Genomic DNA, 88,254 nt, shown 5'->3' with positions numbered 1-88,254 from the left:
GCCTTTCTTTTGAATCCCCATCATTATTGATGGGGATTTTTTTTGTTATAGGTATGGCGTGTCGCTTTGCTCGATCCGCCGCCTTTCTTTTGAAAACCCTATCCAAACGGATAGGTTTTTTTGTTTTATAGTAATAGCAAAAAGGAGTTGTCTCCGGTTTTTTTATTCTACGAGTTGTAAATTCATGGATTAAATATCTAAATCCTTTAAATCATAGGTTCCGTTATCTTTAAAAACAATTTTATAAAGTCCGGTACCATCATTGATAATTGTAGGAATACATGTAAACGCTTTTAAAAGCGCAATAAAGCCTCCGGTTCCACCATAGGGATACGAATACGGATCATATTCTAGAATTCCAATATTAGGACTAAGTACTCTTAAACTGACAAAATCAACCTCATAATTCTTATAAAGTAAATCCACTAACGAATAAAAATGCCAGCTATTTTCCGTTCTTACTACAGTTGCATGAAGTGGTTTTATATCAGTATCCAAAAACCAAAATTGGGATACTGCATATTCCGGAAAGGCCTCAAGCCAATATTGATCATCTAGCTCAGCGTCATTATCTCTAGACTCTTTGAATTTTTCAAAAACCACTTTTAAATCGTAAAAAGTGGTTTCATCTGGAAAATTAAATTCAAGATAACAGTTTCGTGCTTCCATTTTAAGTTATTTTGACCAAATATAAAACTATATCAGAATTCTTTTAGACGAAGTGCAAAATACTGATCGGAATAGAAAAACAGGAGCATCAATAAACAAAAAGAAATGCCTATTTTTGTTCGTTATTCGTTATAAGCAAATATTTTGGGATTATATAAAAACCTATTCAAGCAAACATTTATCTACGGTGTCGCAACGGTACTGCCACGAATGCTTAGCTTTTTACTGGTTCGCCTTCATACGGACCTAATGCCAAAGAGCGATTATGGGAATGTAACCATTGTTCTTTCCTGGATGGTCTTTTTTAACGTTATCCTTTCGTATGGAATGGAAACGGCTTTTTTCCGTTTTTACAATAAAGAGGAAAACAAAAAAAGCGTTATTGAGACAACTACCATTTCGTTATTCTGGTCGTCGATGTTATTCCTGGCAATGGGATTGTTATTTCGAAGTACGTTGGCCGAATGGGCGGATGTCGAAACCCAGTTTGTAACCTATGCCATCTGGATTCTGGTTTTGGATGCTTTGGTCGTAATACCGTTCTCAAAACTCAGAGCTTTCCAACGCCCTATTAAATATGCGGTGATCAAAATAGCCAACGTTACCATTAACGTAGGACTAAACGTTTTCTTTTTAGTATTCCTTCCTAAAATAGCAAAAGCCGATCCTGACGCATTTATCAGTAGTTTTTATATTCACGATTATCAGGTAGGCTATATTTTTATTGCCAATCTGATTGCGAGTTTAGCGACGTTATTGGTATTCCTGCCGGATTATGCCCGATTAAAATGGCATTTCAATTTCCCGCTATGGAAAAACATGATGGATTATGGATTACCGATATTATTTGCCGGACTGGCATTCGGAGTTAATGAGCACTTCGATAAAATCCTGTTGGGAAAACTATTGCCGCAAAATATTGCCAAAGCAGAAGTAGGAGCCTATTCGGCCTGTTATAAACTCGGCCTTTTTATGGTATTGTTCCGCACGGCGTATACCTTAGGAATTGAACCGTTCTTTTTTAATCATGCCGATAAAAAAGATGCGCCGCAAACTTATGCGGTTGTTACGAAATACTTCGTTATTTTTGGTTCGATGATCTTATTGGGCGTTATCGTTTTTGCCGATATCCTAAAACAGGTTTTGGTTCCAAACAGCAGTTATTGGGAAGCAATGAAAGTGGTACCGCTTATTATCCTGGCAAATTTCTTTTTAGGGATTTACACCAGTTTATCGGTTTGGTACAAATTAATCGACCGAACAAAAGTGGGCGCTTATATTTCCATTGTTGGTGCTGTCGTTACCTTGGTGCTAAATTATGCTTTAATTCCGACCTATAGTTATATGGGATCGGCCATCGCAACACTGGCAGCCTACGGAACCATGATGAGTATTTCCTATTTTATGGGAAATAAATACTATCCGATACCCTATGATAAAAAAAGAATCCTGGGCTATCTGATCGTTTCGTCAGTCCTGGCCGGACTTTCCTTTTATGTTCCGGCACTTCACAATTACTATTTTGGAGTATTGGCGATCCTGGTTTTCGGATATTTTATCTACCGAAACGAAAAAGATACCTTATTACGAATTATGAAGAAAAAAGTTGCCTGATTTTTTCTAATTTTAAAAACAATTGCAAAATATAATACGCAAAGCAAATAAATATACAATGACCATAAAAATAATTAATAAATCACAACACGCATTACCCGAATATGAAACGATAGCCTCAGCCGGAATGGATCTGAGAGCCAATATTACCGATCCGATAACGTTAAATCCGCTGGAAAGAGCGTTAGTAAAAACCGGACTTTTTATCGAATTACCAATCGGATATGAAGCGCAGGTGCGTCCTCGTAGCGGACTGGCTTTTAAAAAAGGAATCACCGTACTAAACAGCCCGGGAACAGTTGATGCCGATTACCGGGGCGAGATAGGTGTTATTTTAGTAAATTTATCCAATGAGCCGTTTGTTATTGAAAACGGAGAACGCGTAGCACAATTGGTAATTGCCAAACACGAAAGAGCCGAATGGGAGTTGGTGGAAACACTATCGGAGACCGTAAGAGGTGAAGGTGGATTTGGAAGCACCGGTGTGAAATAAACGATAAAAAGAAAAAAAACGTTATATATAAATGATACTTGCTTTTAGGAAAGTATCACCCCTAAAAACATATAAAATAAATGAAGATAATTGTCCCTATGGCCGGTCGCGGATCACGACTTAGACCGCATACCTTAACAGTACCAAAACCGTTAATCCCGATTGCCGGTAAGCCTATTGTTCACCGATTGGTAGAAGATATTGCCGGGGTTTTAAATCAGGAAATCGAAGAAATAGCATTCATTATTCATAAAGATTTTGGCGACAAAGTGCCGGGTGAATTAATCGCTATTGCTGAAAAATTAGGTGCAAAAGGAACGATTTATTACCAGAACGAACCGTTGGGAACGGCACATGCGATTCTATGTGCCAAAGAAAGTATGTCGGGGCCAATTGTGGTGGCCTACGCCGATACGCTTTTCAGAGCCGACTTTACTTTAGACACAACTGCCGATAGCGTTATCTGGGTAAAACAGGTAGATGATCCGAGTGCTTTTGGTGTAGTACAATTAAACGATAAAAATGAGATCGTTGATTTTGTGGAAAAACCAAAAGAATTTGTTTCCGATCTGGCAATCATCGGTATTTATTATTTTAAAAGTGGTGAAACCCTACGCAGCGAACTACAATATTTATTGGACAATAATGTTGTAAAAGGTGGCGAATATCAGTTAACGGACGGTTTGGAAAATATGAAACAAAAAGGACTGAAGTTCGTTCCGGGTACGGTTGACGAGTGGATGGACTGTGGGAATAAAAATGTAACTGTGGAAACCAACTCCAGAATGTTGAACTTTTTACATAACGACGGAGAAAACCTGGTTTCGGCGAACATTAAAAACGAAAACTCAACGATCATCCCACCGTGTTTTATTGGGGATGATGTCGAACTGATTAACGCAACAGTTGGACCAAACGTATCGTTGGGCAAAGGAACAATTGTACATAACAGTACTATTAAAAATAGCTTGGTACAAACCAATGCCACGATTAAAAATGCAACATTAGACAATGCGATGATCGGGAATCATGCGTCGTTTGATGGTAATTTTACCAGTATCAGCATCGGAGATTATTCCGTTTTAGAATAAGATGAAAATAAAAAGACAGCTCATAATTTTTACATTGCTTGGGTTTCTGAGTGTTCCGGCATTGGTATCGGCACAACAACAGGAACCGGACGCTATTGCTTTGGAAAACGACGAATTCCAGAATAACTTCTACGAATCGTTAAAACAAAAAGGAATCGAAAATTATGATAAAGCCATTCAGGCGCTTTATAAATGTCTTAAAACCCAACCGGAAAACCCGGTGATTCATCACGAACTCGGGAAAAACTTTCTGGCTCAGAAGAACTATGCCGAAGCCGAAAAATCGTTTCAAAAAGCCATCGATCTGGATCCGAAACAACGTTGGTACTGGAATGGTTTGTATGACGTGTATTACGAAACCAAAGACTTTAACCGTTCGATTCCGGTTGTGGAAAAACTGATCAGTTTCGACAAAAAGTTTCAGGACGATTTGGTGTCTTTATATATGTACACGCAACAATTTGATAAAGCTTTAGCACTGATCAATGAAATGGATGTCACCACGGGATTAACAGCAACACTGGAAATGTATAAGCTACAAATCCTGAGTGATGCCAAATTCCGAAAACCGGAAAAAGAAAACCTGGAACAAGCTATTAAAAATAATCCGACCGAGGAAAGCAATTATATCCAACTGATCTATTTGTATTCCGAAAGCAATCAGGAAGACAAAGCGTTGGAAGTGGCCAAAAAGTTGGAAAAAGCAATACCCTCTTCCGATTGGGCGCAGGTAAGTCTTTTTAAATTTCATCTGAATAACAGAGAACCACAAAAAGCTGCCGATGCCATGTTTCAGGTATTAAAAAGCAAAAAAATCGATTCCAAAATCAAGCATCGGGTACTAAACGAATTCCTGATCTTTTCTAACAACACCAATTCCTTTAAAAAGGAACTGGCACAAGCAGTCGATTACCTCGCGGAAGATCCGAATGTAAACGTATCAAAAGAAATCGGAACCTTTTTTCTGGAAAAAAAGAAATACGCCGATGCGATTGCTTATTTTGAAAAAAGCCTGGAGCTAAAAAAAGATGATATCGGTACGATAGAATTGTTGTTGCAAGCCTACACCGATACCGGACAATATGATGCGATTACTAAAAAAGTAGCGGATTATCTGGATTTATTTCCAACGCATGCAAAGTTGTACTTTTTTGCAGGCATGGCACAAAATCAACTAAAAAATTATAAAAAAGCCCTTGAGTTATTACAAACAGGAATGGATTTTGTTGTAGAAGACAGAGCCCTTGAAATCAACCTGAATATTCAGATGGGGGAAGCCTACCACGGTTTGGGTGATGAAAAGAAAAAAGAAAGCTATTTTATCAAAGCCGATCAATTGTTAAAACAGAAAAAATAATGAAGCGAATAAGTATCGTACTAACCCTGATAGTGTTGGTATCCTGTAAATCCAAACAAAACATTGTGACCGAACAGGGCGCATCCGAAAAAGTGGAAGTTTCGAAGATCATTCAGGGACATTATGCCAATAAACTTGATTTTCAAACAGCCAGTATCAGAAGTACGGTAAGCTATGACGATGGAAAAACAGCCTTGTCAATCAACTGTGATATCCGGATCAAAAAAGACGAAACCATTATGGTAACGGCTCGCGCTTTAGGACTGATCACGGTAGCCAAAGCATTGATCACACCCGAAAGAGTCAGTTTTTACAGCAAAGACGGAAAATATTTTGATGGGGATTACCGTTTATTAAGTAAATGGCTGGGAACCGATCTGGATTTTAACAAAGTACAAAACCTACTGTTGGGAAGAGCAATCGATGATCTGACAAAAGCAAAATACAACGTTTCAATCGAAGGGGAAAAATACAAGCTAAAAACGAAAGAAGGCAACAACATTATCAAAGAATTTTTGTTTGAAGGTGCCAATTTCCTGCTAAAAGACCAGATTGTTTCGCAACAAAACCCGTTGCGTTCGCTGGAAGTAAATTATCCGGCGTATAAATCCTATGATAAGGCAACATTGCCATTGAGCATGAACATTGATGCTTATGAAAAAACAAAGGTAAAAATCGAGGTGAACTATAACAGTATTAGTTTCGACGAAAAACTAAATTTTCCGTATACGATTCCGGAAGGCTACGAAGAAATAATTATTGATTAAATTTGAAAAAAATATAAAAAATGTACAAAACCCGCTTTAGTATATTGTTGTTATTGCTATCCGTAATCTCCTGGTCGCAGACGGAAGACAAACAACGTCAGCTAGAGGAGCGAAAAGCGCAAATCCAGAAAGAAATCCGAGAAGTACAAAAACTCCTTCAAACCGAAAAAAAGAAGGAGAAATCGGTATTGGTACAAATATCACAGCAGAACACCAAAATCAAATTAAGCGAAAAATTAATCAATACCACCCAAAAGCAAACGAGGCTATTAACAGACGATATTTATTTAAAACAACTTGAGATTAATAAACTGGGTCGGGAATTAACGGTTTTAAAAGAGGATTATGCCAAGATGATTGTCAAATCATACAAGAGTCGTTCGGAGCAAAGCCGGATTATGTTTGTCCTTTCTTCCGAAAACTTTTTGCAGGCGTATAAACGGATTCAGTATATGAAGCAATATGCCAGTTTCCGAAAAATGCAAGGCGTGGAAATCAAAAACAAAACCCTGCAACTTCAGAATGCTACTGTTGTTTTGGAGACCAAGAAAAAGGTTAAGGAAAAACTAATTGTTGAAAGTGAAAAGGAAAAACGTGAACTGGAGGAAGATAAAAAAGAGCAGGAAAAATTGATGAAAGTAATCCAGAAAGACCAGAAAAAACTGGCGGGTGACATCAAGAAAAAACAGGAAGAATCCAAAGCGATCGACCGACAGATTCAGCGTTTAATCCGTGAAGCGATTGCCGAAGCCAACCGAAAAGCCAGGGAAGCGGCAGCAGCATTAGCAGCGCGAAATAAAGCAGCAGGTAAAAAAGTAGAAAAAGTTGAAGCAACACCAGCGGCAGCCGAATCGACTACAAAATTCTATCTGACACCCGAAGGGAAAGCCTTAGCCGATAATTTCAGAGCCAATAAAGGTCGTTTGCCATGGCCGGTAGAAAAAGGATTTGTTTCCTTAGGTTTTGGTGATCAACCGCACCCGATTCATAAAAGTCTGATTGTTCACAACAGTGGTGTGGAAATCAGTACCGAACCGGGAACCAATGCCCGAGCCGTTTTTGGTGGAGAAGTACTTCAGGTGCAGGTAATTTCGGCAAACAACAAAGCCGTATTTATTCAGCACGGGGATTATGTAACGGTTTACCTGAACTTAAGTAAAGTGTTTGTTGGAAAAGGAGACAAAGTATCGATCAAACAAAGTATTGGTGAGATCCATACCAACTCATCCGGTAGAGCGGTTCTGAAATTCCTGATCTCGCAAAATACTACAACGCTAAATCCACAGAGTTGGTTGGCTAATATGTAATATAAAATAAACTGATATATCACACCTGACAGGTTTCCAAAACGGGTCAGGTGTAAAAGGTAAAAGTGAAAAATAAAAAATCCCCGATCTCTCAATCGGGGATTTTTTTATTCCTGCATAAACAGGGCTTTTAATTCGGTTGCTTCATGAGGTTTCATTTTACCGGCAAGTACCAGACTTAACTGCTTGCGGCGCAATGCGGCTTCAAAGCGTTTTTTCTCTTCTTCGGTTTGTGGTACTATGGCCGGAACTTCTACAGGTCGTCCGGTTTCATCAACGGCAACAAACGTATAAATGGCTTCATTAGCTTTATTTTTAATACCCGATTCACGATCTTCAATCCATACATCAATAAAAATTTCCATAGATGTCTTAAAAGTTCGGGATACTTTCGCTTCGACTGTAACCACACTTCCCAATGGAATCGCCCGGTTAAAGGCCACGTGATTTACCGAAGCGGTCACACAAACGCGACGGGAATGTCTTCTGGCTGTAATACTGGCTGCACGATCCATACGCGCTAATAATTCACCTCCGAAAAGATTATTTAAAGGATTGGTTTCACCAGGCAACACCAAATCGGTCAAAACGGTGATTGAATCGGATGGAAATCTTTCTTGCATCTTTTTTTATTGCAAAGATAACAATAGAAGCATAAAAAAATCCTGAAAAATTCAGGATTTGATAATTTTAAAGCTCTTTGATAAGCACCCAGGCTTCTTTATTATGGTGTTTGTGAATTTCCCGTAATTTTTCCTGAGCATCAGCATACGACGTAAAACTGCCGTATAAAACGGGATAAAGCCCGAAATTATTTTTTTCCAGACGAACTGGTTCGTAGCCTAAACGTGTCAATTCGTTAAAAATACGTTCGGCATTGGCTTCACTTCGAAAAGCACCGGCCATAATATGGTACGGCTTGACTACTTTTGTTTGGTTGTTTTTTACGTTTAACGTTACCGGAGGTAGTGGACTTTCAATAAAGAATGTAGCTTGCTGAATTTCGTGCTGTACTTTTTCCTGTACATTTTTTTTAACCAGAATGTTTTCTTTTTCGATTTGCTGATTGTAATACGAATTATACGTAGCACCGCCAACTCCTAGCGATAAGGCAAAAACAGCAGCATATTTCAGGAAGGTATAATTTTTCTTTCTTTCCGGTGTAAAGATAATCGGTGCTTTTTCTTCCAGTTCTTCAACCTGTGCTTTTAGGACTTCTCTTTTGATGGAAGGTGATACGACTGAAGTCAGGCCGAAAGAATCCGAAAGGTAATTTACTGAAGTCACCGGTTCGAAAACCCAGTTAAACTCAGTGTTAACGGTTATTGCTCCGATGTTTTTTAACGCTAATGCTTCGCGACGTTGTAGTTTTTCAATCCAGGTACCTACTTCGTGTTGGATAGTACGCACCGCATCTTCATACGGTATGTTTTCCTGCAGTGAAATATGATTGGCCAACAATCCGTCGTTGTTTTTCAAATGCGGATTAAAAGACACCAACTTTTTAGGAGGATAGAACGTGTTCGTACTTCCATTCAGTTGTGCCGATTGGATTTCAGTTAAAAATGCGCCAAACCCAGGAACGGTAACACATTGATAACGATATAACAAAGCCGAGATGTAGTTTTCTATCTTCATAGCTACAAAATTAGATATTCAATAGTGAATCCCAAATTTTATCAACAAATTTTATTAACAATTGAAATATAGTTGTAAACCATTGGTTGTTAGTTGTTTGTTTGAAGTGTCTCCGGAATTAAGGTTAAATACGACCGAATAGAGGTCAGAATTTGCCCGTTTAAAGGGACAATTTGAAAATATGATTCTAAAGGAGTAACTTACTAATTGTTTTATTCGATTATGCGCCATGAAAGATACAGAATTGTTTTACACATTAGCACTTTTAAAAGTAGCGGGAATACGGGATGTAATTGCGAAAAGGCTTATTAATCACTTTGGAATGGCCGAAAAAATATTCCATGCACGGTCGGGAGAATTGTTGGCGGTAGACGGGATTGGTACAATACTTTGTAATAAGCTTCGCGATAGAGCCGTTTTTAGTGCTGCAGAAAGGGAACTCCAATTTATCCGGGAACATAACATTCAGACGGTATTTTTTAAGGACGACAATTATCCGTGTCTCCTGAAATATTGCAATGATGGCCCGGTACTGTTATTCTCAAAAGGAAACATCCGAATGGAACAGTCAAAAAAAATCAGCATTGTAGGAACGCGACAAATAACCAGTCATGGAATTGCCTTTTGTCGTAAGTTAATTGCCGATTTAGCACCGTGGAATCCGGTAATCATCAGTGGATTTGCCTATGGAACCGATATAACGGCTCATAGGGAAGCGATGGATAATAAATTGCAGACAGTTGCCGTATTGGCGCATGGTTTAAACCGAATATATCCGGCGGCTCATGCCCGGTTTCAGTATCCGATTATGGAAAATGGCGGTTTTCTAACGGAGTTCTGGAGTGATGCAAAACCCGAGCGGGAACATTTTATCCGGAGAAATCGCATTATAGCAGGTATATCGGAAGCAACCATCGTGATCGAAAGTGCTGAAAAAGGTGGCGCGTTAATTACGGCCTATATGGCCGATGGTTATAATCGGGATGTTTTTGCCGTTCCGGGAAGGACTACCGATATGTTTAGTGCCGGATGTCATACGCTTTTAAAAACGCAACGGGCGCATATACTAACAGAAGCTGCCGATCTGGTTTATATGCTTAACTGGAATATCGAAAAGGTTACCGAAAAAGCCGTACAGCGACAACTTTTTGTAGAATTGGAACCGGATGAACAACGGATATACGATTTTCTCTCACAAAATGGAAGGGAACTGCTCGACCTGATTGCGCGCAGCTGTGCGCTTCCGGTTCATAAAGTATCGTCGCTATTATTACGTATGGAGCTAAAAGGGGTTATCCGTCCGTTGCCGGGAAAATTATTCGAAATAGTATAAAACAAAACAGAGAGGATTCTTCCTCTCTGTTTTTTATAAATAGCCTAATTTTTCACGAACGCGTTTTAGGACACCGTTGGCAATTGCGCCAGCTTTTTCGGCTCCTTTTTGCAGCAGCGCGTCTACTTCGTCCAGATGATTCATGTAGTAATGGTACTGTTCCCGTTCTTTTTTGAATTTTTCCACGATCAGTTCAAACAGCGCCTGTTTGGCATGGCCGTAACCGTAATTACCACCCAAATAATTGGCTCGCATAGTTTCGGTAGCTTCCGGAGTTGCCAGTAATTTATAGATCGCAAAAGTATTACAGGTATCCGGGTTTTTAGGAGCTTCCAGTGGCGTACTATCCGTTTCGATACTCATAACCTGTTTGCGTAATGCTTTATCATCCAGAAAAATATTGATAAAATTATTTCGGGACTTACTCATTTTATGACCATCCGTACCAGGAATGATCATAATGTGTTCTTCGATTTTCGCTTCCGGTAATACAAACGTATCACCCATTTGGTGGTTAAATCGTGAAGCGACATCGCGTGTGATTTCCAGGTGTTGTAACTGATCTTTTCCAACCGGTACAAATTCAGCATCATACAATAAAATATCAGCGGCCATTAACATCGGATAGGTGAATAATCCCGCATTAACATCGCTCAGGTGATCGGCTTTGTCTTTAAACGAATGGGCCAGTGTTAGTCGCTGGTACGGAAAAAAACAACTCAGATACCAGGATAGTTCTGCTGTTTGTGGTACATCCGACTGGCGGTAAAATGTAATTTTATTGATATCCAAACCGCATGCAAGCCAGGTTGCAGCAACACTATAGGTGTTTTCACGTAATGTTTTCCCGTCTTTTATCTGTGTAGCCGAATGTAAGTCGGCAATAAAAAGAAAAGATTCGTTCTCGGGCTTATTGGCCATTTCAATAGCCGGTAAAATTGCACCGAGTAAATTTCCTAAGTGTGGTGTTCCTGTACTTTGAACACCGGTTAAGATTTTTGCCATTATTAAATAATTTTCTGCAAAGGTAACGGTTTTGGTAAAAAGTTTTGGAGAATTCTTACTTTTGATTACTGTAAACAAAGGGCAAAAAGGTCCTGATAATCAAAAACAATTAAAAAGACGAATGAAAATACTAAAAATCCTTTTTTGGACCCTTTGGCGAATCTGGTTCTATGTGTTGGTAACGGTGCCGATTATTTTATTATTCCCTTTTTTATTTCTTTCGATACTATCGGAAAAAACGTATCCGCAGTTTTTTATTCTGGCCCGGATCTGGGCTAAAATTATATTCTACGGAATGGGATTCCGCTATACGTTGGAAAAGGAAGCGGAACTGGAAAAAGGAAAGAGCTATATGTTGGTTGCCAATCATACGTCAATGATCGATATCATGCTAATGTTGATGTTGGTTAAAGATAACCCCTTTGTTTTTGTAGGGAAAAAAGAGCTGGTTAAAATTCCGATTTTCGGATTTTTCTATAAGCGTACCTGTATTTTAGTGGATAGAAGTAGTTCCAAAAGCCGTTTTGAAGTCTTTAAAAGAGCGCAAAAACGTTTGGAGCAGGGATTAAGTATCTGTATTTTTCCGGAAGGCGGCGTACCGGATAACGAAAATGTGGTGTTGGACGAATTTAAAGATGGTGCTTTCCGACTGGCGATCGAACATCAGATTCCGATTGTTCCGATGACATTTGGTGACGTAAAAGAACGCTTTTCCTTTACATTTTTTAGCGGAAGTCCGGGATGTATGCGAATCAAAATACACCAACCGGTCGTAACGGCAGGAAAAACAATGGAGGATAGGAAAGAGATTAAAGAAAAAGTAAGAGAAACAATACTGAGCGAATTACTCGAAATGTATAAAAACAAAAAAGCACTCTAACCCAAAAGAGTGCTTTTTCAACTTAACTAAAATTCAAGCTAACTAACTAAAAGCTTAAAATCTATAACTGACACCGGTGTACAAACCAAACAGATACGGTTTGAAATTTCCGGCATCATTACTGAACATGTTCAGTTGATATTTAAAGGTAGGCTCAAAATTGGCTTCGAATGCTTTAGCGAAGCGGTATTTAACACCTACACCGATATTGCTGCTTACGTGTACATTATTCAGATTGTTGGCTTCTCCTATAGTTGTGTTCAACTCCGGCGATACCAGGTCAATCTTGTTTTGATTCAGGAATAGAGTACTGAAACCTCCGATTAAAGCGACTCCAAATTTCTTGTCGATTAATTTATAGGATAATTCCATTGGAACTTCGATATAACCCATTCGCTGTGTTAAGGAACCGGAATTCATTTTTTCGATAACTTCTCCGTTTGGCCCTGTGGCTAAATTGTTATAATCTTTATTCTGAATCTGAATATTGTTTTTGGTTTGGTTTACATTTTGTAAAGAACGCGCATTGGAACTTTCGTAATACACAATATTATCGGTGTTGTATTCGAAAGCAAGTCGGTTGATGCCGGTTCTTAAGGTAAGCTTGTCATTTAATTCATAACGTAACCCTAAGCCGTAGCTCATCGTATTTTCATAATCTTTCGAATTAGATGCAAACTGATTATCAATTGGCGATCCTTTCGAAGTAGAACTAAAGAAAATAGGCGTGGTTAAAGCGGTAACCGACCAGCGTGAAACTTTAGCTTCTTTGTCCTTTATTTTTTTCTTTTCGGCAACCAGGAATTTTTCTTTCTGAACTTTTTCCAGGGTATTTTCCTGTTCTTCGATCGTAGCGATTTCGGAACTATCTTTTTTAGGCATTACGATATAATTGGCAATCGTATTGTTTTTCTTAAAATTAAATTGTTTAAAACGCCCGTTGTTTTTAGAACTGCCTTCATTGGTATTTCGTTCTGCAAACAGCTTATCGGCTGATACTGCATTGGATTTTTTACGACCATTAGCAGCGGCGATATGGGTATGGCGTTGTTTTTTATACTGTTTCGGAACGTGATTCTGGTGTTCTTTTTGGGCGGTCGTTTCCGCTTCCGAATTAAAGCCGGAAGCGTTACGATTACCTTTGAGAGTGTTTTCATTTGTCACGACAGCATTCACCGGTTCGGGCACAATGCCGTTTTTATCGTTAATACTACCGTTTTTATCCTTATGGATAGTATTCGTATTGTCTTGTCCGTTACCCGAATTTACCATTGGAGCAGGAGTAAGAGTGCCTGTTCCGGGACCGGAAATAAAATAGGTGGCGGTTAAAAAGCCCAATAGAAAAACAGCGGCTATACCCGAAAGTTTCAGCCAGAAAGGAGCGATAAACCTGCGTTTTTTCTTTTCGCCATCCAATTCGGATAAAATGTTATTCCATGCGTTTTTTGGAGGAATGGCTTCAAAATCTTTGAATTTTTCCTGAAAAAGACGATCTATATTTTTTCTTTCACTCATTGTATAGAGGGGACTACTTTTCGGTTGTGTTGTTGCAATTCAATTTTTTCTTTTAAAATCATTCGGGCACGTGCCAGATTTGATTTTGAGGTTCCTATGGTGATGTTCAGCATTTCTGCAATCTCCTTGTGGGAATAATCGTCCATTACATAGAGGTTAAAAACCAACCGGTAACGATCCGGTAATTCCTGAATAATGGAAATCAGATAATCCAAAGAGACATCCTCATCATCAAAATCGACCGTTGGATTCTGATCAATAATATTATCATTCACTAACTCATAAACACCCTGATTGCGGTATTTTTGAAGAATATTATTAATCATCAATCGTTTGGCCCAGCCTTCAAAAGAACCTTTAAACTGATACTGATCAATTTTTTTGAACAGTAAAATAAAACCATCTTGTAAATTGTCTTCTGCTTCGGCATAATTACGGGAATATTTCATACAGACGGCATAAAGCTTTTGGGACAGGAGCTTGTAAAGCTGTTCCTGGGCTTTGCGGTCGTTATTTCTACACTCGTATATTAATTGCTCGAGACTCAAACGAATTACATTTTATTCTTGTACATCAATCTCCCGGACTAAAAACTGATCTATGCCCTGGGAATTTTTTCCTTGCCAAAATCGTAGCACATGAACCCCTGAAGTTTTAATGAACAATGGATAGCTCACTTCAAAAGAATTCTCGTTCACGGTTTCACAATTACTCAGGTGTTGTCTTAGGGCGTCAACTGCCATTGTAATGGTATTGCCGTTTTTTTCATAATAAATGCCATTAAATGAATAGCAGTTAGTAGGTCGTTTATATTTTAGATAAATTACCGTTTGTTGGCCTGCTTTAAAAGTGCCTGGTAATTCGACATCCTGAACGGGTAACAATTCGAAAGAAATGTCTTTCAATTCAGAATCCGAAGTGCATGCACTAAGGAAAATAACAGAAAAAAGCAGAGCCAATATCTTTTTCATTTGTATTTTACTTTTGTTGCTTTATAGGTAGATATACGAAAATAAAAAAGGTTGCGTCATAAAATAAAAAAACCCGAAATTTTTTTTCGGGTTTTTTATTTAGGCTTCCTGTTGTTTGATTAAATCTTTGATTTTAAGCTCTAATTCATCCATCAGTTCCGGATTATCTTTAATAATGGATTTTACCGCGTCGCGTCCCTGACCTAATTTGGTATCGCCATAGCTAAACCAGGAGCCGCTTTTTTTAATGATTTCGAAATCAACGGCCAAATCTAAAATTTCACCTACTTTCGAAACACCTTCACCATACATAATGTCGAATTCGGCAGTACGGAATGGAGGTGCTACTTTATTTTTAACGACTTTCACTTTTGTACGGTTACCGATAACGTGTTCACCATCTTTAATCTGTGATGATTTACGGATGTCCAAACGAACCGATGCGTAGAATTTAAGGGCGTTACCACCGGTAGTGGTTTCCGGATTTCCGAACATAACTCCGATTTTTTCACGCAACTGGTTAATAAAGAAAACGGTACAGTTTGTTTTGCTGATCGTAGCGGTTAGTTTTCGCAATGCCTGTGACATTAAGCGTGCGTGTAATCCCATTTTGGAATCACCCATTTCGCCTTCGATCTCACTTTTAGGTGTTAAAGCCGCCACCGAGTCAATAACAACAATATCGATCGCTCCGGAACGGATCAGGTTTTCGGCAATTTCCAAAGCCTGCTCCCCGTTATCCGGTTGTGAAATGATCAGGTTGTCGATATCGATACCCAGTTTTTGCGCATAAAAACGGTCGAAAGCGTGTTCCGCATCGATAAAAGCAGCGATACCTCCGGCTTTTTGCGCTTCGGCAATAGCGTGAAGGGTTAAGGTTGTTTTACCCGACGATTCCGGTCCGTAAATTTCAATTATTCTACCACGCGGATATCCGTTTACACCCAAAGCAAGGTCAACTCCAAGAGAACCGGAAGGAATGGCCTCCACTTCTTCTACAGCGCTGTCTCCAAGTTTCATTACGGTACCTTTTCCGTAGGTTTTATCTAGTTTGTCCAGCGTTAATTGTAACGCTTTTAACTTCGCTTCTTTATCTGCACTCATCTTTCTTTGTCTTAAAAATTGGCTTTTATTTTCTGTAAAAATAGTGCTTTTTTTTAAGTTTCAAACAGGATGTTATCAACATCGGAAAAACTATTCCGGAATAGCATGTTTAAAGTATATAATAAGGGTAACCTTGCTGAAATCGAATGGGATAGAAAATAAATAGGGCTTTTTGTTTCCAAAATGATTTTTGTATCTTTGCCGCGGATTCTTCCAATTAGAGTCCCAAACATAATATCTCACTTAAACGTTTATAGCATGCAACTGTATAACACTTTAAGCGCAGAAGAAAGAGCTCAGCTTATCGACGAAGCGGGACAGCAAAGACTTACTTTGTCTTTCTATGCGTATGCACACATCGAAGATCCGAAAAAATTCAGAGACGATTTATTTTTAGCCTGGAACCCATTAGGTGTTTTAGGACGTATTTATGTAGCAACCGAAGGGATTAATGCCCAGTTGTCGGTTCCTGCCGATCATTTTTATGAATTCAAAGATACTATCGAAGCCTACGATTTTATGAAAGGTATTCGTTTGAATGTAGCGGTTGAACATGATGATCACTCGTTTTTAAAATTAACGATCAAGGTTCGTCACAAAATCGTTGCTGATGGTTTGGACGACAGTACTTTCGATGTGACGAATAAAGGGATACATTTGAAAGCAGCTGAGTTTAATGCGATGCTGGAAGATCCGAACACCATTGTGGTAGATTTTAGAAATCACTACGAAAGTGAAATCGGACATTTTGTTGGAGCCATTACGCCGGACGTAGATACGTTTCGGGAATCCTTACCAATTATAGAAGAACAACTTTCCGAACATAAAGAAGATAAAAACCTTTTGATGTACTGTACCGGTGGTATCCGTTGTGAAAAAGCGAGTGCTTTTTTCAGACACAAAGGATTTAAAAACGTATACCAGCTGGAAGGTGGAATTATTGAATATACACGCCAGGTAAAAGCGGAAGGTCTGGAAAGTAAATTTATCGGTAAAAATTTCGTATTTGACCATCGTTTAGGCGAACGTATTACGGATGATATTATCTCGCAGTGTCATCAGTGCGGAAAACCATGCGACAATCATACCAATTGTGCGAACGAAGGTTGTCACCTGTTATTTATTCAGTGTGACGACTGTAAAGCGGCTATGGAAAACTGTTGTTCGTCCGAATGTCAGGAAATTACACATATGACGCTGGCAGAACAGGTACAGTTACGCCGCGGTATCAAAAACGGAAATATGATTTTCAAAAAAGGAAAATCGGACGCTCTGAAATTTAAAAAATCGGAAACTTCTGCCGAACAACCATTGGCTGTTGCCGTTGCGGAAAAACCAAAATCAATCCGTCAGCGTATCGCGGTAAAAAAAGTGTTGATCGGAAAAGGCGAACACTACTACCCGAAAGCACAGGTGGGGCAATTTACAATCGAAAACGGAGAATTGAACCTTGGAGATACTATCCTTATTGTGGGTCCAACCACCGGGGAGCAAAAACTCACCGTAGCAAAAATGCAGGTTAACGGAGCTGCTTCGGAAAAAGCGGTTAAAGGAGATAAAGTGACTTTTGCCTTGCCATTCCGCATTCGTTTGTCGGATAAATTGTTTAAAATCAACGAATAAATAGCGATGACAATCTCTGGAAAAATTGAACTCATGGCTCCCGCTGGGAACTTTGAGTCGCTTCAGGCTGCGTTGGATAATGGCGCTGATTCGGTGTATTTTGGAGTCGAACAATTAAACATGCGCGCCCGGTCTACGGTGAATTTTACAATCGATGACCTGCCGGAAATCGCCCGACGTTGCGAAGCCAAAAACGTCAGAACCTATCTGACACTTAATACTATTATATACGATCACGATTTGTCGGTTGTGAAAACATTGCTGACAAAAGCCAAAGAGGCGAATATAACGGCAGTGATTGCCTCCGATCAGGCGGTAATTGCCTCGGCCCGAACTTTGGGAATCGAAGTGCATATTTCCACACAGTTGAATGTGACCAATATCGAAACGGTAAAATTTTACAGCCTTTTTGCCGATACCATGGTATTGTCCCGCGAATTGAGTTTACGCCAGGTTAAAAAAATCACCGAACAAATTGAAAAAGAACAAATCAAAGGGCCATCCGGAAATTTGGTTGAAATTGAAATATTCGGTCATGGAGCGTTATGTATGGCGGTATCGGGAAAATGCTATCTGAGTCTGCATTCGCATAACTCCTCGGCCAATCGCGGTGCGTGTAAACAAAACTGCCGGAAAAAATACACGGTTATCGATCAGGAATCCGGATTTGAGATCGAAATCGATAACGAATACATGATGTCGCCTAAAGATTTATGTACGATCGATTTCCTGGATCAGGTCATCGATTCCGGAATCCAGGTGTTAAAAATTGAAGGGCGTGGTCGCGCACCGGAATATGTGGCAACGGTGATCAAAACATATCGGGAAGCGATAGACGCCTATTACGACAAAACCTATTCCAAAGAAAAAGTTGCCGAATGGATGGAAGCATTGAATACGGTTTACAACCGCGGTTTCTGGTCGGGTTACTATTTGGGTCAGAAATTGGGAGAATGGAGTGATAATCCGGGATCGAACGCGACACAGAAAAAAGTATATGTTGGGAAAGGCATGCATTTTTATCAAAAATCCGGTATTGGTGAATTTAAAATTGAAGCCTACGATATTAAAAAAGGGGATACGATATTGATTACCGGACCAAGCACAGGAGCACAAGAAATGATCATCGAAGAAATGTTTGTCAATGATACGGCAACCGATAAAGCTACCCGTGGTGATAGTTGTACCATTAAAGTACCGTTCCGTATCCGTTTGTCCGATAAACTATATAAAATTGTAGAAGCCTGATGGTAATCGTAACCTTACAACGAAACAAGTGTATCGGTTGTAATTACTGTGTCGAAATGGCACCGGGTCAGTTTCAGATGTCGAAAAAAGATGGGAAAACGGTGTTGTTAAAAGCCGTCGACACCAAAGGATTTCACACCTTAAAATCACCCGATCATACCATAGCCGAAAATTGTGAACTGGCCGCGAAAGCCTGTCCGGTAAATATCATCACGGTAAAAGAAATCTAAAGACCGAATTGCTTTATAAAAAGCCTGTTGCGTTATAAAAAATGTAACAGGCTTTTAAATTTTTCATAATTTGGAGGCCGTCACCGGGAACGGTATATGAATGATGCTAAAAAATAGTATCTTTACACACAAAAACAATTTACGAACAAGTAGTGACACGGTCACGATCTATATATATTCAAAGCATATGGCATGTACAAACTGTTCCACTGGGAGCGCCAAAGACGGAACTCCTAGGGGATGTAAAAATAATGGAACCTGTGGTACCGACAGTTGTAATAAACTAACGGTTTTCGACTGGTTATCCAACATGAGCCTGCCCGGAGGCCAGGAACCGTTCAACTGTGTTGAGGTTCGTTTTAAAAACGGGAGAAAAGAATTTTTCAGAAATGCGGAAAAACTAACCCTGAGTATTGGTGATATTGTCGCTACCGAAGCTTCACCGGGACACGATGTGGGAATTGTAACCCTTACGGGAGAACTGGTGAAAATCCAGATGAAGAAAAAAAATGTGAATCCCGAGGGCGAAGTAGCCAAGATTTATCGCAAAGCAACACAAAAGGATATTGATATCTGGATTGAAGCCCGCGATAAGGAAGAGCCGATGAAAGTACGCGCCCGTGAGATTGCGATCAAATTAAACCTGGAAATGAAAATTTCCGATATCGAATTTCAGGGAGACGCTTCCAAAGCAACCTTTTATTATACGGCAAATGACAGAGTCGATTTCCGACAACTGATTAAAGATTTCGCAAAAGAATTTAACACCCGTATCGAAATGAAACAGGTGGGATTCCGTCAGGAAGCAGCCCGATTGGGAGGCGTAGGTTCTTGTGGACGCGAATTGTGTTGTTCGACCTGGCTAACCGATTTCAGAAGTGTTAATACTGCAGCCGCCCGTTACCAGCAATTGTCATTAAACCCGCAAAAACTGGCCGGACAATGCGGAAAACTAAAATGCTGTTTAAACTACGAATTGGATACATATCTGGATGCTTTAAAAGATTTTCCGGAAACGGAAACCAAATTATATACCGAGAAAGGTGACGCGGTTTGTCAGAAACTGGACATCTTTAAAGGTTTAATGTGGTTTGCGTATACGAATGATTTTGCACACTGGCATGTATTAAAAGTAGAACAGGTAAAAGAAATCATCGCGATCAACAAACAGAAAAAGAAAGTTGCTGCGATCGAAGATTTTGCTATTGAAATCACCGAAGAAGCGGCAGAAAATAACTTCCAGAATGTAGTTGGACAAGATAGTTTAACACGTTTTGATCAACCTAAGAAAAAGAAACGACCTAATAAAAAACGTAAACCAAACAATACTTCAAATAATTCTTCAAAAGAAAAAAATGCTCCGAAAAAATAATTTTTTAGTTGTAGGATTACTATCGGTATTATTCTTGTCGTGCGATAAGAATAGAGTTTTTGATGAATATCAGGAAATAGACGGATCCTGGCATAAAGGCCAGAAAGTGACGTTCGCTTTCGACCAGAACGATACGATAACCAACTATAATATGTTTGTAAACATAAGAAATAACAATAGTTATCCGTTTAATAACTTATTCCTGATTGTATCGCTATTACAGCCGGATGGTGTGACCAAAGTAGATACATTGGAATATCAGATGGCCAAAGAAGACGGAACGCTTCTGGGTGATGGTTTTTCCGATATTAAGGAAAGCAAGTTATGGTATAAGGAAAACACCCGTTTTCCAAAAGTGGGTAAATATACCGTAAACATTCAGCAGGCGGTTCGCGAAACCGGGAAAGTATCCGGTATGGAACAATTACAAGGTATTTCGGAAGTTGGATTTAGAATTGAAAAAGCAGAATAACTCAATAAAATGGCACAAAACAATAAAAATCAGAAAGAAGATTTTTCACCTTACGTAAAGAAATTCTGGAAATTTTTTCTTTACACATTTGGAGGAATCATATTATTCTTCCTTTTTGCTTCATGGGGATTATTCGGAGCGATGCCGTCGTTCGACGAGCTGGAAAATCCGAATTCCAATGTGGCTACCGAAATCATTTCATCAGACGGTGAAACGATCGGTAAATTTTATCTGGAAAACAGAACCCCTATTAAATATGCCGATTTACCGGATCATCTGGTAAAAGCATTGATCGCGACCGAAGACGAACGTTTTTACGAACATTCCGGTATCGATTCCAGAGGAACACTTCGTGCGGTTTTAAGTTTTGGAGGCAGCGGTGGAGCGAGTACGCTTACCCAACAGCTGGCCAAATTGTTATTCCACGGAGAAGGGTCAAAATTCCTTCCGTTAAGGATTGTTCAAAAAGCAAAAGAATGGATTATTGCCACCAAACTGGAGCGTCAGTATACGAAACAGGAAATCATTGCAATGTACCTGAACAAAGCCGATTTCGTAAACACAGCAGTGGGAATCCGTTCGGCAGCGAAAGTATATTTTGGAAAAGAACCGAAAGATTTAACGGTTGATGAAGCGGCAATGTTTGTAGGAATGTTAAAAAATCCATGGTACTTTAATCCAATCAGAAGAATGGAAAAAGTAAAAGAGCGTAGAAACGTAGTGTTGCGCCAGATGGAGAAAAATGATTTCCTGACCAAAGAGAAAAAAGAATACTACCAGAATCAGCCGATAGTGTTGAAGTTTACACCAGAAAGTCATGTGGAAGGAAAGGCAACATATTTCAGAGAATACCTGCGTGGATTCATGAAAAAATGGGTAAAAGAGAATCCGAAAAAAGAGGGTGGCGGCGAATATGACATCTATCGTGACGGATTAAAAATTTATACCACTATTGATTCCCGTATGCAACAATATGCAGAGGAAGCGGTAGATGAGCATTTGGCAAACTTACAGGAAGAATTCTTTATTCAGCAACAGAAAAATGAAAACGCACCATTTATCAATATTACATCCGACGAAACCCGAAAAATCATCGAAAGATCGATGAAAAATTCCGAACGTTGGCGTATTATGTCTGAAAAAGGGATTTCAGAAGACCAGATCAAAAAATCATTCGATGTCAAAGCCAAAATGTCAATTTTCACTTGGAAAGGGGAAAAAGATACAATCATGACACCAAGAGATTCTATCATTTATTACAAGCATTTCTTGCAAACAGGTGTAATGGCCATGGAGCCACATACCGGATATGTGAAAGTTTGGGTAGGAGGAATCAACTACAAACATTTCCAGTACGATCACGTCGCTCAGGGAGCGCGTCAGGTGGGATCGACATTCAAACCGTTTGTGTATGCAGCAGCTATCGAACAATTAAAAATGTCGCCATGTGATTCCATTTACGATTCACCATTCACCATGCCAAAAGGGCGTTATGGAATTGATGCCGACTGGACGCCTAAAAACTCCAGTGGAAATTATAGAGGACTGGTAACCTTAAAATCGGCACTGGCCAACTCAATCAATACCGTTTCGGCAAAATTGATGGACAAAGTAGGGCCACATGCGGTAGTAGACCTGACCAAAAAATTAGGAGTAAGCTCCAATATCCCGGAACGACCGGCGATTGCATTAGGAGCGGTTGAAATCACGGTAAGTGACATGGTAGCGGCCTATAGTACATTTGCCAACCAGGGTGTTTATATGAAACCACAGGTAATTACTAAAATTGAAGATAAAAACGGAGTGGTATTATACGAATCGGTACCGGAATCAAAAGACGTATTGAGTAAAGACGTATCCTATGCCATTATCAAATTGCTGGAGGGAGTAACCGAATCCGGATCGGGAGCGCGTTTGCGTTATGGATCGGGTGGGCCAACTTATAAAAGGGTAACCGGATTACCGTATGCGTTCTTAAACCCGATTGCCGGTAAAACAGGAACCAGTCAGAACAATAGTGACGGATGGTTTATTGGAATGGTACCGAACCTCGCCATGGGTGTCTGGGTTGGAAACGAAGACCGATCGGCGCACTTTAAGAATACGCAAATGGGTCAGGGAGCTACGATGGCACTTCCAATCTGGGGATTATTTATGAAAAAATGTTATGCCGACGATAAATTGAATGTTTCGCAGAAACCATTCGAACGACCGGCGAATCTTTCAATTAAAGTAGATTGTTGGGCACCGAAAAAAGTTGTCGACAGTCTCGCCGTGGAAGAGCCAACTACAGAAGAATTTGATTTCTAAATACAAAACGCCTTTTTAAAAAGGCGTTTTTTTTATATTTTTAACCAAAATTAAACAACCACAATATGATTAATAAAAAAGTAAGTAGCGTGCAGGAAGCGTTACACGATATAAAAGACGGACAGACCATTATGTTGGGCGGTTTCGGACTTTGCGGAATCCCGGAAAACAGTATTGCCGAGTTGGTGAAAATGGATGTAAAAGATTTGACATGTATTTCCAACAATGCCGGAGTAGACGATTTCGGATTGGGATTATTATTGCAAAAACGTCAGATAAAAAAAATGATATCTTCGTATGTAGGTGAAAATGCCGAATTCGAGCGTCAGATGTTGAGTGGCGAATTGGAAGTGGAATTAACCCCACAGGGAACCTTAGCCGAAAAATGTCGTGCAGCACAAGCGGGAATTCCGGCCTTTTTTACACCGGCAGGTTACGGAACCGAAGTAGCTGAAGGAAAAGAAGTACGCGAATTTAATGGAAAAATGCACGTGATGGAAGAGGCGTATAAAGCCGATTTTGCGATCGTTAAAGCCTGGAAAGGAGACGAAGCCGGAAACCTTATCTTTAAAGGAACGGCGCGAAACTTTAACTCGTGTATGGCGGGTGCTGCGAAAATCACAATTGCTGAGGTGGAAGAATTAGTACCGGCCGGGACATTGGACCCGAACCAGATTCATATTCCGGGAATTTTTGTAAAACGAATTTTCCAAGGAGAAAAATATGAAAAGAGAATCGAACAACGCACAGTAAGACAAAGACAGTAATCATGGCATTAGATAAAATAGGAATTGCAAAAAGAATTGCACAGGAGTTAAAAGACGGTTATTTTGTAAACCTTGGAATTGGAATCCCAACCTTGGTAGCGAACTATATTCCACAGGGAATTAGCGTAGAATTCCAGAGTGAAAACGGAGTTTTGGGCATGGGGCCATTTCCGTTTGAAGGTGAAGAAGATGCCGATGTGATCAACGCAGGAAAACAAACGATTACCACTTTAGCGGGGGCTTCTTTTTTTGATTCGGCTACAAGTTTCGGAATGATCCGCGGACAACACGTAGATTTGACGATTCTGGGCGCGATGGAAGTATCGGAAAACGGAAATATTGCCAACTGGAAAATTCCCGGGAAAATGGTAAAAGGAATGGGTGGCGCTATGGATTTAGTGGCATCGGCCGAAAATATCATTGTGGCAATGATGCACGTAAACAAAGCCGGAGAATCTAAAATCTTAAAAGAATGTACGCTACCGTTAACCGGAGTAAAATGCGTGAAAAAAGTAGTAACTGAGTTGGCCGTAATGGAAATCACACCAAACGGATTCAAATTACTGGAAAGAGCACCGGGTGTTACAGTAGAAGAAATTATCAAGGCTACGGAAGCGAATCTTATTATTGACGGGGATATTCCGGAAATGAAAATCGACTAATACGAAGCCGTAATTTATAAAAAAGCCTGTTCGAACTCGAACAGGCTTTTTATTTTGCTACTGATAAGCACACCTGACAGGTTTTAAAAACCTGTCAGGTGTAGTTCCGTTTAGTTCCCTTTCGGGATAGCGGCAATCAGTTTTTTGGTATATTCTTTTTGCGGATTGGCGTAAAGCGCGTCGGCATCGCCAATTTCTTCGATTTTTCCTTTATTCATCACCAACACCTGATCCGACATATATTTAACGACGGCCAGATCGTGTGAAATAAAAATATAGGTAAAGCCAAAATTTTCTTTTAATTCATTTAGCAGATTCAGAACCTGCGCCTGAACGGAAATATCGAGTGCCGAAACCGATTCGTCACAAACAATAATTTTAGGTTGTAAAGCAATGGTACGCGCAATTCCGATCCGTTGCCGTTGACCACCGGAAAATTCATGTGGATAACGGTTAAAATAGTCTTCTCCTAAACCAACTCTTTCCAGTAATTCGATTGTTTTTTGTTTGCGTTCGGCATCGTTTTTATATAGGCCGTGTACTTTCATAGGTTCCATTATCGCCTTTCCAACCGGAATCCGGGGATTTAACGAAGAATACGGATCCTGAAAAATAATCTGAATTTCTTTTCGGAGCGTACGGATTTCGGTAGCCGAAAGCTTTGTAATATCTTTCCCTTTATAGAAAATATGACCGGCTGTGGCTTTGTCCAACTGTAAAATAGCATTTCCCAACGTAGATTTTCCGCAACCGCTTTCGCCGACAAGACCTAAGGTTTCGCCTTCATAAATTTTAAAACTAACATTGTCGACCGCTTTAAAGGTTGTTTTTTTACCAAACAAACCGGCTGTCGAAAAATATTCTTTTTCTACGTTCTGCACTTCCAAAATCGGCGTTTGGGCATACATTTTTTTATGATTTTCGGCTCGGTCTTCAGCGGTAATAACAGCGGTGTCGATGGTGTCGTTTAAAAAATCCTGAATCGTAGGCAATCGTTTGGCGCGGTATTCCAATGAAGGACGCGACGCGATTAAAGCTTTGGTATAATTGTGTTGTGGGTTTTTAAAAATCTGCTGTGCTTCGCCTTGTTCTACAATCTCGCCTTTATACATCACCAATACGCGATTGGCAATATCGGAAACCAGCGACAAATCGTGAGAGATAAAAATAATACTCATCCGGGTTTGTTGCTGCAGTTCTTTTAAAAGCTGGATGATTTCTTTTTGAACCGTTACATCCAGTGCGGTAGTAGGCTCGTCGGCAATTAAAATTTTCGGTTTACAGGCAATCGCCATAGCGATCATCACACGCTGTTTTTGTCCGCCTGAAATCTGGTGCGGGTATTTGTTATAAATAATCTCGGGATTGGGTAATTTCACCTTTTCAAATAGTGAAAGTACTTCCTGTCGGATTTCTTTTTGGGATAAATGGGTATGTTGTGCCAGGATTTCGGCCACTTGCGGACCACATTTCAGCGATGGATTTAACGAACTCATAGGCTCCTGAAAAATCATGGCAATATCGTTCCCTTTTAATTTTTGCCATTCTTTTTCGGATAAAGCAGCGATATTTTTACCGTCCAGTATAATTTCACCTTCGCTAACCTTCGCAATCGCTTTGGGTAAAAGTCCCATAATGGCCAGTGAGGTCACCGATTTTCCGGATCCGGATTCGCCAACAATGCCCAGAATTTCATTTTCATACAGGTCAAACCGGCTGTTTTTGACAATAGGTGTCCAGTTTCCTTCTTTGCGGAACGAAACCGTTACATTTTGTAGTTGTAAAAGAGGCGCTTTCATTAGTGCAAATTTAGTTAAACAAAGACGATTTCGTCTTCCACCAGTAAATCTTCCCGGCGAAAACGCAACAGGATCTGCGCTACGGCAATGACGTCTTTTTCGCAATAGCGAATAATCCGGTCGATATCTTTTTCGATATAATATACATGACCTACCTGACTACCATCGATATCGTCTTTTGGCGACGGAATACCCAGAATGTTTGTGAGTAGTTTTAAAGATGTAAAATGTTTAAAATCGCCAAATTTCCATAATTCCATCGTATCCAGATGTGGCACTTCCCACGGTTTTTTTCCGAAAAGATTCAGTTTGGGAGGAATGGATATTCCATTGATAACCATTCGGCGGGCGATAAACGGAAAATCGAATTCCTTAGCATTATGACCGCAGAGTATATGTTGCGGCTGGTTAAAATGATTTGCCAGCAAATTGCTAAAATCTTTTAGTATTTTGATTTCCTCGCCAAAAAAGGACGTTACCCTAAAATGACGGATGTCGTTGCGAAAGGTAAAATAACCCACTGATATACAGATAATTTTTCCAAACTCGGCCCAAATTCCGGCGCGTTCGTAAAACTCTTCCGGAGTAAAATCGTCCTTACGCTGGTATTGTGTCTTCAGGCTGTACAGTTCCTGTTTGGTTTTGTCTAAGGCGTTAAAATTTTCTTCTTCGGGAACGGTTTCAATATCCAGAAAAAGAATGTTTTCCAATCTTATTTTTTCTAACATGGCGTATAGTGTATTCTGTTATTTTCTTTTTTCAAGCATTTTATAGGCTTCGCCCACATACACATAAAAATCGTTACTATGCGGATCGGTTTCGGTTTGCAGGCCTTTTAGGTGACCCAGGCGGACAATAATAACATTGTCTTCCGGAACTACGATAACGAATTGTCCCAAATGGCCTCTCATATAGTACATTTTTTTACCAAGATAATTATGCAACCACCAGCCATAGCCATATTCGGGCGATTCCGGAAAACGCGGTGTAATCGATTTTGCTACAAAAGTACTGTCCAACAATTGTTTTTCATTCCATTTTCCGTTTTGCAGGTATAATTTTCCGAAACGGGCAAAATCGCGGGCATTACTGGCAATACAACAATAGGCTTTTTCAATTCCGTCGGGTGCATGATCCAATTGCCATAAGGCTTCGTTTTCGGCACCCATGGGTTGCCAGAAATTTTTTGACATATAATCCGACAGGTATTCACCCGTGGCTTTTTCGATAACCATTGCGAGTAATTCGGTTGCACCACTCAGGTATTTAAAGCTTTTTCCGGGCGCTTCGTTTACTTCCAGTCCTAAGATGACCTTTTTGAGATCGTTGTCAAAATAAGCGCGGGTTACAATGGAAAACGGACTATAATAATGTTCGTCCCAGCTTAAGCCGGATGACATGGATGACAAATCGCCTACTGTTACCTCTTTGGCATATTTCCCTTTTAATTCCGGGAAGAAATCGGACACTTTCTGATCGAGACTTTTAATTTTTCCGTCCATGATCGCTTTACCCAGACAAGCCGAAACAATACTCTTGGCCATCGAAAAGGAATTGGATTTGGAATCTTTTCCGTAACCGTCGAAATAACTTTCGTGCCAGATACTGTCATTTTTGATGATCAGATAGGCAACGGTTTGAAGTTCCTTATGGGTTTTGTTGAGTATTTCCGTAGCGGGAACGCTGTTATAATCTTTGGCGATTGCCCACGGTTGCGCGGTTCCTTTTTTGATTTCGCGGTTTGGAAATTCCTTATAATCGTCCAGAAAAGCAGTGGTATATCCTTTAAAATAAATAGTCCTGACTGCGCGAAGTAAATAATCGACATCGAAAATATACATCAGGATAATGATACCGGTAAGGAGGATTAAAAACCACAGTAGGAATTTTTTTAGAAACTTCATAAGCACGGAATTTGTAACGTATCTTACGAATGTAAGGAAATTATCGGATTTTTTTCGGTTTCGGAAGGATTTAAAAAAGGCTTTCCTGTTTTACCGGATTTTCGTGTTCCAACAGCCATTGTTTCCGCCATAATCCGCCGGCATAACCAGTTAGCGAACCATCGGAACCGATTACCCTGTGACAGGGAACCACAATCCAAATCGGATTTTTACCATTGGCAGCGGCCACAGCCCGAATGGCTTTTACATCGCCCAGTTTTTTAGATAATTCGAGATAGGACATGGTTTTTCCGTAGGGGATTTCCAAAAGTGCCTGCCACACTTTTTGCTGGAAATCGGTTCCCTTCGGATGGAGTGTAAAGGTGAACGCTTTTCGTTGTCCGTCGAAATATTCGTTTAGCTGGGAAACAGCTTCCTGAAAATGTTCCGGAATACTTTCGGAAACCAATCCGTCCTGATGCACCGATATAACGGAAATACCGTTTGCATCGCCTTCTATTTTTGCGATTCCAAGGGGTGTTTTTATAAAAATAGTGTCCATGGCGTAAAGATATCGGTTTCGTTTTTAGGTTGCAAATCAAAAGCTTGCATAAAAAAACCGGTTTTAAAACCGGTTTTTGCTATTTTATTTTGCGTGACTCAAAATATAGGCTTCCAAAGCGACCAATTCTTCTTCGGGAAGGTTTTTGGTAATGGCAAAATTGGTTTTCATCACGGAATATTGCGACGGATCGACAATAGGCTCTCCTTTTTCTTTTAGGAAATCAACGATACTGGCACCTTTTTCTTTATAGATTTTGGCAATTTCGGCAATACTGGGGCCAATCACTTTCTGATCGGGTTTATGACAGGAATAGCACATCCCTTTACCATCGAAAACTTCCTGTCCCAACTCCAGTGTTAACTGGGCTTGTGTTTTTTTAACTTCCGGATACAGGCTTTCTTTTTTTTCTTCTTTTTTGTTACAAGCAGCTAAAAGTACTGTGCAAGCCAGGATAAGTATGCTCTTTTTCATGGGATTACTGCATTAATTTAGCGGCTTCTTTCGCAAAATAAGTTGAAATAATATTGGCTCCGGCTCTTTTGATGCAATGCAACTGCTCCATCATGATTTTGTCATGATCTAACCAGCCTTTTTCGGCAGCGGCTTTTACCATGGCATATTCTCCGGATACCTGATATACGGCAACCGGAACGTTTACGGTGTCTTTTATTTCCCGAACAATGTCAAGATAAGCAATTCCAGGTTTTACCATTACGATATCGGCTCCTTCTTCCACGTCATGTAAGGCTTCTTTAATGGCTTCGATACGGTTGGCATAGTCCATCTGGTAGGTTTTTTTATCGCCAAATCCAGGTGCGCTATCCAAGGCATCGCGGAAAGGGCCGTAGAAAGAGGAAGCATATTTGGCACTATAACTCATAATTCCCACATCGTGGAAACCACTTTCTTCCAGTGCTTTACGAATCGCAAGTACACGGCCGTCCATCATATCGCTTGGCGCAACAAAATCGGCACCGGCTTCGGCATGGCTCACACTCATACGGGTAAGCGCATCCACGGTAGCATCGTTTAAGATTTGTCCGTTTTCCACAATTCCGTCATGTCCGTAGCTGGAATAGGGATCCAGAGCTACATCGGGCATTACGATCATTCCCGGAACGGCATCTTTAATCGCGCGGATCGTTTGTTGCATCAATCCGTCTTTATTCCAGGCTTCCTTACCGGTATTGTCTTTTAAGTTATCGCTCACTTTTACATAGATATTGACCGCTTTAATACCCAGATTCCATAATTCTTTTACTTCTTTAACGGTTAGATCCAGCGAACGACGGTAGATACCGGGCATTGAAGGAATTTCGATACTAACGTCTTTTCCTTCTGCCACAAACATCGGGAACATAAAATCAGTCGGACTTAATGTGGTTTCACGAACTAACGAACGGATAGCATCATTGGTTCTGAGGCGTCTATTTCTGTGTAATGGAAACATAATAACGTGTTTTTAGTGTGTCGCAAATTTAGGTATTTAAAACGGCATTTGCGATTTCGGTCATTGCATTAGAATAAGTTTAACACAGGGGCAAAAAAAAGAGCCTCAATTGAGGCTCTCAGTGTTTTAATTCGGTCTTGTGGGGTGAGTGGTCGGACACAGTAAGGAGTAGATTCCGCTTCGGTCCGGATCGGTAATATCGTTTCCGCCTCTTATTTTAGAACAGTCGCTTTTTGATAGTTCAACAATTGATGTTTTTTTGAACGCAAGTAAATTGTTTTTTGTAGTTTTCATGGTGTGTGGGTTTTTATTTGTTGATTCAAAACTAGATCTAAATGCCTGATAATCAAAGTGAAGTATGCCTAAATTTATAAAAAAAATACCGTTTTTTAATTTTGTAAACATTTGTGAATCAGTTTGTTATAAATAAATTTTTCTTAATAAAAAAATGTTATTTTTGTTATACAAAAACCTGTTAAAATATGTTGCTTTCCCTACTAAAAAGAGTTTTTCTTTGTGCATTTCTATTGAGTTTTCAATCGATTTTAGCAACAGATACAAAGAATCAGTTAAAAGATTCTATTCAGAAATATATTTACAGTAACCCGGCGCTGGCCAAAAAATACATTCACCGCTACCTGTCGCTTAGCGAAAAGCAAAAAGAGGACAACGATGTGATTATCGCTTATAATTATTTAGGATATGTATGTATGACGTTATCGGAAACCGATAGCGCTTTTTATTTTTGCGACAAAGCGATTATCAAAGCCTATGGCGCGAATAACCAGAATCTTGTTTTACGGGCTAAAATCAACAAAGCGAGTTTACTCTACCAGATCTACAATTTTGAGCAGGCCTTATTATTGTACAACGAAGCACTTCAACTGGCTAATAAATTAAAAGATTCCTATAGCGTTCGGAGCATCAGTATTAGTATTGCGAATATCAAATACGAAATCGGGAAACACGGTGAAGCATTGGCGGTTTTTAAAAAATATCTGAATAATAGTGATGTTTCCAAGCAAGAACGCGCTTCTCTCGAACTTAAAATAGCCAAGACTTATCTGAAAATGAACCAGCCGGATTCGTCGATGATTTATATCAATAAGGGATTGGACTATTGCAAAGCGGCAAACGATAAAGAACTGGAAGTCTATTTCCTAAACGTAAAAGGATTGAGCTTTTTAAAGAAAAAAGACTACAAAGACACCGAAACGGTTTTGAATGAGGCCTTACAAAAAGCGGTTAAAATCAAAAACAAACGGATTGAAGCTACGGTAATGCTGAGTTTGGCTGGTTTAAGGAGCGAACAGAAGCAGTATAATGAATCGAACCGGGTACTAAAGGCTGGATTATCCAAGCAGGACAAATCGGAATTTGCACCGGAGGAACTGACGGATTATTACAAATTGCTGGCCGAGAACTATAAAGCAGTGGATAGCATTGGACAATCCAACTTTTATTATCAGAAGTTTATCGATGAGAATTCCAAAAAATCAGCGAAGAAAATCGGAACGTTGGAAGATTTGCATAAAATCGACATTGAAAAGATCGATCAGGAAAAGACGGATGAGGTAAAACAAAAAAACATACTGATAGTTGCTGTTTTACTGTTAATCGGGTTTTTAGGCTTTTTCTACTTCCGAAGCAAGAGAAATGCAAGAGTCAACCAGGAGAAATTTGAGATCCTGATTGGGAAGATCAATGATTTTGAGGCTAAAAAGCTATTGGAAGAACAGGAAAAGACAACAAAAAGTAAGACAAAAGAAGACATCCTCGAAAGTCAGCTTATTCCAAACATAACCATTAGCAAGGAAGAAGACATTATTGAGACAGCGGAATCCGGAGCAATAGAAGTTCCACTGGAAGAACCTCTGGAATCGTCTGAAACATTTGATATAGAAAGCGAAACGATTGCGCATCAGGATGTTGTGCCTACCGATGCTACCTTTATCATTAAAGATGAGCGGGTAAATGATATATTGGAAAAACTGGAAAAACTTCAGGAAAAGAAATACTTCCTCCGACAAGACTGTACGCTACATAATGTGGCCAAAAAATTAAAAACCAATACGGCCTATCTGTCCAAGATTGTGAATAATGAGCTTGGAAAAAGCTTTAGCACCTATATTAATGAACTTCGGATTAACTACGTAATATTGGAATTAAAGAACAATTCGAAGTTACGGGCGTACTCGGTAAGTTCGATTGCCGATGAGATTGGCTATAAAAGTTCCGACTCATTTACCAAATATTTTAAGGCGGCAACAGGTATTACACCATCGATTTACATCAAAAAAATAGAAGAAATGAAACATAAAGAAGAAAGTGTATTATAAAATGATATTTTTTATAATTACCTGAAAATCAAAATAATAACAACTTAAAAGATGCCTGTTTTTTTATAAAAATAGGCATTGTTTGTTTGTGGGAGAAAAAAAAACAGCTTTACTTTGTCCTGTTGATGAATGAGAAATGAAATGATTTGATCATAACGTTTTAAAAACATTAACGGATGGGTTTTTAGGTAGCGAAAGTATTTTTAATATGAGTAGCTACTCAAAAAACACAAAAGGCATAAAAAATAAAACAGAGCGTGGAAGGCCCTGTTTTATAGAATGAATTACAAAACGAAATCCAACAAATTATAGGTTGGAGTATCTTTACAAAGATAACTTTTTATTTATTAAAGCCAAGTTTTGATACAAAAAGTTCCCTCCTTTTTAAAGACACACTCACTCCCTTCTTTCGTTGGTAAATTTTAAGCCCTTAATGGGTACAATGTTCAGGAACCGACAGATATCGGATCCGAATGAATCAAATTTATTCAGGCAGTATTGCGCAGTTCGAATGGTTAAACAAAACCATATGTAGGCCAATTGAAAACTGAAAAATTAATGACGTTCCAGAAATGAAATGATTTCATTGTAATGGGCGTTGCAGCAGAAAATTTAAAAGAAACCATTAAAACGAAAAAAATGATCAACCCGTCGCGATTTAAAAAGCACACCATCGTCGAATTAAATGACGAAGCGGTACAAAAATCCCGATTTTATGCTTCGGTGAAGCGATTTTTTAGGGCTGTAACCCGAATTTTTACAAAAAAGCCTAAAAAAAAGCCATAACCGATTGATCAGATTCCTCGTGGTTAAGATTGCATTCAAAAAGTATTTTGAACAGAATATCTAGTAACTAAATAAAACGAGAATTATGAAAAATCAAAGAATTGACATGTTGTTCTTCTATAAAAGTTCCGTGGCTGAACTTAACGGAGAAGAATTAAAAAGAATCAACGGTGGCGGTGGTACAGACGTACTGCTAACAAACAATCCATTGAGCTGCACGTTTTGTGTAAACTCAAGTAAAGGGCACTATACCAACGAATTCAATCCGATGGCTGGACCGCTATAAAGGGCGTCTGACCACTGTAAAAAACAAATTTTAACCAATTGTAATAACTCTTAATTTTTAAATCATGAAAAAAGAAAACAAAAGCCTACTTACTTTTAAGAAAAGTTCAGTAGCAGAATTAGATCAAACAGCAATGCGCAACGTAGTAGGTGGTGGAACAACCATCGTTGAAGAGCAAACAACCATTATCTGTGGTGATTGTATTCCGGTTCCGGGACCAATCAGAACAATAATTAAAGCACAGTTCTAATATAATTTCAAAAGAGGAAAAACCGTACTATTCGGTTAAAACACTACAAAAGCAACGGTTTTTCTTCTAAAAAACAATGTTTAACACAAAAAGCAACCTTATGAAAACGACAAAACACAACAATCGTCTTGATTTTGCAAAAAATGCAATAGTAGAACTAAACGACAACCAGTTACAAAACGTAAATGGGGGTTCTATGGATGCGATCATCAACTATATCGGTGATAAGTTAAAAGACATGATAAAACCACAGGTATAAACGACAACCTTATGAAAACAACACACACAACAAACCGATTGTTATTTGCAAAAAATGATATCGCAGAATTAAATGCTACGGAAATGATAACGATTAATGGCGGTAGTACAATTATGGGCGGCGAAACCTGTACTGGATGCGTATGTATCTCCGTTATCGGAACCATCATGCAGATCGAAGCGCAGTAAGTAAATCCCCTCTTTTTATAGAGCTATTATTTATAATGTGAACAGTAGCAGCTGTTTGGCAACAGGATAATTATGACCTATAACGAAGCAATCCATAATCAAAACGAAAAAATACAGTAGTATGAAAACACAAGTAACAAACAAATTGGTATTCCAATCGAATGCAGTTGCCGAACTGGATGTAACAACAATGCATCAGGTAATTGGCGGCGCAACAACCTTTATCTGTGGTGACTGCGTGGTAATTACCAGCCGTATCGAGAAGGCATTGGACTAACAATACGTCCGGAATTTCAACACAATTCCAGGAACATTGCACGGAAGATTTAACAACAACAAAAAGTAAAACCATATGAAAACACAAGCAACAAATAAACTTGCATTTCAATCGAATGCGGTTGCAGAACTGGATTTAGAAGTGATGAACCAGGTAAATGGCGGCGCGACAACCTTTATCTGTGGTGACTGCGTAGTAATTACCACGCGTATCGAAAATACACTGGACTAACAATACGTCCGGAATTCAAACACGATTTAACAACAAAAAGTAAAACCATATGAAAACACAAGCAACAAATAAACTTGCATTTCAATCGAATGCGGTTGTAGAATTGGATTTAGAAGTGATGAACCAGGTAAATGGCGGAGCAACAACCTTCGTATGTGGCGAGTGTGTAGTGGTTACCAGTCGCATTAAAAACGGAATGGCGATCAACTAAAAAAATAAAGCTATGAAAAAGAAAACCATCAGTAAGCTGGAATTCCATAAAACAGCATTAGTTGAATTAAACGAACCGAAAATGGCGACCATTATCGGAGGTACATTAACTATGGCAGGAGGTACATCATTAGTAATGATAACGATGTATACGGCTATCAATAAAGTAGTGCGCTAAAAGCAACGACGTAATCTCATAAAAACGAAAAAAAACGTTCATCAGAAAGAAGCGCCATTATTGATCGGATCCGATAGCGATATCGAAAAGATGTCTGCCAGGAGATTAAAAAACAGCATCATCCGTGAACCATAGCAAACGGGCATTTATAACCCGATGATAGAAGGGAACTGTAAGTTGCAACAGCGCAACGCCGACCAAATCTGCCTGTTTGCCAGTCGTTTCGGGGATCGAAAATAACCAGACGGTATGCTATATCGTCACGAAAACGGATAAACAAAAAAATAAGAAACATGAAACAGCAAACCAATAACGCACTGATGTTTCGTAAAAATTCACTGGTTGAATTAAACGAACAAAAAATGAATGCGATTGCCGGAGGAACCGGAAGTACAACCTTTATCGGGACAACGTCACTGGTGATTCTTACCGTGGGAACCGAAAATGACATGACATTATTATAAAACGGGAGCTATGAAAAAAGAAACAACCCACCAACTGACGTTTCAAAAGCGATCGATAACCGAGTTAAACGAACAAACCATGGCTACTATAGCCGGCGGAACGCTGACACCATCGAGTACAACTTTGATCACGATGACCTTACAAACGATTACCGAAAAATTTGACAACAACTAAAAAATAAGAAATATGAAAAAAGCAGACCCAAACAAGCTTCATTTTAAGAAAAGTGATATTACAGAATTAAACCAATCCACAATGCGCCAGATTGCCGGCGGAGGAGACACCATCAACGAACAAACGACATTGATTTGTGGTGATTGTATTTTGGTTCCGGGACCGATTCGCAATATCACGAAACTACAGTCCTAAACGTAAGCACTATAAAAACAACACACAATAACAAACTGGCTTTTGCCAAAAGTTCGGTAGCAGAATTAAATCCTGCAGATATCATAACGATTAACGGCGGATCGACAATTGTAGGTGGGGAAACCTGTTCGGGATGCGTATGCCTTCCGGTGCAAACAATTGTAAGCGATGGATTTGCCGTAGCCTAAATACAAGGTCGGCCGGACATTAAGCGGAAAAAATCACAATACATAGCGGATACAACTGCGGTAAGAAACGAATGTTTACTTGCGTCAGGCTTGGCATGGCTATTCAGAACCTAAAAACAACAACAGTATGAAAACACAAAACACAACCAAACTGGCCTTTGCCAAAAACGCCATCGTGGAATTAAACGATGATCATTTAAACAATGTAAATGGCGGATCTCTATTACTTAGTGCAATTGTAGTGGCTATATCTGTAGCTGCAGGTTACACAGTAGGAAAAAACCTGGATTAAATATATATAAAAACAAAAAAAGATGAAAACAACACACACACCAACAAAGCTTGCTTTTGCTAAAAATTCTTTAGTGGAATTAAATAACAGTCAGTTACACGATATCAACGGCGGATCAACCCCGGTATGTTCCGGTTCGGCAATCTTTTATACGATTGTTTATACGGGAACGATGAATACCGTAGTGGCTCAGGAATAAAAAGGCGATCTCAAGAAAACAACACAGTACACGAAACAGCCTTTTGCAAAAAGTTCGGTAGCAGCATTAAACCCTGCAGACAGAATCAATGGTAATGATGGATCGACTATTGTTGGCGGAGAAACCTGTTCGGGATGCGTATGCTACGGTACAAACGATTGTAAACGACGGATTTGTCGTAAGTAAAACAGAAAGTCGTCCGGACTTTAAGCGGAAAAAATCACACGACATAACGGAGAAAACCAGCGGTAAGAGAACATCGGTTTACTTGCGTCGGAACCGGTATGACTATTCACAACCTAAAAAAACAACAGTATGAAAACACAAAACACCAACAAATTGGCTTTTGCCAAAAATTCTGTAGTAGAATTAAATGACGATCAATTGAACACTGTAAATGGTGGTTCGATAACAGTAACCCTTATTGTAACGGTGTCGATATTGGCAGCCACTTATCTGGAAGCACAATAAATAAAACCGGAAAACCGATACGATCCATTGATTGCTTTTTTCGGAATAAGATTCTTAACAAGGATCATTACAACGACATAAAAAGCGGATCATAATCGTTACGATGACGAATTACGACGGATTTGTCGTAAGTAAAATAGAAAGTCGTCTGGACTTTAAGCGGAAAAAATCACACGACATAACGGAGAAAACCAGCGGTAAGTGAACATCGGTTTACTTGCGTCGGAACCGGTATGATTATTCACAACCTAAAAAACAACAACAGTATGAAAACACAAAACACCAACAAATTGGCTTTTGCCAAAAGCGCGATCGTCGAATTAAACGATGATCATTTAAGAAATGTAAACGGAGGATCACTATTAACGGTTGCGATCACTGTGGCTATATCCGTAGCAGTTGGCTATACCGTAGAGCAAATGCTGGATTAAGTATAACGTAAAAAGAACAACAATATGAAAACACCAAACACCAACAAACTCGCTTTCGCCAAAAGCGCTGTTACCGAATTAAACGATGCTCATTTAATGGAAATCAATGGCGGATCGACACCAACAGTAACATTAGCCATAGTAACCATAGTGGTTATTGAAGCCATGATGGCGGAATAAGTAATACTCAAAAACGAAAACCATGAAAACAACACACCACAACAAACTGGCCTTTGCCAAAAACGACCTGGTAGAATTAAACAGTAACCAGATGCTCCATGTGCAAGGTGGTACCGGTACCTCTATTATTGCGATGACAATAGTTGGATCCACATCTCTTGTTACAGCCACATCTTCTGTAATATTTGATCAAGCGGAAAAAAATTAAGCCTTAACGATAAAAACAACAACGATGAAAACACAAAACACGAACAAACTGGCCTTTGCCAAAAACGACCTGGTAGAATTAAACAACAGTCAGATGATTGATGTGAAAGGTGGAACCTCGCCTCTTATTTTAACAACACTGTTTACGGTTACTTCTACGACTACTTTATTGGCTGATCAAGCAGTAAATTAATTCTTAACCTTTAAAAATCAAACAATATGAAAACACAAACTTCCAACAAATTAGCTTTCGCTAAAAGTTCATTAGTAGAACTAAATGACAACCAATTAAACGATGTAAACGGTGGAACCACTCCGGTATGTGTAGGAGTGATCATTGGCCTTTCAATTTATGTCGCAATCGACAAAGCTTTAGACTAATCTTTAACCAACAAAACTTTAAAAACATGAAAACGCAAACTTCCAACAAATTAGCCTTCGCTAAAAGTTCATTAGTAGAACTAAACGACAACCAGTTAAACGATGTAAACGGTGGAACTACTCCGGTATGTGTAGGAGTGATCATTGGCCTTTCAATTTATGTCGCAATTGACAAAGCTTTAGACTAATCTCTAACCAACAAAACTTTAAAAACATGAAAACACAAACTTCCAACAAATTAGCCTTCGCTAAAAGTTCATTAGTAGAACTAAACGACAACCAGTTAAACGATGTAAACGGTGGAACCACTCCGGTATGTGTAGGAGTGATCATTGGCCTTTCAATTTATGTCGCAATTGACAAAGCTTTAGACTAATCTCTAACCAACAAAACTTTAAAAACATGAAAACACAAACTACCAACAAATTAGCTTTCGCTAAAAGTTCATTAGTAGAACTAAACGACAACCAGTTAAACGATGTAAACGGTGGAACTACTCCGGTATGTGTAGGAGTGATCATTGGACTAACAATGAGCATCGCAATCGACAAAGCTTTAGACTAATCTTTAACCAACAAAAAACACAAAAATTATGAAAACGCAAACTTCCAACAAATTAGCCTTCGCTAAAAGTTCATTAGTAGAACTAAACGACAACCAATTAAACGATGTAAACGGCGGAACGACTCCAGTATGTGTAGGAGTGATCATCGGCCTAACAATGAGCATCGCAATTGACAAAGCTTTAGACTAATCCTTAACCAACAAAAACACAAAAATTATGAAAACGCAAACTTGCAACAAATTAGCTTTCGCTAAAAGTTCATTAGTAGAACTAAATGACAACCAATTAAACGATGTAAACGGTGGAACCACTCCGGTATGTGTAGGAGTGATCATTGGACTAACAATGAGCATCGCAATTGACAAAGCTTTAGACTAATCCTTAACCAACAAAAAACACAAAAATTATGAAAACACAAACTTCCAACAAATTAGCTTTCGCTAAAAGTTCATTAGTAGAACTAAACGACAACCAGTTAAACGATGTAAACGGTGGAACTACTCCGGTATGTGTAGGAGTGATCATTGGCCTAACAATGAGCATCGCAATTGACAAAGCTTTAGACTAATCTCTAACCAACAAAACTTTAAAAACATGAAAACACAAACTTCCAACAAATTAGCTTTCGCTAAAAGTTCATTAGTAGAACTAAACGACAACCAGTTAAACGATGTAAATGGTGGGACGACTCCGGTATGTGTAGGAGTGATCATTGGCCTAACAATGAGCATCGCAATTGACAAAGCTTTAGACTAATCTTTAACCAACAAAACTTTAAAAACATGAAAACACAAACTTCCAACAAATTAGCTTTCGCTAAAAGTTCATTAGTAGAACTAAACGACAACCAGTTAAACGATGTAAATGGTGGGACGACTCCGGTATGTGTAGGAGTGATCATTGGCCTAACAATGAGCATCGCAATTGACAAAGCTTTAGACTAATCTTTAACCAACAAAACTTTAAAAACATGAAAACACAAACTTCCAACAAATTAGCTTTTGCTAAAAGTTCATTAGTAGAACTAAACGACAACCAGTTAAACGATGTAAACGGTGGAACTACTCCGGTATGTGTAGGAGTGATCATCGGGCTAACAATGAGCATCGCAATCGACAAAGCTTTAGACTAATCTTTAACCAACAAAAAACACAAAAATTATGAAAACACAAACTTCCAACAAATTAGCTTTCGCTAAAAGTTCATTAGTAGAACTAAACGACAACCAGTTAAACGATGTAAACGGTGGAACTACTCCGGTATGTGTAGGAGTGATCATTGGCCTTTCAATTTATGTCGCAATTGACAAAGCTTTAGACTAATCTTTAACCAACAAAACTTTAAAAACATGAAAACACAAACTTCCAACAAATTAGCTTTCGCTAAAAGTTCATTAGTAGAACTAAATGACAACCAATTAAACGATGTAAACGGTGGAACCACTCCGGTATGTGTAGGAGTGATCATTGGCCTAACAATGAGCATCGCAATCGACAAAGCTTTAGACTAATCCTTAACCAACAAAAAACACAAAAATTATGAAAACGCAAACTTCCAACAAATTAGCTTTCGCTAAAAGTTCATTAGTAGAACTAAACGACAACCAGTTAAACGATGTAAACGGTGGAACCACTCCGGTATGTGTAGGAGTGATCATTGGCCTTTCAATTTATGTTGCAATCGACAAAGCTTTAGACTAATCCTTAACCAACAAAAAACACAAAAATTATGAAAACACAAACTTCCAACAAATTAGCTTTCGCTAAAAGTTCATTAGTAGAACTAAATGACAACCAATTAAACGATGTAAACGGTGGAACCACTCCGGTATGTGTAGGAGTGATCATTGGCCTAACAATGAGCATCGCAATCGACAAAGCTTTAGACTAATCCTTAACCAACAAAAAACACAAAAATTATGAAAACGCAAACTTCCAACAAATTAGCTTTCGCTAAAAGTTCATTAGTAGAACTAAACGACAACCAGTTAAACGATGTAAACGGTGGAACCACTCCGGTATGTGTAGGAGTGATCATTGGCCTAACAATGAGCATCGCAATCGACAAAGCATTGGACTAATTCAAGACAACAACGAAAGAATTATGAAAACACAAAGCGAAACCGGGTTAGTTTTTACTAAAAGAGCATTAGCGAAATTAAACGACAATCCGTTTCACGATGTGAATGGTGGAACCACTCCTTATATGTGTCCTTATACTTCAGGAGTAATGAACCTATTACCTGCTGGCTGAATAAGTTTTACAGCAGACGTAAAAAAGGCTATCTATTACAGATAGCCTTTTTTATTGGATTTAATGCCAATAAAAGAAGAGTAGATTCTGTTTGTCAGGAGCGATTATTATAACGATTTAAAAAATATTTTTTTAGCATTATAAACAAGTATTTAAGTTGTTTATTTTCATTTTCTTTTTAACCATTTTAGTTTATAGAAAATAAGTCATAATAGATATCATATGTTATACAAAATGATGTTTATAAGCTACTTGTTAAAGTTGAATTGTTTTTTAGGTATCTGATAATCAAATGGTTATTTTTGTTTTCTTAAAGAAAGCTAAATATGGGAGTATTTGAGAGTAATAACATTTGTTTTACGGTGTTTCTGAAAACAACTTTTTTTTCGACTTTAGAAGCCACATATATATTCTGTTTATTGGGCATACTGTTGGTTATTGTCTTAATCATTTTGGTTTTTTGTTATTGCTGGTACAGTAAAAGCGAAAAGGAGCATAAGGAAAAGTTTCAGATTTTATTAAATAAGATTAATGATTTTGAACTGAGAAAAGGACAACAGGAGAACGGATTGTTTATTTCTGAAAATAGCAATGGCCGAAAAAATTTTCCGGATGAGGCAACATTTACGATTACGGACGAACGGATAAATGACATACTTGAGAAATTAAAAAAACTGGAACAACAAAAATATTTTCTGCGACAGGATTGTACCTTACATAAGGTTGCTAAAAAATTAAAAACAAATACCGCTTACCTGTCCAGAATTGTAAACAATGAACTGGGGAAGAGCTTTAGCAATTATATTAACGAGCTTCGAATTAATTATGTCATTTCGGAATTAAAAAGTAATTCAAGGCTTCGGGCTTATTCGATAAATGCGATAGCTGATGAGATCGGATATAAAAGTCCGGACTCTTTTTCGAAATATTTTAAAGAAGCAACCGGTATTTCGCCTGCTGTTTATATCCGAAAAATAGAAAAAAAGAAACAGGATATAATTTGATTTAAGGTTCTGGTATATAGTGTTTTAATGGTTTTAAAATATAGCTGTTTTTTATAAAAATAGGGTTTGTTCGTTTGCGGAAACCAAAAAATCGACATTTCTTTGCTGTGTTGATGAAGGAGAGATGCAGCGATAGCATCAAGGCATTTCGAAACAGCAACGGATGGGTTTTTGTGTAGCGAAAGTATTTTTTAATATGAGTAGCTACTTCAAAAACACACAAATTAAAAAGTAGTAACCGTGAAAAAAAAGTAGTAATAACACTACAAAAATTTTCCTTCCCAATGCTCGTTAGGTAGCTATACCCGAAGTGGCAAAATGTAGTTTCAAATTATAAAATGAAACAGAAATACTTCCCCTTTAAAGAAAAACAAATAATGAATTATTTATAATTCAGACAAGTTGTAACATTTCCCCTAAAACAAAAACGATCCGGCTTTAAAGTCGATCAGCAGTACTGTTCTTAAAACGGTTAAAATGGATCGGAATCCATTTATAACTACAGTATAATGGACCAGCGCGCGTAATGTCCATACAGGAGTAACCTGAAAATCCTTAAAAGAGTAAGGGATAATTTTAAATACAATAATCAGAATGAAAAAGCATAAATCATACAATAAGCTTGTTTTCGATAAAACAGCTATTGTAATGTTACATGAGGATCAGTTGCAACAAGTAAACGGAGGAACGTTCTCAGTAGGTTCTTTATGGCAATTGAATCACGGGTTTTGGGAAATGACCTATAACAAAAAACCTACTGCCCAGTATTATCATACAGTAACGAGACACTAGGATATTCCACAGCTACGTAAAAATAAAAACCACAGGAGAAAGCAATAAAAGTAACAATAGCAATACGTTTTTTAGGATATAGTATTGCTGTATTATCAAAATCTCGGATCGGTTTTTAGAACAAAGAAAACCCCCATTAGCAACTAATGGGGGTTGAAGAAGTAGGGAGGAGGAACGTATCAGGAATATTTAAAAGAAACTTTCCCGAATTTGTTTCCTTCCGAATTATACGTTTTTTCTAAAAATGAAGTGAGGGCATTTTCGTCGGTAAAAACCTGGTCGATAACCAGGGTATCATTTTTAAAACCATCAATGCCATTTTTAAGATCCTCACCGGTTCCGAGGCAGTTGGCAATCAATTGCACATTGCGGAACATCAGATCGGCGATCAATGTAGTAAGATTTATTTTTTCAGCCGTTTTCATTTTTTCAGTCGACTGGTTATAGATGCCGCAGGTAAGATAGCGTGCGTTGAAGTTTAAACGACTGCATAGTGCCGTTAAATAGGTATCGGCAAAAGCGTCCAGTACCACATCAAAATACAAATGATCCGGGAACGCCATGTCTTTAAAAGAAAAAATTTCCTTGATAAACGGAAAATGACGTTTTACGGTATCCGTATTTTTTCCGGAATAGGACAACCCGTATACCGTACAGTTTTTATCCTTTAGAAGGTTTAAAAAGAAAAAAGACGTATTGGAAGTTACCGAAGTCACCAAAACCACATCACCGTCCTTTATATTCGCTTTGCGAATCATCGCTGCCGCGGTTTGCGCTCCGATACTCATGCTTCCGGCCTGTTCTTCCGGTATTCCGTCTGGAACTTTCATCAGTTTACCGTGATGATAAATTTCAAACTCTCTACTGGCATGATTGGAAGGGATTCCTGGCATCGCATTATCTTCCGGATAAGGGAAGAAGTTATTCCCGATTACTTTGTCGCCCACTTGTAAAGTGGTTACATTTGAACCCACTTCTTCAACAATACCGCAAAAATCCGATCCGATAGGATAAAACGTTTCCTGTTCCATATCGCGTACCTTTTTCCAGGCTTGTTCAATAATGCCCAGATCCCGGTAGTTCAGTGAAAAACTGGTTTTACGAACCAAAACATAATTGGCGGTAGTGGTAGCGTTTGTATCAAAATCCGGTGGATTGGCAGTTACAAAACCAAGTGGAATCTGATGTTGATCGATAGCAAACAGATGCCTTTTTCGGGCATCTGTTTTTTCATATAATGACGGACTTAATACAGCTAAGGCTCTCATAAATTATAGCATTTCAACTTGTTTGGAATCGGTGTTTTTAGCTTTCGAGGTGTACAATTGTTTGCTGTAATAACGATACAGATAATCGTAAACCACCATTTCGTGAACGCGTTGTTTTGCGATAAATACCCGGTTACAGATCATATGCAGGTAGCTTAAAGCAATAGAACCGAAAGAAGTAGGCAGTTTTTGTTCGCGTGCCAGTTCCTGAAGATGTTGTGAAATTGTACTGTTTTTAGCCGAACGTTCCTTTAAGATATCCCATATCGGTGCATACATAGCATCCGTTAACGACTCGTCCATAAACAATTCGATATCGCGTTCGTTTTTGGCAAACATCTCGTTGATCTGTTTGTTCAGATCGCCGGAACCGGAACGATTAAACTCATTTCCGAAACTCGTTTTGGCTACTTTAAGCATTTCCACGCGATCTTTAAGGCTAAAACCAAGGTCTTCCAATAAGAAATGCATCGACAGTAAACAGAATTTCCAACGGATTTTCTCACCCTGATCGCCTTCGATCATATCGGAGAATCGCAACGTACATTCGCTGTCGTAATGGAATAAACTTTCGGTTTCGGCAATCGCCAGATGACCGTAACGTTGTAATTCTCTCAGATAGGTATCCGTTTGGGTTTTCCAGATGATATTGTTCTTTTCAAACGGTTGAACGTGTTTTTTAATAGTATTGATGCATTCCGTAAAATGTTGCTTGTCGTTTAACAATACGCGAAAGCGTAAGTGATGACCTAAAGCGTCATGATAGCGGATAAAAAACCATTTTTGAATCAGGTTTTTAGCTTCCAGTTCAGCAACAATAGGATTGATGGCGCGATTTAAAAGTTCTTCACCGGCTCTTTCACCACAATAGAATTTATAGTACAACCATTCTTCACCGATTGAGAACGATGGAATAGCAGTAATCTCATTTGGAGTACCTTCTGCAAACGATTTGGTTTTATAGGCCGATACGACTTCGGTGTGCTTGTTGTTGGATTCTTTTTTCACTTCCGCATTTCGGTAGGCCGAAACAATAAACTCATTGCAATAGTTTTCGGTAACGGTATCGTCTTTAAACAAGAACTCTTTTAATTGAATAAAACGTTCCCCTTTTAACATCAGGGCAAATACTTTGCAGCTTAAATCGTTGGCAAAGTTTACCACCACTTCGTTATCGCCCTGTACAAAAGCAACCACATCCGGAATTTGACGTTCGCGTTGGAAAGCACGCACCGATTCGATCACGTTTTCCTCTTTTAAACCTGTAATGAATTTAATGTCCTTTTCAGACAAATTCCAGGTCGCTCTCGATAAGATAATATCGTTATAAGACAACCTTGGAAGAAAGTCAAAATCGTTTTGAAGATCACCCCATGAGAAACCCATTCCGGAAGACTCCTGATTTTGCAGATCACAAAGGAAGTGATAAATCGGTAAAGCATTCGCGCTAAAGTTATGTGCATTTCCAAGGCGGGGAATAACCTCTTTACCCAGTCTTTTCGAACGCAGGATGATACGGTTGTTTTTTACCGACACATATAGATCGTCGACCAATATCTGATGATCAAGATCCAAAGAAGAACTACCCAGATACGGAATTTCATAGTCTCTCTGGAAACCGCGGTACAGGATATTCCCCGTTCTGGCTTGTGGTAAGTGAATAATTTCGGCAATAATTTTATCCGGATGTAACGCCTTTTCTTTTTCGGAAATCTCGTTACACAGGTTCATAATATTTTCGTTCAGGTGACCGAAACGCCCGATAAGCCCATTAGCCGAAGGACCGCTAACATAGGACAAGGCAATTTTCTCTTCGTTGTTTTCGTGGAACATATTAAAGAAAACCGAGAAGCTATCCGGGTACAAACGTTCTTTTTCGTCAAACTGGTTGATTTCCTCATCGGTTAAAGCGATGGTTTTGGTTCCGGATTGCGTTGCCTGAATCAGTTTTCGGAATAAGAAAGCGCGTTCCGGGCTTAGATTCACTTGTTTCTGATTCGAATAGTTCGGAATAATATTTAATTCGTCAACCAATGGTGTTTTGGCACCGGATTGTTTTCCGTAACCGATTCCCACATCCGGATCTAATACCTTGATCAGTGGTTGTTCGTATTCTTCGTATCGCTCCGAGAATTTACGTTTGAATTCTTTTAGGTTTCCTTTTTCGTGTACCGGTTGCAATTTGTTTAAAGCGGTTACACCGTTGCGCAGCTTTTTAAGCACTTTATTACTCAGACTGGCATTCGGCAGGTTTCGGTAACCGTCCACCTGGAATAATTTAGATTCGTCCACTTCGTCCAGTTCCTGATTCAACAAGCTATAAATTTCCTGATATTTTTCAGGATCGTTAAATACCTTTTCATCCAGCGTGCTGATTTTTTCTTTTAAGTTTACGATCAGCTCGCGGATCACTTGTGCTTCGTGGAAATTAAAACGATCCTCATTAAATATAGCGATCAGTTTTTCGAAATAATCCGCACCAGTTAATGTAAATTCCAGTTCACTCACCAAAAACTGGCTGTCGATAATGGTATTGATAAAGGCAACCGCATCTTTTTCGGTAATGTCGTCCGAAATAAGATATTGAGCGAGTTCGGAAATAGTGGCGCCATTCGTTGCATTTTTCAGGATCACATCCAGATATTCGGTAGCCATAACTTCCGAGATTTTATGAAGTCGTGCATTCTTTTTAAAATAGTATTCCACATAACGGTATTTGTCGAAAACCGTATAGATAGAATTGTTCGGGAAATATTTCAGGACATTTCGGATCGCATTATCTTTGGTGATCACCGGCATAAAACTACCCAAAAAGTACATGTCGTATTTGGTAAAACGACTGATGGTTGCGTTTTCGAAATCAATTTTGGTTTCCGGTCCCATATCGATAGCCGAAACATGGGCAAACATACCGAAAGGCGTACAGCGGTTTGACATTCTGGACGTATATTTATAAAGCGAACCTTTCAGGTTTTTCAGATCGCTTTCCTCCTGGAAAGCTTCTCCTTTTTCCCATAATTCCAGCGCTTTGTAAATACTCGGAGATCCGATAAACAAAGCCTCACGGTTTTTAGGGTTTTTAAAAACATCCTGGATCATTTCCCAGGTGATATCCATTTTTTTCGGCTCAAGAGGCGTTCTAACGATAGCTTTATTAGCAAAAGAATAATTTTTCATACTATAGTTGGTTTGGGTTTTTAGTTTAAATTGTTTTGCCACATTTTGTAGTAGTAGCCTTTTTGGTTTAGTAAATCGTCGTGGGTTCCGTTTTCGATCAGTTCCCCTTTTTTAAACGCCATGATAATATCGGCATTTTTTATGGAATGTAGTTTATGTGCGATCACAATAATTGTTTTTCCCTGTTTGGATAAATCATCAATTAAACGTTTGATAACCAGTTCCGATTCCGAATCCAGAGCCGATGTGGCTTCGTCCAGGATGATCACTTCCGGATCTTTGTATAATGCTCTTGCGAAAGCAATACGCTGGCGTTCTCCACCGGATAAATTGGCTCCGAACTCCCCCAGATAGGTATCAAATCCGTTTGGTAACGATTCGATAAAATCGTAGGCCCCTACTTTTTTACTCACTTCAATAATGCGTTCCATATCTGGATTTTGATCACCAATCGCGATATTTGAGATAATCGAACCGTCAAAAAGTTCCACATTCTGTGGTACGGTAGTGATCAATTTATTGATACTGTCTTTTGCAATATATTTCAGATCGTAATTTCCTACCGAAATCTTCCCGTCGGTTGGATGATAAATATTCTGAATAAGAGAAGCAATCGTACTTTTTCCGCTTCCGCTTTCTCCGACGATTGCGGTGAATTTTCCTTTTTGGATTTTCAGATTCAGTTCTTTAAAGGTACTTCTTCCGATTTCATAGGAGAAATCCACATTTTTGAATTCGATATCCCCCAGATTATTTTTGTTGAGGTTGATGGTTGCTTCCGTTTTTTCCGTATCTAAATCCATGATACCAAATAAACGATCGGCTGCAATCATGGCATTCTGAATCTGAACATTGGTTCCGATTAACTGCGAAGCCGGACCTGTAAAATAGCCGATTACCGAATAGAACGAGAACAATTCTCCCGGGGTAATTTGTCCGTCGATAGCATAATGCGTCCCGGCCCATAACAAAATCACAGTAAAAATGCGCGATACAAACTCGGTTGAGACCCTGGAAAAAATACTGTTAATACCGGAAGTGTAAATACTTTTTAGAAGATCGATAAAACGCAATTCCGTTTTATTTTTAGAGAAATCTTCCAACGATAACCGCTTTATCGTTCCGATATTTTTAATGGACTCGACTAATTGTGCTTCCAACATAGCGTTTTTTTCCATCACCTGACGTTCTGCTTTTTTATTCAGATTGTTGACGATAAAATATATGATCACATAAACCGGAATAATCAGGGAAACAATCAAGGCCAATTTCCAGTAATAGGTATACATAAAGATAAAAGAGAAAATCACGATCAGGATATTTACCGATACACTTAGCGCTGTTTCGTTGATCAACAAACGAATTTTAACGGCATCACCAATCCGGGACATGATTTCACCGATACGCATCGTGTCGAAGAACTTTTGCGGCATGGTGAACAAATGCTTGTAATACCCCAGAATTAAGCGGGAATCCAGTTGCTGGCTCGTTTTAAGCAGGAAAAAATCCTTTAATGCACCAAACGTAAATTGCAACAGGATGCAGCCTAAAACGATAACACTCATCAGGTTTAACAGACTTTTGTTACCGCTAACCAATACGAAATCGGTAATTTTCTCTACGTAGATAGACATCGAAAACCCGAGTAAAGTGTAGATGACCGCGCCGATAAATGCCTGAATCAGGATGTATTTATGTGGTTTTAATAAGAACGTAATGCGTTTTAGGTTTGAAATTTTTTCGTTTCGTTCCTTAAAAATATCTTCATCCGGAATCAGGATCAGAAAATATTCGGTGGACATTTCCTTGAATTCCCCGTGTGATTTTCTTTCAATTTTTCCAGAAGCCGGATCCATGATCTGGATATACTTATCGGTTACTTTGTAAATCACTACATAATGTGGAAATTCGTGTTCTTCATGTTTAATGATCACATGCGCAATCGCCGGAAGCGGAATGTCTTTGATACTGTCGAAAGAAGCTTTTACTCCTTTTGCAAGAAACCCCAATTTAATAGCTGCTTCGCGTAATCCCAAAAGGGTAGTTCCTTTTTGACTCGTACTGGCGTATTGTCGGATACGAGCGATTGGCAGACTCAGGTTATAGTGTTCGGCAACTGATGCCAGACAAGTGGCGCCACAGTCACTGAAATCGTGTTGTTTTATAGCAATCTTACTCATTTTTAATGCTGTTATAAGGGTTTAACCAATCTTCAATTTCATCAAATAATAGCTGGAACATACTTCTCTTGGTCAGAAAAAAACGACTGGTTAGTGTCATTCCTTTTTTTAGTTTTCCTTCCGAACCGTTTTTCAGATACAAACTTTTTTTAGCAATCGAGCTTCTGATCTTATATACCGGAGTATCGCTTATAAAAACCACGTCTTTTCCGACATCAATAATTTCTCCGGTTGCAAATCCCCATTGATTGGAGTTGTAGGCATCAATCTGGTATTTTACGTTTTCTCCTTCTTTGATAAATCCGATGTCCGAAGGCGATACATAGGTTTCCACGATAATATCTTTATCGGGTGAGATTTCGGCAATCACATTCCCGGGTGTTACGGTACTTCCTTTAGTGATTCCCTGTACGTTTAGTAATTCCCCGCTAATTGGAGCGATCAGGACATATGTTTTTTCTTCTTCGCGTAACTGATTGGAATTCGAGTGGATATTGGTAACAGACTGTACATAATCGGTTAGTTGTTTTTGCCAACCTAATTCAGCCTGTTTGATGATGTTTACCCGGTCATTTTTCAATTTGTTTAATTCCAACAGCGTTTTTTCATATTCGGCTTTGGCAATAATTTGTTTGTTATACAAACGATCGGCACGGTCGAATTCGGCTTGTGAAGTTTTGATCACAACATCAATATTGTACAGCTCCTGTTCGTGTTTCAGGTATTCTTTTTTGTATTGTTCGGTCTTCAGTGCGCCGTAATTCCTTTTTAAAAGGTGACGTAGATCCGTGATATAATCTCGGTACTCGCTGGTTTGTACATTATTTAGGCGCCCTTTTTCTTCAATTATTTTGTGATCAATTACAAGTAAGGTATCACCGACCTGTACTTTTTTATTTTCTTCCAGTCGGGAAAAGACCACGCGCCCGCTAGCCGGAGCATATAAGGCTGCTTTTTTCTCCTGTGGAATAATTTGCCCACGGCTTGTCGTATACAAATCGACATAGATAAAAGGAGTGGCAATAATGATACTAAACAGGGTAACAAAAATGGCCCAGAAAATAATGTTGGTTTTTTTGTTGTGTTTTGCAATATGATATTCTACGGTACTTTTTAGAATATCCTCCGGAAAAATGTTTTGGTCGTTCATAGCGCTATTAAGTTTTGAGTTGGACTTAACTGACCTTTTCGCTTAAAAAATTCAGTGTTCATAATCGTGTGGGTTTTGATCCAAAACAACGAATAATATATAGCGTACACAAGTGAAGGAACCCGAAATTTATAAAAAATGACTGGTTTTTAAGGTTTTAAAATGCTGATTTGCAATAAATTATATTATTTTTGGTTTTGAGAAGCTGCTTTTGGAAGCATACAGTGAAAAAGGAGGAAAGTTGTCCTTTCGAAAGGAAAAGAGGTGCAAAACAGCATCCCTAAAAAAGGGATAAAAAGGTGTTTTTTGACGAATTATATCGGAAGTCTGTCCAATTGTTTTTCGATTTTTTGAAAAACTTTTTTAATGGGTTTGGATTCTTTAAAGCGATATCCGATAAAAAAATCGAATCCGATACGGCTACTGATAAATTCCGTATTCAGTTCGTTGATGTAGTTAAAATTCCGGTAATTGGCTTTGAAGCCGGAAAAGAAGTTACTGTTGTTAAAGCCCAAAGCGAGGTTGGCATCGATGTTAATATTAATACCTTGCGAATTTTTTTCTAATTCCTGACTGCTTTGATTGTTGTGATAAAAGTTTTTGGAATGATTATAGCCGATTCCGGGATGTAATCCGGCTGTGGCAAACCATTTTTTGTCCAATACCAGATTGTACATATAGCCGGCCTGAACGATCACATCATAGGAATAAATCTTATCGATAAAGAGCTTACTGCTATTATCGGCATTGGTTTCCAGTGTATTGTAGGCATAATAAATGCTTGGAATAAAAGAACCCACGCTTTTCATTTGCCGTTCCGTTTGGGATTCGTAGGCGCGATAGGAAAAATTAGGGTTAACAATAAAGAATGTTTTTCCGCCATAGGTATTCACTTTCATTTGAGGGAAAGCCTCGATAAGGGTATCATTATCCGGATCGACCAAATAATACCCCTGTACGTTTTTATAGATAATCTCCTGTCGAAGTCGGTCGGAATAGAAAAATTTAAAACCTAAATCCAAAATTAAAGTATTCCCTTTGACGGCATTATCGTTATTACCCGGAAAGAAACTGGGCGAAAAAGAAACCGTTAGTCCTAAAAACCGATAGTCAAATGAAAAACGGAGCTTAAAAATCTCATTCGGAATAAATTTATTTTCCGATTTTTCCTTGACATTGCGGATATACAGATTGTTAATATCGGAATCGATATTCAGTTTGCAGATCATTTTATTAGCATAATTGACACGATACAGCGTGTCATACTTTTGCGTAACTTCTTGAATGGAATCATTTTGTGAAAAAGCAAAAGTCGACAGGAATATGCAATATCCGATGAAAACAAGTTTTCTAAAATCCATCGGTTAGTGGGGAATGATTAGCGTATCGGTCATGAATCGATTTAAGCCTGCAAGTTACAAAAAACTATTTTAGCCAGTCAACGGGTGTTTTTAAAACGGAAAGCAACTGTTCTTCAACACTGTCTTTTTCCGGGTGATGATCGTAAACCCACTGAACATGTGGCGGTAAGCTCATTAAAATACTTTCGATACGACCATTGGTTTTCAATCCAAACAAGGTTCCTTTGTCGTGTACAAGGTTGAATTCCACATAACGGCCACGTCGGATTTCCTGCCAGATTCTGTTTTCCGGTGTATAATCCAGCGTTTTTCGTTTTTCAACAATTGGAAGATAAGCCTCCAAAAAGCTGTTTCCAACTTCGGTAACAAAAGCATACCATTGCTCCATGGTCATTGTTTCGGTGGCTTTGCAATGATCAAAGAAAAGTCCGCCGATTCCTCTGGCCTCCTCACGATGTGCATTCCAGAAATAGGCATCACATTGTTTTTTAAACTGATCGTAAAATGTTGGATTGTGTTTGTCGCAGGCCGTTTTACAAACCTGATGGAAGTGTCGGGCGTCTTCTTCAAACAGGTAATAAGGTGTTAAATCTTGTCCGCCACCAAACCATTGGTTGATAACGTTTCCGTCTTTATCATACATTTCGAAATAACGCCAGTTCGCATGAACCGTTGGCACCATCGGATTTTTGGGGTGAAGAACCAAACTCAAACCACAGGCAAAAAAATCAACGTCACCTACATTAAAATAGGCTTGCATCGCCGCAGGAAGAGGTCCGTGAACGGCAGAAATATTAACGCCGCCTTTTTCGAATACGTTACCATTTTCGATCACACGGGTTCTGCCGCCTCCGCCTTCGGGACGTTCCCAGATATCCTGATGAAAAACAGCCTTACCGTCGGCTTTTTCCAATGCAGCGGTAATGGTATCCTGTAAATTTTGTATGTATTTGTAAAATTGTTCTTTCATCATTATAATTTATAAACCAACATTAAACCTCCGCGATACGGAAGAAACTCACCACTTTTATTGTATTTCTCAGTGCCATCTATTCGTTCGTTCGTTGTTATTTTATAACCTTTATAAAAGCCCTGGTGATTCCCGCCACCTAAAAATAATTCCAGACTAAAATGATCATTTATCGGATACAAATAGCCAACAGTAGCACCGAGCATTACCCCAAAACCTTCCTGATAATAATCCCAATGAAGGTAATCCCATTTTTGGATTTTATACTGACTTCCACCAACGTGCGCACCAACAAAAAAACCTTTATTAATATCTTTGGTATAATAGCGGACTTCTGCAAAAGCCAACGTGAATTCCAATGGACTCCCTTTGACCGATTTCCAGAAAGAAGCGGTCGCATCGAATTGGAACGTCATTTTCTCACCGATTTTGGTTTCAATGCCAAAATTCGGAATGGCCGCCAAAGCCGTCGCAATATTCCCTTTAATACGGGTCTGACCGAAAGTAACCGCAGTTATCAGGCAAACCAACAGGTAAAGCATGTTTTTGTATGTCACGGGGGAAAGGGGAATTTATTAGGGGATACTTTTTTTATTTTTGATATTCTTTTACCGCTTCGACAAACGCTTTGGCATGATCAACAGGAATATTCGGTAAAATACCATGTCCAAGGTTCACGATGTATTTGTCTTTTCCGAATGCATTGATCATCTCGTGTACCATTTTTTTGATGGTTGGAATAGGTGATAACAAACGCGAAGGATCAAAGTTTCCTTGTAAGGTGATGTTTCCACCAGTCAGGTAACGCGCATTTTGCGGCGAACACGTCCAATCTACTCCTATGGCAGAAGCCTTGCTTTTGGACATTTCGTTTAATGCAAACCAACAACCTTTTCCAAAAACAATCACTTCGGTGTGTGGCGCCAATGCTTCTACAATCTGGTTGATGTAACGCCATGAAAACTCCTGATAGTCTACTGGTGATAGCATTCCGCCCCAGCTATCAAAAATCTGAACCGCATTTACTCCGGTTTTTACTTTTTCGATCAGATAGGCAATCGTAGTATCGGTGATCTTTTGCAATAAAGCATGCGCCGCTTCCGGTTGCGAAAAGCAAAACCCTTTGGCGGTATCGAAACTTTTCGAACCTTTTCCTTCTACAGCATAACAGAAGATTGTCCACGGTGAACCAGCAAAACCGATCAGGGGTACTTCATTGTTTAGCATTTCCTTGGTCAGTTTGATCGCATCCATCACATAGCCTAACGATTCTTGAATATCCGGATTGTAAACTTTAGCCACATCGGCAGCCGAACGAATCGGATTTGGGATAATTGGGCCTAAATTGTCTTTTAGTTCTACATCAATTCCCATTGCTTGTGGAACAACAAGGATATCCGAAAAAAGGATCGCTGCATCGGGTTTTACAATACGGATCGGCTGAACGGTTATTTCAGCAGCCAATTCGGGAGTTTTACAACGAGTGAAAAAATCATATTTGTCGCGCAATGCCCGGAATTCCGGTAAATAACGACCCGCCTGACGCATCATCCATACCGGTGGTCTTTCCACGGTTTCTCCTTTTAAAGCTCTTAAAAATAAATCGTTCTGTATCATAATCTGTTGTTTTGAACAATCGTCTATCCGATTGCTTATTTCTTTATTTTAAATATATTGACAATGGTGTGGTTTACAATGTCGGTATCTTCCCATTCCATACCCAATTCACTGAAAATGTCTTCCCGTTCCTGATCAGCTGGGCTTACATAGGCGAATAGCGCTTTGATTTTCATGGTGTCAAAAGCCGTTTTAATGCAAAGTTGCAAGGCTTCTTCGGCATAACCTTTATCGCGGAATTTCGGAAGGAGTGCAAAACGAAGTACTACTTTGTTCGGATCGTTCGCATCGGGTTCCAATCCGCATTGTCCGATAATGGCCTTACTTTTTTTGTCGATCAGGACATTCAAACCACCGGATTGCTGTTCGTATCGTAAAAATTGTTCGTCAAACCATTGTTTACAGGCTTCTTCGGGAGCTTTTCCGTTATTGTAAAATTCGATGGCTTCGGTATCGTTATGATACGGTAGCCAGTTTTCGAAATCCGAAGGGTTTAGTTTTCGGAATACTAAGCGGTTTGTTTCCTGATTTTCTAAAAGATAATTCATGACTGTACGGATTTAAAGTAATTAAGACATTGAATTATCGTATTTTCAATGGTAGGCTGATTGGCAATAATAACGTTTTGTGATCGATTTTCCAATGCTTCGGCGGTTGTTGTTCCGATGCAAAAGCATATTTCGTCGGTAATGCTATTTTCTTGTACATAACTTTCAACACCCGACGGACTAAAAAACAAGATGCCAACGGCTTTGGTTTGTATCGGATGAGGAGTTAATACAGTCGCATATACGGTCACTTCGTTAAAAGTGATTCCGGCCTGATGCAAGGCATCCGGTAGCGTATCCCGACGCAAGTTACCATTAAAAAAGGTAAAACTCGCTTGCGGATGATGCTCCGTAATATAATCGGCCAACTCGGCGGCATATCCGGTACAGGTAATTACGGTGAAACCGTTTGCTTCGAGTAAGGCTTTGGTTTTTAGGCCAACGCAAAAAACGTTTTTATGTTGTAAGGTCGTCAGATCGGCGTGTTTCAACACACTGTGAACCGCATTCTGACTGGTAAATAACAGGAAATCGTGGAGAGTCGGCATGGAAAAAGCCAGGTCTTCCGTTTTGATAAAATCCGATTCGACTACCGCAAAACCGGCATTAAGCAAGTATTGCTTCTGGTTGGACAGAAGCTTTTTGGTGCTGAGGATACGAATCGGTTCGGGCATTATTTTTGTAATGTTTTTTTGATAACCGCCATTAGGGCACTTCCACCGTTATCCAGGACTTCGCGAGCCGCTTTTTGACCTAAATCGCGGTAGTCGTCCAAAGATACCACTTTTTCAATCTCGTGTTTTTCGGTTCCGTCCAGGGAAAATAAGACTCCTTTAAAAGTGATGGTATTTTCGGTAACGGTTGACAAAGCACCAATCGGAGCGGTACATCCGCCTTCCAGTTCTCGTAGGAATTGGCGTTCGATATGCGTACAGATTTCGGTTTCGGTATGGTTTAATTTCGCTACAGCCTCACGACAAAAAGTGTCATTTTCCATAGCAACAACAACCATTGCACCTTGCGCAGGAGCAGGAGTCATCCAGTCTAAATCGATATAAGTATCGGGTTTTAGGTTGATGCGTTCCAATCCGGCTGCGGCAAAAACAGCACCGTTCCAGTTATTGTCGTGTAATTTTTGCATGCGGGTGTTTACATTTCCGCGTAAATCGACCACTTCATGCGTTGGATATTTATGAAGCCATTGTGCTTTACGACGCAGACTTCCGGTGGCAATAATTCCGTTGCCGTTTAAAAAATCAAGGTTTCCTTTGTGGACTAAAATGTCAACAGTATTCGCGCGTTCCAAAACGGCTGCCTGAACAATTCCGGTTGGAAGTGCTGTTGGAACATCTTTCATCGAATGAACGGCAATGTCTACTTCGCCTTTGATCATAGCAATGTCCAGTGTTTTGGTAAAAATACCGGTGATGCCCAATTCATACAAAGGTTTATCCAAAATAATGTCGCCTGTAGATTTTACGGCGACAATTTCTGTAGGATATCCTAAGTCGTTTAGTTTTTTGGCCACGGTGTGCGCCTGCCATAACGCCAGCTCACTGTCGCGCGTACCAATGCGTATTGTTTTATTCATTTTTAGCAGTTTCTATCTGGAAAATTTTTTCAATCCATTCGATACTTTCGTCGACCATGGTATTGTTGTCTTTCAGATGATTGGCAAAATGGGTGGTTATTTTCTGTATAATGCGGGTACTGATAATTTCAGCCTGCTCCTCGTCGAAGTTATCGAATTTTTTGCGTTGAAAATTCAATTCACTTTCTTTAATCGTGTTGAGTTTTTCTTTTAACGCATGAATGGTTGGCGCAAATTTTCGGGCTTTGGTCCAGTTAAAGAATTCTTCTTTTATTTCTTCGATAATGGCCTCGGCTGCCGGAATGTGTTTTTTGCGGTTTTCCAGGGTCTCATCGGTCATTTGCGAAAGATGATCCATGTGTACCAATGTCACATCCGATAATTCTTTTACATTTTCGTGTACATTTTTGGGTACCGATAAATCCAGAATCAACAATGGTTTTTTCAGATTTAAAATGGCTTTGTCGATTGTTGGATTTTGTGCTCCGGTAGCGACAACAAGCACATCGGCTTTTTGAATTTCCAATTGCAGGTCGGCATAATCTTTTACAATCAGATTGAATTTACCGGCAATTTTTTCCGCTTTATCTTTGGTTCTGTTGATCAGTGTGATATGATCATTTTTGGTATGTTTAACCAGATTTTCACAGGTATTCCGTCCTATTTTACCGGTTCCGAACAATAAAATGTTTTTCGAACTGATGTCCGGAACATTATTCATAATATATTGTACGGCGGCAAACGAAACGGAAGTAGCACCGGAACTGATCTCGGTTTCATTTTTGATACGTTTGCTGGACTGGATTACAGCGTTGATCAAACGTTCCAGAAAATTATTGACTAAGGTATGATTTTTAGATTCAATAAAAGCATTTTTCAGCTGACTGATAATTTCGAAATCACCTAAAATCTGACTATCCAATCCGGTTCCGACACGAAACATATGGTTAATGGCTTCGTTGTTTTTATAGACGTAGGCTACTTTCTGAAAATCTTCGATAGTACCCTGACTGTTTTCGCAAAGTAATTTTATTAACTGAAAAGGGTGTTGTGCATAACCGTAAATTTCGGTTCGGTTACAGGTAGAGGTAACGATCATGGCGTCAAGGCCATCGTTTTTGGCTTGAATCAGTAAGTTGTTTTTCGCCTCATTGTCAAGGCTGAATTTCCCTCTCATCTCGGCATCCGCTTTCTTGTAACTCAATCCAACGGCATAAAAAGTTGGATGCTTCGATATTGTATTGTTCTCCATTTTTTCCACTTTAATCTAAAGTTAAACAAAAGTATTACTATCTGATTTATAAAAATAACGCTCAAAGGTCTTTTTGTATCGCTTCGAGATATTTTAAACTAAAATAGGATTGTCTGCTCAAAATCTTTTAAATTTGTAGCGAAATCAATGCCTTACGTAATTTTTATTTGGAATTATTCTAAATAAAGAAAATCCGTGGGTTTTTATTTATATACGAAAAAATACCGCTATGGGTTCTCAGGAAGACATAAAAATTGAAGAAGACTTTTTTTTAATTCGTTTTCAGAATGATACGAATGAAGTTGTAAAGTTTGAACGTCCGGTGAGTATGGGGTTGATCCAGTTTCATTTTGGACTGAAGGGAAAAGCGAAGTTTTTGTTTAATCAGGGGAGTTATGGCCTGGATCTGGTTGAGGAAAAATCACTGTTGCTTTACAATCCGCAAAAGGAATTGCCGTTACATTTAACCATCGAACCACATTCGTGGGTGGTATCGGTATTGATTTCGATTCAGAAATTCCACGCGTTATTTTCGTCCGAAGCCGAATATATTCCGTTTCTTAGCGATGAAAACCGGGATAAAAAATATTATAAGGAAGAAAATATCAGTCCGTCGATGGCGATTGTACTGAATCAGATTTTTAATTATAACCTGAATCCGTCCATTAAAAAGCTATATTATAAAGGTAAAGGATACGAATTGCTGAGTTTGTTTTTTAACCGAAGCGAAGATCCCGATGCCGAACAATGTCCGTTTCTGATTGACGAAGAGAACGTATTAAAGATCCGGAAAGCCAAAGACATTGTGTTGGCCAATATGGCGGAGCCACCAGGATTACAGGAATTGGCCGATCAGGTGGGCTTAAATCTGAAAAAACTTAAAATGGGATTCAAACAGATTTATGGTGATTCGGTATACAGTTTTCTATTTGACTATAAAATGGAATATGCGCGAAAATTGCTGGATAGCGGTTCGTATAATGTAAATGAAGTCGGATTGAAGATAGGATATAGTACGGCGAGTCATTTTATTTCGGCTTTTAAAAAGAAATTCGGAACGACGCCCAAAAAATACCTGATGTCGATCAATATCAGTTCTTAATATATAAAGTAGTTATAGGAGTATTAAAAAAAGAGATTAATAGAAACCATAAAATACTTCGCAAGCCGATAATTTTGCGAAAAAAAGATCTATGAAAGGAGTATTGTTAGTAAACCTGGGTTCGCCGGAAAGTCCGGAGCCGAAAGATGTAAAGCCGTATCTGGATGAATTCTTAATGGATAAATATGTAATCGATGTACCTTTTTTACTACGCGCCTTACTGGTAAGAGGGATTATCCTGAGAAAACGCCCGGAGCGTTCGTCGGAAGCGTATAAAAAAATATGGTGGGAAGAAGGTTCGCCTTTAATTGTACTTTCCAAGCGTACGCATAAAAAAGTACAGGAAAGAGTGGAACTTCCGGTAGCATTGGCTATGCGTTATGGAAATCCTTCCATTTTAAGTGGTTTACAGGAATTGGCCGATAAAGGCGTAACAGAAGTACTGTTGTTTCCATTATATCCGCAACATGCGATGGCATCGACCACAACCATTTTGGTATTGGCCGAAGAATTACGCCAAAAGCATTTCCCGCAAATGAAGTTTACCATCGTACCGGCTTTTTACAATAAAAAGGATTATATCCAGAATCTGGCCGATTCGATTAAAAAGCATCTGGAAGGTTTTGCATACGATCATTTATTGTTTTCGTACCACGGTATTCCGGAGCGTCATATCCGTAAAACCGATGTAACCAAATCGCATTGTAAAATCGATGGAAGCTGTTGTAATACGCCATCACCGGCACACGAATTCTGTTACCGCCACCAGTGTTTTGAAACGACAAGGCAGGTGGTGGAACTATTAAATATCCCAAAAGAAAAATACAGTCAGACGTTTCAATCGCGTTTGTCCGGTGACAAATGGTTGGAACCGTATACCGATATTGAGATCAATAAAATGCCGGAAAAGGGCATTAAAAATCTGGCCGTTGTAACGCCGGCTTTCGTAGCCGATTGTTTGGAGACGCTGGAAGAAATTGCGATGGAAGCCAACCATCAGTTTAAAGAACACGGTGGCGAAAACTTTTTGGCGATACCGTGTTTAAATGACGACGACAATTGGGTTGACACGATGAGCAACTGGATTAAAGACTGGTCTAAAAATAACGCCATTTAGATGGAAGAATATTATAATTATATAAAGTCCCTGCATCTCATCTTTGTAATCACATGGTTTGCGGGGCTTTTTTATATCGTTCGGTTATTCGTTTATCATGCTGAGGCAAAAGATAAACCGTCGCCGGAAAAAGAGATACTGATCAAACAGTATCAATTGATGTCCTACCGTTTGTGGTATATTATTACCTGGCCTTCGGCCATACTGGCTAGTGTTTTTGCTTTTTGGATGTTGTTTTTTACAACGTTGGGCAATGCCTGGTTACAGATGCCGTGGATGCATGTAAAATTGGGATTTGTGTTCCTGTTGTACGGGTATCATTTAAAATGCCATCAGATTTTTTTGCAATTACAACGCAATGAAATTCGCCATACGTCGGCTTTTTTTAGAATATGGAACGAAGGCGCGACGCTTATCCTGTTTGCGGTAGTGTTTTTGGTTATTTTAAAAGACGCGCTGAATTGGATTTATGGTGTAATCGGAATTTTTGTATTTTCGATCCTGCTCATGTTAGGGTATAAGCTGTACAAACGAATTCGGGAAAGAAACCAGTCATAAATGTTCAAAGATTTCAAAATAACGCAATTATCATTACAAGTCCGGATTTTTTTCTCGATGATTTGTCTTACGCTGATTGCGTCGGTTTTGATCGCTACCGTGTCGATTTATCAGTTCCGAAAAGAAGCCCGGATTTACCATCAGGACCGATTGGAACGGAAAGAAGATGCGATTACGCAGCACATCAATTATATCCTTTCTACGACAACCTATCCGTTAACAACAGAAAATCTGCCGTTAATTTTTAAAGACAAAATCCAGGAATTGGCCAATATTCATGCACTGGAAATCAATATCCACGATCTGAAAGGGAACCTGCTGATTTCGTCCAAAGGGAACTTCTCGATCGATAGTTTAGCGCGTCCCATTTCGCCAATCATTTTAAAAATCATACAATCGTCAACCAGCAAACGCTTTGTCGACTTGAAACAAATAGACGGGCAACGGTATCGCTCGTCCTACAGTTACCTGAAAGACACCAAATTCAAACCATTGGGGATTCTGAATTTACCGTATCCGGAAGAAACCAGCTTCTATGAAAACGAAGTAAAAAACTTCCTGATCCGTTTTGGACAGGTTTACTTTTTTATGTTGCTCACCTCGATTATGCTGGCGTACTTCCTGTCGAGTTATATTACCAAATCGTTACAGGCAATTAGTGAGCGAATTTTTGACACTCGTTTTAATAAGAAAAACGAAAAAATCCCGATTGAAGCTTCGAGTAGTAAAGAGATTATTTCCCTGATTACGGCCTATAACGGAATGGTAGACAAATTGGAAGAAAGTGCGGTCAAGTTGGCGCAAAGTGAACGGGAACAAGCCTGGCGTGAAATGGCCAAACAGGTGGCTCATGAAATTAAAAATCCACTGACACCGATGCGTCTTACGGTTCAGAGCTTTCAACGTAAGTTCGATCCGAACGACCCGAATGTCAATCAAAAAGTAGACGATTATTCAAAAACATTAATCCAGCAAATCGATACGATGAGTTCGGTAGCATCAGCTTTTTCGAATTTTGCATCGATGCCGGCACAGCAAAATGAAACACTCGATGTGGTAAAAGTTGTCCGATTGGCACTGGAGATTTTCAATGAATACTATATTTATTTTGAAGCGGAACAGGAAGAAATTATTACAAAAATCGACCGTACACAGTTAATACGTATTATTACGAATCTGGTTAAAAATGCGATACAGGCCATTCCGGAAACCGAGCCGGAACCAAAAATTGAAGTAAAGGTTTACAAAGAAAACAACAATGCTAAAATTATTGTTAAAGACAATGGTGTAGGCATAAGTATGGAGCATAAAAATCGTATTTTCGAACCAAAATTCACGACTAAAACCAGTGGTATGGGATTAGGATTGGGAATTATTAAGAATATTGTAGAGAATTATCACGGAACCATTACCTTCCAGAGCGAAGATGGAAAAGGGACCGTGTTTTTGGTAACATTACCAATCATAAACACCTAAAAATCAGATTATGAACTACGAGAACATTTCAATTGAAAGAGAAAACGGAATCGCGGTAATCACGATTAACCGTCCTACGAAGTTAAACGCCCTTAATAAGGCGACAATAGAAGAATTACACAAAGCTTTTAAGTCAGAAAATGAAGATCGATCGATAAAAGTAATCATTATCACGGGTAGTGGTGACAAGGCCTTTGTTGCCGGAGCGGATATTTCGGAATTTGCTAATTTTTCAATTAAAGAAGGAGGAAGACTGGCTGCACAGGGACAGGAAATGCTTTTCGATTTTGTTCAGAATCTGGAAACTCCGGTTATTGCCGCAGTAAACGGATTTGCATTAGGCGGAGGATTGGAACTGGCGATGTCGGCTCATTTCCGTATTGCATCCGATAATGCCAAAATGGGACTTCCGGAAGTATCTTTGGGTGTAATTCCAGGTTATGGCGGAACCCAACGTTTACCACAATTAATTGGAAAAGGGCGTGCTATGGAAATGATCATGACAGCCGGAATGATTGATGCACCAACAGCATTAAGCTACGGATTGGTGAACCATGTGGTACCACAAGCGGAATTACTGGATCTGGCTAAAAATATAGCAACCAAAATCACTAAAAATTCCAGTGTAGCGATCGGAAAAGCGATTCAGTCGGTAAATGCGGGATTTGAAGAAGGTGTAAATGGGTACCATACGGAGATCCGGGCTTTCGGAGAATGTTTTGGAACCGAAGATTTTAAAGAAGGAACAACAGCATTCCTTGAAAAGCGAAAAGCGGCTTTTCCGGGGAAATAATTGGAGATAAAAAAGAGAAAAGAATAAAGAGAAAAGAAGCCCTTGTCAGTTTTGATAAGGGTTTTTATTTTTTACGAACATAGTCTTTGATCGGCATGTTTTTGATGATCACATCAGATAATACTGCGTTGCCGTCTTTTATATGAACAACGGCATAGGTTGGATAGGAAGTCGTATCGCGAGCTTGCTCCCGGTAAGTTACTTCTGCATCGTAAGCTTTGCTTTCTTCCATATAATAGGTGTTAAACGGAAACGAAAAATGAACGTTTCCATCGAAAGCATAATTTACTTTAGCCACAACAAAATCATCGATACTGTTTTTATCTTTGGCTTTAACGGCTTTTTTAATAGCGGCAAATCCATCCGTATCTTTAGTCAGATAAATATAAACAGGATCGCCACTTTCCCAGGTTGAATCTTTAGACGGAAAGGATTCCAATGTATATTGTAAGGCGATATATTTTCCAACAAACGGATTGTTCGGATCTACCGGAGCGGTTTTAAATTTATAGGCCGTACCTTTTTCGATGGTTTGCTGGTTATCCCAGATCATGGAAGCCGGAACAGCGAGTTGTATCAGGGCAACGATTCCAAAAAGGAGTAAAAGCTGTTTTGTTTTCATGACCTGTTATTTTTTGTTTTCTGTACTAGAATATAATTCGCATAGAAAAATCCGACACCGACAGCAATAAAGAGTAAACCCCGGATGACAAAAGAAATATTGGTATCAAAAAAGCGACAGATGATCAGTACGGCAATTACCATCAAACCATAATTGAGTATGGTAAAATCGGATAGTTGGGAACCGTTTTTGATCAGTAAAGCGCCCATTAGTAAAACTACAATGTTGGTTAGAATCATTCCGATAAGATTATTGGTTAACCCTAATAGAAAGATCAGGTCAAAAACCAGAAATAGTACTTGGAAACCATTGATTTGCCGGAGGTCTTTTTTCTTTTTTTGAAAATAGCGCCCTATCAGGATAAGGGAGGTAATCTGTAGAGACAAAAGCAGTATCAGATCACTGGTATTGGAATGATTGGCCTGATAAAATTCCAGCCAAAACCATTTTGAACTTAGAATCAGGGATAAAATACTGGTTCCGAGGACGCCTAAAATGAGGTAGCCGTTTTTGATCAGGCGGTGTTCTTTAAAAAAAGAAAGTGTACCGATATTGTAAAACAGCCCGAATAATGAAATGTAAATCAGAAAGCCCAAACGGGAGGTTCCGCTAAAAAAGGCGCCGAGCATAATGGTACTACTAAACGGCAGCAACCAATGGAAAACGGATGTGATATTACTTTTGGAGTGTTGTTTGCAAAGCTGGTAATAATGCGGTAAAAACAATACGATAAGCAACAGGTATAACCAGGGGTAACCGGATTTGCCATAACCGACTTCCACACCGTAATAAGTAGCGAAAATAAGATGTAATAACGCCAGGCTATTCGAATTTAAAATATAAAGAACCGGAACGGATAGTAATATCCAGGTAAGCAGGAAATGACCAAGATTTCCCGGAATATTATAAATCTGACTGATCAAGGCAATTGTGGCGCCAATGGCAAAAAATAAAAAGGTTCCGGTGACTTCTTTCCAGACGGTACTTTTTTGTTTTACGATGGTATAACCGGTAAAAAACTGACAAATCACAAGAGGAAGAAAGGCCAGCGTAACTTTAGCGGTTTTAGGTAAATCGTCCCAGTTATGTGCAAAAATCAGAATGATTCCCAGGCCGATCAGAATCGCACCCAAGACTCCAAAAATGGTTAACAGACTGTTCGATTTTGTATCCGGACTATTGCGGTAGTAGTGCTCGATAGCCTTTGCCGTTTCCGGACTGATGATTTGGGCATCAACTAATTTGGGTAATTCTTTGACAATTTTCGAACTCATAACGGGATGATTTACCACTAAAATACGGTTTATTATTGAAAAAGCACCAGTTTCCCGGTGCTTATTGTACTATAGTTTGTAGCGATGGAATTGAAAAAGAGAAGATGTTTTTATTTCTCGCCATCCCATTCGGCATAAAACTGCGATAAAAAGCCTTCCATATAGTGATGGCGTTCCAGTGCAATTTTTTTACCGGTTTCGGTATTCATACGATCTTTTAATAACAATAATTTTTCGTAAAAATGATTGATCGTCGGCGCTTCCGTTTTTTTGTACTCCTCTTTCGACATGTTGAGGTTTACCGGAATATTCGGATTGTGTAAGGTTCTGTTTTTAAAACCACCGTAATTAAACGCACGGGCAATTCCGATGGCACCAATAGCATCCAGTCGGTCGGCGTCCTGAACTATATCGAGTTCTTTCGAATGGAACTTGCGATCGAAATTTCCGCCTTTAAACGAAATGTTTTCAATAATGTTGATCACATGCTGTATTGTTTCTTCCGGTGTGTTTTCACTTTCCAGAAAAGCACGTGCCATTTTTGGCCCAACCGTTTCGTCGCCATCGTGAAACTTACTGTCGGCCACATCATGAAGGAGTGCACCGAGTTTTACCACGGTAAGATCGCAGTTTTCACCCTGAGCGATTAATAAGGCGTTTTTGTAAACCCGTTCGATATGGAACCAATCGTGTCCACCTTCGGTATTTTCAAGTTGTTTTTTTACAAAAAGGATAGTGTTGTCAATTAAACTCATCATCGGTATAATTTAAAAATCCTTCCGGTTGCGAAAGGATTTTTGATAGGTTATATTATTTTATAATAGCCGGTTGTACCCATTTAAAAACATGCGGTTCCTGAGAAACGACCATCCTCTCGGCGATACGTGTCATTCGTGCCGGTAATTTCATTAAATAATCACGGGCTTTTTCGGCTTCATCGTTCAAACCGGAAATTTTATCAATCTCCCATTTTTGAATTAGTTTCTGAAGAATATCGATATAATCCATAGAAGTGTACACGCCAATACGTTGTGCAGATTCTGAAAACTGTTCGAAAGCGGTACCGATTCGTTCACCTGATTCGCGGATCAGATGTGCCGGCATCGTGATTTTTTGCTTCATCATATAATGAAAAGCCATCATCATCTCACTTGGATCCACTTTAAAGATACGGTTTACAAACTCGCTATAGGCATGATGGTGACGCATTTCGTCTCCGGCAATCATTTTACAGATTTTGGAAAGTTTGTGATCACCAAATTTTTTAGCAATCTGAGCCACACGGTTGTGCGATACATATGTTGCTAATTCCTGAAAGCTTGTAAATACAAAGTTTTTATACGGGTCACGGTCGGTTCCCGGATCGAAACCATCGGTGATCAAATGCTGCGTGGTGATTTCTACTTCACGCATATTTACACGTCCGGAAAGGTACAGGTATTTATTTAAAAGATCGCCGTGTCGGTTTTCTTCACCAGTCCATTGGCGGATCCATTTGGACCATCCGTTGTCCGGGTGTTGTGACACACCTTCGACATCCATCAACCAGGATTCGTAAGTGGGAAGTGCTTCTTCGGTAATAGTATCGCCAACCAGAACTACCCAAAAATCATACGGTAATTCTTTTGCGATTTCGCGTAATTCGGTTACTTCATCAAGGAAGGATTCTTTTTCGGAATTGGGCAATAAATCTGTTGGCTGCCATATTTTTTCTATTGGCAACAGATATTGCTCGACAAAACTGTCGATGTTCTTTTCCAGAAATTGCATCACTTCCAGACGTACATTTTTTATTGACATAATCTTAGTGTTTTATTCCCTGAACCACTGCATTTTCGGTCTTTTCCATGATTTCCGCGAAGGAATAGTCTTTTACTGCAAAGGGTTCGTGAATAGTGAATTTTAAAGGGTTGCCCAATCCAACCGGGAAAAGTCCAAAACGGGCCATTTTCCAGGAGTTATTGATCGATATCGGAACGATATAGGCTGATGGGGCATATTTACATAAAATTTTCAAACCGTTTTCGGAGAATTTTTTCGGAGCGCCGGTTTTGCTTCGGGTTCCTTCCGGGAAAATTACTGCCGAACGGTGGTGTTGTTCAATATATTCTGCCAGACCTTTAATAGTTGGCAAGGCTTGCTTTGGATCTTTTCTATCTATAAGAACGGATCCGCCGTGTCTTAAATTGTATGAAACGCTTGGAATTCCGCGCCCTAATTCTTTTTTACTTACGAATTTAGGATGCGAACGACGCAGGTACCAGATAATGCCAATGATGTCATACATACTTTGATGATTGGCTACAAAAATTACCGGAACATTTTTCGGAATGCGCTCGCGGTGTTCAAAGGTATATGTAGTACCAAGCAGATTGGTACACTTGGTTAGCAGGAAATTCAGGTAATCCACACTCTTCTTATGCGCCTGATAGCCAAAAACATTCAGGCAGATCCATTGGATCGGATGAAAAATCACCAGACATAATCCGAAACACAGATAGTAAATAACGGATAACGGATACGAAATTATTTTTTGCATACTTGTGGCTATTTCGCGCAAAGATAAATAATCAATAAATAAAAAAACCACGCTTTAACGTGGTTTCTATTATTTTATATAACAAAATTAACAGTATTCGTTATAAGCGTCTTTTAGGTTTTCGGCAATCATCTCTGCCGGGCGACCTTCAATGTGGTGACGCTCCAACATATGCACCAATTCTCCGTTTTTAAACAAAGCCATACTTGGCGATGAAGGTGGGAATGGGAACATGTGCTGACGTGCTGCATCAACAGCATCTTTATCGACACCTGCAAAAACAGTGATCAACTGATCTGGTTTTTTACCATTATCAAGGCTCATTCGAGCTCCCGGACGTGCATTTCGAGCGGCACAACCGCAAACCGAATTGACCACTACCAAGGTAGTTCCTTCTTTCGAAAGGGCATTTTCTACATCCTGGGCACTATATAATTCCTGAAAACCAACTTCTGATAATTCAGCACGCATTGGTTTTACCATTTCTTCTGGATACATAACAATTCTTTTTATGATGTTTAGAACGCAAAGTTACAAAGTTTTACCGTATTTCAGAATCATCCGATTCATAAAGATTTGTTATTGTATTCTGATCCATTTGGGACAAAAATAATAAAGGTCCGCAAAGGACCTTTATCGTAACGTATTGCTAAAAGCGGTACGTAAGCATACCGGAAATGTTTCTCGGATCGGTTTGATTGATAAACGATGTTCGGTAGGCATTATAACCGATCTCGTTAAAGATGTTGTTGATAAACAAACGAACACCCCAATGCTGGTCAAATTTATAAGCGGCTTGAACGTTTACATTCATATAGGCATCGATGTCGAACGGTTTTTGCCCGGGAACAATCCCTTCATGGGTAACCGCTCCGGCCGACCAGTCGTTCATCGGTCTTTTTCCGGTATAGTAGGCTCCGGCTCCCAGTGAAAGTCCTTTTAAATTTCCGGTAAACGTATAGTTAGCCCAGGCATTAAAAGTATGCTTTGGTGTATTTAATGGCGATGAATTATAAACATACGCCGTATGTTCTTTGTATTGGGCATCAATATAGGAGTAACCGGTGATCACTTCAAGATTTTCCAGAATTCTACCGGATAATTCCACTTCGATACCTTTACGTTCGTCATTACCTCCTTTTTGATAATAACCGGTGGCTACCCAGTTTTCATCGTAAACCGGAAGATTCATGTCTTTGTTGTTGATCTTAAATAAGGTCAGGTTAAAACGAAGTCGGTCGTTAATCCAGGTGGTTTTAAAACCGGCTTCAAACTGATCCCATCTTTCGTTACCCAGTTCTTCACCATCCTTACTTAATAAAGTGGCACTTCTTGGATTGGAACTATTGGTATAGGAACCAAAAAGGTTAATATTTCGGGTCGGGGAAATGATAAGTCCTGCCAACGGATTCCAGGCATCATTGCGTTGTGTTCCCACGGTACTCGATTTGGTAATTTCAACACTGCTGTAACGCAATCCGACAAATGTTTTTAACCATTTGTTCCACGTTATCATATCCTGAACCAATAAGCCTAATGCTCTTGTTTTAGAATCTTCGGAACTACCAAAAGGCAATACACTGTTTGGAGTCGGGTAATTATTAGGGATCGATCCGAAAACATTGATCGTGTCAATGGCCACCGATTTGGAATTGGTTGTCGAAACGCTGCTGCTGGAATAATCCATACCGGCCTGGAACGTATGTTTTACAAAACCGGTTTGTACATCTTGTCCGACTAAATCCAGTTGTAATACATCGTTTACGTCTTTTCGGGTACTGTTGCTAATGGAACGTTTGCGCTCGTTAAAGCTTGATGCCAGTTGTGACAAGCTGGCTCCGGTATCGTCAAGTGCCAGATCCGATTTAAAGTAAGCCGCACGTAATGAAAAAGTATCATTTAATTTTCGGTCAACGCGAATCGTATAGGTGGCATTTTTAGTCGAAACACGATCGGATTTAAAGCCCAGGAATTTATCATGCGGTAAATCGTAAATAGCATTTATATCGTTTCCGGCCAGATTAACAGTTCCTAAATCCGGAGTCCGGCTATCGTCAAGGTAATCCATTTCTACGGTAATTGTAGTTTTATCGTTGGCTTTCCATTGTAATGACGGGTTAAAATACAGTCGTTCACTGGAAATCATACTTCTGTAGCTGTCGCTTCTTTCGTAGGCACCATTCACACGGAATGCGATTTTTTCGTTATCATCGATAGGACCATATACATCAAAGGTAGGACGGAACAAGCCCCAGCTTCCACCGCGAAGTGAAACCTCTCCGCCTGACTGGAATTTTGGTGTTTTCGTAACGATATTGATCACGCCGCCCGGACTTCCGATATCGGTTGCAACACCCTGTGTAATGGCTGCGGTTCCTTTTAATACCTGGATATTATCGATACCACTGGCATCGGTTAAAATACCGACACCACGAAAATCGGAATTTACACGAACACCGTTTTTCAGGATCGGAATGCCACGGAAACCACGGGATGACATACTTTCTCTTTTATTGCCATACGTCGCAAAAGTGTATACACCCGGTACGTTTTTGGTTGCATCGGAAATCGTCAGGTTTCCTTGTTGCTCGATTAGTTTGGAGGAGATGATCGAAATACTCTGGATTTGTTCACTTGGTTTTAACGGTAATCGCGTTAAAGCCTGAAGTTTTTCGGGTTGTTTGTTTCGCTTTCCAAATACTTCCACTTCGTCCAGCATTTGTTCGTTCACTTTTAACTTGAAGTTTACCGTAGTACCTGGTTTATCGATGGTAACGATGATGACTTCCGTCTTATAAGACAGACTGGTAATTTTAAGGGTGTATTTACCGTAGCTCAGATTGGTAAATTCATAATTACCGGAAGTATCGGTAATGGTTGACTGGTTGCTTTCTGCGATAATAACATTGGCATGTGCTACCAGATTGTTATTTTCGTCGGTTACAGTTCCTTTTAATGTACCGTTTTGTGCTAATGTGGTTAGGCTGAAAAAAAGGCTAAGGAGTAGAATCGATAAAAGTTTCATATTACATTATTTAGACTCAATAAATATAATGCAAAACTAAGGCTTTCCTAAAACATAAAAAAAGATAGTGTGGTATATTTTCAAATGATTCTAACTATCATTATTTCAAGTGTTTGTATTTGATTTTTAAATTTGTAGTTAACGTATTATTATTGTATAAAGCCCTTTTTTTTAACATATTTTTTCAAACAACAATGGGGTTTGAAAGGTGGTTTTGGGATATATTGAAAGATTATGGTGTATGTTTGAGAAAAGTTTTGTTTTATCGGGTGTGAAAATAAAATAAAAATTATGCTGTTGTTTTTGCAAAAAATGCTTGTTTTTGGCGTCAGTTAGTGATTTTGAAGAGCTTTATTCAGAACCACTTTTAATTCAGGTGTTGTTAAAAAACGATTGATTTGGAAAACAATCTCATAGTTACGATTTAGAATACAGGAAACCGGGAAAGAAAGTTGCCGTTCCATCTGTCCGAGTACGTAAGCCAGTTCGTGATACCCGGAAGCCTGGAAAGGGAAGGCTTTATCGTGAAATACAATAGTAGTCTTACTTTCAGCATCAAAAGCAATAAAATAGAAATGATCATTTAAAAGCGTAATGATTTCCGTATTTTGAAGCGTCGTTTTTTGCATCATCTGGCAATACTTACACCAGGAAGTATGGATAAAAACAAAATACGGTTTCGGATTATCCTTAGCCAGTTTTTCGGCTTCTTCAAAAGTATACGTTTTCAGTTGGGCTCGTCCCGGAGGAATAGCCCAAAAGAAAAACACCAGTATCAGGATAAATGGCTTCATTATTTTAAAGTATAGCGCAATCCAAGGAAACCGCGAATGCCTTGGTTTGGTCCGTAAACATAACTCGGATCAAAGGTTAGCGCATACGGATTATCCGGTGTTGCAATTACATTTCCGTTGGTGTCGTGCTGTACGTTATGATCAAACGGATCATTGGCTCGGGCAATAATAAACGGATTTCCTTTATTTGGTGTCCAGTTCAGTAAATTTTTAACACCACCGTAAATTTCGAAATTTTTTAGCCTGGTGTAGGTCAGTTGTATGTTTTGAATACTCCACACCGGCGAATATTCTTTTCTGGGATCCAACGGACCTAACAACGGTAAACGCATCGGTCCGTAAAGATTTCCGGTATAATCGATATCCAGATACAATTTCGGAATTTTATACGAAATCGCCCAGGTTCCGGAAAAACGTTCCGTGAGCATCTGTCGTGTGGTGACACCGTTTTCGGTTTTATTCACATCCATATAGGTTGCGCCAAGAATGACTTTTAAACCGTTGTTAAACACCATATCGATATTGGCACTGATCCCTTTGGTAATGGCATGTCCGTCCAGGTTTTTATAGATGATCTGATTCGGATTGGTATCGTAATCCGGAATAATCGAATTGGTAAAATAGGTATACCATGCGCTCGTTTCAAGTCCGATAAAATTGCCGTCTCCGAAATAGAATTTTTTCAGATAATTCAGGTTGACGTTATACGAGCGTTCGGGTTTTAAATCGCCTACCACAATTACATCGCGCGAACCGGTAAGTGCGGCATGTTCTTCGGTAAACAAATTGACAATTCGGAATCCGGTTCCGGCATTGAGTCGGATAATATTGGTATCGTCCACTTTCCATTTATAGGCAAAACGCGGTGTGAAAATAGAACCGTGGTTGCTGTTGTAATCGTATCGGGCACCTAATAAAATACTGTGTTTTTCGGCGAAAGAAATTTCATCCTGTACAAAAACACTCGGAATCCAGGTTTCATCAGCAGTAGTCGTAGCCGGTGTATTATCGTTATACAATTGATAACGGATCGCGGTCCCGAACAACAAATCGTGATTTTTAATCTTTTTATCCCATGTAAGTTGTCCGAAACCAATACGTTGAACGGCCATAAAAGGCGAATTACCATAAACAGAATTCTGATCGTGATCGGTATAGGAAAACGAAAGCAGCATTTTTTCACTCACGGGTAGTTCGTAGGCACCGATCAGCTCCCAGCGTTTGGTGTAAATGCTTTCCCCGTAAACTTCGTCGCCACCGCGGTATTTCTTTTCCCATTGCATCTCACCGCCCCAACGATCTTCGTAAAAATAGCGTCCGGCGATTGAAAACAGCTTGTTGCTTTTCCGGTTAAAATTCCATTTCTGAAAAACTGAAACCCGATGCTGCAGTGTCACATCGGTGAAATTATCATTGTTTTTGTCGGTAGGATTGCTGTAATTAAAATAATTGACACCGGTTAAAAAGGAAACCGATTTTCCGATATTGGATTTAAAACCCAAATCGGTATTCAGTTCGCCCCAACTGGTTCCGAAGGCATCGGCCGAAAACACCGGTGCATTTTTCGGGCTTTTGGTTATAATATTGATCAGTCCGCCTACGGCTTCACTGCCATATAAAGAAGACGCAGGTCCTTTTACAACTTCTACCCGTTCCAACAGCGAGTTTGGAATACCCGACAAGCCATAGACGGTTGATAAGCCACTTACAATAGGCATTCCGTCAATCAAAACCAAAGTATACGGACCTTCCAGGCCGTTAATATGAATGTCGCCGGTATTGCAAACATTACAGTTGAGTTGCGGACGTACCCCGTTTACATTTTGTAAAGCCTCAAAAATATTGGAAGTGGGATTCTTTTTAAAGAAAGTAGGTTTGTACACTTCAACGGGAACAGGGCTTTCGAGTCTGTTCACCGCTTTCAGTGTACCGGTCACTACGACTTCGTCCAGCGACTGGTTTTCTTTCAGATCGAAATGAACCGTTGCAGGAGTCGCGTTAAGAATTGTTATATTTTTTCGTTGCGAACGGAAACCGGTAAAGCTTACCTGAATTTCGTAGGTTCCATCCGAAACGTTTTCAATTGTAAAAAGCCCGTTGGCATCGGTCGAAGCGCCGAGTTGCGTTTTGGCAATAACCACATTGGCATAGTGTAGCGGAACGCCATCGGAAGTGACTTTCCCTTTTATTGTAGTTTGAGCCGAAACGGAGTAACCACTTAAAAGGCAGGTAAGACAGCATAGAATTAGATTTTTCACAATATTATTTTAGATTAAAACGAAATTAAAATTTAGACAAAACTAAAAATATTTTTTGAATCAAAAAAATTTGTATTTTTGAAAACATAAAATTTAACCATGACGCATTCAGAAGAGAACTATTTAAAAGTCATCTACCATTTGTCGGTTGTTTCGCCAAGAGGTGTTAATACCAACGCCATTGCCGGCATGATCGAAAGTAAAGCTTCGTCGGTTACCGATATGGTTAAAAAACTGGCTGAAAAAGAACTAATCCTGTACCAAAAATACCAGGGAGTAACCTTAACGGAAAAAGGCTTGTTGGCGGCCAAGATGATTGTACGTAAGCATCGTTTATGGGAGGTGTTTCTGGTTGAAAAGCTTGATTTCACCTGGGATGAGGTACACGATGTAGCGGAAGAACTGGAACATATCAAATCGGAAAAACTGATCAATAAACTGGATGCTTTTTTAGGCTTTCCGACAGAAGATCCGCATGGGGATCCGATTCCGAATGCAAAAGGAGAGATCAAAAAGATAGACAAACAATTGTTATCCGATCTGGAAACAGGACAAAAAGGGATATGTGTGGGCGTAAAAGACTCAGCTTCGAGTTTTTTACAATACCTGGACAAACAGCAAATCGCATTGGGATCGAAAATTGAGATCATCGGTAAGGAAACTTTTGATATGTCGTTAACGATTATTGTAGACGGAAAAGAAATGATTATATCGAATAAGATTGCGAATAATCTCTTTGTGAAACTAGCCACCTGATTATGACGCGAAAAACAACAAATTCACTGGAAGAAGTACACGAATCGGTTGCCATAGTACAAAATACGTCGATATGGAAAAAAATCCTGGCCTTTTTTGGCCCGGCCTATATGGTGAGTGTCGGTTATATGGATCCGGGAAACTGGGCAACCGATATTGCAGGGGGAAGTCAGTTTGGTTATAAACTGATTTGGGTACTACTGATGTCCAATATTATGGCGTTGCTATTACAAAGTCTTAGCGCCCGGTTGGGAATTGTCCGCCAGCGGGATTTGGCTCAGGCTTCGCGTGATACGTACTCCCGTCCGGTGAATATGGTTTTGTATCTTTTGGCGGAGATTGCTATTGCAGCCTGCGACCTTGCCGAAGTGCTCGGAATGGCTATCGGATTGCAATTGTTATTCGATATTCCGTTGCTTTGGGGTGTTAGTATTACGATGTTGGATACTTTTTTACTGTTGTTTTTACTGAATAAAGGAATCCGGAAAATGGAAGCCTTTATTATCGCATTGATTGCTATTATCGGTTTGTCATTCCTAATCGAAATGTTTCTGGCAAAACCCGATGTCACTGAAATCGCGCGAGGGCTTATCCCTTCCATACCCGATAGTACGGCTTTATATATTGCCATCGGAATCATCGGAGCCACAGTCATGCCACACAATCTTTATCTGCATTCGTCATTGGTTCAGACACGGAAATTCGATCGCAGCAAAAAAGGAATCAAACAGGCAATCCGGTATAATTTTCTCGATTCGTTTCTGGCGTTAAACATGGCTTTTTTTGTCAATGCGGCAATTTTGATTTTAGCCGCAGCCGCTTTTTATAAAAACGGCATGCACGAAGTGGCCGAAATTCAGGATGCACACCGATTATTAGAACCCTTACTGGGGACGCATTGGGCTTCGATCTTATTTGCTGTGGCATTGATTGCTGCCGGACAAAGTTCTACGATAACCGGAACACTAGCCGGACAAATTGTTATGGAAGGCTATCTGAATTTACGGATTCAACCGTGGGTGCGCCGGATCATTACCCGTTTAATTGCGATAGTCCCGGCGTTGGTAGCGATCATTTATTTTGGGGAAGCGGCCACTGGAAAATTACTCTTGTTGAGTCAGGTGATTTTAAGTTTACAATTGGGATTTGCCATCATACCGTTGATTCATTTTGTAAGTGATAAAACAAAAATGCAGGGATTTGCCATTGGAAAATGGACTAAAATAGCATCGTGGCTTATCGCGCTGATTATCGTAACATTAAACGCTAAACTGGTTTTCGATGAAATTGAAACCTGGGTTACTACTTCCGAAAATCCTATTTATATCTGGTTGTTTGTGGTGCCAATTGCCATTTTCGCAGCCTTTTTGCTACTCTATATTATCATCAAACCATTTGTGGAAAAAAACAGAACGATTCCGAATCTGGTTCCGCATATCAATGAAATCGTAGTAAGCGAATCCAATGAACCAATCGTATATTCCAAAATAGCCATTGCGCTGGATTTTTCAAAAACAGATCAGAAGAGTATTGCGAGTGCTTTACAACTGGGCGGAAAAACGGCACATTATACGATTATTCACGTCGTGGAAACGGTCGGAGCTATGGTACATGGGAATGAAACCCATGACTATGAAACAACCAGTGATCATTACTATCTGGAAGAATATCAGAAAGCATTGGAAGCGCGCGGTTATCAGGTTAGTAGTATACTGGATTTCGGAAGTCCGAAAAAAAGTATTGCCAAAGTGGTCAATGAGAATGATTTCGATATATTGGTCTTGGGCGCACACGGACACAACTGGTTTAAAGACCTGTTGTTGGGTACTACGGTCGACGCGGTACGGCACAAAATCACCATTCCGCTTTTAGTCGTTAAAGACCATTAACTACACCCGCAATCCGGGCCACCGCAATTTTTCTTTTTCTTTTTCCAGAAGTATTTTCGGATCAGGAAAAGTACGGCTGCGGCCAGAATTACATATACTGCTATTTGTTGAAAATCGATCATGATTATTGCAAAATTTGATACGCAACCAGTGAAACGACATACGCAAATCCACTCATAAACACCAATTGAATCATCGGCCATTTCCAGGAATTGGTCTCTTTTTTAGTGATAGCCAGTGTTGAGATACACTGCATCGCAAAAGCATAGAACAACAATAGGGAAACACCGGTGGCAAGATTAAATACTTTTCCGCCGGTAATCGGATTGATCTCGGCATTCATTCGGTTTTTAATCGTAGTTTCTTCTTCGGAATGACTCCCTACACTGTAAATCGTAGCTAAAGTTCCTACAAAAACTTCACGGGCGGCAAAGGAAGTCACCACAGCGATACCGATTTTCCAGTCATATCCCAACGGGCGGATCACCGGTTCGATCGATTTTCCGATTATTCCGATATAGGAATTTTCTAATTTATATGAAGCAACCAAGTCTTCTTTTTCACCGCTGATTTTATTTTGTGCTAATTCCTGTTCGATAATTTGTTCGGCATTTTTAAAGTTCCCACCAGGCCCATGAGAACCCAGAAACCATAAAATAACAGACAGTGCCAGGATAATTTTACCAGCTCCAAAAACAAAGGCTTTGGTTTTTTCGATCACATTTAAGGCTACGTTTTTAAATAACGGGACTTTATAATCCGGCATTTCAATCACAAAATAGGATTTCCCTTTTACTTTCAGGATTTTGTTCAGAATATAAGCCGAAAAAATAGCCATTCCAAAGCCCAACAAGTATAAGGTCATTAACGTTAATCCTTGTAAATTGAAAATACCCAATAGGTGTTTTTCAGGGATGATCAATGAAATTAAGATCGCATATACCGGTAAACGTGCCGAACAAGTTGTAAAAGGCGTGACCAATATGGTGATCAGTCTTTCCTTCCAGCTTTCGATATTACGCGCCGCCATAATGGCCGGGATCGCACATGCCGTTCCGGAAATTAAAGGCACCACACTTTTACCACTCAGACCAAAGCGACGCATGATTTTGTCCATCAGGAACACCACACGACTCATATAACCGCTTTCTTCCAAAATGGAAATAAACAGGAACAGAAATGCGATTTGCGGAATAAAAATAATGATACCGCCCAGTCCGGGAATGATTCCTTCCGAAATCAAATCGGTCAATAATCCGGGAGGTAAATTTTCGGCAGCATAGGCACTTAGTGATGCAAAACTTTCATCAATAAAATCCATCGGAATACTCGACCAGCTAAAAATCGACTGGAAGATTAACAGGAGAATACCAAAAAAGATGATATAACCAAAAAATTTATGCGTTAAAACACGATCCAGTCGGGCGCGGATATCGGTTGCCGCTTCGCGGTTAACGGTATAGCCCACTTTTAGCACATCGTTGATAAACTGATAGCGTTTTATAGTTTCTTTTTGTTGTAATCGTTTTAATTCTGCCTCCGATTTAACAAACGATTGGATTGAAACTTCGTTGCGGTGCAGGTTTCCAAAGTTTACATCCTGCGTAATCACCAGCCATAATTTATACAACAGCTGATTTGGAAAAGTATGACGCAGGTTGTTAAAATAGTCCGGATCGATTTCGGAAGCATTCAAACATGGTTCTGTAGAAAGCTCTTTGTAATTGATGATCAGGTTTTTTAGATTTTCAATCCCCGTTTTTTTACGGGAACTTACCAAAGCAATTTTGGTTTTTAATTCCTTTTCCAAATACGGAATATCCAACGTAATTCCTTTCTGTTCCATACGGTCGGACATATTGATCACCAAAATGGTAGGAATTTCCAGATCTTTTATCTGAGTAAAAAGCAGCAGGTTTCGTTTTAAGTTTTCCACTTCGGTAACCACCACGGCAACATCGGGAAAATCCTTGTCGTTTTTATTCATCAACAACTCGATCACGACATTTTCGTCGAGTGAGCTGGCGTTTAAACTATACGTCCCCGGTAGGTCAAGAATAGTCGCTTTAACGGAAGGGGATAACTTGGAAACCCCTTGCTTTTTGTCGACCGTGATACCCGGATAGTTTCCTACTTTTTGGTTTAAGCCGGTTAGCTGATTAAAGACGGATGTTTTTCCGGTGTTCGGATTACCTATTAAGGCTACTTTTAACGTGCTTGTACTCATGAACTTATTCCTTTATAATTTCAACCTCAATTTGTCTGGCGGTTTCAAGGCGAATCGCTACGTGGCTGTCGTTAACATTGATATATAACGGATCACCCAGTGGTGCCACTTGTAACAACTCTACGGTATTACCCGGAAGACATCCCATTTCCAGTAGTTTAAGAGGGATAACGTCAACATTAAAGTCGTTAATCAAAGCTTTCTGTCCTTTTTTTATCTGGGCTAACGTAATTTTCACCTTATTTAGATTGAATTAAAATAGAACTACAAAAGTAAGCATTTAAAACGGATACGCCATGTTAAAACGGACTTTTACATTTTTTTATGAATCCGTCTTTAGCGGATTATTTTTCCTGAGCCGACAACCAGTTGATGTCGTCCAGTAGTCGTTGCACATCCTCCATTTTGGTTCCGTCGTAAAAACCGCGGACACGACGTTTGCTATCGACTAACACAAAATTTTCGGTATGTACCATATCATAAAGTTCTTCCGGCTTTCCGGTTTTAACAGCCAGATACGATTTACGGGCAATATAATAAATGTCTTTTTTGTCTCCGGTAACCAAATTCCATTTGCTGTCAATCACGCCTTTTTCCAGTGCATATTTTTTTAACACCGGTACACTATCGATATCAGGTGTTACCGAATGTGACAACAACATTACCTTAGGATTGTTTTTGATTTTGTCCTGAAGCCATACCATATTAGTGGTCATAATCGGACAAATAGTCGGACAAGTGGTAAAAAAGAAATCGGCCACATAAATTTTCCCTTCGTAATCCTTTTGAGTAATCGTTTTTCCGTTTTGATTGACAAAAGCAAAATCAGCAATAGTATGTTTGTTGGCTACGTGTTGTATCGTGGTATCCACCAATTCCGGATTAACCATAGACGGTGAATAGATAGGCAAGTGTTTTTTAGGCGTCAGTGCGTTATAAAAAAGCGTAATGATAATAGCGGAAAGAACAAAAAGAACGATAAAAAACAGTCGGTATTTTTTGAAAAAGCGAAGCATGATATAATTTTTTGCAAAAGTATAAAGAAGTTCGCTATTAGGGGGTTAAATATTACCTAAATCACAGCAGGTTTAATTTTAACAAATAAAAAAAGCGATTCGGCGATGAATTCTTATTTTTGTTATCCGAAACACAAATAGCAACCAAAATTAACAATATGGAAATAAAAATGAATAAAGGCGTATTACTTGGCGCAACCGCTACGTTGGTTTTGTTTTCCTGTAAATCAGGACAGACTACCGCATCGGCCGACAAGCAGGCGACGCATCCGGGCATCAATTTGAGCTATATGGACAAATCGGTTAAACCGGGTGACGATTTCTTCCGTTATGTAAACGGAACCTGGTATGACAAAACCGAAATTCCAAGCGATAAAACCCGTTGGGGAAGTTTTGACGAACTACGCCAGAATACGGATAAAGATGCATTAGCGATCTTAAAAAAAGCGGCAGCCGACAAAAATCTGGATCCGAATTCCGATCAGGCGAAAGCGGTAAATGTGTATAAAACTTTTATGGATACCATTGCCCGAGACAAAAGAGGTATTGATCCGATTAAAGCGACATTAGCCAAAATCAATGCGGTTAAAAACGTACAGGATCTGAATGCGCTTTTACTGGAAATGGAATCGGAAGGCGGTATGGGATTCTATGGAATGGGAGTAGGAGCCGATGCTAAAAACAGTAACCGTAACGTAGTATATGTAGGTTTGGGAAGTCTTGGATTACCGGATCGTGATTATTATGTGTCGGATGATGCCGATTCAAAAGAAAAAAGAGAAAAATACGTAGCGCACGTAGCGCGTATGTTGCAGTTTTTAGGGGAAGGACCAACCCAGGCGAAAGAAGATGCGAATAAAGTATTGGCATTGGAAACAGCAATGGCCAAACCAAGACTGGATCGTGTGGAACGTCGCGACAGACGAAAAACATACAACCCGATGCGGGTAGCCGATTTACAAAAATTGACACCATCGGTAAACTGGAAAAACTATTTTGAAGGAGTAGGCATACAAAACCTGGATTCGTTAGTGGTATCACAACCGCGTTATATGACGGCTTTGGAAGACATCTTCAAACAAAATGATGTAGACAGTTGGAAAGCGTATTTACGTTGGACATTGATCAACAAATCGACAGGGGTATTGACAACTGATATTGAAAATGCAAACTGGGATTTCTACAGCAAAACATTACAAGGAGCGATCAAACAACGTCCTAGAGAAGAAAGAGCGTTACAGGTTGTAAACGGAACAGTAGGAGAAGCCTTAGGTAAATTATATGTAGCCGAAAAATTCCCGGCCGAGGCCAAAGCCAAAGCCAAAGCGATGATCGAAAACGTATTCTTAGCTTTCGAAAATCGTATCAACCGTTTGCCTTGGATGACACCGGCAACCAAACAGGGAGCGATCCAAAAATTGCGTAAGTCGACCGTTAAAATCGGATATCCGGATAAATGGAAAGATTATTCCAAATTGGTAATTACAGGACCTGCTAATGGTGGTGCGTACTATGAAAACATGAAAAACGTAGCCCGTTGGGGATTCCAGGAAAATATCGACGATTTGAAAAAGCCGGTAGACAAAACCCGTTGGGGAATGTCACCGCAAACAGTAAATGCTTATTTCAATCCGTCGTATAACGAAATCGTATTCCCGGCTGCAATTTTACAACCGCCATTCTACGATTATAAAGCGGATGAGGCGGTTAACTACGGTGGAATCGGAGCGGTTATCGGACACGAAATTTCACACGGTTTTGATGATTCCGGAGCGCGTTACAATGCCGATGGAAACTTAGTAAACTGGTGGACGGACGAAGATTTAAAACAATTTACCGGTTTAGGAGGTGCTTTGGCAGCGCAATACAGTGCTTTGGAGCCACTACCGGGAACCTTCGTAGATGGTAAATTTACGTTAGGTGAAAACATTGGTGACCTTGGTGGTGTTAATGCTGCTTATGACGGACTACAATTATTCCTTAAGAAAAACGGAAACCCTGGATTAATCGACGGATTTACACCGGAACAACGTTTCTTTATTTCATGGGCGACCATCTGGCGTTCTAAAATGAGAGACGAGGCAATTAAAAATCAGGTGAAAACCGACCCACACTCACCGGGAATGTACCGTGCTTATGTGCCGTTGCAAAATGTGGATGCTTTCTACGAAGCATTTAGCATTAAACCGGGCGATAAATTATATGTAAAACCAGAAGACAGAGTTAAGATCTGGTAATGCAAAAGCCTCCCAAATGGGAGGCTTTTTTTATAAATCGGATTACCGTTTTTATTTTTTCTGAATCACAATTTTCTGAGTGATTACCGGTTGATTTTCCGAATCGATCTTTATAATATATACCCCTTCGGAAAGAGCCTGTAAGGATAGTACATTATTCGGGCCGGTTAGCGGTTGTTGTAGTACCGTTTTACCAGTGATATCGATCAGGGAAGCATTGGCTTGTTTTACTTCCAGATTGTTAAAATCGATATTCAGAATATCTTTAGTCGGATTTGGATAAATCAACATATTGTCGTTTACCGAAATAATTGATGGTTTTCCAAAATCCAACTCCGGTTCCGCTGCTTTCATATTCTGATTTGGTAATTCGCCGCGATACATAGACGCCAGAGATGCTTCGTACCATTCTCGGTACCAGAACCACCATCCGGAACTTCTCTTAATATATTGAATGTTAAAAATCTGATCCGGAGCCGTTGGTGCTGCTTTTACCAGGAACTGACGTGAAGGTTGGTTCAGGTACCAGTCGTTATAATAGGAACTACCACCGTTACTCCAGTTAAACGACATTCCGGGACCACCGTTACTATAGTCGTAGCTTCCGATCCAGGTATTGCTGATTGCCAAATATTCACTATAGCCATCGTTATCCAGATTCCCAGTCATCATTTTATAGCTGTAATGCGCCGGAGTGACATTGGTAGTGGTAAAGCTGGTTCCCAATCCCTGTCCGCCGGTGAGCGTCCATCCGCTACCGGTAAAACGCATGATGGCAGAAAAACTACTGGATGAATTGCTCACAAATGCATACAGCTCATCGCGGGTAGTGGTACGCATTTTACCTTTCATATACCGTTGAATCTGTGAAATCTGTAACCCGCCAATCCATCCGGAACCGTTGTTACTCCATATTGTTTGCGGGGAATACCATCCGCCTGGAGACGAATTGAATTTTACCAGATGCGACCATCCGTTTGGATTTACGCAAAGTAATTCGTCTTTTCCGTCACCATCGAAATCACCCACAAGGAAGGTGTCTTTTGGTCCCATATACCAATAGGCGATAGGGGTATTACTGCCATTATTACTCCAGCGTTCCTTCCACGACCAGGTCGAAGGGAGGTATTCTTTAATTTGTGCCCAACTTCCGGTATCGGTGCGGGATAAGATTTCATCTTTTCCGTCACCGTCAAAATCACCCGAGTAGTAACGATCGCCATAATTACGATACCAGCATCCGAAAGTACGGTTTCCGCCATTCCCCCAAAGATGATACCAGTCGGTTCCCTGATCGCAGGAGAAATCCATAATACCGGCCCAATTTCTGTCGGGATTGGCAAAGAAAATCTCTTCATCATTGTTTTCTCCGTCAAAGTTTCCGGTCAGAATATAATCGCCGTCCTGCATATACCAGGTTGCCACCCATTTCAGGTTTCGGTTATTGGTCCAGGATTTTACGATTTCACTTGAATTATTTACGTTGGCATAATCGTTCAGGCAATACGCATGACTATTAATGGAATTCAGAATAATATTTCGGGTATGCGGACTAAAATACAGCGGTGTATAAGTTGAGGTATACATACACATAATAGGCATATCGTTCCCACTACAGGATGAGGTTCCGTAGTGTTCGTCATCGTGCAGCGAACCAAAAATATGGCCTATTTCATGAGCGGTAATACGAATTCGTGTAGGATCTTTACCAATAACGCCATAGGCAGAATAGCTGGTGCAAAGCGAGTTGGTAAATGCGATACCAACCGTTCCGCTATTCGGACGCCTTCCGGTAAACAACAATGCTAAATCGCGGTCTTTATTGGTATGGTTGGCATTCCAGTTATCGCGGAATTTATACAGTAAGTCGGTCGCATCATTGGTGTTGTACAGCGAACCGTTATTGGGTAAAAGATTGACGTGTTTTACAATAAAAGAAATGTTGAAATAATGCGTGTAAACACATTCGACAAAAAACAGATTGCTTAGGATATTGGAAGCCGAATTACTTCCATTTTGATCGCACCAGGGTTTATCACCTTCGGCAGCGATTGTCAGGAATCGCGGCGTACACTGATAGAAAAAGCCTTTTTCGGCCACAGGCGGTTCCTGAATCAACTCCTTGATTTGCGTACAACGGGAGTTTTGCCTACTGATGATATTTCCGAGGTTAAAAACCAATAACGGATTTTCATCGGTCACAAAATCGTCACCGTTTAATTTGATAAAATCCTGAAGTGACGTATAATAGAGCACTTCATTGCTTTCGGTATTCCATTTTAAACCGACAAGATTGTCGTTAAAAACAGCCAGACGTGTCAGAATGGAGGGATTATTATCGGCAATCCCTTTTATCGTTGGAACATTATAGTTGAGATCGGTTTCGGCAGTACGTTGGAATGTAATCTGATTTTCACCGCCTTCATGAGTAACCCCTTCGGTATAATCGAGGGCGCGCATATCGTGGCGTTGCATGGTAAATTTGGTCGTACCGGCATCGGATTTCAGAATGAATTCGAGTGCATACGGATTTTTGAGCAGGTAATCGTTTAAGGCGCCATAATCAAAACGATAGGCCGAAAAACCTTCCACACGCCCGTGGAGGTATTCCTGTACTTCCGCACTTAACTGCGTCGGTTGTAATTCATACACCGGAGTCTGGTTTTCCTGAGGTTGGGTGTAACTTGGAGGATCGTCCGGACTACTGGTTTCCGGAACCTGCGCCATTGCTGTAAAAGAAAGCAGCAAAGCCGACAGTAGGAGTAAGCTTTTTTTCATAATTTATTGTTTTTGGTGTTAATATGCTATTGGTGACTATGCGAATGCTGTAATACCCTGAAAACAAATGCGAAAAATTATGAGGCTTGTATCAAATAATAAAGGTGTGAATATTGGGCAAAAAGTACCATTTTGTATTGTTTTAAATATTGTAAATGGTATTATTTGTATCAAATATAAAAATTTAATTAAATAGTTGTTGTAAAAACGTGATGATATTTAAAAAATAAATTTTTTGTGATAAAAAATGTTAAAAACAAAAAAAACCGGCGATAAGCCGGCTTAAAATAAAAGGAGAATTATTTCCGTTTGGAACGCATTGCCTTAACCTGTGTTAGTACGGAATCCTGCGCCAGTTTTTTGTAGTCGTCGGAATCGATAGCGTAGAGTGCGACTTTACCTTCGGCATTGTGATGTGTTCCCCAACCATAACGTTTGGATAAGGGTGAACAACGCAAACACGCCTGACTTTTAGTGAAAAATAGTTCCCGTTCCGAATCGTAATTGGATTTTGGAATATGATTTTTCAGCGCATAAACCGCAAATAAAATATCATCGGAAGTATAGCGATACGGATTGTCGCGCAATGTTTCAAACTGTAAATTTACAGCCGATTTTTCACTACCGCGTATAGGCGGAATGGCCGCTTGCGAGACCGGACAATCTTCGGCAACAGCAATAAACGTATTTTGATAATTGGTCGACTTCATGGCGTTTCGATTAAATCCCAAAGGTTACCATAAAGATCGGTAAAAATGGCCACTTTGCCCCAAGGTTCATGAACCATATCCCGAACGATGGAAACATTCTGTTGTCGGAAATGGGCCAGATCACGTTCGATGTCATCGGTATTCAGAAAAAAAGAAACCGTACCGCCGGTTTGGTTTCCAACGCGTTCCTGTTGTGCCGGTGTCGTAGCTTTGATCAAGGCAAATGCGCTACCGGAATAACCCTTTGGTGCAAGCGTTACCCAACGTCTGCCATCGTCGCCGGATATGTTTTCCAATACCGAAAATTGAAGTTTTTCCGTATAAAAAGCAATGGTTTCGTCATAATCGTTTACCAAAAGGGTGATATGTGTGATGTTCTGTTTCATGAGTGATACTGGATATGAGGTTCTTTATTGAGGAAAACGCCAAATTCGTGTATTTTGTTTTCCAGTGGCGCAACCAAGGAAGGCGTAAAAGAGTCGAAAGGATGGATATCGATCGTTACTTTTTGATTTTTGATTGTTCGTTTCCAGATGCCAACAGCTTTTCCGTTATGCAAAATAACCGGATGAAAGATTCCGTTTCGCGTTACCGCTTTTTTATGATGATCAACGGTTAGTGTTGCCGTACGGTCTTTGTAACTAATGATGCATTCGTCGAAAGCCGGTAGGAGGTGAATCGTGTTTTCGGGAACTGATGATGTAATTGTATGTGAAAACCAATAGGTCTCCGAACCGATGTTTTCGGACAGGAAATCATGTTGGATCAGGTTGAGTGCTTTTCGGACTTCCGACAAAGACAAGCCGGACCACCATTGAAAATCGGTCAGTGTTGCCGGACCATGACTGGAAAAGTATTTCCGGGCCAGTTTTTCCAACGCTTCTTCCCTGCTAATATTACTTTTTTGCGGAACCCATTCTTCTAACAATGCATATGTGGTTTTTCCCTGTTTTATTTTTCCGCTACAGATAAGACCGTCCTGTTCGGCCAGAATTAAAATATGGGACATCCGATTGTCGTAGTTGGCAATACTATTTTGTTCGAATAAGCTTACCAGTTCGTCGCGGGTGTGATGGTTGTTTCCGGCCAGTGTTTTTTCCAAAATGGAATAGGAACGGGAAAGGACTTCAGGCGTTAATTCCAGTTCTTTTAACCGACCTTTGGCAGAACCTTTGATTCGTTTGGCGGATAAATCCAGCATCCAGTAAATGTCGGATGCGGCTACCGTATGCCAGGTCGGACGCATAACATGGGTGCGAACAATCGATCCGGAATTAAAAGCGGTTTCGATTTCGGTTTCAAATGCACCGGGTTTTCGGATGCCTAAGGCCCATTTCGACATGGCAAAATCCTGCGCCTGTAGCGCACCCATACGGGATACGATTTCTGGAATATCCAGAGCCGGGCTTTGGTGTAACCACTGATTGTTGAGACGAAGGCTAACGATATTGGTTAAATCCATTTGGGATCGTTTTAGCTATAAATGTACCGCTTTTTTTAGATCATAGTTCCGGAATCTGAAATTCATATTCCAAAAGATGCTGTACTTTTTCCGAACTGATGCTTTTTCCGGACGATGGTTTTTCGTGACTGAATTGCGGTAACGGTAATCCGAATTCCAATGCTTTTCGGGTATAATATGCTTCCCGTGTAGGATGGGAAGGCGCGACGGCATTAAAGGTTTCGTTCCAGATTTCTTTTTCGATTATCGCCAGAAGAATACCGATACAATCCGTTTGATGGATAAAATTTATCGGAGCTTCGGGGTTTTCGATATTTTCCTTTCCGGCGAGGAATTTTACCGGATTCCGGTCGTTCCCGATCAGTCCGCCAAATCGGACAATAGTCGTCTGAAGATTCGGCTTCTCAAGTAAGTAGTTTTCGGCTTCCAAAAGTTGCTTTCCGCTTTCGGTATCCGGTTGCGGAATTGAGGATTCGGTTACCGTTGTATTGGTATCGGAATAGACAGAAGTGGAACTTACAAAAATGACTTTTGTAACGGTTGTTGTGACAATACAGGAAATAAGGGTTTGTATTTTGGCTACAAAATTTTCCTGGTTTTCACCTCTAAGCTTTGGCGGAATGTCTATAATGACAATTTCTTTTCCGGAAAAAAAAGCTTCCCAGTTACCTTCTACCTGCTCCTCGCCGCATTTGATCAAAAAGGGATCGATTTGTGATTCCTGCAATACCGCTATTTTTTCGGGTGTGGTTGTTGAACCACTCACCGGATAACCGAGTTGGATTAGTTTTTTTGCCAATGGAAGACCAAGCCAGCCGCAGCCGACAATTGCAATAGAAGGTTTCATGCTTTTGTTTTTATCGGAACAAAGTAACTTCTTTTTTTGCAGTCATTCGTTCCATCGCGATTAAAAAATCCCTTTGTGTTGTAACGCCTGTCGGATATGTGCCAAATGATGTTGGGAATGCCAATGGTATAGCCCGATGGCTTCTTTTAACGAATATAACCGTTGGTGTTGCGGATGAAAATACAACAGATTCATATCCTGCTCCGATAAATGATCAAGCAGATAACTCCAGCGACTGTGTATTCCTTTGATCATAAGTAAGGAGGCCGAAATATCGTTGTCTTTACCATCGGGCGTAGCGGCCCAAAGTTGCTCTTCATATGGTCGGATAGCCGGAACATTTTCGGTAAGTGTTAGTTTAAAACGGGTAAAACTGTTCATATGACTATCGGCCAGATGATGTACCACCTGTTTCACCGACCAGCCATCCGGTCGGTATATCCAGTTTAATTCCGTTTGGGAAAGGCCTTTTACCAGCTTTTCCAGATCCTGTGGCAATTCCCGTATCGTGGTTTTCCATTCCAGGATATGATCCTTGTCGATTTCCGTAGGAACGATAAACTTTCCAATCGGATATTTTAATTGCTCGAGTTCCATTGTGCGTTTATGATTTTAATTTTTTGATTTGATACAAATCTTTTCTTCGGTCTTTCATAGTGCGGACACTACCGTGTTCGTGTAATTCTTTTAATAAATCTACATCCACATCTACAATTAGCGTCATTTCGGTATTT

General features: G+C 39.6%; 109 protein-coding genes (1 of these 109 cut by a window edge). 63 read left to right on the top strand and 46 right to left on the bottom strand.

Annotation, left to right across the window (positions count from 1 at the left end; all coding sequences use genetic code 11):
• Window positions 1-189 precede the first annotated feature (189 nt).
• Window positions 190-669, bottom strand: a complete 480-nt coding sequence (locus E6C50_RS12590; RefSeq protein ID WP_136403575.1) for a hypothetical protein — start codon at window positions 667-669, stop codon at window positions 190-192.
• Window positions 670-813: 144 nt separating this feature from the next.
• On the opposite strand from E6C50_RS12590, the gene E6C50_RS12585 reads away from it, so the two are divergent.
• From E6C50_RS12585 to E6C50_RS12560, 6 genes are all read left to right on the top strand, one after another.
• Window positions 814-2,283 (top strand): lipopolysaccharide biosynthesis protein, encoded by a 1,470-nt coding sequence (locus E6C50_RS12585; RefSeq protein ID WP_136403574.1) that lies wholly within the window; start codon window positions 814-816, stop codon window positions 2,281-2,283.
• Between the two features lie 58 nt (window positions 2,284-2,341).
• The gene (gene dut / locus E6C50_RS12580) at window positions 2,342-2,776 is read left to right on the top strand and encodes a dUTP diphosphatase (protein ID WP_136403573.1); all 435 of its coding nucleotides are present in this window, start codon (window positions 2,342-2,344) and stop codon (window positions 2,774-2,776) included.
• Window positions 2,777-2,856: 80 nt separating this feature from the next.
• The gene (locus E6C50_RS12575; RefSeq protein WP_136403572.1) at window positions 2,857-3,867 is read left to right on the top strand and encodes a sugar phosphate nucleotidyltransferase; all 1,011 of its coding nucleotides are present in this window, start codon (window positions 2,857-2,859) and stop codon (window positions 3,865-3,867) included.
• 1 nt (window position 3,868) lies between these two features.
• Complete coding sequence (locus E6C50_RS12570; protein ID WP_136403571.1) at window positions 3,869-5,224, top strand: tetratricopeptide repeat protein; 1,356 nt, start codon at window positions 3,869-3,871, stop codon at window positions 5,222-5,224.
• Window positions 5,224-5,991, top strand: coding sequence for a DUF4292 domain-containing protein (locus tag E6C50_RS12565; protein WP_136403570.1), 768 nt, complete (start codon window positions 5,224-5,226; stop codon window positions 5,989-5,991). The genes E6C50_RS12570 and E6C50_RS12565 overlap by 1 nt, the downstream gene beginning before the upstream one ends.
• A gap of 20 nt (window positions 5,992-6,011) precedes the next feature.
• Complete coding sequence (locus tag E6C50_RS12560) at window positions 6,012-7,298, top strand: murein hydrolase activator EnvC family protein (protein ID WP_136403569.1); 1,287 nt, start codon at window positions 6,012-6,014, stop codon at window positions 7,296-7,298.
• A gap of 107 nt (window positions 7,299-7,405) precedes the next feature.
• Here E6C50_RS12560 and E6C50_RS12555 read toward each other — a convergent pair whose 3' ends face one another.
• Together E6C50_RS12555 and E6C50_RS12550 are read right to left on the bottom strand one after the other, a co-directional pair.
• Window positions 7,406-7,921 carry an acyl-CoA thioesterase gene (locus E6C50_RS12555; protein ID WP_136403568.1) on the bottom strand — a complete coding sequence of 172 codons (516 nt, stop codon included), beginning with the start codon at window positions 7,919-7,921 and terminating at the stop codon, window positions 7,406-7,408.
• A gap of 67 nt (window positions 7,922-7,988) precedes the next feature.
• Window positions 7,989-8,936 (bottom strand): HU domain-containing protein, encoded by a 948-nt coding sequence (locus tag E6C50_RS12550; RefSeq protein WP_136403567.1) that lies wholly within the window; start codon window positions 8,934-8,936, stop codon window positions 7,989-7,991.
• Between the two features lie 229 nt (window positions 8,937-9,165).
• Here E6C50_RS12550 and dprA point away from each other — a divergent pair, with 229 nt between their 5' ends.
• The gene (gene dprA, locus E6C50_RS12545; protein ID WP_136403566.1) at window positions 9,166-10,269 is read left to right on the top strand and encodes a DNA-processing protein DprA; all 1,104 of its coding nucleotides are present in this window, start codon (window positions 9,166-9,168) and stop codon (window positions 10,267-10,269) included.
• Between the two features lie 33 nt (window positions 10,270-10,302).
• Here the strand turns inward: dprA and trpS are convergent, their stop codons facing one another.
• Window positions 10,303-11,274 carry a tryptophan--tRNA ligase gene (gene trpS / locus E6C50_RS12540; RefSeq protein WP_136403565.1) on the bottom strand — a complete coding sequence of 324 codons (972 nt, stop codon included), beginning with the start codon at window positions 11,272-11,274 and terminating at the stop codon, window positions 10,303-10,305.
• A gap of 121 nt (window positions 11,275-11,395) precedes the next feature.
• On the opposite strand from trpS, the gene E6C50_RS12535 reads away from it, so the two are divergent.
• On the top strand, window positions 11,396-12,154 hold the full coding sequence (locus tag E6C50_RS12535; protein ID WP_136403564.1) for a lysophospholipid acyltransferase family protein: 759 nt from the start codon (window positions 11,396-11,398) through the stop codon (window positions 12,152-12,154).
• Between the two features lie 54 nt (window positions 12,155-12,208).
• Here the strand turns inward: E6C50_RS12535 and E6C50_RS12530 are convergent, their stop codons facing one another.
• The 4 genes from E6C50_RS12530 to recA form a co-directional block, all read right to left on the bottom strand.
• A complete protein-coding gene (locus tag E6C50_RS12530; protein WP_136403563.1) occupies window positions 12,209-13,669 on the bottom strand; it encodes an outer membrane beta-barrel protein in 1,461 nt (486 codons plus the stop codon).
• A complete protein-coding gene (locus E6C50_RS12525; protein ID WP_136403562.1) occupies window positions 13,666-14,217 on the bottom strand; it encodes an RNA polymerase sigma factor in 552 nt (183 codons plus the stop codon). The genes E6C50_RS12530 and E6C50_RS12525 overlap by 4 nt, the downstream gene beginning before the upstream one ends.
• Before the next feature lie 12 nt (window positions 14,218-14,229).
• The gene (locus tag E6C50_RS12520) at window positions 14,230-14,640 is read right to left on the bottom strand and encodes a hypothetical protein (protein ID WP_136403561.1); all 411 of its coding nucleotides are present in this window, start codon (window positions 14,638-14,640) and stop codon (window positions 14,230-14,232) included.
• A 99-nt stretch (window positions 14,641-14,739) separates the two neighbouring features.
• Window positions 14,740-15,744 (bottom strand): recombinase RecA, encoded by a 1,005-nt coding sequence (recA, locus tag E6C50_RS12515; RefSeq protein ID WP_136403560.1) that lies wholly within the window; start codon window positions 15,742-15,744, stop codon window positions 14,740-14,742.
• A 258-nt stretch (window positions 15,745-16,002) separates the two neighbouring features.
• Between recA and trhO the strand changes: the two genes are divergently transcribed.
• The 8 genes from trhO to E6C50_RS12475 all read left to right on the top strand — a co-directional run bounded on the left by trhO (window position 16,003) and on the right by E6C50_RS12475 (window position 24,428).
• Window positions 16,003-17,367, top strand: coding sequence for an oxygen-dependent tRNA uridine(34) hydroxylase TrhO (gene trhO, locus E6C50_RS12510; protein ID WP_136403559.1), 1,365 nt, complete (start codon window positions 16,003-16,005; stop codon window positions 17,365-17,367).
• A 6-nt stretch (window positions 17,368-17,373) separates the two neighbouring features.
• Window positions 17,374-18,615 carry a peptidase U32 family protein gene (locus E6C50_RS12505; RefSeq protein WP_136403558.1) on the top strand — a complete coding sequence of 414 codons (1,242 nt, stop codon included), beginning with the start codon at window positions 17,374-17,376 and terminating at the stop codon, window positions 18,613-18,615.
• Window positions 18,615-18,845 carry a ferredoxin gene (locus E6C50_RS12500; protein ID WP_136403557.1) on the top strand — a complete coding sequence of 77 codons (231 nt, stop codon included), beginning with the start codon at window positions 18,615-18,617 and terminating at the stop codon, window positions 18,843-18,845. Before E6C50_RS12505 ends, E6C50_RS12500 begins: the two co-directional genes overlap by 1 nt.
• Before the next feature lie 187 nt (window positions 18,846-19,032).
• Window positions 19,033-20,217 (top strand): PSP1 domain-containing protein, encoded by a 1,185-nt coding sequence (locus E6C50_RS12495; protein ID WP_136403556.1) that lies wholly within the window; start codon window positions 19,033-19,035, stop codon window positions 20,215-20,217.
• Complete coding sequence (locus tag E6C50_RS12490) at window positions 20,201-20,689, top strand: gliding motility lipoprotein GldH (RefSeq protein WP_136403555.1); 489 nt, start codon at window positions 20,201-20,203, stop codon at window positions 20,687-20,689. Before E6C50_RS12495 ends, E6C50_RS12490 begins: the two co-directional genes overlap by 17 nt.
• Window positions 20,690-20,698: 9 nt before the next feature.
• Window positions 20,699-22,999: a penicillin-binding protein 1A gene (locus tag E6C50_RS12485; RefSeq protein WP_136403554.1), complete on the top strand. Its 2,301-nt coding sequence runs from the start codon at window positions 20,699-20,701 to the stop codon at window positions 22,997-22,999.
• 65 nt (window positions 23,000-23,064) lie between these two features.
• Complete coding sequence (locus E6C50_RS12480) at window positions 23,065-23,766, top strand: CoA transferase subunit A (protein WP_136403553.1); 702 nt, start codon at window positions 23,065-23,067, stop codon at window positions 23,764-23,766.
• Window positions 23,767-23,768: 2 nt separating this feature from the next.
• Window positions 23,769-24,428 carry a CoA transferase subunit B gene (locus E6C50_RS12475; RefSeq protein ID WP_136403552.1) on the top strand — a complete coding sequence of 220 codons (660 nt, stop codon included), beginning with the start codon at window positions 23,769-23,771 and terminating at the stop codon, window positions 24,426-24,428.
• Between the two features lie 110 nt (window positions 24,429-24,538).
• On the opposite strand, the gene E6C50_RS12470 is transcribed toward E6C50_RS12475, so the two are convergent.
• The 6 genes from E6C50_RS12470 to hemB form a co-directional block, all read right to left on the bottom strand.
• A complete protein-coding gene (locus tag E6C50_RS12470; RefSeq protein WP_136403551.1) occupies window positions 24,539-26,227 on the bottom strand; it encodes an ABC transporter ATP-binding protein in 1,689 nt (562 codons plus the stop codon).
• Between the two features lie 14 nt (window positions 26,228-26,241).
• Window positions 26,242-26,955: a 3'-5' exonuclease gene (locus E6C50_RS12465; protein WP_136403550.1), complete on the bottom strand. Its 714-nt coding sequence runs from the start codon at window positions 26,953-26,955 to the stop codon at window positions 26,242-26,244.
• 18 nt (window positions 26,956-26,973) lie between these two features.
• Complete coding sequence (locus E6C50_RS12460; protein WP_136403549.1) at window positions 26,974-28,131, bottom strand: serine hydrolase domain-containing protein; 1,158 nt, start codon at window positions 28,129-28,131, stop codon at window positions 26,974-26,976.
• Window positions 28,132-28,201: 70 nt separating this feature from the next.
• Window positions 28,202-28,672, bottom strand: coding sequence for a methylated-DNA--[protein]-cysteine S-methyltransferase (locus E6C50_RS12455; protein WP_136403548.1), 471 nt, complete (start codon window positions 28,670-28,672; stop codon window positions 28,202-28,204).
• Window positions 28,673-28,756: 84 nt separating this feature from the next.
• Window positions 28,757-29,146: a c-type cytochrome gene (locus E6C50_RS12450; protein WP_136403547.1), complete on the bottom strand. Its 390-nt coding sequence runs from the start codon at window positions 29,144-29,146 to the stop codon at window positions 28,757-28,759.
• A gap of 4 nt (window positions 29,147-29,150) precedes the next feature.
• Complete coding sequence (gene hemB / locus E6C50_RS12445; protein ID WP_136403546.1) at window positions 29,151-30,125, bottom strand: porphobilinogen synthase; 975 nt, start codon at window positions 30,123-30,125, stop codon at window positions 29,151-29,153.
• Window positions 30,126-30,607: 482 nt separating this feature from the next.
• On the opposite strand from hemB, the gene E6C50_RS12440 reads away from it, so the two are divergent.
• The 39 genes from E6C50_RS12440 to E6C50_RS12320 all read left to right on the top strand — a co-directional run bounded on the left by E6C50_RS12440 (window position 30,608) and on the right by E6C50_RS12320 (window position 42,926).
• Complete coding sequence (locus E6C50_RS12440; RefSeq protein ID WP_136403545.1) at window positions 30,608-32,464, top strand: helix-turn-helix domain-containing protein; 1,857 nt, start codon at window positions 30,608-30,610, stop codon at window positions 32,462-32,464.
• 871 nt (window positions 32,465-33,335) lie between these two features.
• Complete coding sequence (locus E6C50_RS12430) at window positions 33,336-33,536, top strand: hypothetical protein (RefSeq protein WP_136403543.1); 201 nt, start codon at window positions 33,336-33,338, stop codon at window positions 33,534-33,536.
• Between the two features lie 64 nt (window positions 33,537-33,600).
• Window positions 33,601-33,786 (top strand): class I lanthipeptide, encoded by a 186-nt coding sequence (locus tag E6C50_RS12425; RefSeq protein ID WP_136403542.1) that lies wholly within the window; start codon window positions 33,601-33,603, stop codon window positions 33,784-33,786.
• 100 nt (window positions 33,787-33,886) lie between these two features.
• On the top strand, window positions 33,887-34,045 hold the full coding sequence (locus E6C50_RS12420) for a class I lanthipeptide (protein ID WP_168732814.1): 159 nt from the start codon (window positions 33,887-33,889) through the stop codon (window positions 34,043-34,045).
• A gap of 11 nt (window positions 34,046-34,056) precedes the next feature.
• A complete protein-coding gene (locus tag E6C50_RS17740) occupies window positions 34,057-34,233 on the top strand; it encodes a hypothetical protein (protein ID WP_168732813.1) in 177 nt (58 codons plus the stop codon).
• A 121-nt stretch (window positions 34,234-34,354) separates the two neighbouring features.
• Window positions 34,355-34,510, top strand: coding sequence for a hypothetical protein (locus tag E6C50_RS17735; RefSeq protein ID WP_168732812.1), 156 nt, complete (start codon window positions 34,355-34,357; stop codon window positions 34,508-34,510).
• Window positions 34,511-34,585: 75 nt separating this feature from the next.
• On the top strand, window positions 34,586-34,741 hold the full coding sequence (locus E6C50_RS17730; protein ID WP_168732811.1) for a hypothetical protein: 156 nt from the start codon (window positions 34,586-34,588) through the stop codon (window positions 34,739-34,741).
• Between the two features lie 49 nt (window positions 34,742-34,790).
• Window positions 34,791-34,952: a hypothetical protein gene (locus tag E6C50_RS17725; protein WP_168732810.1), complete on the top strand. Its 162-nt coding sequence runs from the start codon at window positions 34,791-34,793 to the stop codon at window positions 34,950-34,952.
• A gap of 12 nt (window positions 34,953-34,964) precedes the next feature.
• Complete coding sequence (locus E6C50_RS17720; RefSeq protein ID WP_168732809.1) at window positions 34,965-35,129, top strand: class I lanthipeptide; 165 nt, start codon at window positions 34,965-34,967, stop codon at window positions 35,127-35,129.
• Between the two features lie 293 nt (window positions 35,130-35,422).
• A complete protein-coding gene (locus E6C50_RS17715; protein WP_168732808.1) occupies window positions 35,423-35,593 on the top strand; it encodes a class I lanthipeptide in 171 nt (56 codons plus the stop codon).
• 10 nt (window positions 35,594-35,603) lie between these two features.
• Entirely contained in the window at window positions 35,604-35,768 is a 165-nt protein-coding gene (locus E6C50_RS17710; protein ID WP_168732807.1) for a class I lanthipeptide, read from the top strand.
• 12 nt (window positions 35,769-35,780) lie between these two features.
• Entirely contained in the window at window positions 35,781-35,963 is a 183-nt protein-coding gene (locus tag E6C50_RS12415; RefSeq protein WP_136403540.1) for a class I lanthipeptide, read from the top strand.
• A complete protein-coding gene (locus E6C50_RS17705; protein ID WP_168732806.1) occupies window positions 35,912-36,151 on the top strand; it encodes a hypothetical protein in 240 nt (79 codons plus the stop codon). Before E6C50_RS12415 ends, E6C50_RS17705 begins: the two co-directional genes overlap by 52 nt.
• Before the next feature lie 127 nt (window positions 36,152-36,278).
• Entirely contained in the window at window positions 36,279-36,443 is a 165-nt protein-coding gene (locus E6C50_RS17700) for a class I lanthipeptide (protein ID WP_168732805.1), read from the top strand.
• Between the two features lie 22 nt (window positions 36,444-36,465).
• On the top strand, window positions 36,466-36,642 hold the full coding sequence (locus E6C50_RS17695) for a class I lanthipeptide (RefSeq protein ID WP_168732804.1): 177 nt from the start codon (window positions 36,466-36,468) through the stop codon (window positions 36,640-36,642).
• Between the two features lie 94 nt (window positions 36,643-36,736).
• On the top strand, window positions 36,737-36,961 hold the full coding sequence (locus tag E6C50_RS12410) for a hypothetical protein (protein WP_136403539.1): 225 nt from the start codon (window positions 36,737-36,739) through the stop codon (window positions 36,959-36,961).
• Window positions 36,958-37,113, top strand: coding sequence for a class I lanthipeptide (locus tag E6C50_RS17690; protein ID WP_168732803.1), 156 nt, complete (start codon window positions 36,958-36,960; stop codon window positions 37,111-37,113). Before E6C50_RS12410 ends, E6C50_RS17690 begins: the two co-directional genes overlap by 4 nt.
• Before the next feature lie 266 nt (window positions 37,114-37,379).
• A complete protein-coding gene (locus tag E6C50_RS17685; protein WP_168732802.1) occupies window positions 37,380-37,544 on the top strand; it encodes a class I lanthipeptide in 165 nt (54 codons plus the stop codon).
• Between the two features lie 24 nt (window positions 37,545-37,568).
• A complete protein-coding gene (locus E6C50_RS17680; RefSeq protein WP_168732801.1) occupies window positions 37,569-37,724 on the top strand; it encodes a class I lanthipeptide in 156 nt (51 codons plus the stop codon).
• Window positions 37,725-37,746: 22 nt separating this feature from the next.
• Window positions 37,747-37,932 (top strand): hypothetical protein, encoded by a 186-nt coding sequence (locus E6C50_RS12405; RefSeq protein ID WP_136403538.1) that lies wholly within the window; start codon window positions 37,747-37,749, stop codon window positions 37,930-37,932.
• A gap of 24 nt (window positions 37,933-37,956) precedes the next feature.
• A complete protein-coding gene (locus E6C50_RS17675) occupies window positions 37,957-38,124 on the top strand; it encodes a class I lanthipeptide (RefSeq protein WP_168732800.1) in 168 nt (55 codons plus the stop codon).
• A gap of 26 nt (window positions 38,125-38,150) precedes the next feature.
• Window positions 38,151-38,312, top strand: coding sequence for a class IIb bacteriocin, lactobin A/cerein 7B family (locus E6C50_RS12400; RefSeq protein ID WP_136403534.1), 162 nt, complete (start codon window positions 38,151-38,153; stop codon window positions 38,310-38,312).
• A gap of 26 nt (window positions 38,313-38,338) precedes the next feature.
• A complete protein-coding gene (locus E6C50_RS12395) occupies window positions 38,339-38,500 on the top strand; it encodes a class IIb bacteriocin, lactobin A/cerein 7B family (RefSeq protein WP_136403534.1) in 162 nt (53 codons plus the stop codon).
• A 26-nt stretch (window positions 38,501-38,526) separates the two neighbouring features.
• Window positions 38,527-38,688: a class IIb bacteriocin, lactobin A/cerein 7B family gene (locus tag E6C50_RS12390; RefSeq protein ID WP_136403534.1), complete on the top strand. Its 162-nt coding sequence runs from the start codon at window positions 38,527-38,529 to the stop codon at window positions 38,686-38,688.
• Between the two features lie 26 nt (window positions 38,689-38,714).
• Window positions 38,715-38,876: a class IIb bacteriocin, lactobin A/cerein 7B family gene (locus tag E6C50_RS12385; protein WP_136403536.1), complete on the top strand. Its 162-nt coding sequence runs from the start codon at window positions 38,715-38,717 to the stop codon at window positions 38,874-38,876.
• Between the two features lie 28 nt (window positions 38,877-38,904).
• On the top strand, window positions 38,905-39,066 hold the full coding sequence (locus E6C50_RS12380; protein WP_136403533.1) for a class IIb bacteriocin, lactobin A/cerein 7B family: 162 nt from the start codon (window positions 38,905-38,907) through the stop codon (window positions 39,064-39,066).
• A 27-nt stretch (window positions 39,067-39,093) separates the two neighbouring features.
• Window positions 39,094-39,255 (top strand): class IIb bacteriocin, lactobin A/cerein 7B family, encoded by a 162-nt coding sequence (locus E6C50_RS12375; RefSeq protein WP_136403535.1) that lies wholly within the window; start codon window positions 39,094-39,096, stop codon window positions 39,253-39,255.
• Between the two features lie 28 nt (window positions 39,256-39,283).
• Window positions 39,284-39,445 (top strand): class IIb bacteriocin, lactobin A/cerein 7B family, encoded by a 162-nt coding sequence (locus E6C50_RS12370; protein WP_136403533.1) that lies wholly within the window; start codon window positions 39,284-39,286, stop codon window positions 39,443-39,445.
• Between the two features lie 26 nt (window positions 39,446-39,471).
• Complete coding sequence (locus tag E6C50_RS12365) at window positions 39,472-39,633, top strand: class IIb bacteriocin, lactobin A/cerein 7B family (protein WP_136403533.1); 162 nt, start codon at window positions 39,472-39,474, stop codon at window positions 39,631-39,633.
• Window positions 39,634-39,659: 26 nt separating this feature from the next.
• Window positions 39,660-39,821: a class IIb bacteriocin, lactobin A/cerein 7B family gene (locus E6C50_RS12360; RefSeq protein ID WP_136403533.1), complete on the top strand. Its 162-nt coding sequence runs from the start codon at window positions 39,660-39,662 to the stop codon at window positions 39,819-39,821.
• A gap of 26 nt (window positions 39,822-39,847) precedes the next feature.
• Complete coding sequence (locus E6C50_RS12355; protein ID WP_136403533.1) at window positions 39,848-40,009, top strand: class IIb bacteriocin, lactobin A/cerein 7B family; 162 nt, start codon at window positions 39,848-39,850, stop codon at window positions 40,007-40,009.
• Between the two features lie 28 nt (window positions 40,010-40,037).
• Window positions 40,038-40,199, top strand: a complete 162-nt coding sequence (locus E6C50_RS12350; protein WP_136403534.1) for a class IIb bacteriocin, lactobin A/cerein 7B family — start codon at window positions 40,038-40,040, stop codon at window positions 40,197-40,199.
• A gap of 26 nt (window positions 40,200-40,225) precedes the next feature.
• Window positions 40,226-40,387 (top strand): class IIb bacteriocin, lactobin A/cerein 7B family, encoded by a 162-nt coding sequence (locus E6C50_RS12345; protein ID WP_136403533.1) that lies wholly within the window; start codon window positions 40,226-40,228, stop codon window positions 40,385-40,387.
• A 28-nt stretch (window positions 40,388-40,415) separates the two neighbouring features.
• Complete coding sequence (locus E6C50_RS12340; RefSeq protein ID WP_136403534.1) at window positions 40,416-40,577, top strand: class IIb bacteriocin, lactobin A/cerein 7B family; 162 nt, start codon at window positions 40,416-40,418, stop codon at window positions 40,575-40,577.
• A gap of 28 nt (window positions 40,578-40,605) precedes the next feature.
• On the top strand, window positions 40,606-40,767 hold the full coding sequence (locus E6C50_RS12335) for a class IIb bacteriocin, lactobin A/cerein 7B family (RefSeq protein WP_136403533.1): 162 nt from the start codon (window positions 40,606-40,608) through the stop codon (window positions 40,765-40,767).
• A gap of 28 nt (window positions 40,768-40,795) precedes the next feature.
• Window positions 40,796-40,957, top strand: coding sequence for a class IIb bacteriocin, lactobin A/cerein 7B family (locus E6C50_RS12330; protein WP_136403533.1), 162 nt, complete (start codon window positions 40,796-40,798; stop codon window positions 40,955-40,957).
• Between the two features lie 23 nt (window positions 40,958-40,980).
• Window positions 40,981-41,130 (top strand): hypothetical protein, encoded by a 150-nt coding sequence (locus tag E6C50_RS17670; RefSeq protein WP_168732799.1) that lies wholly within the window; start codon window positions 40,981-40,983, stop codon window positions 41,128-41,130.
• A gap of 326 nt (window positions 41,131-41,456) precedes the next feature.
• Window positions 41,457-42,134 carry a helix-turn-helix domain-containing protein gene (locus E6C50_RS12325; protein WP_136403532.1) on the top strand — a complete coding sequence of 226 codons (678 nt, stop codon included), beginning with the start codon at window positions 41,457-41,459 and terminating at the stop codon, window positions 42,132-42,134.
• A 594-nt stretch (window positions 42,135-42,728) separates the two neighbouring features.
• Complete coding sequence (locus tag E6C50_RS12320) at window positions 42,729-42,926, top strand: class I lanthipeptide (protein ID WP_136403531.1); 198 nt, start codon at window positions 42,729-42,731, stop codon at window positions 42,924-42,926.
• Between the two features lie 179 nt (window positions 42,927-43,105).
• On the opposite strand, the gene E6C50_RS12315 is transcribed toward E6C50_RS12320, so the two are convergent.
• From E6C50_RS12315 to hemA, 12 genes are all read right to left on the bottom strand, one after another.
• Window positions 43,106-44,194 carry a quinone oxidoreductase family protein gene (locus tag E6C50_RS12315; protein ID WP_136403530.1) on the bottom strand — a complete coding sequence of 363 codons (1,089 nt, stop codon included), beginning with the start codon at window positions 44,192-44,194 and terminating at the stop codon, window positions 43,106-43,108.
• A 3-nt stretch (window positions 44,195-44,197) separates the two neighbouring features.
• Window positions 44,198-47,371, bottom strand: a complete 3,174-nt coding sequence (locus E6C50_RS12310) for a lantibiotic dehydratase (RefSeq protein WP_136403529.1) — start codon at window positions 47,369-47,371, stop codon at window positions 44,198-44,200.
• A 20-nt stretch (window positions 47,372-47,391) separates the two neighbouring features.
• A complete protein-coding gene (locus tag E6C50_RS12305; protein WP_136403528.1) occupies window positions 47,392-49,551 on the bottom strand; it encodes a peptidase domain-containing ABC transporter in 2,160 nt (719 codons plus the stop codon).
• Window positions 49,544-50,701, bottom strand: coding sequence for an HlyD family secretion protein (locus tag E6C50_RS12300; protein ID WP_136403527.1), 1,158 nt, complete (start codon window positions 50,699-50,701; stop codon window positions 49,544-49,546). Before E6C50_RS12300 ends, E6C50_RS12305 begins: the two co-directional genes overlap by 8 nt.
• 314 nt (window positions 50,702-51,015) lie before the next feature.
• Window positions 51,016-52,062 carry a DUF4421 family protein gene (locus tag E6C50_RS12295; protein ID WP_136403526.1) on the bottom strand — a complete coding sequence of 349 codons (1,047 nt, stop codon included), beginning with the start codon at window positions 52,060-52,062 and terminating at the stop codon, window positions 51,016-51,018.
• Window positions 52,063-52,126: 64 nt separating this feature from the next.
• Window positions 52,127-53,032: an oxygen-dependent coproporphyrinogen oxidase gene (gene hemF / locus E6C50_RS12290; protein ID WP_136403583.1), complete on the bottom strand. Its 906-nt coding sequence runs from the start codon at window positions 53,030-53,032 to the stop codon at window positions 52,127-52,129.
• A 2-nt stretch (window positions 53,033-53,034) separates the two neighbouring features.
• Window positions 53,035-53,574, bottom strand: a complete 540-nt coding sequence (locus E6C50_RS12285; protein WP_136403582.1) for a DUF3575 domain-containing protein — start codon at window positions 53,572-53,574, stop codon at window positions 53,035-53,037.
• A 49-nt stretch (window positions 53,575-53,623) separates the two neighbouring features.
• Window positions 53,624-54,649: a uroporphyrinogen decarboxylase gene (gene hemE, locus E6C50_RS12280; RefSeq protein ID WP_136403525.1), complete on the bottom strand. Its 1,026-nt coding sequence runs from the start codon at window positions 54,647-54,649 to the stop codon at window positions 53,624-53,626.
• A gap of 35 nt (window positions 54,650-54,684) precedes the next feature.
• A complete protein-coding gene (locus tag E6C50_RS12275) occupies window positions 54,685-55,197 on the bottom strand; it encodes a GNAT family N-acetyltransferase (protein ID WP_136403524.1) in 513 nt (170 codons plus the stop codon).
• Window positions 55,194-55,871 carry a uroporphyrinogen-III synthase gene (locus E6C50_RS12270; RefSeq protein WP_136403523.1) on the bottom strand — a complete coding sequence of 226 codons (678 nt, stop codon included), beginning with the start codon at window positions 55,869-55,871 and terminating at the stop codon, window positions 55,194-55,196. Before E6C50_RS12270 ends, E6C50_RS12275 begins: the two co-directional genes overlap by 4 nt.
• Window positions 55,871-56,788, bottom strand: a complete 918-nt coding sequence (gene hemC, locus E6C50_RS12265) for a hydroxymethylbilane synthase (RefSeq protein ID WP_136403522.1) — start codon at window positions 56,786-56,788, stop codon at window positions 55,871-55,873. The genes E6C50_RS12270 and hemC overlap by 1 nt, the downstream gene beginning before the upstream one ends.
• The gene (hemA, locus tag E6C50_RS12260) at window positions 56,781-58,040 is read right to left on the bottom strand and encodes a glutamyl-tRNA reductase (protein ID WP_136403521.1); all 1,260 of its coding nucleotides are present in this window, start codon (window positions 58,038-58,040) and stop codon (window positions 56,781-56,783) included. The genes hemC and hemA overlap by 8 nt, the downstream gene beginning before the upstream one ends.
• Window positions 58,041-58,269: 229 nt before the next feature.
• Between hemA and E6C50_RS12255 the strand changes: the two genes are divergently transcribed.
• From E6C50_RS12255 to E6C50_RS12235, 5 genes are all read left to right on the top strand, one after another.
• Complete coding sequence (locus tag E6C50_RS12255) at window positions 58,270-59,142, top strand: AraC family transcriptional regulator (RefSeq protein WP_136403520.1); 873 nt, start codon at window positions 58,270-58,272, stop codon at window positions 59,140-59,142.
• Window positions 59,143-59,233: 91 nt separating this feature from the next.
• Complete coding sequence (gene hemH / locus E6C50_RS12250) at window positions 59,234-60,259, top strand: ferrochelatase (protein ID WP_136403519.1); 1,026 nt, start codon at window positions 59,234-59,236, stop codon at window positions 60,257-60,259.
• The gene (locus tag E6C50_RS12245; RefSeq protein ID WP_136403518.1) at window positions 60,260-60,817 is read left to right on the top strand and encodes a CopD family protein; all 558 of its coding nucleotides are present in this window, start codon (window positions 60,260-60,262) and stop codon (window positions 60,815-60,817) included.
• Window positions 60,818-62,293 (top strand): sensor histidine kinase, encoded by a 1,476-nt coding sequence (locus tag E6C50_RS12240; protein ID WP_394346699.1) that lies wholly within the window; start codon window positions 60,818-60,820, stop codon window positions 62,291-62,293.
• A gap of 10 nt (window positions 62,294-62,303) precedes the next feature.
• Entirely contained in the window at window positions 62,304-63,086 is a 783-nt protein-coding gene (locus tag E6C50_RS12235) for an enoyl-CoA hydratase/isomerase family protein (protein ID WP_136403517.1), read from the top strand.
• A gap of 64 nt (window positions 63,087-63,150) precedes the next feature.
• On the opposite strand, the gene E6C50_RS12230 is transcribed toward E6C50_RS12235, so the two are convergent.
• The 9 genes from E6C50_RS12230 to E6C50_RS12190 all read right to left on the bottom strand — a co-directional run bounded on the left by E6C50_RS12230 (window position 63,151) and on the right by E6C50_RS12190 (window position 73,598).
• On the bottom strand, window positions 63,151-63,708 hold the full coding sequence (locus tag E6C50_RS12230) for a GDYXXLXY domain-containing protein (RefSeq protein ID WP_136403516.1): 558 nt from the start codon (window positions 63,706-63,708) through the stop codon (window positions 63,151-63,153).
• The gene (locus E6C50_RS12225) at window positions 63,705-64,982 is read right to left on the bottom strand and encodes a DUF2157 domain-containing protein (RefSeq protein ID WP_136403515.1); all 1,278 of its coding nucleotides are present in this window, start codon (window positions 64,980-64,982) and stop codon (window positions 63,705-63,707) included. The genes E6C50_RS12230 and E6C50_RS12225 overlap by 4 nt, the downstream gene beginning before the upstream one ends.
• A gap of 110 nt (window positions 64,983-65,092) precedes the next feature.
• Window positions 65,093-65,740 carry an HD domain-containing protein gene (locus tag E6C50_RS12220; protein WP_136403514.1) on the bottom strand — a complete coding sequence of 216 codons (648 nt, stop codon included), beginning with the start codon at window positions 65,738-65,740 and terminating at the stop codon, window positions 65,093-65,095.
• Window positions 65,741-65,792: 52 nt separating this feature from the next.
• Window positions 65,793-66,782, bottom strand: coding sequence for an acyl-ACP desaturase (locus tag E6C50_RS12215; RefSeq protein WP_136403513.1), 990 nt, complete (start codon window positions 66,780-66,782; stop codon window positions 65,793-65,795).
• 4 nt (window positions 66,783-66,786) lie between these two features.
• A complete protein-coding gene (locus E6C50_RS12210) occupies window positions 66,787-67,521 on the bottom strand; it encodes a lysophospholipid acyltransferase family protein (protein ID WP_136403512.1) in 735 nt (244 codons plus the stop codon).
• 87 nt (window positions 67,522-67,608) lie between these two features.
• Window positions 67,609-68,019 (bottom strand): BrxA/BrxB family bacilliredoxin, encoded by a 411-nt coding sequence (locus tag E6C50_RS12205; RefSeq protein ID WP_136403511.1) that lies wholly within the window; start codon window positions 68,017-68,019, stop codon window positions 67,609-67,611.
• A 151-nt stretch (window positions 68,020-68,170) separates the two neighbouring features.
• Window positions 68,171-70,546: a TonB-dependent receptor gene (locus E6C50_RS12200; RefSeq protein ID WP_136403510.1), complete on the bottom strand. Its 2,376-nt coding sequence runs from the start codon at window positions 70,544-70,546 to the stop codon at window positions 68,171-68,173.
• Between the two features lie 332 nt (window positions 70,547-70,878).
• Entirely contained in the window at window positions 70,879-71,340 is a 462-nt protein-coding gene (locus E6C50_RS12195; protein ID WP_136403509.1) for a thioredoxin family protein, read from the bottom strand.
• Window positions 71,340-73,598, bottom strand: a complete 2,259-nt coding sequence (locus tag E6C50_RS12190) for a TonB-dependent receptor (RefSeq protein ID WP_136403508.1) — start codon at window positions 73,596-73,598, stop codon at window positions 71,340-71,342. Before E6C50_RS12190 ends, E6C50_RS12195 begins: the two co-directional genes overlap by 1 nt.
• A gap of 99 nt (window positions 73,599-73,697) precedes the next feature.
• Between E6C50_RS12190 and E6C50_RS12185 the strand changes: the two genes are divergently transcribed.
• Together E6C50_RS12185 and E6C50_RS12180 are read left to right on the top strand one after the other, a co-directional pair.
• Window positions 73,698-74,354 (top strand): metal-dependent transcriptional regulator, encoded by a 657-nt coding sequence (locus tag E6C50_RS12185; RefSeq protein ID WP_136403507.1) that lies wholly within the window; start codon window positions 73,698-73,700, stop codon window positions 74,352-74,354.
• A gap of 2 nt (window positions 74,355-74,356) precedes the next feature.
• On the top strand, window positions 74,357-76,243 hold the full coding sequence (locus tag E6C50_RS12180; RefSeq protein ID WP_136403506.1) for an Nramp family divalent metal transporter: 1,887 nt from the start codon (window positions 74,357-74,359) through the stop codon (window positions 76,241-76,243).
• Here the strand turns inward: E6C50_RS12180 and E6C50_RS12175 are convergent.
• The 4 genes from E6C50_RS12175 to E6C50_RS12160 form a co-directional block, all read right to left on the bottom strand.
• Complete coding sequence (locus E6C50_RS12175; RefSeq protein WP_136403505.1) at window positions 76,240-76,365, bottom strand: FeoB-associated Cys-rich membrane protein; 126 nt, start codon at window positions 76,363-76,365, stop codon at window positions 76,240-76,242. The genes E6C50_RS12180 and E6C50_RS12175 overlap by 4 nt on opposite strands.
• Window positions 76,366-76,367: 2 nt before the next feature.
• Window positions 76,368-78,470 (bottom strand): ferrous iron transport protein B, encoded by a 2,103-nt coding sequence (feoB, locus tag E6C50_RS12170; RefSeq protein ID WP_136403504.1) that lies wholly within the window; start codon window positions 78,468-78,470, stop codon window positions 76,368-76,370.
• Between the two features lie 4 nt (window positions 78,471-78,474).
• Window positions 78,475-78,708 carry a FeoA family protein gene (locus E6C50_RS12165; protein ID WP_136403503.1) on the bottom strand — a complete coding sequence of 78 codons (234 nt, stop codon included), beginning with the start codon at window positions 78,706-78,708 and terminating at the stop codon, window positions 78,475-78,477.
• 106 nt (window positions 78,709-78,814) lie between these two features.
• Window positions 78,815-79,486 carry an SCO family protein gene (locus tag E6C50_RS12160; RefSeq protein WP_136403502.1) on the bottom strand — a complete coding sequence of 224 codons (672 nt, stop codon included), beginning with the start codon at window positions 79,484-79,486 and terminating at the stop codon, window positions 78,815-78,817.
• Between the two features lie 170 nt (window positions 79,487-79,656).
• Between E6C50_RS12160 and E6C50_RS12155 the strand changes: the two genes are divergently transcribed.
• Window positions 79,657-81,723, top strand: a complete 2,067-nt coding sequence (locus tag E6C50_RS12155; protein WP_136403580.1) for a M13 family metallopeptidase — start codon at window positions 79,657-79,659, stop codon at window positions 81,721-81,723.
• A gap of 51 nt (window positions 81,724-81,774) precedes the next feature.
• On the opposite strand, the gene E6C50_RS12150 is transcribed toward E6C50_RS12155, so the two are convergent.
• From E6C50_RS12150 to E6C50_RS12120, 7 genes are all read right to left on the bottom strand, one after another.
• Window positions 81,775-84,501 (bottom strand): M12 family metallo-peptidase, encoded by a 2,727-nt coding sequence (locus E6C50_RS12150; protein WP_136403501.1) that lies wholly within the window; start codon window positions 84,499-84,501, stop codon window positions 81,775-81,777.
• Between the two features lie 299 nt (window positions 84,502-84,800).
• Entirely contained in the window at window positions 84,801-85,211 is a 411-nt protein-coding gene (locus E6C50_RS12145; RefSeq protein ID WP_136403500.1) for a DUF6157 family protein, read from the bottom strand.
• Window positions 85,208-85,597, bottom strand: a complete 390-nt coding sequence (locus E6C50_RS12140) for a VOC family protein (protein WP_136403499.1) — start codon at window positions 85,595-85,597, stop codon at window positions 85,208-85,210. The genes E6C50_RS12145 and E6C50_RS12140 overlap by 4 nt, the downstream gene beginning before the upstream one ends.
• Window positions 85,594-86,673 carry a winged helix DNA-binding domain-containing protein gene (locus E6C50_RS12135; protein WP_136403498.1) on the bottom strand — a complete coding sequence of 360 codons (1,080 nt, stop codon included), beginning with the start codon at window positions 86,671-86,673 and terminating at the stop codon, window positions 85,594-85,596. The genes E6C50_RS12140 and E6C50_RS12135 overlap by 4 nt, the downstream gene beginning before the upstream one ends.
• 40 nt (window positions 86,674-86,713) lie before the next feature.
• A complete protein-coding gene (locus E6C50_RS12130) occupies window positions 86,714-87,520 on the bottom strand; it encodes an SDR family oxidoreductase (protein WP_136403497.1) in 807 nt (268 codons plus the stop codon).
• Between the two features lie 60 nt (window positions 87,521-87,580).
• On the bottom strand, window positions 87,581-88,117 hold the full coding sequence (locus tag E6C50_RS12125) for a YfiT family bacillithiol transferase (RefSeq protein ID WP_136403496.1): 537 nt from the start codon (window positions 88,115-88,117) through the stop codon (window positions 87,581-87,583).
• A gap of 7 nt (window positions 88,118-88,124) precedes the next feature.
• Window positions 88,125-88,254, bottom strand: partial view of a bifunctional GNAT family N-acetyltransferase/carbon-nitrogen hydrolase family protein gene (locus tag E6C50_RS12120; RefSeq protein ID WP_136403495.1) — the 3' end only. It continues 1,400 nt past the right edge of the window; only the last 130 of its 1,530 coding nucleotides appear in the window; its start codon lies beyond the right edge, outside the window; its stop codon occupies window positions 88,125-88,127.

This window comes from Flavobacterium supellecticarium, assembly GCF_004801375.1.
Classification (GTDB): Bacteria; Bacteroidota; Bacteroidia; order Flavobacteriales; family Flavobacteriaceae; genus Flavobacterium; species Flavobacterium supellecticarium.
Note: the sequence above shows the minus strand (reverse complement) of the source record. Positions and strands in the feature narration are given on the sequence as shown.

Coding starts and splice junctions, on each gene's coding strand:
- E6C50_RS12180 (WP_136403506.1), top strand. CDS start 74,357: ATGACGCGAAAAACAACAAATTCACTGGAAGAAGTACACGAATCGGTT.
- E6C50_RS12590 (WP_136403575.1), bottom strand. CDS start 669: ATGGAAGCACGAAACTGTTATCTTGAATTTAATTTTCCAGATGAAACC.
- E6C50_RS12365 (WP_136403533.1), top strand. CDS start 39,472: ATGAAAACACAAACTTCCAACAAATTAGCTTTCGCTAAAAGTTCATTA.
- E6C50_RS12495 (WP_136403556.1), top strand. CDS start 19,033: ATGGCATGTACAAACTGTTCCACTGGGAGCGCCAAAGACGGAACTCCT.
- E6C50_RS17735 (WP_168732812.1), top strand. CDS start 34,355: ATGAAAACACAAGTAACAAACAAATTGGTATTCCAATCGAATGCAGTT.
- hemH (WP_136403519.1), top strand. CDS start 59,234: ATGAAAGGAGTATTGTTAGTAAACCTGGGTTCGCCGGAAAGTCCGGAG.
- E6C50_RS12245 (WP_136403518.1), top strand. CDS start 60,260: ATGGAAGAATATTATAATTATATAAAGTCCCTGCATCTCATCTTTGTA.
- E6C50_RS12205 (WP_136403511.1), bottom strand. CDS start 68,019: ATGTATCCAGAAGAAATGGTAAAACCAATGCGTGCTGAATTATCAGAA.
- E6C50_RS12460 (WP_136403549.1), bottom strand. CDS start 28,131: ATGAAGTTTCTAAAAAAATTCCTACTGTGGTTTTTAATCCTCCTTACC.
- E6C50_RS12550 (WP_136403567.1), bottom strand. CDS start 8,936: ATGAAGATAGAAAACTACATCTCGGCTTTGTTATATCGTTATCAATGT.
- E6C50_RS12385 (WP_136403536.1), top strand. CDS start 38,715: ATGAAAACACAAACTACCAACAAATTAGCTTTCGCTAAAAGTTCATTA.
- E6C50_RS12155 (WP_136403580.1), top strand. CDS start 79,657: ATGAATAAAGGCGTATTACTTGGCGCAACCGCTACGTTGGTTTTGTTT.
- E6C50_RS12430 (WP_136403543.1), top strand. CDS start 33,336: ATGAAAAATCAAAGAATTGACATGTTGTTCTTCTATAAAAGTTCCGTG.
- hemB (WP_136403546.1), bottom strand. CDS start 30,125: ATGTTTCCATTACACAGAAATAGACGCCTCAGAACCAATGATGCTATC.
- E6C50_RS17720 (WP_168732809.1), top strand. CDS start 34,965: ATGAAAAAGAAAACCATCAGTAAGCTGGAATTCCATAAAACAGCATTA.
- E6C50_RS12185 (WP_136403507.1), top strand. CDS start 73,698: ATGACGCATTCAGAAGAGAACTATTTAAAAGTCATCTACCATTTGTCG.
- E6C50_RS17675 (WP_168732800.1), top strand. CDS start 37,957: ATGAAAACACAAAACACGAACAAACTGGCCTTTGCCAAAAACGACCTG.
- trpS (WP_136403565.1), bottom strand. CDS start 11,274: ATGGCAAAAATCTTAACCGGTGTTCAAAGTACAGGAACACCACACTTA.
- E6C50_RS12555 (WP_136403568.1), bottom strand. CDS start 7,921: ATGCAAGAAAGATTTCCATCCGATTCAATCACCGTTTTGACCGATTTG.
- E6C50_RS12520 (WP_136403561.1), bottom strand. CDS start 14,640: ATGAAAAAGATATTGGCTCTGCTTTTTTCTGTTATTTTCCTTAGTGCA.
- E6C50_RS12325 (WP_136403532.1), top strand. CDS start 41,457: ATGGGAGTATTTGAGAGTAATAACATTTGTTTTACGGTGTTTCTGAAA.
- E6C50_RS17725 (WP_168732810.1), top strand. CDS start 34,791: ATGAAAACACAAGCAACAAATAAACTTGCATTTCAATCGAATGCGGTT.
- E6C50_RS17670 (WP_168732799.1), top strand. CDS start 40,981: ATGAAAACACAAAGCGAAACCGGGTTAGTTTTTACTAAAAGAGCATTA.
- E6C50_RS12145 (WP_136403500.1), bottom strand. CDS start 85,211: ATGAAGTCGACCAATTATCAAAATACGTTTATTGCTGTTGCCGAAGAT.
- E6C50_RS12465 (WP_136403550.1), bottom strand. CDS start 26,955: ATGTTAGAAAAAATAAGATTGGAAAACATTCTTTTTCTGGATATTGAA.
- E6C50_RS12415 (WP_136403540.1), top strand. CDS start 35,781: ATGAAAAAAGCAGACCCAAACAAGCTTCATTTTAAGAAAAGTGATATT.
- E6C50_RS17730 (WP_168732811.1), top strand. CDS start 34,586: ATGAAAACACAAGCAACAAATAAACTTGCATTTCAATCGAATGCGGTT.
- E6C50_RS12500 (WP_136403557.1), top strand. CDS start 18,615: ATGGTAATCGTAACCTTACAACGAAACAAGTGTATCGGTTGTAATTAC.
- E6C50_RS12300 (WP_136403527.1), bottom strand. CDS start 50,701: ATGAACGACCAAAACATTTTTCCGGAGGATATTCTAAAAAGTACCGTA.
- E6C50_RS12375 (WP_136403535.1), top strand. CDS start 39,094: ATGAAAACGCAAACTTGCAACAAATTAGCTTTCGCTAAAAGTTCATTA.
- E6C50_RS12565 (WP_136403570.1), top strand. CDS start 5,224: ATGAAGCGAATAAGTATCGTACTAACCCTGATAGTGTTGGTATCCTGT.
- E6C50_RS12410 (WP_136403539.1), top strand. CDS start 36,737: ATGATGGATCGACTATTGTTGGCGGAGAAACCTGTTCGGGATGCGTAT.
- E6C50_RS12230 (WP_136403516.1), bottom strand. CDS start 63,708: ATGAAAACAAAACAGCTTTTACTCCTTTTTGGAATCGTTGCCCTGATA.
- E6C50_RS12160 (WP_136403502.1), bottom strand. CDS start 79,486: ATGCTTCGCTTTTTCAAAAAATACCGACTGTTTTTTATCGTTCTTTTT.
- E6C50_RS12505 (WP_136403558.1), top strand. CDS start 17,374: ATGACAATCTCTGGAAAAATTGAACTCATGGCTCCCGCTGGGAACTTT.
- E6C50_RS12450 (WP_136403547.1), bottom strand. CDS start 29,146: ATGAAAAAGAGCATACTTATCCTGGCTTGCACAGTACTTTTAGCTGCT.
- E6C50_RS12480 (WP_136403553.1), top strand. CDS start 23,065: ATGATTAATAAAAAAGTAAGTAGCGTGCAGGAAGCGTTACACGATATA.
- E6C50_RS12530 (WP_136403563.1), bottom strand. CDS start 13,669: ATGAGTGAAAGAAAAAATATAGATCGTCTTTTTCAGGAAAAATTCAAA.
- E6C50_RS12130 (WP_136403497.1), bottom strand. CDS start 87,520: ATGAAACCTTCTATTGCAATTGTCGGCTGCGGCTGGCTTGGTCTTCCA.
- E6C50_RS12315 (WP_136403530.1), bottom strand. CDS start 44,194: ATGAGAGCCTTAGCTGTATTAAGTCCGTCATTATATGAAAAAACAGAT.
- E6C50_RS12335 (WP_136403533.1), top strand. CDS start 40,606: ATGAAAACACAAACTTCCAACAAATTAGCTTTCGCTAAAAGTTCATTA.
- E6C50_RS12345 (WP_136403533.1), top strand. CDS start 40,226: ATGAAAACACAAACTTCCAACAAATTAGCTTTCGCTAAAAGTTCATTA.
- hemA (WP_136403521.1), bottom strand. CDS start 58,040: ATGGAGAACAATACAATATCGAAGCATCCAACTTTTTATGCCGTTGGA.
- E6C50_RS12485 (WP_136403554.1), top strand. CDS start 20,699: ATGGCACAAAACAATAAAAATCAGAAAGAAGATTTTTCACCTTACGTA.
- E6C50_RS12340 (WP_136403534.1), top strand. CDS start 40,416: ATGAAAACGCAAACTTCCAACAAATTAGCTTTCGCTAAAAGTTCATTA.
- E6C50_RS12320 (WP_136403531.1), top strand. CDS start 42,729: ATGAAAAAGCATAAATCATACAATAAGCTTGTTTTCGATAAAACAGCT.
- E6C50_RS12360 (WP_136403533.1), top strand. CDS start 39,660: ATGAAAACACAAACTTCCAACAAATTAGCTTTCGCTAAAAGTTCATTA.
- E6C50_RS12535 (WP_136403564.1), top strand. CDS start 11,396: ATGAAAATACTAAAAATCCTTTTTTGGACCCTTTGGCGAATCTGGTTC.
- E6C50_RS12350 (WP_136403534.1), top strand. CDS start 40,038: ATGAAAACACAAACTTCCAACAAATTAGCTTTCGCTAAAAGTTCATTA.
- E6C50_RS12135 (WP_136403498.1), bottom strand. CDS start 86,673: ATGGATTTAACCAATATCGTTAGCCTTCGTCTCAACAATCAGTGGTTA.
- E6C50_RS12570 (WP_136403571.1), top strand. CDS start 3,869: ATGAAAATAAAAAGACAGCTCATAATTTTTACATTGCTTGGGTTTCTG.
- E6C50_RS12470 (WP_136403551.1), bottom strand. CDS start 26,227: ATGAAAGCGCCTCTTTTACAACTACAAAATGTAACGGTTTCGTTCCGC.
- E6C50_RS12200 (WP_136403510.1), bottom strand. CDS start 70,546: ATGAAACTTTTATCGATTCTACTCCTTAGCCTTTTTTTCAGCCTAACC.
- E6C50_RS12215 (WP_136403513.1), bottom strand. CDS start 66,782: ATGTCAATAAAAAATGTACGTCTGGAAGTGATGCAATTTCTGGAAAAG.
- E6C50_RS12400 (WP_136403534.1), top strand. CDS start 38,151: ATGAAAACACAAACTTCCAACAAATTAGCTTTCGCTAAAAGTTCATTA.
- dprA (WP_136403566.1), top strand. CDS start 9,166: ATGAAAGATACAGAATTGTTTTACACATTAGCACTTTTAAAAGTAGCG.
- E6C50_RS17690 (WP_168732803.1), top strand. CDS start 36,958: ATGAAAACACAAAACACCAACAAATTGGCTTTTGCCAAAAATTCTGTA.
- E6C50_RS17715 (WP_168732808.1), top strand. CDS start 35,423: ATGAAACAGCAAACCAATAACGCACTGATGTTTCGTAAAAATTCACTG.
- E6C50_RS12390 (WP_136403534.1), top strand. CDS start 38,527: ATGAAAACACAAACTTCCAACAAATTAGCCTTCGCTAAAAGTTCATTA.
- dut (WP_136403573.1), top strand. CDS start 2,342: ATGACCATAAAAATAATTAATAAATCACAACACGCATTACCCGAATAT.
- E6C50_RS12225 (WP_136403515.1), bottom strand. CDS start 64,982: ATGAGTTCGAAAATTGTCAAAGAATTACCCAAATTAGTTGATGCCCAA.
- hemC (WP_136403522.1), bottom strand. CDS start 56,788: ATGAATAAAACAATACGCATTGGTACGCGCGACAGTGAGCTGGCGTTA.
- E6C50_RS17700 (WP_168732805.1), top strand. CDS start 36,279: ATGAAAACACAAAACACAACCAAACTGGCCTTTGCCAAAAACGCCATC.
- E6C50_RS12270 (WP_136403523.1), bottom strand. CDS start 55,871: ATGCCCGAACCGATTCGTATCCTCAGCACCAAAAAGCTTCTGTCCAAC.
- E6C50_RS17685 (WP_168732802.1), top strand. CDS start 37,380: ATGAAAACACAAAACACCAACAAATTGGCTTTTGCCAAAAGCGCGATC.
- E6C50_RS12295 (WP_136403526.1), bottom strand. CDS start 52,062: ATGGATTTTAGAAAACTTGTTTTCATCGGATATTGCATATTCCTGTCG.
- E6C50_RS12305 (WP_136403528.1), bottom strand. CDS start 49,551: ATGAGTAAGATTGCTATAAAACAACACGATTTCAGTGACTGTGGCGCC.
- E6C50_RS12195 (WP_136403509.1), bottom strand. CDS start 71,340: ATGAAGCCATTTATCCTGATACTGGTGTTTTTCTTTTGGGCTATTCCT.
- E6C50_RS12255 (WP_136403520.1), top strand. CDS start 58,270: ATGGGTTCTCAGGAAGACATAAAAATTGAAGAAGACTTTTTTTTAATT.
- E6C50_RS12275 (WP_136403524.1), bottom strand. CDS start 55,197: ATGAATTATCTTTTAGAAAATCAGGAAACAAACCGCTTAGTATTCCGA.
- E6C50_RS12150 (WP_136403501.1), bottom strand. CDS start 84,501: ATGAAAAAAAGCTTACTCCTACTGTCGGCTTTGCTGCTTTCTTTTACA.
- E6C50_RS12210 (WP_136403512.1), bottom strand. CDS start 67,521: ATGCAAAAAATAATTTCGTATCCGTTATCCGTTATTTACTATCTGTGT.
- trhO (WP_136403559.1), top strand. CDS start 16,003: ATGCAACTGTATAACACTTTAAGCGCAGAAGAAAGAGCTCAGCTTATC.
- E6C50_RS12220 (WP_136403514.1), bottom strand. CDS start 65,740: ATGATGAGTTTAATTGACAACACTATCCTTTTTGTAAAAAAACAACTT.
- E6C50_RS12310 (WP_136403529.1), bottom strand. CDS start 47,371: ATGAAAAATTATTCTTTTGCTAATAAAGCTATCGTTAGAACGCCTCTT.
- E6C50_RS12405 (WP_136403538.1), top strand. CDS start 37,747: ATGAAAACAACACACCACAACAAACTGGCCTTTGCCAAAAACGACCTG.
- E6C50_RS17740 (WP_168732813.1), top strand. CDS start 34,057: ATGAAAACAACACACACAACAAACCGATTGTTATTTGCAAAAAATGAT.
- E6C50_RS12240 (WP_394346699.1), top strand. CDS start 60,818: ATGTTCAAAGATTTCAAAATAACGCAATTATCATTACAAGTCCGGATT.
- E6C50_RS12355 (WP_136403533.1), top strand. CDS start 39,848: ATGAAAACACAAACTTCCAACAAATTAGCTTTTGCTAAAAGTTCATTA.
- E6C50_RS12575 (WP_136403572.1), top strand. CDS start 2,857: ATGAAGATAATTGTCCCTATGGCCGGTCGCGGATCACGACTTAGACCG.
- E6C50_RS17695 (WP_168732804.1), top strand. CDS start 36,466: ATGAAAACAACACACACACCAACAAAGCTTGCTTTTGCTAAAAATTCT.
- E6C50_RS12455 (WP_136403548.1), bottom strand. CDS start 28,672: ATGGACACTATTTTTATAAAAACACCCCTTGGAATCGCAAAAATAGAA.
- E6C50_RS12380 (WP_136403533.1), top strand. CDS start 38,905: ATGAAAACGCAAACTTCCAACAAATTAGCCTTCGCTAAAAGTTCATTA.
- E6C50_RS12140 (WP_136403499.1), bottom strand. CDS start 85,597: ATGAAACAGAACATCACACATATCACCCTTTTGGTAAACGATTATGAC.
- recA (WP_136403560.1), bottom strand. CDS start 15,744: ATGAGTGCAGATAAAGAAGCGAAGTTAAAAGCGTTACAATTAACGCTG.
- hemE (WP_136403525.1), bottom strand. CDS start 54,649: ATGATACAGAACGATTTATTTTTAAGAGCTTTAAAAGGAGAAACCGTG.
- E6C50_RS12420 (WP_168732814.1), top strand. CDS start 33,887: ATGAAAACGACAAAACACAACAATCGTCTTGATTTTGCAAAAAATGCA.
- E6C50_RS12490 (WP_136403555.1), top strand. CDS start 20,201: ATGCTCCGAAAAAATAATTTTTTAGTTGTAGGATTACTATCGGTATTA.
- E6C50_RS12440 (WP_136403545.1), top strand. CDS start 30,608: ATGTTGCTTTCCCTACTAAAAAGAGTTTTTCTTTGTGCATTTCTATTG.
- E6C50_RS12560 (WP_136403569.1), top strand. CDS start 6,012: ATGTACAAAACCCGCTTTAGTATATTGTTGTTATTGCTATCCGTAATC.
- E6C50_RS12175 (WP_136403505.1), bottom strand. CDS start 76,365: ATGATCGATTTTCAACAAATAGCAGTATATGTAATTCTGGCCGCAGCC.
- E6C50_RS12235 (WP_136403517.1), top strand. CDS start 62,304: ATGAACTACGAGAACATTTCAATTGAAAGAGAAAACGGAATCGCGGTA.
- E6C50_RS12370 (WP_136403533.1), top strand. CDS start 39,284: ATGAAAACACAAACTTCCAACAAATTAGCTTTCGCTAAAAGTTCATTA.
- E6C50_RS17710 (WP_168732807.1), top strand. CDS start 35,604: ATGAAAAAAGAAACAACCCACCAACTGACGTTTCAAAAGCGATCGATA.
- E6C50_RS12285 (WP_136403582.1), bottom strand. CDS start 53,574: ATGCTTTACCTGTTGGTTTGCCTGATAACTGCGGTTACTTTCGGTCAG.
- feoB (WP_136403504.1), bottom strand. CDS start 78,470: ATGAGTACAAGCACGTTAAAAGTAGCCTTAATAGGTAATCCGAACACC.
- E6C50_RS17680 (WP_168732801.1), top strand. CDS start 37,569: ATGAAAACACCAAACACCAACAAACTCGCTTTCGCCAAAAGCGCTGTT.
- E6C50_RS12475 (WP_136403552.1), top strand. CDS start 23,769: ATGGCATTAGATAAAATAGGAATTGCAAAAAGAATTGCACAGGAGTTA.
- hemF (WP_136403583.1), bottom strand. CDS start 53,032: ATGAAAGAACAATTTTACAAATACATACAAAATTTACAGGATACCATT.
- E6C50_RS12330 (WP_136403533.1), top strand. CDS start 40,796: ATGAAAACGCAAACTTCCAACAAATTAGCTTTCGCTAAAAGTTCATTA.
- E6C50_RS12125 (WP_136403496.1), bottom strand. CDS start 88,117: ATGGAACTCGAGCAATTAAAATATCCGATTGGAAAGTTTATCGTTCCT.
- E6C50_RS12425 (WP_136403542.1), top strand. CDS start 33,601: ATGAAAAAAGAAAACAAAAGCCTACTTACTTTTAAGAAAAGTTCAGTA.
- E6C50_RS12395 (WP_136403534.1), top strand. CDS start 38,339: ATGAAAACGCAAACTTCCAACAAATTAGCCTTCGCTAAAAGTTCATTA.